The 115,343-nt window shown below is 65.3% G+C and carries 100 protein-coding genes and 7 pseudogenes (2 of these 107 cut by a window edge); 54 read left to right on the forward strand and 53 right to left on the reverse strand.

The genetic code is table 11. From position 1 onward, the window contains the following. A protein-coding gene (locus tag ACQP1O_RS17515) for a hypothetical protein (RefSeq protein ID WP_433566822.1) crosses the window boundary here: on the reverse strand, window positions 1–603 show its 5' portion. Its footprint begins 30 nt before the window's first position; 603 of the gene's 633 nt are visible here — the first part of the coding sequence; its start codon is at window positions 601–603; its stop codon lies off the left edge, out of view. 388 nt (window positions 604–991) lie between these two features. Here ACQP1O_RS17515 and ACQP1O_RS17520 point away from each other — a divergent pair, with 388 nt between their 5' ends. Beyond that, window positions 992–1,780: a DUF6881 domain-containing protein gene (locus tag ACQP1O_RS17520; RefSeq protein WP_433566823.1), complete on the forward strand. Its 789-nt coding sequence runs from the start codon at window positions 992–994 to the stop codon at window positions 1,778–1,780. A gap of 68 nt (window positions 1,781–1,848) precedes the next feature. Here the strand turns inward: ACQP1O_RS17520 and proC (ACQP1O_RS17525) are convergent, their stop codons facing one another. Beyond that, a complete protein-coding gene (gene proC, locus ACQP1O_RS17525; RefSeq protein WP_433566824.1) occupies window positions 1,849–2,667 on the reverse strand; it encodes a pyrroline-5-carboxylate reductase in 819 nt (272 codons plus the stop codon). Between the two features lie 148 nt (window positions 2,668–2,815). Beyond that, window positions 2,816–2,914 (reverse strand): annotated as a pseudogene (locus ACQP1O_RS17530) (NAD-dependent epimerase/dehydratase family protein); the annotation flags it as partial. A gap of 299 nt (window positions 2,915–3,213) precedes the next feature. Here ACQP1O_RS17530 and ACQP1O_RS17535 point away from each other — a divergent pair. From ACQP1O_RS17535 to ACQP1O_RS17545, 3 genes are all read left to right on the forward strand, one after another. Further along, window positions 3,214–3,525, forward strand: a complete 312-nt coding sequence (locus tag ACQP1O_RS17535; protein WP_433566825.1) for a hypothetical protein — start codon at window positions 3,214–3,216, stop codon at window positions 3,523–3,525. A 139-nt stretch (window positions 3,526–3,664) separates the two neighbouring features. Continuing rightward, window positions 3,665–4,135, forward strand: coding sequence for a hypothetical protein (locus ACQP1O_RS17540; protein ID WP_433566826.1), 471 nt, complete (start codon window positions 3,665–3,667; stop codon window positions 4,133–4,135). A 993-nt stretch (window positions 4,136–5,128) separates the two neighbouring features. Next, complete coding sequence (locus ACQP1O_RS17545; RefSeq protein WP_433566827.1) at window positions 5,129–6,253, forward strand: hypothetical protein; 1,125 nt, start codon at window positions 5,129–5,131, stop codon at window positions 6,251–6,253. A gap of 180 nt (window positions 6,254–6,433) precedes the next feature. Here ACQP1O_RS17545 and ACQP1O_RS17550 read toward each other — a convergent pair whose 3' ends face one another. Beyond that, window positions 6,434–7,441: an alpha/beta hydrolase gene (locus ACQP1O_RS17550; protein WP_433566828.1), complete on the reverse strand. Its 1,008-nt coding sequence runs from the start codon at window positions 7,439–7,441 to the stop codon at window positions 6,434–6,436. On the opposite strand from ACQP1O_RS17550, the gene ACQP1O_RS17555 reads away from it, so the two are divergent. Then, window positions 7,395–8,009, forward strand: a complete 615-nt coding sequence (locus ACQP1O_RS17555) for a TetR/AcrR family transcriptional regulator (RefSeq protein WP_433566829.1) — start codon at window positions 7,395–7,397, stop codon at window positions 8,007–8,009. The two genes, ACQP1O_RS17550 and ACQP1O_RS17555, sit on opposite strands and share 47 nt — an antisense overlap. A 154-nt stretch (window positions 8,010–8,163) precedes the next feature. Beyond that, window positions 8,164–8,259: pseudogene (locus ACQP1O_RS17560) on the forward strand (IS21-like element helper ATPase IstB); the annotation flags it as partial. 431 nt (window positions 8,260–8,690) lie between these two features. Here the strand turns inward: ACQP1O_RS17560 and ACQP1O_RS17565 are convergent. After that, window positions 8,691–11,033 carry a TOTE conflict system archaeo-eukaryotic primase domain-containing protein gene (locus ACQP1O_RS17565; protein ID WP_433566830.1) on the reverse strand — a complete coding sequence of 781 codons (2,343 nt, stop codon included), beginning with the start codon at window positions 11,031–11,033 and terminating at the stop codon, window positions 8,691–8,693. A 298-nt stretch (window positions 11,034–11,331) separates the two neighbouring features. On the opposite strand from ACQP1O_RS17565, the gene ACQP1O_RS17570 reads away from it, so the two are divergent. The 4 genes from ACQP1O_RS17570 to ACQP1O_RS17585 are packed head-to-tail and all read left to right on the forward strand — an operon-like array spanning window position 11,332 to window position 13,605. Beyond that, a complete protein-coding gene (locus tag ACQP1O_RS17570) occupies window positions 11,332–12,522 on the forward strand; it encodes a hypothetical protein (RefSeq protein WP_433566831.1) in 1,191 nt (396 codons plus the stop codon). A 9-nt stretch (window positions 12,523–12,531) separates the two neighbouring features. Continuing rightward, on the forward strand, window positions 12,532–12,843 hold the full coding sequence (locus ACQP1O_RS17575; RefSeq protein ID WP_433566832.1) for a calcium-binding protein: 312 nt from the start codon (window positions 12,532–12,534) through the stop codon (window positions 12,841–12,843). A 40-nt stretch (window positions 12,844–12,883) separates the two neighbouring features. Continuing rightward, window positions 12,884–13,177: a hypothetical protein gene (locus ACQP1O_RS17580; RefSeq protein WP_433566833.1), complete on the forward strand. Its 294-nt coding sequence runs from the start codon at window positions 12,884–12,886 to the stop codon at window positions 13,175–13,177. Then, the gene (locus ACQP1O_RS17585; RefSeq protein WP_433566834.1) at window positions 13,174–13,605 is read left to right on the forward strand and encodes a type II toxin-antitoxin system VapC family toxin; all 432 of its coding nucleotides are present in this window, start codon (window positions 13,174–13,176) and stop codon (window positions 13,603–13,605) included. Before ACQP1O_RS17580 ends, ACQP1O_RS17585 begins: the two co-directional genes overlap by 4 nt. A 576-nt stretch (window positions 13,606–14,181) precedes the next feature. Here ACQP1O_RS17585 and proC (ACQP1O_RS17590) read toward each other — a convergent pair. Beyond that, window positions 14,182–15,000 carry a pyrroline-5-carboxylate reductase gene (gene proC, locus ACQP1O_RS17590; RefSeq protein ID WP_433566824.1) on the reverse strand — a complete coding sequence of 273 codons (819 nt, stop codon included), beginning with the start codon at window positions 14,998–15,000 and terminating at the stop codon, window positions 14,182–14,184. Window positions 15,001–15,349: 349 nt separating this feature from the next. On the opposite strand from proC (ACQP1O_RS17590), the gene ACQP1O_RS17595 reads away from it, so the two are divergent. After that, entirely contained in the window at window positions 15,350–15,763 is a 414-nt protein-coding gene (locus ACQP1O_RS17595) for a hypothetical protein (protein WP_433566835.1), read from the forward strand. Here the strand turns inward: ACQP1O_RS17595 and ACQP1O_RS17600 are convergent. After that, the gene (locus ACQP1O_RS17600; RefSeq protein ID WP_433566836.1) at window positions 15,744–16,310 is read right to left on the reverse strand and encodes a sensor domain-containing protein; all 567 of its coding nucleotides are present in this window, start codon (window positions 16,308–16,310) and stop codon (window positions 15,744–15,746) included. The genes ACQP1O_RS17595 and ACQP1O_RS17600 overlap by 20 nt on opposite strands. Here ACQP1O_RS17600 and ACQP1O_RS17605 point away from each other — a divergent pair. The 3 genes from ACQP1O_RS17605 to ACQP1O_RS17615 all read left to right on the forward strand — a co-directional run bounded on the left by ACQP1O_RS17605 (window position 16,300) and on the right by ACQP1O_RS17615 (window position 19,730). Next, window positions 16,300–17,094 carry a YncE family protein gene (locus ACQP1O_RS17605; RefSeq protein WP_433566837.1) on the forward strand — a complete coding sequence of 265 codons (795 nt, stop codon included), beginning with the start codon at window positions 16,300–16,302 and terminating at the stop codon, window positions 17,092–17,094. The genes ACQP1O_RS17600 and ACQP1O_RS17605 overlap by 11 nt on opposite strands. A 115-nt stretch (window positions 17,095–17,209) precedes the next feature. After that, a complete protein-coding gene (locus ACQP1O_RS17610; protein WP_433566838.1) occupies window positions 17,210–17,704 on the forward strand; it encodes a DUF4232 domain-containing protein in 495 nt (164 codons plus the stop codon). Window positions 17,705–18,926: 1,222 nt separating this feature from the next. After that, on the forward strand, window positions 18,927–19,730 hold the full coding sequence (locus ACQP1O_RS17615; protein WP_433566839.1) for a hypothetical protein: 804 nt from the start codon (window positions 18,927–18,929) through the stop codon (window positions 19,728–19,730). A gap of 136 nt (window positions 19,731–19,866) precedes the next feature. Here ACQP1O_RS17615 and ACQP1O_RS17620 read toward each other — a convergent pair. Further along, window positions 19,867–20,355 (reverse strand): annotated as a pseudogene (locus ACQP1O_RS17620) (DUF6985 domain-containing protein); the annotation flags it as partial. A 292-nt stretch (window positions 20,356–20,647) separates the two neighbouring features. Between ACQP1O_RS17620 and ACQP1O_RS17625 the strand changes: the two are divergent. Further along, a complete protein-coding gene (locus ACQP1O_RS17625) occupies window positions 20,648–21,181 on the forward strand; it encodes an Imm21 family immunity protein (RefSeq protein ID WP_433566840.1) in 534 nt (177 codons plus the stop codon). A 559-nt stretch (window positions 21,182–21,740) separates the two neighbouring features. On the opposite strand, the gene ACQP1O_RS17630 is transcribed toward ACQP1O_RS17625, so the two are convergent. After that, window positions 21,741–22,754 (reverse strand): M48 family metalloprotease, encoded by a 1,014-nt coding sequence (locus ACQP1O_RS17630; protein ID WP_433566841.1) that lies wholly within the window; start codon window positions 22,752–22,754, stop codon window positions 21,741–21,743. Window positions 22,755–23,339: 585 nt separating this feature from the next. Continuing rightward, complete coding sequence (locus ACQP1O_RS17635; protein WP_433566842.1) at window positions 23,340–23,696, reverse strand: hypothetical protein; 357 nt, start codon at window positions 23,694–23,696, stop codon at window positions 23,340–23,342. Between ACQP1O_RS17635 and ACQP1O_RS17640 the strand changes: the two genes are divergently transcribed. Then, on the forward strand, window positions 23,689–24,027 hold the full coding sequence (locus ACQP1O_RS17640) for a hypothetical protein (protein ID WP_433566843.1): 339 nt from the start codon (window positions 23,689–23,691) through the stop codon (window positions 24,025–24,027). The two genes, ACQP1O_RS17635 and ACQP1O_RS17640, sit on opposite strands and share 8 nt — an antisense overlap. Before the next feature lie 207 nt (window positions 24,028–24,234). Further along, window positions 24,235–24,777 carry a DUF7691 family protein gene (locus ACQP1O_RS17645; protein ID WP_433566844.1) on the forward strand — a complete coding sequence of 181 codons (543 nt, stop codon included), beginning with the start codon at window positions 24,235–24,237 and terminating at the stop codon, window positions 24,775–24,777. Window positions 24,778–25,370: 593 nt separating this feature from the next. Here the strand turns inward: ACQP1O_RS17645 and ACQP1O_RS17650 are convergent. Continuing rightward, window positions 25,371–25,862, reverse strand: coding sequence for a hypothetical protein (locus tag ACQP1O_RS17650; RefSeq protein ID WP_433566845.1), 492 nt, complete (start codon window positions 25,860–25,862; stop codon window positions 25,371–25,373). Between the two features lie 479 nt (window positions 25,863–26,341). Between ACQP1O_RS17650 and ACQP1O_RS17655 the strand changes: the two genes are divergently transcribed. Beyond that, window positions 26,342–26,875, forward strand: coding sequence for a DUF4279 domain-containing protein (locus ACQP1O_RS17655; protein WP_433566846.1), 534 nt, complete (start codon window positions 26,342–26,344; stop codon window positions 26,873–26,875). Window positions 26,876–27,068: 193 nt separating this feature from the next. After that, window positions 27,069–27,464, forward strand: a complete 396-nt coding sequence (locus tag ACQP1O_RS17660; RefSeq protein ID WP_433566847.1) for a hypothetical protein — start codon at window positions 27,069–27,071, stop codon at window positions 27,462–27,464. 250 nt (window positions 27,465–27,714) lie between these two features. Here the strand turns inward: ACQP1O_RS17660 and ACQP1O_RS17665 are convergent, their stop codons facing one another. Together ACQP1O_RS17665 and ACQP1O_RS17670 are read right to left on the reverse strand one after the other, a co-directional pair. Next, the gene (locus tag ACQP1O_RS17665) at window positions 27,715–28,698 is read right to left on the reverse strand and encodes a sterol desaturase family protein (RefSeq protein ID WP_433566848.1); all 984 of its coding nucleotides are present in this window, start codon (window positions 28,696–28,698) and stop codon (window positions 27,715–27,717) included. 823 nt (window positions 28,699–29,521) lie between these two features. Beyond that, window positions 29,522–29,680, reverse strand: a complete 159-nt coding sequence (locus tag ACQP1O_RS17670) for a hypothetical protein (RefSeq protein WP_433566849.1) — start codon at window positions 29,678–29,680, stop codon at window positions 29,522–29,524. A gap of 851 nt (window positions 29,681–30,531) precedes the next feature. Here ACQP1O_RS17670 and ACQP1O_RS17675 point away from each other — a divergent pair. From ACQP1O_RS17675 to ACQP1O_RS17685, 3 genes are all read left to right on the forward strand, one after another. Next, window positions 30,532–30,846: a hypothetical protein gene (locus ACQP1O_RS17675; protein WP_433566850.1), complete on the forward strand. Its 315-nt coding sequence runs from the start codon at window positions 30,532–30,534 to the stop codon at window positions 30,844–30,846. Window positions 30,847–31,237: 391 nt separating this feature from the next. Then, window positions 31,238–31,492, forward strand: a complete 255-nt coding sequence (locus ACQP1O_RS17680) for a FitA-like ribbon-helix-helix domain-containing protein (protein WP_433566851.1) — start codon at window positions 31,238–31,240, stop codon at window positions 31,490–31,492. Further along, window positions 31,489–31,905 carry a type II toxin-antitoxin system VapC family toxin gene (locus ACQP1O_RS17685; protein WP_433566852.1) on the forward strand — a complete coding sequence of 139 codons (417 nt, stop codon included), beginning with the start codon at window positions 31,489–31,491 and terminating at the stop codon, window positions 31,903–31,905. The genes ACQP1O_RS17680 and ACQP1O_RS17685 overlap by 4 nt, the downstream gene beginning before the upstream one ends. An 80-nt stretch (window positions 31,906–31,985) precedes the next feature. On the opposite strand, the gene ACQP1O_RS17690 is transcribed toward ACQP1O_RS17685, so the two are convergent. Next, a complete protein-coding gene (locus tag ACQP1O_RS17690) occupies window positions 31,986–32,135 on the reverse strand; it encodes a hypothetical protein (RefSeq protein ID WP_433566853.1) in 150 nt (49 codons plus the stop codon). A gap of 314 nt (window positions 32,136–32,449) precedes the next feature. On the opposite strand from ACQP1O_RS17690, the gene ACQP1O_RS17695 reads away from it, so the two are divergent. Together ACQP1O_RS17695 and ACQP1O_RS17700 are read left to right on the forward strand one after the other, a co-directional pair. Beyond that, window positions 32,450–32,767, forward strand: a complete 318-nt coding sequence (locus ACQP1O_RS17695) for a hypothetical protein (protein ID WP_433566854.1) — start codon at window positions 32,450–32,452, stop codon at window positions 32,765–32,767. Then, window positions 32,764–33,546: a tyrosine-type recombinase/integrase gene (locus ACQP1O_RS17700; protein WP_433566855.1), complete on the forward strand. Its 783-nt coding sequence runs from the start codon at window positions 32,764–32,766 to the stop codon at window positions 33,544–33,546. The genes ACQP1O_RS17695 and ACQP1O_RS17700 overlap by 4 nt, the downstream gene beginning before the upstream one ends. Before the next feature lie 181 nt (window positions 33,547–33,727). Here ACQP1O_RS17700 and ACQP1O_RS17705 read toward each other — a convergent pair whose 3' ends face one another. After that, complete coding sequence (locus ACQP1O_RS17705) at window positions 33,728–34,669, reverse strand: IS110 family transposase (RefSeq protein WP_433566856.1); 942 nt, start codon at window positions 34,667–34,669, stop codon at window positions 33,728–33,730. A gap of 90 nt (window positions 34,670–34,759) precedes the next feature. On the opposite strand from ACQP1O_RS17705, the gene ACQP1O_RS17710 reads away from it, so the two are divergent. The 5 genes from ACQP1O_RS17710 (at window position 34,760) to ACQP1O_RS17730 (ending at window position 42,160) form a co-directional block, all read left to right on the forward strand. After that, window positions 34,760–36,646: a prolyl oligopeptidase family serine peptidase gene (locus ACQP1O_RS17710; protein WP_433566857.1), complete on the forward strand. Its 1,887-nt coding sequence runs from the start codon at window positions 34,760–34,762 to the stop codon at window positions 36,644–36,646. Window positions 36,647–37,399: 753 nt separating this feature from the next. Next, complete coding sequence (gene ald / locus ACQP1O_RS17715) at window positions 37,400–38,506, forward strand: alanine dehydrogenase (RefSeq protein WP_433566858.1); 1,107 nt, start codon at window positions 37,400–37,402, stop codon at window positions 38,504–38,506. Between the two features lie 32 nt (window positions 38,507–38,538). Continuing rightward, complete coding sequence (locus ACQP1O_RS17720) at window positions 38,539–39,987, forward strand: amino acid permease (RefSeq protein ID WP_433566859.1); 1,449 nt, start codon at window positions 38,539–38,541, stop codon at window positions 39,985–39,987. Continuing rightward, the gene (alr, locus tag ACQP1O_RS17725; RefSeq protein ID WP_433566860.1) at window positions 39,984–41,120 is read left to right on the forward strand and encodes an alanine racemase; all 1,137 of its coding nucleotides are present in this window, start codon (window positions 39,984–39,986) and stop codon (window positions 41,118–41,120) included. The genes ACQP1O_RS17720 and alr overlap by 4 nt, the downstream gene beginning before the upstream one ends. A gap of 569 nt (window positions 41,121–41,689) precedes the next feature. Then, the gene (locus tag ACQP1O_RS17730) at window positions 41,690–42,160 is read left to right on the forward strand and encodes an aminoacyl-tRNA deacylase (RefSeq protein WP_433566861.1); all 471 of its coding nucleotides are present in this window, start codon (window positions 41,690–41,692) and stop codon (window positions 42,158–42,160) included. Here the strand turns inward: ACQP1O_RS17730 and ACQP1O_RS17735 are convergent. The 3 genes from ACQP1O_RS17735 to ACQP1O_RS17745 form a co-directional block, all read right to left on the reverse strand. Beyond that, window positions 42,157–42,435: a hypothetical protein gene (locus ACQP1O_RS17735; RefSeq protein ID WP_433566862.1), complete on the reverse strand. Its 279-nt coding sequence runs from the start codon at window positions 42,433–42,435 to the stop codon at window positions 42,157–42,159. The genes ACQP1O_RS17730 and ACQP1O_RS17735 overlap by 4 nt on opposite strands. A gap of 237 nt (window positions 42,436–42,672) precedes the next feature. Beyond that, window positions 42,673–43,254: a GNAT family N-acetyltransferase gene (locus tag ACQP1O_RS17740; RefSeq protein ID WP_433566863.1), complete on the reverse strand. Its 582-nt coding sequence runs from the start codon at window positions 43,252–43,254 to the stop codon at window positions 42,673–42,675. After that, on the reverse strand, window positions 43,251–44,528 hold the full coding sequence (locus ACQP1O_RS17745; protein WP_433566864.1) for a helix-turn-helix domain-containing protein: 1,278 nt from the start codon (window positions 44,526–44,528) through the stop codon (window positions 43,251–43,253). The genes ACQP1O_RS17740 and ACQP1O_RS17745 overlap by 4 nt, the downstream gene beginning before the upstream one ends. A gap of 217 nt (window positions 44,529–44,745) precedes the next feature. Between ACQP1O_RS17745 and ACQP1O_RS17750 the strand changes: the two genes are divergently transcribed. From ACQP1O_RS17750 to ACQP1O_RS17760, 3 genes are all read left to right on the forward strand, one after another. Beyond that, window positions 44,746–45,252, forward strand: a complete 507-nt coding sequence (locus tag ACQP1O_RS17750) for a hypothetical protein (protein ID WP_433566865.1) — start codon at window positions 44,746–44,748, stop codon at window positions 45,250–45,252. 138 nt (window positions 45,253–45,390) lie between these two features. Next, complete coding sequence (locus ACQP1O_RS17755; protein ID WP_433566866.1) at window positions 45,391–45,567, forward strand: hypothetical protein; 177 nt, start codon at window positions 45,391–45,393, stop codon at window positions 45,565–45,567. A gap of 335 nt (window positions 45,568–45,902) precedes the next feature. Continuing rightward, the gene (locus ACQP1O_RS17760; protein ID WP_433566867.1) at window positions 45,903–46,292 is read left to right on the forward strand and encodes a relaxase domain-containing protein; all 390 of its coding nucleotides are present in this window, start codon (window positions 45,903–45,905) and stop codon (window positions 46,290–46,292) included. On the opposite strand, the gene ACQP1O_RS17765 is transcribed toward ACQP1O_RS17760, so the two are convergent. Further along, entirely contained in the window at window positions 46,257–47,381 is a 1,125-nt protein-coding gene (locus ACQP1O_RS17765; RefSeq protein WP_433566868.1) for a DUF4192 domain-containing protein, read from the reverse strand. The two genes, ACQP1O_RS17760 and ACQP1O_RS17765, sit on opposite strands and share 36 nt — an antisense overlap. A 47-nt stretch (window positions 47,382–47,428) precedes the next feature. On the opposite strand from ACQP1O_RS17765, the gene ACQP1O_RS17770 reads away from it, so the two are divergent. Beyond that, window positions 47,429–48,169 carry a hypothetical protein gene (locus ACQP1O_RS17770; protein ID WP_433566869.1) on the forward strand — a complete coding sequence of 247 codons (741 nt, stop codon included), beginning with the start codon at window positions 47,429–47,431 and terminating at the stop codon, window positions 48,167–48,169. Window positions 48,170–48,220: 51 nt separating this feature from the next. On the opposite strand, the gene ACQP1O_RS17775 is transcribed toward ACQP1O_RS17770, so the two are convergent. Beyond that, window positions 48,221–48,406 carry a hypothetical protein gene (locus tag ACQP1O_RS17775; RefSeq protein ID WP_433566870.1) on the reverse strand — a complete coding sequence of 62 codons (186 nt, stop codon included), beginning with the start codon at window positions 48,404–48,406 and terminating at the stop codon, window positions 48,221–48,223. 275 nt (window positions 48,407–48,681) lie between these two features. Between ACQP1O_RS17775 and ACQP1O_RS17780 the strand changes: the two genes are divergently transcribed. The 4 genes from ACQP1O_RS17780 (at window position 48,682) to ACQP1O_RS17795 (ending at window position 51,265) form a co-directional block, all read left to right on the forward strand. Then, window positions 48,682–49,854 (forward strand): hypothetical protein, encoded by a 1,173-nt coding sequence (locus tag ACQP1O_RS17780; RefSeq protein ID WP_433566871.1) that lies wholly within the window; start codon window positions 48,682–48,684, stop codon window positions 49,852–49,854. A gap of 652 nt (window positions 49,855–50,506) precedes the next feature. After that, a complete protein-coding gene (locus ACQP1O_RS17785; protein WP_433566872.1) occupies window positions 50,507–50,737 on the forward strand; it encodes a hypothetical protein in 231 nt (76 codons plus the stop codon). Continuing rightward, window positions 50,734–50,871, forward strand: coding sequence for a hypothetical protein (locus ACQP1O_RS17790; RefSeq protein WP_433566873.1), 138 nt, complete (start codon window positions 50,734–50,736; stop codon window positions 50,869–50,871). The genes ACQP1O_RS17785 and ACQP1O_RS17790 overlap by 4 nt, the downstream gene beginning before the upstream one ends. Window positions 50,872–50,989: 118 nt before the next feature. Beyond that, window positions 50,990–51,265 carry a hypothetical protein gene (locus tag ACQP1O_RS17795; protein WP_433566874.1) on the forward strand — a complete coding sequence of 92 codons (276 nt, stop codon included), beginning with the start codon at window positions 50,990–50,992 and terminating at the stop codon, window positions 51,263–51,265. A 321-nt stretch (window positions 51,266–51,586) separates the two neighbouring features. Here ACQP1O_RS17795 and ACQP1O_RS17800 read toward each other — a convergent pair whose 3' ends face one another. Continuing rightward, window positions 51,587–51,823 (reverse strand): hypothetical protein, encoded by a 237-nt coding sequence (locus ACQP1O_RS17800; RefSeq protein ID WP_433566875.1) that lies wholly within the window; start codon window positions 51,821–51,823, stop codon window positions 51,587–51,589. 482 nt (window positions 51,824–52,305) lie between these two features. Between ACQP1O_RS17800 and ACQP1O_RS17805 the strand changes: the two genes are divergently transcribed. Both ACQP1O_RS17805 and ACQP1O_RS17810 read left to right on the forward strand, forming a co-directional pair. After that, entirely contained in the window at window positions 52,306–53,664 is a 1,359-nt protein-coding gene (locus tag ACQP1O_RS17805) for a WS/DGAT/MGAT family O-acyltransferase (RefSeq protein ID WP_433566876.1), read from the forward strand. 53 nt (window positions 53,665–53,717) lie between these two features. Beyond that, window positions 53,718–54,341 (forward strand): TetR/AcrR family transcriptional regulator, encoded by a 624-nt coding sequence (locus ACQP1O_RS17810; protein ID WP_433567715.1) that lies wholly within the window; start codon window positions 53,718–53,720, stop codon window positions 54,339–54,341. An 80-nt stretch (window positions 54,342–54,421) separates the two neighbouring features. On the opposite strand, the gene ACQP1O_RS17815 is transcribed toward ACQP1O_RS17810, so the two are convergent. From ACQP1O_RS17815 to ACQP1O_RS17870, 12 genes and pseudogenes are all read right to left on the reverse strand, one after another. Beyond that, complete coding sequence (locus tag ACQP1O_RS17815; RefSeq protein WP_433566877.1) at window positions 54,422–54,982, reverse strand: hypothetical protein; 561 nt, start codon at window positions 54,980–54,982, stop codon at window positions 54,422–54,424. A 177-nt stretch (window positions 54,983–55,159) separates the two neighbouring features. Continuing rightward, the gene (locus ACQP1O_RS17820) at window positions 55,160–55,378 is read right to left on the reverse strand and encodes a hypothetical protein (RefSeq protein WP_433566878.1); all 219 of its coding nucleotides are present in this window, start codon (window positions 55,376–55,378) and stop codon (window positions 55,160–55,162) included. Then, on the reverse strand, window positions 55,372–55,869 hold the full coding sequence (locus tag ACQP1O_RS17825; RefSeq protein ID WP_433566879.1) for a hypothetical protein: 498 nt from the start codon (window positions 55,867–55,869) through the stop codon (window positions 55,372–55,374). Before ACQP1O_RS17825 ends, ACQP1O_RS17820 begins: the two co-directional genes overlap by 7 nt. 147 nt (window positions 55,870–56,016) lie before the next feature. After that, a complete protein-coding gene (locus ACQP1O_RS17830; protein ID WP_433566880.1) occupies window positions 56,017–56,787 on the reverse strand; it encodes a class II glutamine amidotransferase in 771 nt (256 codons plus the stop codon). Then, window positions 56,775–57,758, reverse strand: coding sequence for a hypothetical protein (locus tag ACQP1O_RS17835; RefSeq protein ID WP_433566881.1), 984 nt, complete (start codon window positions 57,756–57,758; stop codon window positions 56,775–56,777). Before ACQP1O_RS17835 ends, ACQP1O_RS17830 begins: the two co-directional genes overlap by 13 nt. A 1,773-nt stretch (window positions 57,759–59,531) precedes the next feature. Next, window positions 59,532–59,729: pseudogene (locus tag ACQP1O_RS17840) on the reverse strand (IS30 family transposase); the annotation flags it as partial. 9 nt (window positions 59,730–59,738) lie between these two features. Then, window positions 59,739–60,188 carry a hypothetical protein gene (locus ACQP1O_RS17845; protein WP_433566882.1) on the reverse strand — a complete coding sequence of 150 codons (450 nt, stop codon included), beginning with the start codon at window positions 60,186–60,188 and terminating at the stop codon, window positions 59,739–59,741. A 30-nt stretch (window positions 60,189–60,218) separates the two neighbouring features. Next, a complete protein-coding gene (locus tag ACQP1O_RS17850; RefSeq protein ID WP_433566883.1) occupies window positions 60,219–60,890 on the reverse strand; it encodes a hypothetical protein in 672 nt (223 codons plus the stop codon). A gap of 567 nt (window positions 60,891–61,457) precedes the next feature. Beyond that, a pseudogene (locus tag ACQP1O_RS17855) lies at window positions 61,458–61,604 on the reverse strand (SDR family oxidoreductase); the annotation flags it as partial. Between the two features lie 29 nt (window positions 61,605–61,633). After that, window positions 61,634–63,097 (reverse strand): phytoene desaturase family protein, encoded by a 1,464-nt coding sequence (locus ACQP1O_RS17860; protein WP_433566884.1) that lies wholly within the window; start codon window positions 63,095–63,097, stop codon window positions 61,634–61,636. Continuing rightward, window positions 63,094–64,878, reverse strand: a complete 1,785-nt coding sequence (locus tag ACQP1O_RS17865; protein ID WP_433566885.1) for a DUF3556 domain-containing protein — start codon at window positions 64,876–64,878, stop codon at window positions 63,094–63,096. Before ACQP1O_RS17865 ends, ACQP1O_RS17860 begins: the two co-directional genes overlap by 4 nt. A gap of 89 nt (window positions 64,879–64,967) precedes the next feature. Beyond that, entirely contained in the window at window positions 64,968–66,407 is a 1,440-nt protein-coding gene (locus ACQP1O_RS17870; protein ID WP_433566886.1) for a class I adenylate-forming enzyme family protein, read from the reverse strand. Between the two features lie 160 nt (window positions 66,408–66,567). On the opposite strand from ACQP1O_RS17870, the gene ACQP1O_RS17875 reads away from it, so the two are divergent. After that, window positions 66,568–67,788, forward strand: a complete 1,221-nt coding sequence (locus ACQP1O_RS17875; RefSeq protein WP_433566887.1) for a PucR family transcriptional regulator — start codon at window positions 66,568–66,570, stop codon at window positions 67,786–67,788. A gap of 477 nt (window positions 67,789–68,265) precedes the next feature. Here ACQP1O_RS17875 and ACQP1O_RS17880 read toward each other — a convergent pair whose 3' ends face one another. Genes ACQP1O_RS17880 through ACQP1O_RS17890 form a run of 3 tightly spaced genes read right to left on the reverse strand, consistent with a single transcriptional unit; the run spans window position 68,266 to window position 71,777 of the window. Beyond that, entirely contained in the window at window positions 68,266–69,816 is a 1,551-nt protein-coding gene (locus ACQP1O_RS17880) for an acyl-CoA synthetase (protein ID WP_433566888.1), read from the reverse strand. Then, on the reverse strand, window positions 69,817–70,947 hold the full coding sequence (locus tag ACQP1O_RS17885) for a DUF5938 domain-containing protein (protein ID WP_433566889.1): 1,131 nt from the start codon (window positions 70,945–70,947) through the stop codon (window positions 69,817–69,819). 35 nt (window positions 70,948–70,982) lie between these two features. After that, window positions 70,983–71,777 (reverse strand): SDR family NAD(P)-dependent oxidoreductase, encoded by a 795-nt coding sequence (locus ACQP1O_RS17890; protein ID WP_433566890.1) that lies wholly within the window; start codon window positions 71,775–71,777, stop codon window positions 70,983–70,985. Window positions 71,778–71,933: 156 nt separating this feature from the next. On the opposite strand from ACQP1O_RS17890, the gene ACQP1O_RS17895 reads away from it, so the two are divergent. Continuing rightward, the gene (locus ACQP1O_RS17895) at window positions 71,934–72,563 is read left to right on the forward strand and encodes a TetR/AcrR family transcriptional regulator (protein WP_433566891.1); all 630 of its coding nucleotides are present in this window, start codon (window positions 71,934–71,936) and stop codon (window positions 72,561–72,563) included. A 453-nt stretch (window positions 72,564–73,016) separates the two neighbouring features. On the opposite strand, the gene ACQP1O_RS17900 is transcribed toward ACQP1O_RS17895, so the two are convergent. Beyond that, window positions 73,017–73,304, reverse strand: a complete 288-nt coding sequence (locus ACQP1O_RS17900; protein ID WP_433566892.1) for a hypothetical protein — start codon at window positions 73,302–73,304, stop codon at window positions 73,017–73,019. A 97-nt stretch (window positions 73,305–73,401) separates the two neighbouring features. Further along, window positions 73,402–74,199, reverse strand: a complete 798-nt coding sequence (locus ACQP1O_RS17905; protein ID WP_433566893.1) for a ribosome hibernation promotion factor — start codon at window positions 74,197–74,199, stop codon at window positions 73,402–73,404. A 150-nt stretch (window positions 74,200–74,349) separates the two neighbouring features. Here ACQP1O_RS17905 and ACQP1O_RS17910 point away from each other — a divergent pair, with 150 nt between their 5' ends. After that, window positions 74,350–75,159: a slipin family protein gene (locus ACQP1O_RS17910; RefSeq protein ID WP_433566894.1), complete on the forward strand. Its 810-nt coding sequence runs from the start codon at window positions 74,350–74,352 to the stop codon at window positions 75,157–75,159. Window positions 75,160–76,081: 922 nt separating this feature from the next. Here the strand turns inward: ACQP1O_RS17910 and ACQP1O_RS17915 are convergent. From ACQP1O_RS17915 to ACQP1O_RS17930, 4 genes are all read right to left on the reverse strand, one after another. Beyond that, entirely contained in the window at window positions 76,082–76,351 is a 270-nt protein-coding gene (locus ACQP1O_RS17915; RefSeq protein ID WP_433567716.1) for a protein kinase domain-containing protein, read from the reverse strand. A 420-nt stretch (window positions 76,352–76,771) separates the two neighbouring features. Then, window positions 76,772–77,917: a site-2 protease family protein gene (locus tag ACQP1O_RS17920; RefSeq protein WP_433566895.1), complete on the reverse strand. Its 1,146-nt coding sequence runs from the start codon at window positions 77,915–77,917 to the stop codon at window positions 76,772–76,774. Between the two features lie 255 nt (window positions 77,918–78,172). Next, a complete protein-coding gene (locus ACQP1O_RS17925) occupies window positions 78,173–78,370 on the reverse strand; it encodes a three-helix bundle dimerization domain-containing protein (protein WP_433566896.1) in 198 nt (65 codons plus the stop codon). 56 nt (window positions 78,371–78,426) lie between these two features. Beyond that, a complete protein-coding gene (locus ACQP1O_RS17930) occupies window positions 78,427–78,942 on the reverse strand; it encodes a flavodoxin domain-containing protein (RefSeq protein WP_433566897.1) in 516 nt (171 codons plus the stop codon). A gap of 248 nt (window positions 78,943–79,190) precedes the next feature. On the opposite strand from ACQP1O_RS17930, the gene ACQP1O_RS17935 reads away from it, so the two are divergent. The 4 genes from ACQP1O_RS17935 to ACQP1O_RS17950 all read left to right on the forward strand — a co-directional run bounded on the left by ACQP1O_RS17935 (window position 79,191) and on the right by ACQP1O_RS17950 (window position 81,226). After that, a complete protein-coding gene (locus ACQP1O_RS17935; RefSeq protein ID WP_433566898.1) occupies window positions 79,191–79,367 on the forward strand; it encodes a hypothetical protein in 177 nt (58 codons plus the stop codon). A 163-nt stretch (window positions 79,368–79,530) separates the two neighbouring features. After that, entirely contained in the window at window positions 79,531–79,842 is a 312-nt protein-coding gene (locus ACQP1O_RS17940) for a hypothetical protein (RefSeq protein ID WP_433566899.1), read from the forward strand. A 211-nt stretch (window positions 79,843–80,053) separates the two neighbouring features. Continuing rightward, the gene (locus ACQP1O_RS17945) at window positions 80,054–80,602 is read left to right on the forward strand and encodes an Rv1733c family protein (protein WP_433567717.1); all 549 of its coding nucleotides are present in this window, start codon (window positions 80,054–80,056) and stop codon (window positions 80,600–80,602) included. A gap of 168 nt (window positions 80,603–80,770) precedes the next feature. After that, window positions 80,771–81,226 (forward strand): pyridoxamine 5'-phosphate oxidase family protein, encoded by a 456-nt coding sequence (locus ACQP1O_RS17950; RefSeq protein ID WP_433566900.1) that lies wholly within the window; start codon window positions 80,771–80,773, stop codon window positions 81,224–81,226. A gap of 1,642 nt (window positions 81,227–82,868) precedes the next feature. Here the strand turns inward: ACQP1O_RS17950 and ACQP1O_RS17955 are convergent. Further along, complete coding sequence (locus tag ACQP1O_RS17955) at window positions 82,869–83,900, reverse strand: ABC transporter substrate-binding protein (protein ID WP_433566901.1); 1,032 nt, start codon at window positions 83,898–83,900, stop codon at window positions 82,869–82,871. 185 nt (window positions 83,901–84,085) lie between these two features. On the opposite strand from ACQP1O_RS17955, the gene ACQP1O_RS17960 reads away from it, so the two are divergent. Continuing rightward, a complete protein-coding gene (locus ACQP1O_RS17960; protein ID WP_433566902.1) occupies window positions 84,086–84,883 on the forward strand; it encodes an SDR family NAD(P)-dependent oxidoreductase in 798 nt (265 codons plus the stop codon). Window positions 84,884–85,214: 331 nt separating this feature from the next. After that, entirely contained in the window at window positions 85,215–85,616 is a 402-nt protein-coding gene (locus tag ACQP1O_RS17965; protein WP_433566903.1) for a hypothetical protein, read from the forward strand. On the opposite strand, the gene ACQP1O_RS17970 is transcribed toward ACQP1O_RS17965, so the two are convergent. Further along, a complete protein-coding gene (locus ACQP1O_RS17970) occupies window positions 85,574–86,347 on the reverse strand; it encodes a transposase family protein (protein WP_433566709.1) in 774 nt (257 codons plus the stop codon). The genes ACQP1O_RS17965 and ACQP1O_RS17970 overlap by 43 nt on opposite strands. A 132-nt stretch (window positions 86,348–86,479) precedes the next feature. Here ACQP1O_RS17970 and ACQP1O_RS17975 point away from each other — a divergent pair, with 132 nt between their 5' ends. The 3 genes from ACQP1O_RS17975 to ACQP1O_RS17985 all read left to right on the forward strand — a co-directional run bounded on the left by ACQP1O_RS17975 (window position 86,480) and on the right by ACQP1O_RS17985 (window position 88,792). Further along, entirely contained in the window at window positions 86,480–87,148 is a 669-nt protein-coding gene (locus tag ACQP1O_RS17975; protein WP_433566904.1) for an MFS transporter, read from the forward strand. 55 nt (window positions 87,149–87,203) lie between these two features. Then, on the forward strand, window positions 87,204–87,815 hold the full coding sequence (locus ACQP1O_RS17980) for a hypothetical protein (protein WP_433566905.1): 612 nt from the start codon (window positions 87,204–87,206) through the stop codon (window positions 87,813–87,815). A gap of 704 nt (window positions 87,816–88,519) precedes the next feature. After that, a complete protein-coding gene (locus ACQP1O_RS17985) occupies window positions 88,520–88,792 on the forward strand; it encodes a hypothetical protein (protein WP_433566906.1) in 273 nt (90 codons plus the stop codon). A gap of 165 nt (window positions 88,793–88,957) precedes the next feature. On the opposite strand, the gene ACQP1O_RS17990 is transcribed toward ACQP1O_RS17985, so the two are convergent. From ACQP1O_RS17990 to ACQP1O_RS18000, 3 genes and pseudogenes are all read right to left on the reverse strand, one after another. Further along, window positions 88,958–89,848 carry an alpha/beta fold hydrolase gene (locus tag ACQP1O_RS17990; RefSeq protein ID WP_433566907.1) on the reverse strand — a complete coding sequence of 297 codons (891 nt, stop codon included), beginning with the start codon at window positions 89,846–89,848 and terminating at the stop codon, window positions 88,958–88,960. 789 nt (window positions 89,849–90,637) lie between these two features. After that, window positions 90,638–90,913 carry a DUF4190 domain-containing protein gene (locus ACQP1O_RS17995; protein WP_433567718.1) on the reverse strand — a complete coding sequence of 92 codons (276 nt, stop codon included), beginning with the start codon at window positions 90,911–90,913 and terminating at the stop codon, window positions 90,638–90,640. 6 nt (window positions 90,914–90,919) lie between these two features. After that, a pseudogene (locus ACQP1O_RS18000) lies at window positions 90,920–91,105 on the reverse strand (DUF1707 SHOCT-like domain-containing protein); the annotation flags it as partial. Between the two features lie 427 nt (window positions 91,106–91,532). Here ACQP1O_RS18000 and ACQP1O_RS18005 point away from each other — a divergent pair. Beyond that, a complete protein-coding gene (locus ACQP1O_RS18005) occupies window positions 91,533–107,879 on the forward strand; it encodes an amino acid adenylation domain-containing protein (protein ID WP_433566908.1) in 16,347 nt (5,448 codons plus the stop codon). A 176-nt stretch (window positions 107,880–108,055) separates the two neighbouring features. Here the strand turns inward: ACQP1O_RS18005 and ACQP1O_RS18010 are convergent. The 3 genes and pseudogenes from ACQP1O_RS18010 to ACQP1O_RS18020 all read right to left on the reverse strand — a co-directional run. Beyond that, window positions 108,056–108,226 (reverse strand): annotated as a pseudogene (locus ACQP1O_RS18010) (DUF5713 family protein); the annotation flags it as partial. Further along, the gene (locus ACQP1O_RS18015) at window positions 108,150–108,890 is read right to left on the reverse strand and encodes a transposase (RefSeq protein ID WP_433566909.1); all 741 of its coding nucleotides are present in this window, start codon (window positions 108,888–108,890) and stop codon (window positions 108,150–108,152) included. The gene ACQP1O_RS18015 and the pseudogene ACQP1O_RS18010, both read right to left, overlap by 77 nt. Window positions 108,891–109,209: 319 nt before the next feature. After that, on the reverse strand, window positions 109,210–110,346 hold the full coding sequence (locus tag ACQP1O_RS18020; RefSeq protein WP_433566910.1) for a Fic family protein: 1,137 nt from the start codon (window positions 110,344–110,346) through the stop codon (window positions 109,210–109,212). Window positions 110,347–110,631: 285 nt separating this feature from the next. Between ACQP1O_RS18020 and ACQP1O_RS18025 the strand changes: the two genes are divergently transcribed. Together ACQP1O_RS18025 and ACQP1O_RS18030 are read left to right on the forward strand one after the other, a co-directional pair. Beyond that, complete coding sequence (locus ACQP1O_RS18025; RefSeq protein ID WP_433566911.1) at window positions 110,632–111,792, forward strand: hypothetical protein; 1,161 nt, start codon at window positions 110,632–110,634, stop codon at window positions 111,790–111,792. 7 nt (window positions 111,793–111,799) lie between these two features. Next, window positions 111,800–112,660, forward strand: a complete 861-nt coding sequence (locus ACQP1O_RS18030; RefSeq protein WP_433566912.1) for an immunity 49 family protein — start codon at window positions 111,800–111,802, stop codon at window positions 112,658–112,660. Between the two features lie 110 nt (window positions 112,661–112,770). Here the strand turns inward: ACQP1O_RS18030 and ACQP1O_RS18035 are convergent, their stop codons facing one another. The 3 genes from ACQP1O_RS18035 to ACQP1O_RS18045 form a co-directional block, all read right to left on the reverse strand. After that, window positions 112,771–113,211, reverse strand: a complete 441-nt coding sequence (locus tag ACQP1O_RS18035; RefSeq protein ID WP_433566913.1) for a helix-turn-helix domain-containing protein — start codon at window positions 113,209–113,211, stop codon at window positions 112,771–112,773. Next, entirely contained in the window at window positions 113,208–113,441 is a 234-nt protein-coding gene (locus ACQP1O_RS18040) for a helix-turn-helix domain-containing protein (RefSeq protein ID WP_433567719.1), read from the reverse strand. The genes ACQP1O_RS18035 and ACQP1O_RS18040 overlap by 4 nt, the downstream gene beginning before the upstream one ends. A 132-nt stretch (window positions 113,442–113,573) precedes the next feature. Then, window positions 113,574–115,343: the 3' portion of a TOTE conflict system archaeo-eukaryotic primase domain-containing protein gene (locus ACQP1O_RS18045; protein ID WP_433566914.1), read on the reverse strand. Its footprint extends 885 nt past the window's final position; 1,770 of the gene's 2,655 nt are visible here — the last part of the coding sequence; the start codon falls outside the window, past its right edge; the stop codon is at window positions 113,574–113,576.

Genomic DNA, 115,343 nt, shown 5'->3' on the forward strand with positions numbered 1-115,343 from the left:
ACCGTCCAGGGCGTCCGTTGCGGCTTCGGCAATGATCTTGCGGCTGTCTTGCGAACATCGGGTCAGAAACGCCCGCACGCGAGGCCCGGACCAACCGGCTGCTGCGACCGCTGGCCAGTACGCCAGGAACTTGTGGTTGAGATCGTGGAAATTGGCCTCAGCGTAGTCGAGAACGGCGTCGACCGCGGTGCCGGGGAATTTCAGTCGCAGCATCGCGACCGCGCGCAGCGCGCCGTCGGCGAGAAGTTCGACGTCTTGTTGCAGGCACCACAGGGCGGGAGCCGGGTCGTCGTCGGCGTCGCGGCCCAGGCGGACGATGGCGTCGCCAAGTGCAGCGTTGACCACCGTTGCCGAGCGAGGTTGCAGCGCCAGTCTTTTCAGTAGTTCGACATCCCCGCGGGCGCCAGTCATTCCCAGTGCCATGATCAATTGGTACTGCGTCTCCCAGGTGCGTTTGTCCAACACTTCGTGTTCGAGCGCGGTGCGGACCTGGGCCGCTGTTGTCGGGTCTGCGAGCGCCCGCAGCCGTTTTGCGCCGCGTCGCCGCCGCGTCGAGAGCGAGTCTGTCAGCAGCGCCAATGCCTCATTGCGTGTCAGCGTCATCGAGTTCGGCCTATCCGTGTTTCATAGATTGACGATCCATCGCGGATAGTTCCATACCCCGGCGACAGGGACAGACTCCTCTTCCTCCGCGTCTTTCTATGCCGCTGACCGCGCTGACCGAACCGGCCAGCGCGGGGCGCCGTCGGCCGGAACCTGGTGCGGCGCAGAACGTCCGCTATTGCCGTTTACAGTTCGATTGGCGCTGCCCATCGGTGTATCGGTCCATTACGGTGATGAAGATTGTTGCGGGTCGGTGGCTGGAGGTCGGTTCGATGGGTCATGTGGACTGGGTGCTTCGGTGGGGTGCGCGGTATCGGTGATCGGGCGTTGGAAGCGTCGACCGAAAGCGGCGAGTTGGTGGAATATCCGGGGTCCGATCTCTCCATCGATGATCGCGGAGCGGCAGTTGCTTACCGATATCGTGGCCAAGATCGCTGCCGATGTGCGGCCGGGATGGACTGAGATCAAGGTCAGGTTCGACATCGCGGGGACGGCGGTGAGTGTATTCGTCTCCGCGGAGCAGGAATCGAGAACCTCGGTGGTCATCGGCTTCCCGCGCGAGGTGATGGATTTGCGGCGGGCGATGTATGTCCCGGGCCGGGGCACGTGGTTCACGATGTGGTTGAGCATCACCGCCGATGGCAAGATCGGTGTGCGTTTCAGTCGCGAACGCCCCCACCTGGGTCGACAACTCGCTGACCCATTGCTCGACGAGTTGCGTTTGTATCCAAGAGATTCGGTTCCAGAGTGGATGCGCGCAGAGCTCGGCGAGTGCCTGCCGACCGATGGGATCAGCGATGAGCCGACGTCGTCGAAGTGCTGCGATAGCGACGAAGACTGCGACTGTATCGATCGGGCCCGGGCGGTCGAACGTGCGGCCGGGTTTGTCCCGGCGAATGAAGGGACGCGCTATCTGAAGGTCGTGCACTACTCCGAGTTCGACCATATCGCTGTGTCGTTCAGCGAGATCCTGAGCACCGGCGACGAGTGGCGTCGGGTCGAGCGGTTCCGCGACGGCGGTTCGGGTCTGGCTGCGGTCTCGGGTCGGACCGAGTTCACTCGGCTGTCGGGCCGTTTGCCTTCGGCAACAGAGATCTCCGATCTACCACACCTATCGGCGGAGGAGATCACATCTGTCGAGTTCCAAACGGAGTGGCTGGCTGTCGGAGGCTGGTAGTCAGCCGAGTATCCGCTTCTGCCGCGAGGCGCGCGGTTCGAGCCATCGCGGTTATCCGGTGCCCGGCGCTAGGCCGTGTTCGTGCCGTATTCCATCGCGCGTCGTTGGGCCGCGGCGAGTGCCTCATGGAATACCGAGCGAAGACCTTTCCGCTCGAGTTCCCGCAGTGCCGCCGCGGTCGTGCCGGCTGGTGAGGTGACAGCTGCACGCAATTCCGACGCGGGCTGGCCTGAGCTCTGGAGCAGTACAGCCGAACCGAGCATGGTCTGGGTGACCGACTCAACGGCGACCGGTTGCGGGAGCCCTAGCTGCACCGCGGCCTCGACCATGGCTTCGGCGATCGCGAAGAAGTAGGCCGGTCCGGAGCCAGACACCGCGGTCACCGCGTCCATCTGTGTTTCGTCGACGATCACTACTTCCCCAACGGTGCTCAGCATGCGGCATACGAGCCCGAGTTGCTCGCTGCTGACGTGCCGGCCGGCTGCGATCGCGGTAATGCTTTGCCTGACCAGCATGGGAGTGTTGGGCATGGCCCGCACTACCGGCGCGGCAGCTGGCAGCTGTCGCTCCAGCTGGGCGGTGGACACACCCGCGGCCAGTGATATGAGAACCCGATCGTGTTGAGCACCCAGTTCCGCTGTGCCCAAGCCGCATAGCGCGCCGTCAATGTCGTTGGGCTTCACCGCGATCACGATCAGATCCGAGGTCCGGACAGCCTCGGCGGTGTCGGTCGTGGCGCGAACTCCCAGGCGCTGCCCGAGGACCGTTACCCGGTCCGGTGCTCGGCCGACGACGATCACATCACCACGGGGCCAGCCCGATTCGAGAAGCCCCACGATCAGCGCCTGCCCGATCTGTCCACCGCCGATCACCGCAACCCTCGTCATGGGCTTCAGGGTAGTTGGTACGCAGCCGAGCAACGGAACTGAGAACAGATGGCCAGGGTCATGCATGACCATCCTCAATTGCCGCATACCGCGCTGACCGAACCGGCCAGCGCGGGGGAACTTGACCGGATTTCACGCGCGGGCTGCGGACACGGTCGATGGCGACCACGTCGTGCCCTTCGGCGACCAACGCGTCGATCAGGTTCGTGCCAACGAAGCCGGCAGCTCCAGTAACACCTATCTTCATGTCTTCTTCCTCCCCGGTCGCTTCGATGCGCTCGCTGACGGTGTCGGCGTCCATGCGTTTCCTGCCCGCATGGACTCTCTGCCTGATCAACGGCCCCTATTTCTGACACGATATGCCATCAATGGCACATCATGCCAATAAATGTTGCAGGTCCAGCACGGCGCGCTAGTGGCGCCGTTCTGGAAGGGAGCCAAAGGAGTTCGTCGGGCCGATCGATTCGGCAGGCGAGTGGCATCCGCACCTGCCGCGTCCCGCGTGTTGTGCTCTGGCGGTTCGCTGGGACCGCGGCATCGTGAAGGATGGCTACCTCTCTCGATCTCGATGTCACCTTCGCCGGGGACGACCTCGTGCTCCGGCTGGCCGCCCTCGCCTACCTCGCCCGCTTCTCCGCCGTCTCACGCATCCACACCAAATCCGATCTGCGCCTGTACTTCTACTGGTGCACCTACCACCAGCTCACCCCACTAGCGGCCGCTCGTACCGGGGTCGAACGGTACATGCGGTGGATGCAGGAGACCCGCCACTTCAAACCCGCCACCATCGCCCGCCGACTCTGTGGAAGCCGCTCCCGGCGTCCAGTCGCTCGCCGGCGCATGAAGAAGCCGCCATGACGCGCATGCGAAGCGCAGGGACATATTGAAGTATCAGCTTTTCAATTTGTAGGCGCGGGGCCTCGCTACGCGGTTACCGTCGGAGCGGCACTCAGGTGCCGGCAACGACTACTCCAACGGGAAAGTACAGATGAGGCAAATGAGTTGGGCCGCCGTCACGGTGGCCATGCTGGCGATACCGGTCGTCGCGGCGGCATCGGCGTCGGCCACGGTCGACAATGTGAATCTGACACAGGTCGACACCGGCATCGGCGGATGTGAAGGGGCAGGCAATACCTGCACGATCCTGGTGACCACCAGCGGCGCGGACGCCCTGGCACCGGTCACGGTCACCTTGGACGGGCAGAACGTCGGCACCTTCACCCCGCAAGCCGGATCCACGGCCAGCACCGGGATCATCCAGTACGTCTATCGCTCGAAGCTTCCCGAAGGCGTCTACAGCCTCACCGCCACGCAGGGCTCGTCGACCAAGTCCATGACGGTGCAGAACTGCGGCAGCCAGCCGACCGGCAGCTCCAGCGCCTCGGCCCAGTGCACCGGAAACGATATTCTCGGCGCTCTGATGATGCCGCTGATCATCCTCACCGGCTCCGGGCACACGCAACTCTGACCGACCCGTTGGGGGCAGTGGGTCGGTGGACGGTACGGAGTGCAGTGGTCGACGCCCCCTCCGGGCACACCAAGTGAATCGAACGCCGTTACGCAGCAATGGTTTTGGCCTATCGGCGAGGTCGATCTTCTTCATCGACTCCAGTGCGCACGCATTTGGCACGAAAACGGCCGGTCATCACAATACCTGCGACGACCAGCCGCTTCCTGTGGTTCTAGCTGGATCGAACCAGCGACCATGTGACGGAGGTCGGATCTGGCCTTTTGCTCCCACTTTCGGTGCCTCCGAGTCAGGAAACTGCTTGAAACCACCCGAGAATGCAGCAGCAGCCCAGTCTGCCGCCATAGGCCGGCCGCCAGGCGGCTCCGCGAGCGCGCCGTCATGCCGCATAGCGCACTGACCGAACCGGCCAGCGCGTCCGGTCGGCGCCGAGACCGACCGCGGCTCAAGAACGTCCGCTATTGGCACCCTCTATGTCAAGACGTCGGTGTGGGTGTGGGGTTAGCCTGAACCTCGGGTCCGGGATGTGGCTTGTCCGAAGGGCCGGTGTGCGGGTTGGAGCCGGTCGCGCTGGAGTCAGTAGTCGTTCCCGATTGCCCTCCCGGGCCTGCCCATTCACGCCGTCGCTGATCAGCGAGCATCCGGGCGTAGACGACGTTCGACAGCCGTCGTTTGAGGGCGCGTAGCGCTTCCATCGAGGTTTTCCCGCCCGCTTTGCGGCCGTCGTAATAGTGCCGGCCGGCTGGAACTTGAAGCCCTGCGTGGGACGGGTCCTCGTTGGCTCATAACCCAGAGGTCGCAGGTTCAAATCCCGTCCCGCTACCAGGGAATCGGCCGCTGAGCAGGTGGGGACCCTATCCGGTTTGACAGGCTTCCGACCTCCGGACACACTCGAACATCTTGTCGCACAGGGGCGGCTCAGTCGGGGGAGGGCCTTCAGTCATGCGGATACGTGGCGGTCGCGTAGTGCCAGCATTGCTTGCACTACTTCTGATGGTCGGGGTGGCCGGATGTTCGTGGGGCGCCGGGCAACAGTACAAAGCAGGATTCTCAGAGCTGCCCGCTCGCTGCTCCGAGGCGTTGAAACCTGCCGAACAGGAAGTGAAGGCGTTCGCGGGCGAGGCCTACGGTTCCGTCGCCGAATCGGCGGACGCCGATCGTGAAGTCACCGACACCAGTCAGGGTCTGACCTGTGTGTTGAAGTTCGGTAGCTCGGTTCAGCGTGAACCCATCAAGGCGTACCGGACGCCGATGTGGCGGAACGTTTCGATCTCGTACTTCCTGTCCTTGTATCCCATCAGCGCGAACGCGACCCCTCGAAACCTCGAGGACTACGTGCCCGGATCGACTCGCCCGGACGGTCCGCGACCCACACCCATCGCCGGTGTCGGAGAGGCCGCGCTCACCTGGGTCAAGGAGAGCAAGGGGGATCCACCCCGGGTCAGCGTGAAATTCAGCATCAACAACCTGATCGTCACCGTCGAGACGTGGGGCAAGGACTGGTCCGGAGTCCCCGAGACGTTCCCGATAATCGACTCACCGGAGTTGCGTTCGGACCTGCGCACCGGCACCGACGCGATCGCGAAATCCATTGCCCGGCAAGCTCCGTCGGCTCTGCCGACAGCGATGCTGACCAGACCCTCGTTGACCGGTCACACCAGTAGGCCCACGACGACCAAGGTTGCCGCGCCAGCGTGGGATCCCTGCCAGATCTCCGAGGGCAGCCTCACCGGAGCCGGACTCGACGTGGGTTCAGAAGTTCGCAGCGACAACTCCGCTGACAGAGCAGCGTGCATGTGGAGTGGCGGCTGGTACCGCCTGCAGATCTCCTCCAGCGTCGCTCCCTTCGAATGGTCGGTCTACGAGGACTCCACCTACGTAGGGCCGAAGCCTGTGACCATCGGCGACCACCACGGAGTCCAAGTGCGTTGGCGCGATAGCAACCTCTGGTGCGTCCTCGTGTTCGAACTACCGGTCGAGGCCAATCTGCCTGACAAGGGAGGACGAACACTCACATTCGAGGCCTCCTTGAAGGAAGATCGAACACAGACCGCACTGTGTGACGAACTGACGCGGGTTGTGCACGCCATTTCAGGGTCGCTACCGGCGACCACGTGACCGCAGAATCCGCTGGATCACCCCACGGCCACCAGCCCTGAAATCGGGCGCGAGGCAAGCCCGGGTCCAGCCGGCCCCACATATCAGCCGATTACATGACGCCGAAGCAGTGCCGTTTGCGTTCATGTCGGGTGTCGGCAGCACGTGGCGTGCCGTTGACATCGGGCCGTGAGTTTTGGGTCAGATGGTGACGGCAACCTGGCGATGTATGTCCGCCAATGCTGTTGTCAGTTGGCGAATTCCAGAGGCTTCCAACGGGTAGTGGCCTGCCTGGTCAAGGACGAGAAGATGTTTCGGGGCGGCGATTCGATCGAAGAACGTCCGGCTGACCGCCAGTGGTGTCCAGCGGTCGGCACCAGGGTGGAGCAACCACACCGGGCAGGCGGTGAAGTTCTCGGGCTCGACCGCGGGCGCCGATCGCAGGTAGGTGCGCAGGAACCCGAGAGGTATCCAGGCACCCCCACCCCGCGGATCAGCGGTGACGGCGGCGGTGAGGTCGGGAAGGTTGGACATCGCAGTCATGTTGGCCACCAATCGCATCGGCACACGAATGCCGTCGACTGGAGGGACGAGTAGCCGTGCCCCTTGGGCGGCGAGCCAGGGGTATCTGCCGATGCAGCGACGGGCTTGTGGCGATCGAGGGTCGAGCAGACAGGTGACTGCGATCGCATCGATCACGCCGGTACGGGCCGCGGCCTCGTAGGCGAGCATTCCGCCCATGCTGGCCCCGAACACCACCAGTGGACGCGGATCGGCAGCCTTCTCGACCTTGACCAGGTCTGCGACGCAGTCGACCCAGTCCGAATAACGCAGTGCCCGAGCCGATCCCGTCTCGGTGCGCCCGTAGCCCGGCAGGTCGGGTACCAGTACCTCGTAGCCGAGCTGCACTGCCAGGGCCGCAAATGGCCACATCACCGCCGCATGTCCGCCTCCACCGTGTACCAGCAGCATTCGAACCGGGGCGTCCGGTCGGAGTACGCGTTCGATATGGACACGCGCGCCACGCCACCGCCACCACGTCGACTCGGGTCGAAGGCTTGGGTCGGGACGGAGATCATCGGGGAGAAAGGCCAGGTAGGAGTCGTGCATGCCATAATGATTCGAGCAATCCTCGGTTTTGACAACTCGGTTTCGGGAGACCATGTCGACCCCACGCAAAACCCCGCGCCAGCAGCGATCGGAGTTCACCTTCGACGCGATCCTCGACGCGGCTGCTCGACTTTTCCAACAACACGGCTACGCCGCGACCACCACCAACAAGGTCGCCGAACTGGCCGGAGTGTCCATCGGGACGCTCTACCACTACATACCGAACAAAGACGCGCTGCTCTACGCACTCGCCGAACGCCACCTCCGCGACGGCGCAGCCGAGCTGTTGTCCGAGGCGGCCCAACTACGCAGTGAACAGCCATCTTTGGCTGAGACGGTGCGGCGGCTGATCACTGCGGTCACCCGCCTGCATACCACGGCACCGCACATGCATCGTCTGCTCTACGAACAGGCACCCCGCACTCCCGCGAGCACTGAAAAGTTGAAGCAGTTCGAACAACTGCTCGCCGGCGAAGTCACCTTCCACCTGAGCCGCCTCGGCGTCGGCGGAACCGATCCAGCACTGACCGCGGTGCTGCTCGTTCAAGCCGTCGAAGCCCAAATCCACGGCGTCGTTCTCGACCCGCTCGACGGCCGCGCGATCGACGATTGCGTCGAGATCGTGATCGAGTTCTGGACACGAGCCCTCACCGCACAGACAACCTGATCGCGCCGCAGAGGTCTCAGCCGAATATCCGGTCATACCGCATACCGCGCGGACCGAACCGGCCGGCGCGGGGCGCCGGCGGCCGAAACCTGGTGCGGTGCGGAACGTCCGCTACTGCCGTCCGCTACTAGCCGAATGCCGTGCGTTTGGAGGCAACGAGATCGTCGAGGCTGCCGATGATGAACAGCTCACCAAGGCCATCGCCCGTTACGGGCGTGTCGACCTGGCTCTGTATCGACGACTGAGCTGGCAAGTCACCAACCAAGTGGCCCACATCTGACTGCGGATCAGAAGGTTGGGAGTTCGAGTCTCTCCGGGCGCGCAAGAAGAACCCCCTGACCAGGCAGTTTCGGTCAGGGGGTTTGTGTTTCACCCAGGCGAATCGGACGTTTTCCAAAAATATCCCAAGAATTCGCGACCGAACGTTCCGTCCGTTGCCTGTCTCGAAACCAGCTCCGCAAGAACAGGTTCGGTTCGCGCGGACAGGTAGCACGAGTAGGCGTACCGCAGGGTCGTGATACTGATCGAGTGCAATGGGTTCGCGACTACTACGCGGACGAGGACGTCTGGTTGTTTCATCAGCTCGATGACGAAGGCTGGCCGCATCGGCAGGTTGGTCTCCGCAGAGCCGATGGTGTTGCGGTCACGGCCGCGGCACTGGGCGAGGTGGTGAACGCGCGCTCAGTGTCCGGGTTTCCGTGGGTCTGGGAATCCGAGTTCGGCGTACCCGGGTGCGCGTTTGCGTAGTGAGGAGGCGATCACCGGGGTCAGGACATCGTGGTAGTCGTGGACGGTTGCGGTGGATTTTCCGGGGTGGGCGCGGGTGATGCGTCCGGCGTATTGGATGAGGCGGCCTTTGAACGAGACGGGTGCGGCGAGGAACAGGGTGTCGAGGGCGGGGCAGTCGAAGCCTTCGCCGATGTAGGAGCCGGTCCCGACGAGTAGTAGTGGGGAACCGTTGGCTGTGCGCGTTGCGATCGATTCGATGACTGCTTGGCGTTCACGGGCTTTCATTCCGCCGCGGAGGGTGATGATGTCGTCGCAGCCGACGGCGGTGAGGTGTTCGGTGAGTGCGTCGACGTGGTCGACCCAGGTGGTGAGGACCAGAATGTTGGCGCCCGCTCGATGGGCGTCGAGGACATCGTTGATGATCTGTTTCAGGCGGTTTTCGTCGGCGATGAGGGCGCGGTAGATCTCGGCGATTCCACCGGGCTGGCTGGGATCGGCGGTCCCGTCGTAGGCGAATTGGGTTGGGTGTACGTGGAGAACGCGGTGTGGTGCGGGCGTGTCGCCGTTGGTCGGCAGGTGGCCCGCCGCGGGTGCGTCGATGGTGTGGGTGTGTGAGCCGAGTTGGTGGTAGATGAGGTCGTCGAGCTGGTCGCGCCGGTAGGGGGTGGCGGTGAGGCCGAGCCAGTATCGGGCGGGGATCTGGTTGAGGACGTCGGTGAAGGCGGAGGCGGCGATGTGGTGGCATTCGTCGACCACGACGAAGCCGTATCCGCGGGTGAGTTCGTCGACATTGGCGCGGCGGGCGAGGGTAGGGAGCAGTGCTACGTCGATCACTCCGGTGGTCTTGGATCGGCCGCCGCCGATCTGTCCGCATTTGATGCCGAGGTGCTCGAGGATGCGGGTTCGCCATTGGTCGGCGAGGGCTTTACGGTCGACGAGGATCAATGTCGATCTGGCCCGGGAGGCGATTGCCGCGCAGGCGATCACGGTCTTGCCGGTGCCGGGTGGCGCGACCAGCACGCAGGTGTCTTGGGCTTCGATGGCGCGCAACGCACTTTGCTGTTCGGCCCGCAGTTCGCTCGCGCAGGTGAAGGTCTGCTCGCTGCCGTCGGTGCGGTTGTCCTCGATATTCAGTGTGCTGTCGGCGGATTCGACGAGGGTGGTGAGCAGGGGGAGTAGTCCGCGGGGCAGGATCAGGTCGCCGTCGAGGGTTTCGTCGTAGCTGCGCAGGAATCGTGGTGTGTCCCATGTGCTTCGGCGTGCACGCTGGCGGGTGTAGAACTCCGGGTTCGGTATGGAGGCGGCGTGCTTGACCGCCGAGATCATGGCCGGACCAAGATCGGCGGTGCTCAGCTGGAGCCGCGCCTCGAGCGTTGCACGGATAATCGGTGCCGGGCGGGGCACGATTTTCGACGAGGTCGGCAGCTGTAGCCGCCGGACATTGTGGCCGACTTTCGGTTCGCCGAGCGCGGCGGCTAGTGAGTCGACTTGTTTCAGGGAGAGCCGGGGGATGCTGGACAAGTACGCCCACTGGTCGTCGAACGGTTCGAGGGTGGCCGGATCGAGGAACAGCGTGGTGCCGTGTCGGCGTCGGGCACCGTTGAGTGGCGCGGCGATCAGATTGCCCATGCCACGGCCGGTATGGGTGTCCTGCGACGGAAACAGCCGGTCGTAACTGGACAGGCTCATGCTGCCGCGCAACTGGATTGCCTCGGCGAGCAGGCCGGTGGCGATCCGCCGCGCCGTGGCGGCCGGGGTGGCCGTGGCGAAGAAGATCCACACATGCGCGCCGCGCCCGGACTGGGATGCTTCGAGGGCGGCTGGAATGTCTTTGGCGCGCGCGGCTTTCAGGAATGCCAGTGCGTCGAGCATGGCCGCGCTCTTGTCGAAGTCCGCCGCCACCCACCAGCAGGAGTCGTTATCGGTCAGCGGATATAGGCCGATGTGGTGCTCGCCGCGCAAGTGACCGGCGACGACGTCGTCGGTGAGCGGCAGGTACGGCGCCTCCGCGCGCGACATGCCCTTGCTCCATCGGCCTCGGATGGCAGGCATCCAGCCGGACCGGCCGTCACGGCGATTTTCCCAACGAACGGCGTAGACGTCGTCGCGGCCACGGAAGAGATCGAGATAGAACCGCACCTTCGCTGCCGGGGCGGAGCCCATGTCGACCGGCGTCTGCGCAGCAGTCTGATCCGGATCAGCGGCCCGAGACTGGTGCTCGGTCAGATCGAGCAGACGGCGCAGACGAGCTGTCTCCGCCCGCAGTGCTTCGAGCTCGCCGGGATAGCGTTCCACGAGCAACCAGTGTGCCGTCTCCGTGGGTCGCACGTCGACGGCGCAAGCACGATGGCCGATCGCGTACTGATCGTCGAGGTCGCAGGTGACAACGCCATGGTGACAACTCGTCCGCCCCCAATGCAGAACCGCGCCTGCCGCGCCGACGCGTGCTCTCATAGGTCCACCACCACTTGCTGAGGGTGCTTACCGGCAGGATCGGTTGCCACTGTGAGGTTTCCAGGCGATTGATCGCCGGTCGCCGGTAGGGTGTGCGGCGTCGGTACCGTTACGTGAGGGGCAGGAGTCCGAGGGGATCATGAATTTCGAGCGAGCGACAGCTGGATCGCTCGAGGATCTGATTGTCCGCGCTGCGGACCTCAAGTCAGAACTCGTGGCGTTCGCGCAGAGTTCGCGTTTCGAGAGGCGGCTGACCGCCAGGCTGATGGACGCCGCCGACGACCGCGGCTATCTCGACGAAGGCCTGGCAATTGCGACCATCGATCATTTCGCGTTGCAGTATCGGCTGTCCGACGGTCGCACCGTTGTCGAACGATTTGTCACACAGCATCGGCCGCCGTTGCCCGACGGTGAGCGGGACATGGTGTTGGGTTGGCGCGATGTGGTACAGGGGTGCTTCGAGGCTCGGAGCATCGAGGGCGACGCGGTCGTGCTGCACAATCTCATCGACGATGTCGTCTATCGGGTCTACTCGAACATGGGGGTCGCACCATTCGCGCGCCTGCGGAAGGGCATGTTCGTCATCGGCAGGATTGTGCCGCTGCGTCCGGACGCGTGGCTGGTCAGCGGACACCTCGTGTTCTTCCCCAAAACCGCAGCGCGCCAGGCAGCGCAGAGTGCGCTCACCACACTGACCGCGAATCCAGAACTGCTGCACCGCAACCAGGATCTGACTCGCCGCGCTTGGGAGATGCAGGCCGAGGATCGCGCCGACTTCATCGAACTGTTCGGTGCTGACCTGATGGTACTACCCGTGGACGAGGTCCACGACAAGCTCCGTGAGCACTACCGACGTCGTCGAGACAAAGCACTCGCGCGTCTGGACAAGAAGTCCGCCGAACGTGCCATCGCCAGCGGACCGGATCCCGACGTGCTCGCTGGGCTGCCCGCGGGTCTGCAGGACGCCGAAACGGTCGGCGTGATCTACGACGAAGTCGAAGGACTCAACTTCTATCGCGACTTCGGCCGAGCGGATGCCCTGTTCGCCGACCCGGTCCGCGTCGGCGATCGAACCTCCGTCGCGGTGTTGCGTGGTTATCTGCGAGACGATTCCGTTTCCACGCTTCCGATCCGCCGTTTGGTTGAGCGTCACCGTGAAAAGGCCGATCAAGTGTTCCGGAAAGTGCTGGGCAAGCCCGGGTTCTGTTGGGAGACAGACGGAGAGGATCTGTTGCGCCGTCGCAAGAAGGAGTTCTTCGACCGCACACCAACCCCCAGCATCTCGGTGGTTGGTGCACGTCTGGCCGAACTTCTCCGCGGCGGCCGATAGAACCACGCTATGGACAAGCTCACAAAGGCGCAGCTCGAGGCAATGGTCGAAGAAGCCACAGTGGACGCCTACGGCGACGAGGAACAGCTGGTCGGCTTCTACACCATGATCGCCGATAATCTGGAGATCCCTTTCGAGACAGAGGTTTTCGGGCTGACGGTCACCGTCGACTCGATCGACTTGCTACCTGGCAGCGGGGTTGTCGCAATATGCACCTTCGGCCGGTATTCTCGATCTTCCCCTGCTCTCACCGACTCCGAGAGGGGCCGAATGGATCGAGGCGTACCGGCACTGGGCACCCTGAACTGTGTACCTGGCTGATCGCCGCCTATGTCGTGCCACGGCGTGGTACGGTGTATCTATGCCTGTCCCGGAGATGTCTCCGCCGACCGAGGTCAGCGTGCGCCAGTTCGTCAACGACTCCGGCGCCGTGACGCGCGGGCTGCGGGAGGGGCGGAAATACCTGCTCACCATCAACGGTGAGCCGTTGGCCGAGGTGACGCCGATCAGGCGACACCGTTTCGTCCGCACCAGCCAGGCCCAGGCGATGTTCGCCACCGCTCCCACGCTCGACTACGACGAGTTGATGCGTGACCTGGATACGGCTGTCACCGACGAGCTGTCCGAGGACCCCTTCGGGGAGACCGGCCTGTGAACGACTCCCAGTCCAGGGGCGTGCTCGACACGAGCATCGTCGCCGCGCTGTCGGTGTTCGATCCCGCTGAGTTGCCCGTCGAATCCGCCATCAGCGCAGTCACATTGGGTGAGCTGTCCAGGGGGCCGTATGCCACCGATGATCCGATCAAGCGGGCACGGCGGATCGCGGTGTTGCAGCACACGGAGGCGACGTTCGGGGAGGCGCTTCCATATGACAGTGAAGCCGCGCGGGTCTTCGGGCTGATCTGTGCGTCGGTGTATGCGATCGGTCGGCAGCCGCGCCGCCGGACGGCTGATCTCATGATCGCGGCCACAGCGGCCCGCAACGGGTTGCCGCTGTACACCACCAATCCGAAGGACTTCGAGGGCCTCGACGGTCTCGTTACGATCGTTCCGGTCAGCCGCCCCGACGGGGCCACCGGCTGACCGGGAGGAGGTCGGTGGCGAACCCTGCCGGGGATGCAATCCGCACCCTCGATGCGGGGATTCGGCTACGCGAAACCGTCGGCCGCCCGGGCGGTTACCGGGCGTACAGACTCGACCTGTCACCAAAAATATCCCAAGAATTCGCGGGCCGCCTTGCGCGATTTCCGCGCAGGAATCCTGAAGCTGTGCAGGTAGGCCGTATGTACCAACTCGAACTGAGAAATGCGCGATCACACCGAATCAGGGCACGACCAGCACGTTGATCGGAACTCTCGATCAGAAGGTTGGAAGTTCGAGTCTCTCCGGGCGCGCAAAGTAGAAGGCCCCTCCACTCGGTGGAGGGGCCTTCTGCGTTGTGGCCGTTGGGGTCTCGGGTCGGACCGAGTTCACTCGGCTGTCGGGCCGTTTGCCTTCGGCAACAGAGATCTCCGATCTACCACACCTATCGGCGGAGGAGATCACATCTGTCGAGTTCCAAACGGAGTGGCTGGCTGTCGGAGGCTGGTAGTCAGCCGAGTATCCGCTTCTGCCGCGAGGCGCGCGGTTCGAGCCATCGCGGTTATCCGGTGCCCGGCGCTAGGCCGTGTTCGTGCCGTATTCCATCGCGCGTCGTTGGGCCGCGGCGAGTGCCTCATGGAATACCGAGCGAAGACCTTTCCGCTCGAGTTCCCGCAGTGCCGCCGCGGTCGTGCCGGCTGGTGAGGTGACAGCTGCACGCAATTCCGACGCGGGCTGGCCTGAGCTCTGGAGCAGTACAGCCGAACCGAGCATGGTCTGGGTGACCGACTCAACGGCGACCGGTTGCGGGAGCCCTAGCTGCACCGCGGCCTCGACCATGGCTTCGGCGATCGCGAAGAAGTAGGCCGGTCCGGAGCCAGACACCGCGGTCACCGCGTCCATCTGTGTTTCGTCGACGATCACTACTTCCCCAACGGTGCTCAGCATGCGGCATACGAGCCCGAGTTGCTCGCTGCTGACGTGCCGGCCGGCTGCGATCGCGGTAATGCTTTGCCTGACCAGCATGGGAGTGTTGGGCATGGCCCGCACTACCGGCGCGGCAGCTGGCAGCTGTCGCTCCAGCTGGGCGGTGGACACACCCGCGGCCAGTGATATGAGAACCCGATCGTGTTGAGCACCCAGTTCCGCTGTGCCCAAGCCGCATAGCGCGCCGTCAATGTCGTTGGGCTTCACCGCGATCACGATCAGATCCGAGGTCCGGACAGCCTCGGCGGTGTCGGTCGTGGCGCGAACTCCCAGGCGCTGCCCGAGGACCGTTACCCGGTCCGGTGCTCGGCCGACGACGATCACATCACCACGGGGCCAGCCCGATTCGAGAAGCCCCACGATCAGCGCCTGCCCGATCTGTCCACCGCCGATCACCGCAACCCTCGTCATGGGCTTCAGGGTAGTTGGTACGCAGCCGAGCAACGGAACTGAGAACAGATGGCCAGGGTCATGCATGACCATCCTCAATTGCCGCATACCGCGCTGACCGAACCGGCCAGCGCGGGGCGCCCGGGTTTCGGCTCCCCTTCTACGCGGCAATCCACTTTTACGCACCACACCGGATTCCAGGGCCTCGGTGACGGCTTCGGCGGTGGCGGGGAAGGCGTCGGGGGTGGGTGCGGGTCGAGGATGAGGGTGCTGGGCCAGGCGGCCCTGCCCGCGGTGGACCGCTCGTGCCGCGGGTGTGGAGTCCGTGATCCGATACGTACTATCGGGCGTGGTTAAAAGTGGTGCAGCCGTGGTCAGTTTGGCTTTTCTGGGTGGGTTGGCGGCCACAGTGGGGGCCCTCAGTGCAGTTCATGCCCTGCGTGACGGTTACAGCGCAGGCTTCGCCGACCTGTACACCGTGATGCCACGGGGATGGTTGCGCGGCTACTACTGGCTGGCAGCCGTTTTCGATCCGAGCGCAGCGCTCCTACTGATCGTCGGTGCGATCCTGCTGATCGTGCGCCGAGGACCAGGACAGATCCTGGTGATTGCAGGTTGTGCCCTGGTGATCGTGCTGGGCGTCTTCGGAGCAGTCGTCAAACCGGACCTCCTCGGTACCGGCCCGGCAGGATTCATGGACCACGTGATCCGCCTTGCCCTGCTCGGCTTTCCGATCGTCACGATCGCCTTGGCGAAACCCCGCCTTACCCGCCGACCCGTTTGACGACCGCGTCCGCGACGGCACCCGCATCGCCGTCCGCCAACTCGATCTCGATCACGGCGGTGGGCGTGACCCGTACGGCGCAGTTCCATTGCCGGTCCACCGCCTGCGGATTCAGCGAATGATATGTCCACTCCGCAGCATTCGGCCGGGTACGAACACTGTCGATAAGGACAGTCGCGCCCGCAGCGCCGATCGGGATCTTCGTTCCCGCGCACGCCTGGAGCGCCGTCGTGATCGCGGCGACGGCGCTCGAACCGGTCGCACGATAGAGCGCGACAGCTTCGTAACTCGAGGTGCTCTGGCCGGTCCCCTTGTCGATCTGCCGTTTTCGGAATGCGGTGAAGTCCGATCCATACAGCTGCCGGAACCCGATCCCAGCCAACACCGCGCAGGTTTCCGGGCGGATGCCGACGAGGTGCTCCATCGCATCGGCCGGAACGGTCTCCTGATCCTTGGTGTAGTCGGCGGCCATCGCGGCGTAGGTGGCCGAGTCGGTGGTCTTCGCCTTGACAGGATTGATGATCTGGTCAACATCCTTGGGCGCCAACAGCAGTGCCTCGATATCGGTCCCCGAACCTGTCGATCCTGCCGGTCCACACCCGGTCAGCGCGAACACTGCCGCAACGACCGCCACCTTCGCAGTGATCGATGATCCTCCCACGACCACAGTCGCCCCCCGTTTCGATCTCGATTGCAAACTACGTCAGCCGAACTCGAAACCGCAAGAAGACAAGCAGGTCCGATCGGCTTATCCGGCCTCCGTCTCCGTCCTGGACACCCACACTCGAGCAGTCACCGCCACGATCGCCGTGGATCAGCTGTTCGTGGGTGAGCCCCAGCCGATCGTGATAGACCCCGCGACGCAGCTCGTTTATATCCTCGGCATCGGGACGCGCGGCGCACTGGTGGTCATAGACCCCGCCACCGATTCGGTGACTGCCCGACCACTGGTCGAGGATGTTGTCGACCCTGTAGCTGTCGCAATCGATTCCGACTGGGAGACACGACACAGAATCCGAAACCCGTTGGCTCGCACACACAGTTCTCGGATGCGCCTATTCGGTCTGAACCGGTGGTTCGGTACTGCAATCCTCCTCTTGCCTTTTGTCTACATCGGTTTTACCGCCTTCAGGATGCGAAGCAGATGGGGAGCCGATCAATGGGGCGACTTCGCTACGTGGATCGCTGGGATAGCCACCAGCGCTGCAGTGCTTGTCGCGCTCTGGCAGACACACCTCGCACGACGAGATGCAGCCCAGGCACGGACGGAGGCCGCGGCGGGGTTGCTCAGGCACGGATTGAGCGGCGGCACCATCCGGTCGGTGATCTGAGCGGAGTCGGGCGCCGCCTCCACCGAGGATGGCAGTGTTCAGCGGATCATTAGTCGTCCATAAGGTTCCTTCCGCAAGATCACTGTCGATCACGATGACGCGGAGGGATCGGCAAATGCGTTTCAGGGCAGTGGTTTCGGCAGTGCTGGTGGCGGCCGGGGCGGTAGTCCCCTGCATGGCGGCGGGGCAGGCGCAGGCGGAAGAGCCGTGGTGCGGGGCCTCACGGCTGGGCCTCACCGTGCAGCCCGAGCTCGGACAGCCCACCGGCAGTCAGCGCACCGCAAGTATCGTGCTGACGAACCTGTCCCAGGAATCCTGTGTTCTGCAAGGCTTCCCGGGAGTCGACCTGGCTGCGGTGGGCGACAATGGCCGCGCCTCGCTGCCCCGAACCACCGAACAGGGCCAACCGGTCCACCTGCCCCCGGGCGGTCAGGCCAAGAGCACCCTGACCTACGTAACCGGCACCGATACCCCCACCGAAATCATCGTCACCCCGCCCGATTCCACCACCCAACTGCATGCCGCCTGGCCCACCGCCCTGGGCTCGATCACGGTATGGCCCCAAGGCGCGACCCACCCGGGCACCTACATCGGTCCCCTGCACGGCTGAGCGCTTGCCGGATTTGTGCGCGTTCTGCCGCAACCGACGTGCGCGTTCTGCCGCTCCAATCGTGCGCTTCTCGCCGACACCTACACAGGGCGTCAACCTGCGCGCTGTTGATGAGTCGGCCGATTGATCCGCAGTTGATTCGTTGCAGCCGGGCGGGTGGCGCGGTTGCGATCACCGGACACCTCCAGCCTCGCCCGGCCGGGTGCCGACCGCCCGGATCATGATGTCCGGCACGTCGACCAGGACCGCGCGGTTCGCATGCTGGTCCGTCAGGTCCACTCAGCGAAAACCGCCCGTGACCTCAGACCCGGCCCTACCCACTCTTTTCTGGAAGCCGCATACCGCGCTGATCGAACCGGCCAGCGCGGAGCGGCTGGTGGTAGGAACCAGGTGCGGTGCAGGACGTCCGCTATTGCCGAATTGAGGGCCTCCCGACACGGCCGGTGGCGGGCTGAGTGTCGGTGGGGCTGGTTAGGATCCGTGTCGTATCACAGACTTTGAGCGGCGGCTGTCTCTGCGGCAATATTCGGTTCTCCGCGACCGGTGAACCGGACTTCCCACATCTGTGCTCGTGCGAGCACTGCCAGCGGCTTTCGGGCGCGCCGGTGATGTCTTGGGTGTCCCCTTCCTAGTAGAAGGATTCGAGTGGACCGGTCCAGGCGGGGAACCGACCTGGTTCGAGACCTTCCCGCAGATCTGCCGTGGGTTCTGCCCCGTCTGCGGATCGACCCTGGCGTCCAAGGGTGATGAGGATGGTCTTGTCGGGATCACGATCATGGCGTTGGACCGACACGTGGACCTTGTGCCGGTCAAGCAGAGCTTTGCTCACAACGCAGTCCCGTGGTTGCCCCCGCTGGAGTGACTCGGGGCCTCGGCAGAACGTCCGCAACCGCCGCTGATCGCGCTGACCGGACCGGCCAGCGCGGACCGCCCCCCGACGAGATCGTCTGCGGCCCACGGCATCCGCACATGCCGCATCCCGCGCTGACCGAACCGGCCAGCGCGGGGCATCGGAAGATCAATTGGCCGTTCCGATCCGAGGCCGGCGGAACGTCCGCAACTGCCGAGGAGCGGGAGCTGGCTCGCCTATGCGGTGATGATGCCGAGTGAGTATCCCGCCGTCGGCGCTGCTCCGGTCTGATGACCGCGTGACGCACTGTAATCAGCGTAAGGCGTTTTTTTGTGATGCTCCTACAGGTTGCACCCTGCTATGAAGTGGCTCATGAGTAATCGTGTTGAGGAGGTTGCCGTCAGCGACGGCAGCGGAGTAATCGACGTTCGAGGAGTTGGCCACCGTCTGGACCTGCCCGGCGGCTGGAGTAGCCACTGCCTGCTGCGTATTGGCGGCGATGTCACCGATCTCGACACCTCCGCGTACGAGGGCAGCATCGGTAGGCTCATCGCCCGCGTTCCTTCGCGACCACCACGACCGGAGGCACTGGCTGCTCTGCAACAGTTGACCATTGGTGCCATGACGAGTCTTCCGCTGCACGTGTCGCTGTGGCCGTTGCTGCAACTGCTGACCCCGGGGCGCTACGAACTCCGCGGACCGGAGCCGCTGTGGCCGGATTATCCGAACGCGGTGAACAAGCACCGGACCACGGTCTTGCGAGAGGCCGTCATACACGCAGAACCCGATGAGCCCGTCTGGATCTATCCAGACCCAGACCACTCGACCTATCTGGTTCCGACCGAGGGCTGGCCGCCGTCCGATGATCGAGCCGTCGCGCGCTACCGGCAGCTGATCAACGCTGGCCGGCGGCCAGCGGTCATTGCGCTACGAACCATCAGCAGATTTCCCATGAGCGGTTTCGTCATCGACGGTCACCACAAACTTCGCGCGTACCTCGACAACGAAACCATCCCGGCCGTCGTGTGGATAACCCGCCTCGATGCACCCGAAATGACTGCTGCAGAGGTCCGCGAGAGCTTCCCTGAGCTGGCCAAGAGCAATCAGTACTTCCGCCACCTCCTACGGGTCCTCGATGAGAACGAGAGCACAACAACTGACTACAGTCAGCAGTAGTGAGCTCTCATGCCGCATACCGCGCTGACCGAAACGGCCAGCGCGAGGCGCCGGCGGCCGGAACCTGGTGCGATGCGGAACGTCCGCTTCTGCCGAGTTGAGGATGGCAGCTGGTTCGTCTACGAACGCGAACCACTCATGGCTGGTACCTGTGGACGTACACAACCTCGGTGAGGCGGTCATCATCGAATGCCGCGGCGTTGGTGAGGTGCCCGTCGTACGGTCCAACCTTGGTGACGGTCAGGCCGTCGCGGAAGACGATCTGCAGGCCGTGCTCCGGCTCCCAGTCGCACTCGTATTCCAGCGACACGTACACGTGCCCGCGAGCGGCCTCCCTTTCCACCGAGATGGCAGGTTCGTCTCCCAGACGGACATGGTCGAGAATCTCAGCCTCGGTGGAGATCTCGACGTACCAATCGTCTCCCGCAGCCAGAACGTCAGCGGTGACGTCGCGATAATACGAGAAGACAGCCGACGTGGCATCCAGCAACGCAGTCGGCTCCAACAGCAAGAATTGACGGATTGCCGCCTCGAAATCCTCCGGAGCCTGATCATCACCGTCGAGCTTGATCAGCAAGCAACGCTGTTCTCCGACAAGCGGCACCGGCACAGAACCGCTTCGGTAGCAATCGAACTCGCTGTCGTAGAACTACGCACCGACGCCAGGGATATCCACGCGATCGGACATTAGCAGGCGGTCCCGACCGACAACCGAAACGTCCGCACATGCCGCATACCGCGCTGACCGGACCGGCCAGCGCGGGGCTGCCGGCGACCGGAACCTGGGGTGGTGCAATACGTCCGCCATTGCCGACGAGCGTGCGCTGATGCAGCAGCAGCCGCCTGGGAAGCAGGCGAACCAGACGGTCCACAATGTTGGAAGCCATAACTGAGCGAACGACTGACGAGCGAGCCTGATGCCTTTTACATGGGTCGAATCCGCTGGAGGACCCTTTCTGATTGCGCCTGAATCCGAACTCGGCCAATGGAAAGGAGTCGAACACACCGACGGGGCGGTGGAAACATGGGGCGACTACGGCCGCGCCTGCGCGGTCGAAGGGTACATCGGTGTGATAGAGGTCGGCGCCCAGCACGCCCTGGTTCTCGGCGACCAACCTGCCCGCACGACATACCTCCCCACGGAACGGTTGTTCCTGCGCGGGGCACAGTCCGGCTCCGACGACGAATTTGTCAGTCTGGCGCGGCGTGTACTGCATGACATCACTTGGGACCGAGACGAAGACCTGGTCTGGGAGGTGCGAGGACCTGTCATCTTGTTCGACTCAGCATGGTCGGGAGCGGAGATCGAGCCCGACAATCAATTGCGTATCGACCTCGAGCCAGGTAGTTACCGAGTCCGGGCAACCTCGCTGCGGGAGCCGGGCGACTGGTTGATCCTGATCCAACTGCAGGCGGTGGTCGAGCAGTCCAGCACCGCAGGGTTGGCGTAGCCCGTACGAGTCCGCGTCGACCGGCGAGGCCTCCGCGACATCACCGCCACCTATCCCGACGTGGCGGCCGCACTCGCCGACGCCGCCGGCGGACATGACGGGTTGATGCTCGACGGGGAGATCGTGGTGCTCGGCCCCGGGCAGGTGCCAGGTGTCGTGCTGATCATCGGGGATTCTCGCCCGAGCGTTGAGCTGAGCCTGCCAGCAACTCTCGCAAATGTGGCCCCGCCCGGTCTGCGGGATGGGAGGCAGGACCGGCCGGGTGTGTACATTTCAACCAGATCTCAACCAGCAGACACCCGGCCATGACTGTGCCCTGCCCATTGCCGGATGACCGCTGATCATGGTAGGTGCGCGGGTTCCCCGCCACGCCGCGACACGAGCCTCCCGCCGCTATAGCCACAGCTCGGTATCAGGAGGACGCCGGTCCCCTCGAGACGACAGGCGCTGGGCGAAGGATTGCGTCCGGTCGGCGAGGTATTTTCCCGGCCCGGGACGGCAGTGGATGACGAACAGCGGTCCGGCGCTGCGGTCGTTGATCCCACCTCGCGCGGATCCGTCAGCTGGGGTCGACGGGCGCTTCGAGTGGGGCGGCGACGGCTTCGCCACGCAAGTTCCCGCGTCCTATGCGCAGGTTGATCCTGGCGATGCGGGCTGCGACGGAAGGGTGGGTCAGCGTGAAGTGCGGATCGTGTCTTCGGGCAAGCGACAACAGGGTGTCGCGGAGCGCGGGGCCGTAACCCAGGTCGACGGCCACCCGGTCGCACAGGTATTCCTGACGCCAGCTGAGCCACATCATCGGAAACAGTTGCAGGACGCAGAGTACGGCCAGGGCGACGGCGACGCGGACATCGACGGCCGGGAGCATCAGCGCTACCAGGGTGGCGAAGACGATCGGATAGGCGATCAACAGGACGAGGGCGTGGTACACGGTCCATCGATCCCGCCGGGGCAACGTTTCGATCAGCAGTTTCGTCGGGCCGCCGAAGAGTTTGAGGGCCGGTGTCGCGCACAATATTTCGATTGTGCGCAGAAGCCAGCCGCCGATCACATGATGCCCGAGCTCATGCGCGACCACAGCCCGCAACTCGACCGGGGGCAGCTCACGGACCGCGGATATCGATACCACGACCAGGCGATGGGGTTGTGCGTGGGCAGACATCCCGCGTGTTTGGGATTGATCCCGCACCATCAGTCGCAGACGGGATTCGGGCATGCCCGCCGCGCGCAGCACATCGTGCCGAGCCGCGATCACCGCCGCGAGGGGCTCCTCGTACTCCCGCGGATACACCGCCTCGTCGGGGTGTCGTGCAGTCGAGCGGCGACGACTTTCGTCATCCGGCAGTACCCAGCTGAGCAGGCGCATGAACAACCAGGCCGCGCAGCGTATGACACCGACGGCGATGGCCGCCCACAGGCCGACCCACACCGCGAGACTCCGGAGAATGACCAAGGTCGCCGCGGCCCAGGGCAGCGCTACCAGTAGGCGGGTGAGTGGCAGCAGTCTCGCCTCGAGAAGCGAGAGGCCGCCGAGCCGGTATTCGGGTGTGGCCGAGGGGGATTCGACAGACATAGCGGATCAGCCCTCCGTGTGGGTGAGGCGCTGTGTTCCTAGCGCTCGCGATCACTTCACGATACGAACCGGCCGAGCGACCGCGTAGCCCCCAGTCCGAATGGGATCTGCTGGGACAGCGGAGGCAACTGATTCTGGCTAACGTCGGTCGGCAACCAGATTCGAAGGTGTGGAGGGGGTTCGACTGTGATCGCGAGCGTCACGATCCGCACAATAGTCTGCCAGGACGACAACGCCGCGTCGGGCTCTGGGGTTCCGGACTCCAGCGCGCGTGATCGCTCCTTCCGATTCAGCACCTCGGGGTCCGGGCGGTCCTCGCCCACCGGCCCCACCTCCGGTGACCCCAACCCGCACGCGCGGTAATAGGCGCGCACCGCGCGCAGCGCAGTGTTGATACTTGCCGTCGGCCGCCGCCGCGCCACCAACGCATTCTGGGCACACAGCACGTGTAGGCCTGCGAGGCGGCACATGCCTTCACCTTCCGGCCTCCGGCCTCGGTCGACCCCGCTCAGCCGAGGAATCTGGGCGGGTTGGTGCTGAGGTCGGTGTCAGGTTCGGTGAGCCAGAGAAGCAGCCAGTTGTAGGTCAGCAGAAGGCTTTCGAAGAGGCTGCAGGCGCCGGCCGCGCTTCCAAGCTGGAGGTCAACTCCGCCGCACGGGAGTCACGGCGGTTGAATTCGTCGTCGAGCAACTGCTTGGCGGTGGGCAGCTCGCTGAAGTCGTGATTCGGGTGCGGTGGGATGGCCGCGAGCGGGTCAGCGCCATCGAGACTGATCTCCCGGTCGAAGAACCGCGGCCAGTCCCGCGCGATGATCTCGCGGGCGCTGGTGGCCATGTGCGCTGCGATGGGAGAGGTGAACCCTGCCAGGATCAGCTGCCCCCACGCCGGTAGTTCGGCGATGTCGTCGAGGCCGAGGGGCTCTTCAGGCGAGACGGTGATCATGATCGGTGACCTCGTGGAGCCGACACCGACGATCGATGCCCGGATGTTCGACCTGACGGTCGAGCGATTGTGTCTCGAGTTCGGCCCTCGCACCTCGCGGGCGCGAGTGGAATCGGTGCTGCGGGAGTGTCTGACCGATCTGGCCGGCAGTCCGGTGGGCGCGATGCCCGAACTCAGCGAACGCCTTGCCAGGCAACGGCTTTACCAGGACAGCAACAGCATCGGTGTACCACTGCCCTCGGACGAGATTGCCCCTGTTGAGGTTCGCGTAGAACTCCCCGAACTTTGGGCGGATGTGAGGTTCCGCCACGAACGACGGGCAGCAGCCTGAGTGCTCGTGTCGATGTTCGAAGTCGCGTTCAGCGATTTCCGAAGTGCTGTTCAGCAAGTCGGAGGCACCGCTTCTGGCCGTCACGTGCCACTCGGTGACAGGTAGGCAAACGCACTGAAATGCCGAATGCCGCGCATCGATCGCCAATGCTGCACAGCCCATTCGGCGTTGCGCCCCGCCTCGGTCAGGCGGGCTACGATCGCGATCGTGTCACGCGCCTTGACTGTGTATGCCGTCGATCTCGACGACCTCGTTGCCGTCATCGGGTCAAACGACGAGGAGACGCTGAACCAATATCTCGCTCACCTGCCCGAAACCCACGACCCGAGATGCTGCGTCAAAGGCATAACCAGCTGTGAGTGGGTGGATCCGAACGTGTTCCGCGCCATCTTCGCCGGTGGCCCGTTCCAGGTGGAGTACGCGGAGGACTACGTCAAGGCACTGGAAGTCATCTGCCGATCGCTGGGTCCATCCGTCTATGACATGGAGTTTCACTTCCGCAGTGCACCAGACGACATCGTCGAGCTGGCCACCGAGATGAACCTCGATGGCCCCTTCCCCCAAGCTGAATGGCGTGGCTGGGGCAGTTGGGCCAAGGAAGGCTGCGCCGAGGAGTTAGCTGAATTAGAGGCAGACGGTGACGATGAACCCACCGACTACGACGACTCGGACTATGCCTTCCACAGGCTGAACCTGCTGTACGCCTCCAAGAGAACAGACAAGGATCTCATCGGCTTCTTCTCTGGATAGAGTCGTCCGCACACTCCGTGACCGGTGATCGGACCGGTAAGCACGGGCGGCGGCAGCCGGAAACCGGTCCGATGCAGAACGTCCTGTATTGGCCGCATACCGCGCTGACCGAACCGGCCAGCGCGGCGCGCCGGCGGCCGGAACCTGGTGCGATGCAGAACGTCCGCTCATGCCGAATGCCGTGCGATGGGCCTAACCCTGCAGTCGACGCGTCCGACCGCCAGTTTCCTGACGGAACACAGGTCAGGTTGCAGGTTCAGGCCCACTGACGCGCAGTGCTGACCTCGCCACTCCGCCGCATCCTGCGCTGACCGAACCAGCCAGCGTGTCCCGATCAGCGACGCAACCGACTGTGGCACAGCGATATCCGCTCATATCGATTGCAGAGCTCGTTCCCGTCGCCCACCGTGTAGATCTACTCGGACCGCAACCGATCGGCCGACCTGCTCAGTACCGTTCGGGTTCTCACCGACAGCGTGTCGCTCTCGGCCAGCCGGTCTATGGTGCAACCCCTGGGCGCGATTCGTGGTAGACCGGGCATCGCCTGCCCCACCTGCGATTCGAGCGCGGAGGCGCCTACTTGTGCGGGTTCCTCACCAGGACGAGGCAACGTGACAGGTGGCGGCGGCGGAGCCGCTGGTGCTTCCTGTCCGGAAGGCTTGCACAGCCGCGCTCCCCGTCAGGCCGGGCACCGGGGCTCCCCCCGAGGCGGGAGGAGTGTAATCGGTCGACATCTGGCTGGTGATCACGCCGTTCGCACTCTTTTGCATGGCGACGACATGCAACGGTATGTCGTAGCAATCGAGGTCTATCTGGGCCCCATAGCCGGAGGCGCCGTAAAATCTCGTCGGGAAGGGGCTTCCCCCGAGGACGATGCCGTCGAGGGTGACCCACACCGGAGTCGAGTCCGTAGCATAAACAGCGATGTACGCGCTGCAACCCGGGCCGTCGATCCCGCCTTTGGCGCAGTCCGCCGCGACTTTGGTGATGTCGGCAGAGGCCGGTGCCGCCCCCAGTGCGAGACTGGCTGCCGCGGCGGCAGTCAGGATACCGAACCCGTTGCGGGCCAGTGGTTTCAGCTTCATGGTTGGTAGGTCTCCTTGCTTCCCCCCGGAGAAGGGACACCGGGTGTCAGAGAGCTTAACGACCGGGCCAACATTCAGAACCGAATTCGTTTCACAAATTGGGGCGTTGACACCACGAACATCCCAGGGCTGCCGCCTCCGTCCTCGAGCCGAAGACCGGCCGCCGCACGGCATCACCGCAGCAGAACCCGGCGCAGTCGCAGCATTCGGACATGAAACCCATGCTCCACCAGCGCATTACGCCATATCCGCCCGCTTTCGGCGCCTGTCGGTCGGGGACCCTCGCGATCGGGCTCCGTCGTCGGCAGTGTTGTCGCACCCTCGGGTGGGCGCCGACGGCCCGAACCTGCTGCGGTGCAAAACGTCCGCTATTGCCGCATACCGCGCTGACCGAAGCGGCCAGCGCGGGTGCGTGGAAGATCAACGGGCAGGAAGCATCTGAGCCACGACCGGATGTCGCCAGATGCACAGTAATGCCGATGACCGGTCGAATTCGTTGGGCCGAAAACGTCCAGCTGTGGTCGAATCTCCCGGTGATGAAGGTTCGCCAGTACTGCTACTTCGCCGTGGACAGCGCCATGACGCCAACGTCCACGATGACCGCACTTCTGGGGATCGAGCCAGATGTAGCACACACCAAAGGCGATCTCACGGCGAGCGGCCGAGTCCGCGGATTGAACGAGTGGAGGATCGTCGAGGAGACGAACGACGCGATCGATGACCAGATACAGCGGTTGATCGACAGGTTGGCACCGTGCCGCCCTCAGCTCGTCAAATGGGCTGAGGACCAAGACATCTCGTCGAGACTACAGATCGTGCGCTACTACCACGATCCCGACGGCAGCCACGGCGCGCCGGGCGGAACGCAGATCGGGGAGGCTCGGAAGTGGCCCCGCCCCCTCGGCTGGCATCTCTCCGTCGAGGTCTTGCAGTTCTTGTCCTCCACCTCAACGGACCTTGATGTCGACGAATACGACTTCAGTCCTGATGAAGTCGATACGAACGAGGTCTAGCGAGTCGCTTGGGTTCGGCCGCCCCCGCTTGGCCGAACGCACTGAACTGCCGCATACCGCGCTGACCGAACCGGCCAGCGCGGGGCGTCGGCGGCTGGAACCTGTTGCGGTGCGGAACGTCCGCTATTGCCGATTCCAGGATGTCGTGGCGGGCTCGTAGGGTTGGCTGGCGAGTTCGAGGGATGGGGTGATCATGGCCGAAACTGTTACCGGGCTGACGCAGGAAGACAGCGGAACCATCGGGTTTGTCCTGAGCTGCCTGTTCAATGAAGCTATCGAGATGCCCGAGCTTCGCAGGTGGTGCGAACACGTCATCATCACCAACGAGATTCAGGACATCCCTCAGTGCATGTTCGATCTGGTGAGTGTCGATGATGACCCCGGCCGGGTATCAGAGATCATCGAGTTCGCTCCCGACGAGATCACGAAGCAGGAAGATGATGCCCTGTATGGCATCGCCTTCCAACGAGGCAGGGATGTGTTCGACCCACCCCTGAGCCCGGCCGAGGCGCAGCGGACACTGCTGACCAGACCTGACGTACTCCAGCGCTTCCGGGCTGTCTTCCCGTTCATCGAGCTGAGCACGTAACCATCTGCAACGCACTACATTGCCGCACACCCCGCTGACCGAACCGGCCAGCGCCGGGCATCGGAAGATCAACTGGCCGCGGGCATCTCGGGTGGCTGACCAATCGCTGGCAGTGCATGGTGATGGCACCCCTACGTATCTCGTTCGGGTTCGGCACGGTTGACCCTTATGCCTTCCCAGGACGGTGCGGATTCGTGATGGCGGAACGTCCATTGGAGTTCGGGGGCGGAAACTTCCGGAGCCCCGAGCATCATCTGTACTCGAGGTGATGGGCCAGTAGTCCGGTCAGGGCTTCGTCGACGGTGTTGCTGGGTCGGTCGCGCTGGACCGTGTTGTGGGCGCTGGTCGAACTGTGTTCGTCACTGCGTGTGTGTGGGGTGATTGCGGATCTGATCGGCGCGGTGGGCGGGGCGAAGACCGTGCGCAACACCGTGCGCATGTTGTGTGCTCGGCCGATGTCGGTGAGCATGGCGAGGAATTCGTGGAAGTTGGTGGTGATCGGGTTGAACGTTCCGATGTTCCTGGTCAATCCGTAGGTGACGGGGTCCGATTCGTGTGCGTAGCTGCCGAACACGCGGTCCCAGACGATCAGGACGCCACCGTAGTTCTTGTCCAGGTACGGGTTGTTCGAGCCGTGGTGCACGCGGTGATGTGACGGGGTGTTGAACAGGTATTCGATCGGTGCCGGGAGCATGCCGATGCGTCGGGTGTGCAGCGGCCACTGGAAGAACAGGGTCACGGTCTGCCAGAACAGGATGACCGACGGCGGGATCCCCGCTACCGTGGCGGGCGCCAAGGTGGCGTTGTCCAGGAAGACCGCGAACGGCATCAGCGCCGGCATCCGCAGCGCGGTGGACAGGTTGAACTGCTCGCTGGAGTGGTGCACGCTGTGCGCGGTCCATAACAGGCGCATCCGGTGATCGGCGCGGTGTCCCCAGTAGTAGCAGAAATCGGTGGCCGCGAATCCGATGGCCCAGGTCCACCACCGGTCGGCGGGCAGGTGGATCGGTGTCCAGGCCGCCGCGACGAGGGTGAACGAGAACGGGACGAACAGGCCTTCCAGTGGTCTGGTCGCCTTGCTCACGATCCCGATCACCAGACTGTTCACGGTGTCGCGACCATGGAATCCGTTGCCCCGATCGGTGTCCGAGACCCGACGCCAGGAGATCCATTCGACGGCCAGAGCGACACAGTATGCCGTGAACGCGAACAGGAAGATGCGCGTGTAATCCACCGTGGGGTCCTCGTCGGGGTGTTCGCGGCGCGGTGCCGGATGCTTGTGTTCCGGAGCGCAACTGCATGCGGTTTCCGGGAATTGATTCTCGGGAATGCGGGCCTCCCGCAGGAGAATTCGCTGCGGGAGGTTGCGGTGACGGAGAAAAGGGATCGGAAGCCGAATTCCAGCGGGAATCTCAACTATCCGTGCGCGACGATGTCGGTGCAGGGGCTCAGCAAGGTGAGATGCCACATCCCTGCGGGGCACGGGTCGAGAAGATCAGGGATGATCGCGGCCGACCCGGTAGACGACCCGGTTCCCGCCACGGGTTGGGTGGGCACTGGCGCGGCAGGCTGAAGGACAATCGGTGCCGCGACGGCTGCACCCTTGGCGACGGCCAGTCCGGCGAAAAGTACGGTAGCGGCGAGGGTGCCTCGAAGCTTGGTTCGAGTACTGGATTTAGACACTGTGAGTCCCCCAACTAGGTAGATGCAGAGGTCCCCGAGGCTATCGACTGTGAAGCATCCGCATTTCAAATCATGTGCCCCCATTTTTCGGGGCACTGTTCCGGCTGAAGGTCCCCCGAAACCTGAACGACCAGCGCACGGACTTGCGCACCGCATCCGCCAGCCAGGTCGCGTCGGGTGAACGCACTCTTCTGCCGCATACCGCGCTGACCGAACCGGCCAACGCGGGGCGCTGGCGCCCGGAACCTGGTGCGGTGCAGAACGTCCGCTATTGCCGAGTTGAGGGCATCGCGGCGTGCTTGCAGTGTTGGCGGGCTTGTGCTGGGTCGTGAACCCGAACTGGCGTTCCAGCCGCATGGTGGAGGCCGTAGTCGTCACGCTTTGGCTTCGAGAGCGGGAGCGAGAGTGTCGATGATCCGGTCTGCGTAGGCGGGGTTGATCGGGTCGCCGCTGATGAGGAGTCGGTAGTACAGGGCGCCGATGCCGTCGCGGGGATTCGCGTCAAACTCGACCATCAGCTCACGCAACTGCACGACCAGGAGGATCGCCGGCCGTGCAACAGCTTGACACCGCGCGCTTGACCAGACTGATCTTCCGTTCGGATCGTCGCGGCGTCGCATAAACGATCTCCGATCGAACCCCACACTCTCCCAATGTGTCTCGCAACAGCGATACTTCCGTGAGGGTTGCGCCGCTGCGCAGCGAGCGGTACGGCCGTCGTGAGCGGCCCACCGAAGTCGGGGCACCACAGCCCCGTACGAGTCGCGCACAATGATATTGGTGGTGGGTGGGGACTCAACGACAGCGGTCCCTGCCGCCACGAGGATTCGTCGCGAAGGAATCACCTATGTTCAGGAAGTCCGGCATCTACGCCGATCCGCCAGTGGAACTGACCACGGGGCAGATGCGGTCTGCGCTCGCAGGTGCCCGGCGGGCCGCTCGCGAATCCCGCCGGTCACTGCGCACAGCCGGCGGCCAGTACCGGCGCTACCGGCGGGGTGCGGGCACGACTTATCTGGATTGGCCACGCTGGCACAGGGAGTACCTGCGCGAATACCGACGGGGATCGGATTGGGTCCGGCCCGACAACCCTGCCGGCGTGACAGGAGCGGCCGGCAGCGGGGCGTTCTTGTAGCCCCTGATGCGGGGAGCGGAGCCGGTGATCCAAGGCTGAGCCAACCACACTGCGCGGCTTCCATCGCCAGCAGGCTGACACGGGCTGACCCCGCGCTGACCGAACCGACCAGCGCTGTCCAGACCGGCTGCAGCCCAGGGCATCCGCTCATGGCCGCATACCGCGCGGTTCGACACGGCTGGTCCGCGGGCCCGCCGAGACCTCGGTCGGTATCGTCGAGGCCACGGATGTAGTGGGGTGGTTATGCCGTTGGTGTGGCTGGTCGTTGGGATCGTCGTGTTCGGCGTCGTGTTGGATCGTCTCGGCGTGTGGGCCGAGGAGCGTGGCTGGATCTACTGGCGACGCAGATCGGGCTCCGCCGCGGCTGCCGGTCTGGTGGGAGACATGCAGGCGCTGGTTTCGCCTTCGAGCCAGCACACGCGGCAGGAGCTTCGCAGCCGCCAACTTCGCGGCGAACAGCTTGGATCCGCGGACCATCCCCTCGGAGTAGACCTTGCACGCGGCATCGCGCACCTCTCGCCGACGAATCATGAGATGGGCCAGCCGAACCCGCCTTCGGCATGATCGAGGCTTGCGCTGCGCGAGGCCCAGTGCTGCGCGCGGCGCGTATCCGCTAGTGCCTCCGCTGACCGAACCGGCCAGTGCGCCCCTCTTGATGCATGTGGGGCTGTCGTTTTGGGGTAGACCTCAGATGCTCACCTGATCCCTGTGCAGGACGCCATCGCTGCTGGGTGCAGCCATTGTCGTTGTTTTCGCGCGATTACTACCGCGACCCCGGAACGACGGCAGCATAGGGCGGGTAGCGCCCCTATTGCCCATATGGCTGACCGCCTGTAAGCGTCCTTGTAGGCGGTCAGCACGAGGGAGTGATATCGGATAGAATGAATTGCCATCAACGATGACTTAGCACTCCGCTGTGACATCATCGATGGCGGATGAGAGGAGATGATACCGGATGAAGAACGTGACGATCCGAAATCTGAGCGACGAAGTACACCGCGCGATCCGCCAGCGCGCGGCCGCGCACGAGCGAAGCATCGAGGCCGAGATGCGCGCCATCCTCACCGACGCCGTGCAACCGCCCGAACGGATCAAGCTCGGCACGCGGCTGGCCGAGATCTGGGCGGCGGACCCGTTGACCGAGGAGGAACACGCCTTGCTCAACAACCGCGACCGCACCCCGCACGAACCCATGGAGTTCCCCGAGTGATCATCCTGGACACCAACGTCATCAGCGAACCCATGGGCAGCGCCCCGAACCCGCAGGTGCTCGCCTGGTTCGACGCCCAGAGCTTCGAAACCCTCTACCTGACCGCCGTCACCGTCGGCGAGCTGCGCTACGGCCTGTCCATCCTGCCCGCCGGCCGCCGCCGCGACCTGCTGACCGCACGACTCGAGAAAGACACACTGCCACTGTTCGACGGGCGCATCCTGCCGTATGACCTCGAGACCACTGCGGAATACGCACGCCTGATGTCCGCCGCCCGCGCCACCGGATCGGCCATCGCCACCGCCGACGGCATGATTGCCGCCACCGCGGCCGCCGCAGGCTTCACCGTCGCCACCCGCGACACCTCACCGTTCGAGGCAGCCGGAGTACCCACTATCGACCCGTGGCAATAGCCCACGGCCGCAAGAGCTTTCATGCGAGATGAACGATGCTAGGGGCGGGCGGCATGCCCTGCCGCCCGCCGGGCATCTGTCTACTCGTCGCCCTCATTTCGTTTGGCGGCTTCCTCCGCCCTATCGGCGAATCCGCTTGTAGCGGTGGGGCTGTCGGGATCACGCTCGGCTCCATCCGTGATCCGTTCGGCCGCCTCGCGATCCATCGGTGTACCGCTTCCCTTGCCCATGGTCGTACCTTCCTGATTGCGGCGGTCGGGCATCAAACCCTGACGGCCGGAACCCCGGCCGCCTGTACGGATGATGGGTTGTGACCGGCCGCCTCACGTTCCGGCTCCCGGCGTCGGCACAGCCTGACGCGAGCCTGAAGCAGTTACGGCGCGTTGTGCCCAGGTCCGCCCACACGGCGGCCATCCCAAAGGGAGGAACTACTTACTGGCGTCCGGCCGTGACCACGCCCTCGCCAGCTCCCGGCATGCGTTGCGCAACATCGCTCATCATCGCACGTGAGGTTCGTGTCGGTGCCGGTCTCTACGATCCGGGCGTGACCGATATCGTTCCGGCCCGGGCGCGCGGGCTGGCGGATCTCGCGCTGGCGGATCGGCTGGCAGCGCTGGACGCGGCGGCCGCCGAGTATGACCGCCCGATCCGGAACACCGAGCAGGCGTACCGCGCCGACTGGCGCGCGTGGCTGCGATTCCTCGAGGATCTGAATTCCACTCTGGCCGAGAAAGATCCGCACGGCTCGCCAGTGCCGCCGACCGTCACGAACATGGGCGTATTCGTTGCGTTCATGGCCTGGCACGAGCGCCGCGAGCTGGCCCGGCCATCGCAGAACGCCGCCTCTACGGCGTCATCATGACCCTGCGCCAGCACTGCGGCATCGAGGTACCCAAGCAGACCATCAGCGCCGCCCGTCAGACGCTCACCAACTACCGCCGCGAGCTGGCCGAGGCCAACACGCCACGCGGCCGAGGGCAGGCCCCGGCGGCAACCGTGGCGGACCTGCGGCGGATCTGCGCGGCACTGCCGCCGAACCTGGCCGGGCACCGAGACCGCGCAATCGTGCTGCTCGGATTTGCCATCGCCGCACGCCGGTCCAATCTCGCCGCCCTGGACGTAACCGATGTAGTCGAGCACGCCGAGGGCCTGGCCGTCACCATCCGCTACGGCAAGACTGGAGCGCGCGAGGCCGCCGTAGACCGAGGAACCAACCCCGGAACCTGCCCGGTTCGTGCAGTGCGGACCTGGATCGAGGCCGCCGGCCTTTCCGACAAATCGCTGTTCCGGCCTATCGACCGACACGGCAACCTCAGCGACGCGCGGATGTCACCGCGGGCATGTGGCGAGGTGGTCACCCGCGCAGCGGAAGCCGCCGGAGTCCCGTACTGCACCGGCCACAGCTTGCGCGCCGGACTGGCAACCGAGGCCCGCAAAAGCAGGCCACGACGTGAAAACCATTGCCGACCAAGGCGGTTGGAACCCGACCAGCGCCGAGCTGTACAAGTACCTGCGCATCGTGGACAGGTGGGCCGACAACGCAACCAAGGGCATCGGGTTGACCCGTCCGCTTGCGCGGGCGGCCGGGGGCGACCTGGGGTCGCCGTAGTATCGGCCGATTTTCGGGCGGATATGGCGTAGTGGGCTGGTAGAGCAGAGGTTCGCGTTCGGGGGTGCGCGGTGGGGTGGTTGGTGCTTGGCTTGGCTGCCGATGAGGGTTGATCGGCGTGCTGGAGGTTGGGGTTCGTGGCGACGCGGGTGTTCGCGGACGAGGAGTTGGCCCGTGAGGGATAGCCGTGCGAGAAGTAGGCTCCCCTTTATGTCAAGAGGCGGTTTGTAGTTGGTTAGGCTGGGTGGTGGTGAGTCCGGGTTGTGGCTTGTCCGAAGGATCGGTGTTCTGAGGTCGGGTTTCGTAGTTGGACCACGGCCATGATGTGCAGGACATGGTTGATTTTCCGGTCGAGGCCTCGAGATCGTCGATCAGCTCTGTCACCAGCCGCAGCCGGACTGTGGCCGCGGCATCGCCGGGTTCGACAGCCTCGGCCAGGGCGCGGGCCTGCATCGCGGAGGGGAACCTCTTGGCGCCACCGGGTATCAACTCCAGCAGCAGCCGGTGGATCCGGTTGAGCAGTTCGGTGCGGGAGCGACCGAGCTCGTCTCGACGATCGACCAGCAGATCCAACGCGACCAGTTCCGGATCGGCTTGTATACGACGCAGATTCGGTGACCGCAATGCTGCCAGCGCGGCAGAATGCGCATCGACCGGGTCGGTTTTGCGGCCGTTGCCGGTGGCGAACACCCGCACCTGCGCTGACAGTTTCGCGGGGACGTCGATGACGGTTTCCCCGTCGGCGACCAGCCGATGCGCCACATGCCGGCCGACACCGTTGCATCCCTCGATCGCCCACACACGCTGCGGGAATCGTTGTGCGGCGGTCAGCATTTCGTCGTATCCGGCGGTATCGGTGCCGTAACGGCCGGTAGCGAGGATCGTCGCGTTCGAGTCGATGATTTCGATGGTGGCCGAGCGTTTGTGCGGGTCCATTCCGATGATGACCGGCATCGGTATCCCTTCCAGATCGACGGACAGGTATCCGTGCGAGAAGGCACCGCTACTTCGAGCCGGAGCAGACCCCTTCCAGCCACACCCGCACGGTAACCCGGTGGGACGCAAGCCATTAGCGAGCCACACCGATACTGCTGGCGGGCAGCCGATTAGAGAGCTCCCCACCGGGTACCTGGGACCGATCCTGGCCGGGATCAAGTCCTACCACCAGTCTTAAGTAGCCGATGAGCGGATGCTGTGCCTCGCGTCGTTCGATCTCGTTTGGCTGACGGTGACTAGCCTGGGCCGGTGACCATTTCAGAGTTTCCCTTCGGATCATGGCCCACTCCCATCACCTCCGAATTCGTCGTCACGGCCGCGGTGCGGCTGGGGGAGGTGCGGGTGGACGGGACCGATATCTACTGGTCGGAGGGACGTCCCACGGAGGGTGGCCGGACTCAGATCGTGCGCCGCAATGCCGACGGGACCGTCACCGATCTGCTGCCGGAGGGTATGGACGCGCGCACAGCGGTGCACGAATACGGCGGCGCGGCGTGGTGGGTTCACGACGGCGTGCTCTGGTTCGCCAACTGGGCCGACCAGCGGCTGTACCGGCTCGCGCCCGGTGGCGGGCCGGTCCCGCTGACCCCGGTCCCCGCCGAGCCCCGCGGCCTCCGTTACGGAGACGGCGAACTCGCCCCCGACGGCACCGCCGTCGTGGCCGTCCGCGAGAGCCATCCGGCAGGTGGGCGCGGCGCGATCGATGTGCGCAACGAGATCGTGCGGCTGTTCGCGGACCGCGCGTCGCTGCCGGAGGTGCTGGTGAGCGGACCCGATTTCGTCGTCGCACCCCGGCTGAGCCCGGACGGGGGCTCACTTGCGCTGGTGTCGTGGGACCACCCGTCCATGCCGTGGGATGACACCGTCCTGCGGGTGCGTGATCTCACGACCGGCGTCGACACCGTTGTCGCCGGCGGGCCGGGAGAATCGGTACTGGAACCGCGCTGGCAGGCCGACGGGTCGTTGCTGTTCCTCTCCGACCGCACCGGGTGGTGGAATCTCTACCGCTGGACACCCGACGGCACGGTCGCACCGATGATCGAGTTGAAGGCCGAGATCGGTATGCCCGCTTGGCAATTGGGATCGGCCCGCTACGCCGTGCTCGACGACGGGAGCATCGTGTTCGCCCGGTGGAGCGACGGCTACGACGGCCTCGGAATACGCCGGCCCGATGGCTCGGTCGCCGACCTGGACCTGCCCTTCTCCGCGATCTCCGCGATCGAGCGTGCTGGTGCGGCCGCCGTCGTCATGGTGGCGGCCACTGCGGCTACCGAACTCGGTGTGTATCGCATCGAATTCGTCGACGGCACTCCACATGTCGAGACCTTGCGCCCACCGCGGGAACTGGGCCTGGACCCCGATTCGGTCTCGGTGCCCGAGCCGATCTCATTTGCCTCGGTGGACGGCACGGGCGCGCCACGGACCGGGCACGCGTTGTTCTACCCACCCGCGAGCAGCCGTTACCGCGGCCCGGCCGGGGAACTGCCGCCGCTGTTGGTCGTGATTCACGGCGGCCCGACCGGTTCCGCGGTGCCCATGCTGTCGCTGCAGGCCCAATACTGGACCAGCCGCGGATTCGCAGTCGTCGATGTCAACTACGGCGGCTCGACCGGATACGGCCGCAACTACCGTGACCTGCTCGAGGGCGCGTGGGGAGTGGTGGATGTGGCCGACTGCATCGCCGCGGCCCGCTGGCTCGGCGAGCACGGCCGGGTCGATTCGCGACGGCTCGCCATTCGCGGCGGCTCGGCAGGCGGTTACACGACGCTCGCAGCGCTGGCCCGCACCGACACCCCGTTCGCCGCCGGTGCCGATCATTTCGGAGTCGCCGACCTCGAGGCGCTCGCTGTCGAAACACACAAGTTCGAAAGTCGATACCTCGACCGGCTGGTCGGGGAATACCCAGCCCGGCGCGACATCTACCGCGAGCGGTCGCCGATCCATCACGTCGACCGGCTCCGCAAGCCCCTGATCGTGCTGCAGGGCAGCGAGGACGAAGTGGTGCCGCCCAATCAATCGGAGATGATCGTCGAGGCGCTGCGGGCGCAGCGGGTCCCGGTGGCCTTCCTGGTCTTCGAAGGCGAGCAGCATGGTTTCCGCCGCGCGGAGAACATCCGCCGCGCCCTCGACGCCTAACTGAGTTTCTACGGCCAGGTGTTCGGGTTCGAACTGCCGCCGGCCGAAGGGGTCGAGCCGGTCACCGTCGAAAACCTCGACCAGTTCCGGGGTCGGTGACCAAGCCTCCGCTTCGCCGGACCAGCCCAGCAGACACCCACACCGACGTCGCCCCCTCCCGACCGCACTGTTGTGCCGCATACCGCGCTGACCGAACCGACCAGCGCGGGGCGCTGACGGCCGGAACCTGTTGCGGTGCAGAATGTCCGCTATCGGCACTCCTCGATGGCACGACTTCGGTGTGGGTGTGCGGTTGACCTGAATCTCGGGTCCGGTCTCGCTACCGCGACCTTTCGCCGGCCTGGACCTCACGTCCGAGGTGGTAGGCGATCTCGTACTCGCCCTTGGGATTCGGAGTCGGCGAACGCCGCGCCGATGGCCTGGTCACGATGGCGACGCCGCCGACAACACCCAGCCCGGCTGTCCCACTACCGACGCCGCGGCCACCCACTCACCTGAATCTCGTTGCAGTACTGCCAATCGTCGCAGGTCACCTCGGTGGACCTCCCGACTGCCGAAGATGCTTCGGAATCGACACAGCTCCAGACCGTGGAGCGAATATTCAACTGACATACTTATCGATTTTGAGAATTATATTCGTAAATATTGCGCATTTTCCTAATCTTCTTCCATACTCGACGCCGTCGGTGGCCCACGTCACAGTGCCCCGGTTCACCCAATCCACAGGTCGAGTGCAGAGGTTCAGGAGCTGTTTTGAGGATCGGAATTCCCCGAGAGATCAAGAATCACGAGTACCGGGTGTCCTGCACGCCCGCGGGGGTACACGAGCTGACTTCGCGAGGACACGAGGTGTTCATCGAGTCGGGGGCAGGTGCCGGCTCGGCGTTCGGTGACTCGGCATATACGTGCGCGGGAGCGCAGGTAGTGGAGTCGGCCGACGAGGTGTGGGCGGCGGCCGATCTGGTGCTGAAGGTGAAAGAGCCTGTAGCGCAGGAGTATTCGCGTATGCGGCAAGGACAGTTGCTGTTCACGTACTTGCATCTGGCCGCGTCGCGGGAATGCACGGACGCGATGCTGGCTTCGGGGATCACCTCGATCGCCTACGAGACGGTTACCGCCCGGGACGGGTCGTTGCCCTTGCTGGCGCCGATGAGCGAGGTGGCGGGACGACTCGCGCCGCAGGCCGGTGCCTATCATCTGATGCGTCAAAGCGGTGGGCGGGGTGTGTTGATGGGTGGTGTGCCGGGCACGCGCCCGGCGAAGGTCGTCGTGATCGGCGCGGGGGTGGCCGGCCGCAATGCCATCGCGGTGGCCGATGGCATGCGCGCGGAGGTCACCGTGTTCGATGTGAATCTCGCTGCGCTGCGGGTGATCGACGACCTGTACCGAGGCCGGGTTCGCACGGTCGTGTCCAACACATTGGAGCTCGAAACCCGCATCCGCGAGGCCGATCTCGTGATCGGCGCGGTGTTGGTGCCGGGTGCGAGAGCGCCACGACTGATATCGAACGACCTTGTGGCACAGATGAAGCCGGGATCGGTCCTGGTCGACATCGCCATCGATCAGGGCGGCTGCTTCGCCGACTCCAACCCGACCACGCACGCCGATCCGACCTATCGGGTGCACGAGTCGGTGTTCTACTGCGTCGCCAACATGCCCGGGGCCGTACCCCACACCGCGACCATTGCGCTCACCAACGCCACGCTCCCGTACGTGGTGTCACTGGCCGAGCAGGGATGGAGCGAGGCAGTCGTCAACGATCCCGGGCTGGCCAACGGTCTGAGCACCCATCGGGGCCTCTTGTTGTCCGAATCCATCGCCGAGGCCCACGGCTACACAGCGAAGAGCCTGGTCGGCTGATCACGGCTGCGGAAAGACGGAAGGAGCTTCCCGTGACTCTCGAGGGACGAGACACCGCAGACCCCAGCGCCGCCACGCAACCGGTCGCACCCGAGGACGCCGAGGGATATTCGCGCGGGCTCAATCCGCGCACCATCCAGATGATCGCGATCGGCGGTGCGATCGGCACGGGCCTGTTCTACGGCTCAGGCGGCGCCATAGAACAGGCCGGCCCGGCGCTCATCCTGTGCTACCTGGCCGCCGGCCTGGCGATATTCGTGATCATGCGGGCGCTGGGCGAGCTGCTGACCTATCGACCGGTCGCGGGCAGCTTCGCCGAGTACGCCAACGAATTCCTCGGCCGCTTCGCAGGTTTCGTGACCGGCTGGACCTACTGGGCGGTGTGGGTGAGCACCTGCATGGCCGAAATCACCGCTGCCGGAAAGTACGTCAAATATTGGTTCGCCGTACCGGAGTGGGTGACCGCGCTGGCGGTGCTCGCCGTGCTGCTCGCGGCGAACCTCATTTCGGTGACGCTCTTCGGCGAAGGAGAGTTCTGGTTCTCGGCGATCAAGGTCACCGCCATCGTGGCCATGATCGTCATCGGCATCGGAGTACTGATCTTCGGTTTCGGTCACACCACGCAGTCGACGGTGACCAACGTGTGGGCCGACGGCGGAGTGTTCCCACACGGCTTCGGCACGTCCTTGCTGGCGCTGCAGATCGTGGTATTCGCTTACGTCGGTGTGGAATTGGTGGGTGTCACCGCCGGTGAGGCACGCGATCCGAAACGCACCCTGCGCAGGGCGATCAACACGCTGCCGCTGCGCATCGCGCTGTTCTATGTCGGCGCGCTGCTGGTGATCCTGTCGGTGGTGAGCTGGAGGCAGTTCCACGCCGGCAAGAGCCCGTTCGTGGAGGTGTTCGAGCAGATCGGCATCCCGGGCGCGGCGGGACTGATCAACTTCGTGCTGCTCACCGCCGCGTTGTCGTCCTGCAACTCGGGCATCTACTCCACCGGGCGCATGCTGCGCAGCCTGTCGCTGCGACAAGACGCCCCGGCTCAGCTTTCCGGCCTGAGTCGACGGCATGTGCCGTACGCGGGTATCGCGGCGTCGGCGGCGATGATGGTGATCGGAGTGGTGGTCAACCTCGTCTCACCGGACAAGGCATTCGGTTACATCACCTCGGTGAGCACCATCGGCATCATCTTCGTGTGGAGCATGATCCTGGTCTGCCACCTGGGATACCGGGCTCGGGTGCGGCGCGGTGAGCTAGCGGCCAGCGACTATCGGCTGCCGGGTGCACCGCTGACCAACGCGGCCGCACTGGCCTTCCTCGGACTCGTTGTCGTGCTGCTGTTCTTCAGCGCCGATGGCCGCACCGCGATCGTGGTCGGGGTGGTGTGGACGCTGCTGGTCTGCGCCGGATACCTGGTCATGGAGGAACTGCGCAAACGCAGCAGCGTCACCGAACCGAATGCGGGAGGTGCCAACCGATGACCAGTCCGCCCTGCACGACTCGCGCTCACATCGAGGCAGTCATCGACCTGGACGCGATCACCCACAACATCGATGTCCTGCGCGACCACGCGGGCGGCGCATCGGTGATGGCCGTGGTCAAAGCCGACGGCTACAACCATGGCGCCGTACCGGTGGCGCGGACCGCGCTGGCGGCGGGAGCGACAGAGCTGGGAGTCACGACAGTGGCCGAAGCACTGCAATTGCGCCACGCCGGGATCGACGCCCCGATCCTGTGCTGGCTGCACACCATCGACGCGGACTTCGATGCCGCCATCGCCGCCGACGTGGAACTGGGGGTCTCATCCCCACGCCACCTGGCGGCGGTCGTTGCCGCGACCCACCGCACCGGCACCACCGCGACCGTGTCGATCAAAGTCGACACCGGACTCAACCGCAACGGCGTCGCACCCAGCGAACTCGATCGAACACTGACCGCCACGGCACGTGCACGCACCGACGGGGCCGTCCGGCTGCGCGGGATCTTCTCCCACCTCGCCCACGCCGACCAACCGCACCACCGGACAATCGATCTGCAACGAGATCGGCTGACCGAAGCTGTCGCACAAGCCAAGCGGCACAAGCTGATTCCGGAAGTGGTGCACCTTTCCAACTCCGCGGCCACCCTCACCCGCCCGGACCTGCGATTCGACATGGTCCGTCCCGGAATCGCCACCTACGGGCTCTCACCGATTCCCCACCACGGAACATTCGGCTTACGGCCGGCAATGACACTGCGCACCCGGGTCGCGTTGGTGAAGAAACTGGCAGCGGGAGAAGGCGTCTCCTACGGGCATCAGTGGATCGCGCCTCGCGACACCACCATCGCCCTGCTCCCCATCGGATACGCCGACGGGCTACCCCGGGCATTGAGCGGACGCTTCGACGTACACCTCGGCCGACAGCGATACCCAGGCGTCGGGCGAGTATGCATGGACCAGGCGATCATCGACCTCGGACCCGACACCCAGATCCGCGAAGGGGACACCGCGATACTGTTCGGCTCACACGTGCGCGGTGAGCCGACCGCCCAGGACTGGGCAGATGCTCTCGACACCATCCACTACGAAATAGTCACCGGCATCGGTGCTCGTACCATCCGCCGATACCGATGATCAGCCGCGAAACCGTCTACAACTCCCTGCGCGCCGACACCGTCACCAACTGACCACGGCACGCCGCTGGTCGTGGCTGCGGCGGCGGTCGCGATCGGCTCCCGGCCGCCTACCTGCGCTACCAGTGCGCCGCGAATCGCTGGGTTCTGCCCGCCGCCGATCAGCACTGACCTGTTTTCAACCTTTGATACAGCACGGCCCGCGACAGGGAACCAGGCACAACGGGCCGAAACTCTCGTTTCGTCAGGGCCCAATACTCCGACATCATCGCTGGTCAAGCCATAGTCGCTGGGTCGCTCGAGGCATCCGGTCCAACAACAGTCCTATCCAGCTGAGAATGTATCCGAGCAGATACGCGCTTATGCTGGTGACGGCCGACTCCGCTTGATCGGCCTGCGCGCGAACAACCACCAACAATGCCGGGTGGACAAACCCGCCGTTGGATTGCGACCCCTCACGCGACTGACGGCGTGTCACCGAGCGAGGCGCCCAACGGGCGAGTCGAAGCCCATCGTTCGGAATGAATGCGATCGATCCTCAATCGATCCTGCGAACTCGTGAGGTGTGCCATGTCGATATCCGCTACTCTGCAGGACTGCCTGCGCCAGAAGTCCTCGCGGTACGAGATCGTTCATCATCCATACAGCCATTCGAGCCTGGAGACGGCCGCGGCCGCGCATATTCCGCGCGATCGCCTCGCGAAGACGGTCCTGCTCGAAGACGACGACGGCTACGTCGCGGCGGTGCTGTCGACGACACACGCCGTGCGGCTGTCCGACCTCTGGGAAAAGACCGGGCGCCATCTCGTGCTCGCGAAGGAAGTCGAGCTGCGCGAGCGGTTCGAAGATTGCGCTGTGGGTGCGTTGCCGCCCGTGTGCATGGCCTATGGGATGCAAACCTTCCTCGACGAGAGCCTTGCACAGCAGCCTGAGGTGTATTTCGAGGCCGGTGATCACGAGTCGCTGATCCATATGAACAGCGATGAATTTCTTGCACTGATGGAAACGGCCGAGCGGGCGAGGTTCTCGTACGAGAGTTAGGGTGTGGTTTCGTGAATGGTCAGTAGCCAACTGATTGCCTGCCGATCCACGATCCGGCCGCCATCTCCGACCGTCGACACGCCGTATACGACGCCCAACGGACGGAGCGGCGGAGGAAGCGGCGAAGCGATCGGGCCGTGAAGCAGTTCCTGCCACGGCGACTGCGGCGACACCAGCGTCGGGATCACGACGGGCTCCCGACGGGCGCCGAGGTCGAGATCGGGCTGGTCGGCACGAAAGTCGTTGGCACGTATGCCAGGCAGCGGCCCCCACACCCTCTCACCTCGACTGAATCAGAGCGGCGTCCACTCCACGAACTGATCGAACGGTTCAGCCAACCGTGTGCCCGGCAACGCTTCCCGATCAGTGATGTGGACTCCTATCGCGTTCCGGCAATCTCGGATTCACCCGGCCGATGACCGCCGAGCGACGTTGGTTGTCGGGATTGCGCCAGCTCGGCAACGCTGCGCGCCAAGCGGATGAGCACGAGCTCGACGACCGGTATCGAGCCACTACCGCGTCGGGAGCTCTCGGATCAGGGCGTCGAAAACCGGTGCGTTCGGCCAGCTGGGTTTGAGGACACCGACCTTCGACCAGCCCCAGTTGATATAGGCCCGGTATGCGCGGGCATTGTCCGGCTCGACGAGCAACGTCGCGCGCTCTTCCGGGCGAGTTCTGAGGATCTCGTCGTGCAGGGCGCGCGCGATGCCGCGGCCCGTGTACGGCTTGGCGACCATGATCTCGGAGAGGGCGAACGTGCGTAGGCCGTTCTCGGCCACGAACGCCGCGCGGTCCCCGGTGTCCAGGTGGAGATTTGTCCACCAGCGACTACTGGCGCCCAGCGGCCATCCCCAACTCTGCCCCACCGGCTCGCCATCGATCCGGCCGATGACAAGCTCGAATCCTCCTGCTTGCGGATCGGAGTAGGCATCGAACCGATCCATGAACGCGTCCGGCGCTTCGAATGGGTCGCCGGCGTCGATCGCGTCGACATAGGCGCCACGGTAGATGGCTTCAACGACATCCCGGATACCACGAGCCCGCGCAGCGGTATACCGGGTGAAGGTAAGACCCTGAATTACGTTGGCGCTCATACACCTACCTTGCTCGATACCGCGTCGAACCGCTGGCAGAACTCTTCATCGGTCGGCAGCTTGTCGGCGGCGGTACGGATCGGCTCGAGCACCGTGATCGTCCTCGGCGAGCTGAGACCCTGCTCAAGCTGGTCGAGCACCTGCACCCCTTCGGCGACCGCGGCGGCGAGATCGCCACCACCTGCCAGGATCGCGGCCTTGCGCGCTCGGTAGAACACGGCGTTCCTGCCCGCACCGCGTTCCATCGCGCTGAAAAGCTCGACGGCGGTGGCGGTGTCACCGAGCCGTTCGTATCCGCGGGCCTCGTGAAATTTGATCTCGCTGCGTGAGACGAATTGAAGCCACACCGGGCACTGCTCGATCGGCTCGTAGTCGGCGGCCTGCTCCATCTCGCGCCACGCAACCGCGATAGCGCGGACGAACCGCTCGCGGTCGCCCAGCTGAGCGTGTGCCTGGGCTTCCCGCGTCGCGACCAGTGCATGAATGCGGGCCGGGGGACGTCCGCGCAACAGGTTTCGCGCGAGGCCAGTCAGGCGCAGCGCGTACTGCGGACTGCCCTCGCCGGTCTTGGCCAGCGCGAGTGTCTCCAACGAGCGAACCATGCACGAATGGACGGTCACGTCGTCGTCTCCCGCCTGGTTGGCGACCGCGAACGCGTCGTTCGCCGATCGTCTGGCCTGAGCGAGCAGGGTCGAGTCGAAAGCCAGCCATGACGCCGCGGCCGCCAAATGGCCGACCGCCGAGAGGTAGATCGTTTCCGCTTCGGAATTGCCGAACGTCACGGTGTCGAGCACGCGCAAGGCTTGCTCGGACTGGGCCACGACGGCCCGAACGAGCGGGGCCCCGCCCACCCTTCGCGCCTCGTCCTCGATGAGATTGACATACACCGCGATACGGCGCGCGTCACCGTGTCCGATGTGCAGGGACTCTGCCATCAAGGCCCCGGCAAGCACCTTTCCAAACTCCCGGCGGTTCACGTCGACCACTTCCTCGCTCTCGAGTTCCGCGGCGCGATCCCTCGTGAGCGGTCCGGAATACAAACGGGCCAAGGCACTTTGGAACCGCTCGTGTTGCACTGGGTCGAGCCGCGCGAGCTGGCCCTCCATGTCCTCGACAGTCTTGAGCCTGGCGAGTTTTCGGCCCGCAGGAAGGTTCTCCCACTTCTGGACCGCATGGATCGTGTAGCCGAGCGTTTCAGCGAACTCCTCCTGAGTCTGCCGCAAGGCCTCGCGTAAAGCCTTGACCTCCGTGCACGTCCAATCGCCAACGATCACCTGGCCCCCTCGGCCGGTCCGCAACGCCCGTCGCCGAAGCGTACGACCGTCGTAGGGATTCCGTACATGGGTTCGCCCCGATCACTCGGCAATGCTGGAAACAGCCCCGGTGCCGGGATGGACGCTACTCCGGGAGCGTCGACCGCGCGCCCCATTCGATCGGCCGGCGGTACCTCGGCACCGGGTGCAACCCACACGACTCACCGAGGGGCCAACCGTGACAGACGCACCAGATCCAAGCCTGGACGACGGCTACCCACAGGGACTATGCGAAGCGCTCGATCGAGCACGGGCCGCCGCCAAACCAGACAAGGCCGTGATCTATATCTTCCGCCCATTGCTGACCACAAAGGCACAGCTGGACTGGGCCGAGTTCCACGCCCGCCAAAGAGCTCACACTCTGGGCCTACGAGTGTCCCATGTCCTCACGGTGGGCAAGGCCGACCAGGATCGGATGAGGACGCTGTGGCGGCTGCTCCGACAGACCGACTGCGCCGTGGTCATCACTCCCAGCCTCGCGCACATGGGCGGAAACCCCCGGCGCGTAACAGCGTTCGCCGAACTCCACACCGTCCATCCGGCCGAGTGCCATCACTGGCGCACCCGAGTCCCTCGATGCGAGTTGGACGAAGCGCTGGCGCTGGAACCACAGAACCACTCCGACGCTCGGGAGCCTGGGGAGGAGGTGATCCAGAACGACGTGACAGCTTCGAAAACTGCGTGACTTCACACAGACTCCCGGATGTCGGTCAGGCGCAGGTGCAACCGCGAGTTCACCCATCATCTGAGCCCGTATGCCCGGGAGTTTTCACGTGTGCATCGAGCATCGCACACCCGATGCGAATCCTCTCGAGGGACAGATATGACCAGCCTGCTGCTGCCGGTGGACATGCAGCGCCCGCAGTACGCGCGTGTTCACGGGAAAGACAACTATGCGCCGGACAGGCAGTTCGCGGATCTACTACTGCTGGACTGGGGGACCGGCGGCCACGTTCGATGCACCGGAATCGCGGCGGTATCTTCTGGCCACTGTCGATGACCTCGGTCCCGTTGACCACCAGGCGTAGCGGCTGACGGCCGTCCACGAGGAATCGACTCGGCAGGTAGGCCAACCTCTTCGCCTGCCCCCTGCCGAACTCCCTACCCCCTCACCGTCCATCACACTCATCCGACAAATACCCAGCACCCCACCCTCGCGAACCCGCTGCACCTCCTGCCTTCTTCTTCCACATCCCCATCCCTCATTTTTCCCTGTACCGCCAATCAGACCTCTTGCATAGAGGACAACGATTCCGCAACAACCACCGGAAATGCGCGAATTGGTAATTCCCTTAACAACTTTGGCTATCGCTTCTTCAGTAGATCGGGATTTTGATGGGATGTGTGACAGCCACGCTGCACAAAGTTCTGGCCGGCAATGGCTACCTGTACTATCTGCGGCACGTGACGGCCCACGATTCGGCCGACCGTGGCCCGGGGACGCTGTCTGACTACTACTCGGCGAGGGGCGAATCACCGCGACGCTGGGATGGCAGCGGCCTGGCCTCGCTGGGCCTGGCTGACGGTTCGGCCATGGCCCGGGTGTGCGGGCCGAAGCGTGAACTCCGTGCGTCCGCGGCGATTCGGGTGGCCGCTTCGAGTGGACCGTGTGCCGCGAGCAAGCCGTGCACGGCCGGCGCGGCGGTCAGTGCCGCCCGTGACAGCAGTGCCCGCGCCACCGAACGCTCGTCAGGATCGGTCATGATCGAAGTCCGCGGTGTGTGAATCAGGTTCTGCGGCACCGATATCGACGCGCAGTTCGGTGGCGGCCCGGATCCCGGCGCGGCAGAGTCGGTGCAGTCGCTGTGGTGGCAGGGCGTTCGACAGTGCGATGCCGAGCAGGTGCGCCATGCGGTGTTCGGGATCGCAGGACAACGCGGTGTCGAGGGCGATTCCCGCGAGTACCCCGTCACCGCGGCGGTAGGCGTGGAACGCGAACAGAGTGGCGGCCTCGGCGCGGTCCGTGTCGGGTAGCGCGCGGGTCAGGATCGACCACAGGTGTTCGGCACGCGCGGCGTACTCGCCGGCGGCGACCCCGAACATGACATCGCGCACCGCGGTGTCACGCAGGGCGACAGCGACGTCCGCCAACGCGCGGGGTGCGGGTGTCTCGAGGATGGAGACGTGTTTGATGACGTGCATCACCTGCCACAACGCTTGCCGGGTGTAGGCGTCCGGATCGCCGATACGCGCGGTTCGGGCCAACCGGCGATGTGCGTCGGCGGCGGCCTCCGGTAGCGCTGCGGTGACGTGATCGCGCAGTGCCACATCGATCTCGACCAGTGCGGTGAGTTCGGTGCGGGTGTGGTGGATCTGCCGACCGGTACCGATGAGTTCGGCGGCGACGAGTGAGGCGGCCGGGTCGGGCAGGTGCCCGTGGTGCTCGGGTGCGAGCTCGTCCCACCATTGCGCGTTCGTGGCAATGGATCCCACACCCCAGGCCCCCGCCAGAGTCAGGCCCTTCGATTCCAAGTTCTGTCGTAACGCATCGAGTGCCGAGCGCCACCGCTCATCGATGGGGGAGGCTTCGGTGGGGCGAGATACCCGGTCGTCGATCAGGATCGCCAGCACGGCGAAGGCTTCCGCGCACAAGCATGCGCGGATCGCGGATTGTCCGATCTGGTTGTCCGAGAGTCGGATCTGCTGCAGCGGTGATTCCGTGCGGATGACGGCGTGCACCGATGCTGCTCCAGCGTCGGGGGTGTCGTGGCTGAGGAAGAGCAGGACCAGTGACCGGGTCGGTGTGAAGCCGAGCAGGGCGGGCACGGCGGCAATGAGGTCCCCGGGGTCGCTGATGGACACAGGCAACGGCATGGCAGGAACTCCTCCAGAGGGGTTGAGAGCGGATCGGGTGGCCGACGATGGGCAAGGCAGCATCCGGTCAGCTGCGAAGCGGGGTGACTGTGAGTGCCGACCGGGAGGGTGATCCAGCGCATCTGTTCGCGAACCCGTGTTACGGATTGACCGCGGTCTCGGAAATCACGACAGCCGATCGGTATCGTGGTGTGCGCGAGGGACTGATCGGGTTGTCGCACGCCTGTCAGGAGTGGTTCGTCATGACCGAAGCCCCCCGCCCGCGCCGCACTCGTTCTGCGGATCGTTCGCCGGAAGTCGTTGCGCGCCTGCAACGCTCACGCCAGCGCAGCTTGCAGCGTCGTACCGACGCGGCTGTACGAGAGAAGGCCATCACCCGCGCAGTAGGTGACTACCTCGCCGCCTGGAGCGCGATCACCTCCGTCGAGCAGCGCCGCGACAGCGACGTGGCCGCGCTACGCGCACAAATCGACAGCGTCATCACCGGCGCGGCAGCCGAGATCACCACCCACGAAGACGCACAGGCAGCAGCCGCGGCGGCGGTGCGTGCACACGTACAGACCGACGAGGAACTCGCCGATCTGCTCGAGATCACTGTCAAACGCGCACGCCAACTCCTGGCCGGATCCCGCGCGACCAACCCGGAACAGTCCAGACGCAAGACATCGTCGAAGAAGCCGGACCCCACGAGCCTGCCGACAAGAATTGACCCCGGATCCCGAAATTTACTCGCAGATAAGGCCTCCACCACGTCCGCCGACGGTATGCCGTCGCACGTGACCGAGTAAGGACGGTTCGAGCCGCTGCCCGGCCTTGATCGTGCGCCACGCCCGCGGCGTCTACTGCGAAGCGCTTACGAACGAGGCGCGTGTGGTCGTCCAGTCGTCGACCAAGCCCGGCACGGCGAGCAACTCGGCGACGAGCTGGTCGGCGCACAGCACGCATGGGACAAGGTAGCGGAGTTCGCGCGGACGATCGACGACACGGCAGATGGCGTCGGCCGCGCCGGTGATCGGTTCTTTCATGCCTGTAGCGCGTCAAACCGGGCAGATCCGGCAAGAAGTCCAACGAACACCCAGCGTCGGCCAATCGCGCCGGCCGCTCCGCAACCCCAGCACGCAATGCACCTGGGGGATGGCCCGCCCTGATGCATTCCAGCGGGCCCGCTGCGCGCTACACCGGCCGCTACAGCACCCGATCGTGGCTGGCGTATGTTCGGCACCGATCGAACGCAGTCGCTCACATAGTCCTCACAATTCGGGGCATGGATCGTGCCGCATCGCCGACGTAGGTTGCTGTTGTGTTCCTCAAAGCTTTTCGACTCCCCGATCCCATAAGTCGTTGGGGGGCGGCGATTTCACCGGCCGACAGTCCCGCATCGGCGCCTTCGCCACGCATCGTCCGCGGAATCGACGCTGTTCGCTCCACCATCCTGACCGTCGTCTTGACGATGACGGCAGTCCTGCTGAGTGGGTGTTACTACCTCGAACGTGGACCCGACCAGGCCGAGCATGACAGATGGTCACGCAAGATCGAGACTGCCATCCGGGCCCTGCCGGGGGTGACCGCCGCATCACACCAGTTCGAGCACTACGAGGGCAAAATCTTCCACTCCTCTCTCGACGTGCGACTCAGGGACGAGGCCACACCGGCAGAGGCCGCGTCCGTGGTGAATACCATGGGCACTCAACCGCTTCCGCGGCGTTTCCACGGCGAACCGATGAACGTCACCATCGGCCGGATGGCGGACTCCTATTCCGCGTACTGGCTTTTCGGCCGTGACGTGAGCCCTGAAGCGACCGCCGCCCACAATTGGGCGCGACTTTGGGCCGCCGGCACCGAAGTGCACTGGTCCTCGAGAGGTGGCGACGCGAGCCGCATAACCAACGCCATCGACGTCCAAGCAGGCTCCGAAAATGAACCCCACCGCGCCACCGCGGCAATGCGCAGTATCATCCGGGACTTCCCCGAACTGGCATCCAACCAGTGGACCGTATCCACCGTTCACAAGCGGGAGGGCTGGTTCACCTCTCAGTGGGCCACTAATCACTCGGAACGGACCCCCGGGTCGTATCCATGGCCCCACGATCGCCTCACCCCCCACCAAGAGCCCACCCCGCGCTTCCCGTCCAACGACGAACTCGACCTGTGGCAGTGGTTCCTGACCGATCAGCCCATCCCGTTCTTCGTTCAGGTGGCGGTCTACGATCCGCCGTTGGAAGGCCGCACACTGGCCGTCACCGTATTCCCTCCCGTGGGTGCGGAATTCACCGCCGCGCAGACCACACAACTCGCCGATCTGCATCTTCCCTACGTGGCTGGCTCCAGCGCTGTGGTCGACTACACGATTTACACACGCAACCGCTACCGCGGGGGCCCTTTCTTTTGGGTCGTGGTCGGCGGCTGCCAGACACCCGGGTCCGACGTCTTACCGGAGTCACAGCCCTACGTGCGTCAGTACGAACGCTGCTGATCCACGCCCAGCAACCGCCGAGTCGAGACAGTGCGTGGCGGCGGCGTGGTGCGCTGCAGGTAGCTCCTGAACCGGCAATCAGCGGGAGATGAGTGTGTTTGCCTGTCGGGCATCAACGACGGCATGAACTGATCCGTTCGTGCTCGAAGTCGATTCTGGTGCCCAACTTGAAGCCGGCGGCGGACGAGGTCCGGCCACGCCGCCCCCCGGAGCATCCGGAGGAGCTCATATGTTGGACCTGAACATCCAGCACGTCCTCAGCGGCGTCGAATACACCCAGGTCGAGATCAAGTTCGACACCGTTCCCCTACTCCTACGCCAGCACCTACGAGGTCAACGGCGTCACCGCTACGGGACAGCGCCGCTTTTTCCGCGGCGTCGGCAGATCGTTGTGGGGCGGTCGCGCCATCAAGGGTCTGCTCGTCTGGGTTCAACCTCAGTTGGGCAAGGGCTACGAAATCGTGGACTGAGGCGGCATCGGCGAACCCGATGACCGGCCCGCCCAACCCAAACGCCCCACACCACAACGAGTTACCCCAATGATGTCTACCCTGTCCGCCGCCGCTCACGAGGTCGACTGGTTGGTCGTCGGCCGCGCCACCATCGACATCGCCGCCCAGGCCCTCGGCGCACTCATCCGCGTGATCTTCTGATGCCCGACGAAACCTGCACCCCCGAACGTCTCCGCGCCTGCGAGATCGAGATCGTCGATCGCGTACTCCCCGGGACCGACCCCGCCAAGGGACCCGGCGTCATCGTGCCAACCGAAGTCCGCATCAACGGCGTGCCCGTCCTCGCCCGCGGCGGTCGGCGCGTTACCGTCCAGGGGATTGCCCTCTACAGCGGCGATTGTGTGTCAGTGACGCTGACGCTGTTCGCGTGACGCGTGTGCATCGGCGAGGAACTCGCCCCGGATCCGATGGAGAAGCGATCATGACCCTGAAGTACCCGATCCTGTATCTGCCGCTGGACTGGTGGGCCTCCGTGCTCGCCCAGCTCATCTACGGCCCGCACTGACCGGCGATGCCATCCTGACCGACGGATCGCGCCAACTGGAAAAGGCTTCCGCAAACTGCCAGATGCCAAGGGAGGCAAGGCCAATCCCGGTTTTGCCCACCCGATGGGAAGGTGGTGAGTGGACTCGCTCCCCGAGACCGAGATCGTGCTCGTCGGATCGGCCCTCATCCTGACCGAGGTCGACGAGGATGACGCGCCTGTACGCAACGCGGAAGGCCAAATCGCACGGCAGTTCCGCTACACGATCGTGCCCGACGATGAGGCAGACCCGGCCGCAGAGCGGTACTCGGAACACCTGCCCGCGAGCCAGGTCCTCTTGGGGCAACTGGTGAACAACATCGTCGAAACCACGAGCCGATCCGCGTGCGAGTGCAGAGCATCGGTTAACGGGTAGTCGGGCGGTGCTGTTGGTCCGCGCACCCATTCGAGGAGGACCGCCCATGGCCACCCGCCGCACCACCACACAGAAGGGCCTCGGCTGGAAGCAGCAGCAACAGCGCGAGGCCCTGCTCGCTCGGCACCGCGACGGCCAACGCTGTTGATGGTGCGACGAGCGGATGTACCGCGACGGCACTCGCAACCAGGATGGCGAGAGCCTCGCGGCCGACCACTCGCACGCTCGGTCCAAAGGGCGCCACCAAGGCCGACCGCCTGCTCCATCGCGTGTGCAACAAGGCCCGCGGCGACGGATCGCGCGACCACTTCCGGGCGGCGCTCAGCCAGGCGCGCGGACGCCGGTCACGTCGCCGCGGTCGCGGACGCCGTTGCGGACGCGCCGCTCGATCCGGTCGTCCTCGAGGGCGACAGCCAGGCCGTGAACGATCAGGGTCTCGAATGCCCCGCCCGCGCTCTTGGCGCTGGCGCGGGTGCGGCGACGCGGCGCGCAGATTCGCGCGCCGAGCGCGTCGATAACCGCATCGGTGTCGTTGTAGTGCCGCGCCTGCGGTGTCACTGTCCCACCATGACCGATCCGCAGGCCACTCGGAGCCATTCGCGTTCGAGTGCCCTCAGGCTGGCCGCAGTGCGTGTCCAGGGTGCCCCTCGTCCCGACTACTCGCCGGTAGCCCAATGATGGCCGCACTCCGTGTATGACCGGGCGGATCAGAGTTCTTGGACGTGCGATCAGTGTTTACTGTTCGCACACAATTAACGAGACGTAACGGTTGATCAAGACCGTGACGTGCCGGCTGACGCTAGACTCGGATTCACCCCTCCAGATCGAGGGCTTCACCGTTGCAGGCTGTCAGCGCCGACACGGTGTCGCGCTCCGTGCCGCGATGCACGGAATCACCAGATGTCCGGGATCGACGCTGTGAGCTGTTGGCATGCCCCTACCTGCCGGCGGCCGCGTCGGGCACCGACACGACTCGGGAGGAATCCGTGGGCCAGCAACACACCCCGACCGCCATCTCGACCGCACGCGCTATTGGCCGTGTGAGGCAGCTTGATTCGCTCGATCTGCACCTGCTCGACACCGAAACGTCCACTACGCCACTGCATATCGGCGCTATTATGCTGCTCGACTCTGCGGCGTCGCCGAACGGGCCGCTCGATGCCGAAGCACTGCGACGGCTTTTCGCAGAGCGGCTGGCCCTCGTCGCGCCGCTGCGCCGCCGGGTGCGCACAGTTCCGTTCGGATTGGACCTGCCCTACTGGGAGGACTGTGCAGAGATCGACCTGAAATACCACGTCCGGGATATCCGGCTGCCGGACGGCGCCGATGATCGAGAACTCGCCGAGTACGTCGCGCGCCGCCATGGTCAGCCGCTCGACAGGTTGCGTCCGCTGTGGGAATGCCACCTCGTGTCCGGACTCTCGGACGGGCGGCAGGCCGTATATATGAAGGTGCACCACGCGGTGATCGACGGTGTATCCGCCGCCGAGATCATGGCCGCAATACTGGATATCTGCGAAACACCCTCCGCCACACTGCCGTCGACTCGGGAGGTAGGTCGCGGCCGGACACCGTCGACCGTCGAGATGCTCGCGCGCAGCCTCCCGAATGCGCTCACTCGACCGGCAACCCGATGTCGCGCCGCCCTGCGCGCCGTGCCGACGCTGCTGCGTTCGGCCGATGACCTACGCACCATGCACCCCGAGGTACCGTTCAACGGTCCTCTCACCAGCGCCCGTAGCGTCGCGTACACATCGCTGCCCCTCGATGCGGTGAAAGCTGTCAAGAACAGCGTGGATGGGACGGTCAACGATGTCGTGATGGCCTTGTGCACCACCGCGTTGCGGAGCTGGATGCGCGACCGGGGCTTGGCCACGGACCGACCGCTGCTGGCCGCCATTCCCGTATCGGTGCGCACGCCCGAGCAGTTCGGCACTGCGGGAAACCAGTTTTCGCTCATGCTCACCACGTTGCCGGTCTCCGAGACCGACCCTCGTCATCGAGTGAAACTCCTGCGGGACAATCTGCTTGTCGCCAAACAGCGATTCCGCACCCAGTCATCGAAGTTGCTGCACGAGGTCACCACACTGGCGACACCACTGCTGCACGGCATGCCCACCCGAGTGGTGATGCGGGCGGCTGCGTCCAGGCTTCCTCTGGTCAACCTGCTCGTCTCGAACGTGCCCGGGCCACAGATGCCGTTGTATCTCGCGGGAATCCGCGTGCTCTCGAGCCACCCTGTCTCGGTGCTCACCGAGCTGTCGGGCTGCCTGAACATCACTGTGATGTCCTACGACGGACACCTCGACTTCGGAATTCTCGCCTGTCCCGACACCGTTCCCGACGTCTGGGACATCGCTCGCAATCTCGAGGACGCACTGGCCGAACTCCAGGCCTGACCGACCACACGGAGCAGGACGTGACCGCCGAACCTATCGATTACGAACCGCCGATACTGCCGCGGCAGTCCGGCACATTCGTCGTGAATGCCAGGCGTGCGCTGCGGCGACAGCGCACCCTGGCAGCAGCGACCGAGGTCTTCGTCGCACGCGGCTTCCACGAGGCCACGATGGAGGAGATCGCGCTTCGTGCGGGCTGGAGCAAACCGATCCTGTACAAGGAATTTTCGGGAAAGCTGGAACTGTATCTGGCGGTGTTGCAGCACCATATCGACGCATTGACCGACGCGGTGCAGCGGGCACTGCGCTCGACCACCGCGAATCGGGACCGGGTCCGCGCCGCGATCCAGGCTTACTTCGACTTCGTCGACCATGAGACGCAAGGGTTTCGGCTGGTCTTCGATTCCAATGTGCCGAGCGAGCCCTCGGTACGGTGGCGAGTCGGACGCGCAACAGACGACTGCGTGACAGCGGTCTCCACTGCCGTCGCGCACGATTGCGGATTGAGCCCGTACCGATCTCGCATGCTCGCCGCCGGGCTGGTCGGCGCCAGCCAAATCGCCGCGCAGTACTGGCTCGACACCGGCCGTGGTGTCCCGAAGGCCGACGCCATTGCGGCGGTGATCACCCTGTGCTGGGGCGGATTGTCGTCCGTACCGCTGCAGTCGACCGAGTGACTGCGCGCCTGTGAAGCGCACCCGCGGCGTCTACCTCGCCGTGGTTGTCTTCAGACCGCGGTCGCCCGATCGCGGTCGGGTCATCGGCGGTGTGTGAGCCGCGTGAGATCCAGGGCGGCTGCCACCAGGTCCAGAACGGTCCGCTCGTGTTCGGCCGTGCCACGTATTTTCCGTAGCCGCAGGACCTGGATCCCGCGCAAGGTGACGCCGTATCCGGAGGGCTCGGATTCGTCGGCGCGGTAGTGCACGATCTGGTAGTCGCGTGCGTCGATCAGCACCGAATACCATTGGTCGGCAGGCTTGCCCGCCCTTGTGGCTTCGTCGGACTCGGGGCCGGGCGCGGTCCATTGCCGGCAGTCGCATTCGGGGTCGTCGCACGGGGTGATGCGTGCGGCGACCGCGTTGGAGCGGTAGGTCGTCATGCGGCCGGCCAGCATCGGGCAGCCGCGGGTGGAGTAGGCGGCGCATTCGGGATGTAGTCCGGGTTCGGGGGCGATTCCCCGGATCCAGTCCTGGGGTCGGAGGAAGACCACGACCCGGTTGCCGGGCCCTTCGCCGTCGCCGAGCTCTTCTCCACACACCTGGCACAGGCGCAGCGCGAGCACCACCGCGTACCGCCCTGGATCGATCGCACCCCACACCGGTGAGACGCGGCCACGGTGACACAGCGTCAGGTACGGGATGTCAGCCCTTGCGCGGTCGGGGCGCTGTGCAGGTGGGCGGGAATGGGCGGTCGGGACGAATTCGACGATGACGCCTCGGAATTCACAGTGATCTCCTCGAAGTGGGTGGATCGATCCGGCAGGACGCGGTGGTGGCTAAGACGCGGTGTCGTGGTGCGTGATCGGGTGTGCCGACAAGGTCACCGCGATCGAGCGTGCCGGTCGGGTCGCGGACTCCACCCGGACATGCACCACCGCGATGACGGCGCCTGGACCCGCAGGCTCGGCGAGCCAGGGACCGAAGGTGGTGGGGTCGAGTTCGGGCAGTGCCGACTCGATCCACGAGATCAGTGCGGCGGCGTGGGAGATCACCATCGCGTGTGGCCGGTGCGCGGGTCGGTGTTGTGCACGGCGACGACGGTCGGGGCGGTGGGGGCGTGCGCGATCGTGGACCGTGTGAGAACGGCCTGATAGCCGCCCGCGGCCCACCCTCCGTCCGCGATGACGAACCGACCCTCCGGGGAGAGGTCGACCGGCAGGAGGCACCATCGGATGCCCGGGTCCCCGACGATCGGGAAGTAGTCGTCTTCCCAACCGATTTCACGGCTTCCGTCGGGTCGGACGCGGACGACCTGGGTGGCGCGCTCGACCGAGATCAGTGCCATGCACGGCGCGGTGACGGTGGTGGCGGCCGGCGGGGTGATCGCCGCGAAGGCCGCTACCGGTGTCGCGGGTTTCGGGTCGGTGGCGAAGCAGGCGCGGTAGCCGACGACCAGCGCCCGCGCTGTCGGTGGCTGCGGGGCGACCTGCTGGTAGCGGGGGTCGATGCGCAGCCTGGCGATGTAGCTGTTGGGGTCGGGGTTCACCGGCATCACCGCCGGGCCGTGCGGTGAGATGAAAGGTGGTGTGTCGGTGCGGGATCGAGGTGTGTGGTGCAATGAATCACCGGGGAATTCCGTTTCTCGGCGTGCTGCCGGAAGTGCCCTGGGTGGGGGAGCGGTGTACGCGGGTGTTCAGGCGGCCCCGGAGAAGGTCAGGTCGGCGTAGCGGTCTGTCCCGGTGAGGAATTCGCATTCGCAGTGCGGGAATTCGTGCCAGCATTGGTCGCAGAATCCGCATGCGGTGCAGTGGGGTCCGGGGCGTGCGATGTCGAATTGGCTGCAGTGGTCGCAGTAGTCGTAGAGGTAGGCGCCGGGTTGGTGGGCGGTGTCGAGGTCGCGCCACTGGTAGGAGTGGTTGGAGTACCAGATGCCGTCGCTGCTCCAGTGCCCGTGGTGTTCGTTGAGCAGATAGGCGGTGTGTTTGTAGCGGGGGTCGACGGTCAACACGATCATCTTGTCTCCGGCCAGCCAGCTCTCGAGCCCGCTGCGCCCCGTCCAGGAGTCCAGTGGCCCGAACGGTTCGAGGGGGAGGAAGTCCTCGGCGGCCACGCGGGTGTCCGACCGCGGATCCCCGGGTCCGGGGTGCACGATGGCGGGCAGCACCCCGTTGTGGGCCATCACCGTGCGTTCGTCACCCCCGATCGCGAAGGGGTGGCAGTTCTGCTCGGTGATGAACCCGTGGGTGGCGAACCGGGAGTGGAACAGCGCCGGGCCGTCGGGGAATTGGGAACGGACGAAGTCGAATTCATCGATCATGAGGGTGGGGTCGAGTCCGCGGCCGATGAGGATCTGGTTGTCGGTGACGATGGCGTAGCCGTGGCCGTGGGGGTTGGCGATGGCGCCGTCGTGCAGGGCGTCGAGGTCGGGGGTGATGGCGGGTTTGTAGAAGGTCAGGATGCACACGAGAGGGCCTCCATTTCCGCGAGCAGGGGCAGATAGATGCGGTGTCGGCGCACCCAGGTGACGAACGCGGTCCATTCCCAGCCGCGCCGGCGGGCGAGGTCGGCGACGGTGAGGTCGCGGGTGTATTCGACCGAGGCGGCCACGAAGGCCAGGGCGGCTTGGACTTGTTGTGGGTGTAGGGAACTGGCGAAGATGCGGACTTCGAAGGTGTCGGCGGGGCAGACGTTGATGGCTTGGTAGCGGCCGTAGCCGAAGCGGTCGCCTTTGGCGAAGTTGACGATCTCGGCGCGTGCGTCGGGGTCGAAGCTGGCCCAATCGTGGCTGCGTCGCCGTGCCAGCCGGGTGGCGAAGGATTCGTTGCGGTAGACGAACTTCATCCACCGGTACACGTGCGCGGGTGAGGAGAACCCGTCCCGCGACACATGGACGTGGATCCCGACCTGGTCGTCGGTGTAGGCGCCTCGAAGACGGAGCTCCCGCAGGACATTCCAGGGAAACCGGTCCAGGGCCCACGTGTAGCTCATCGGGTGGGTGACCAGTTCGAATCCGCCGCCGTAGCCGATGGACCCGTCCTCTTTCAGATAGCCGGCACTGCCGAGCTGGTCGACGGCGAGATCGACGCAGTCCCCGAGCGCGTGGCCCGGCGTCTTGACCTCGAGTTCCAATCCGAGATAGACCGGGCCCTGGCCGTGGAAGACCGGGTCGGGTTTGAAGGAGTAGTCGTGGATGCGGTCCTCGTAGCGTTCGACATCGCACGAGGTGCAGTAGGTGCCCTCGCCGCTGACGAGGCGGTCGCAGTCCGCGCACTCGCGGTAGACGTCGGCGCAGTCTGTGCAGACCTCGTCACCATTGTCGACGGTGCGCAGTGAGCGGGCGAGGCGGCGGCAATCCGAACAGCGCCAATAGTGGTCATCGCTGCACTGCTCGCAGACCACGCCGTTGTCGACGGTGTCCTCGCCAGCCGCGGTCAAGCGTTCGCAGCATTCACACTTCGACCATCGGGCAGCGCACTGCGGGCACAAGGTTGCGTCGTCGACCGTGCGGCGAACCTCGGTGGTTCGCTCACCGCAGTCGTCGCAGAGCGGAAGGACCTCACACACCCGGCAGTGGCGACCGTGAGCGTGCGTAGGTGGATCTTCGGGGAGTTCTGCAGCACACGTCGTGCAGAAGGCAAGTGCCGTAGGCGAATTGGACATGGATATGGGCCTTCCTGAGCGAAGAAGAAGGACGGGCGGGGCGTAGGCAAGCCGGAAGCCGGACTCGTGTGCTCGGGCGCATGGCACCGGAGCCGTGTGGCGTGCGAATGCCGCCGAAGAAGCACGGGGCTCGCGCATCGACGACGGGCGAATCGGCGCCCGACGTGCGTGCGCATGCGACCGGGCGCGGACGCCACCAGGGGATCAGGATTCGGTTCCGCGGGCTCGCGAAGTGCGGTCTAGCGGATGTCGCTGCGGCACAACGCCATAGCAGGCATGCTCACGCGCTGGTCACAGTCGCAGTCTGGAAAGGCGTTGGCGAAGTGACCAAGCCACAACGCCCGCAGTAGCGGCTGCGACGACTGAAATCGACGTGCTCAGCGATCACACTGCCGATGGGCTGGCGACCTGGTTGCGGGCCCATCCTGGTGTCGAGATCATCTGTCGCGACCTGCTGGCGCATACGCTAACGGCGCTGCGAAGGGGGCACCGCAGGCGATCCAGAGCTGCGGCAAGCAATTGGGTGGAACGCACATTTGGCTACGCCGTCGTTCGCACCTACGCCGGCCGCGACGGGAAATCTGCGGCACCAACGGCGGGATGCGTGAAATCCGACCGCCCCGAAGTCGCGGCGGCGCCCTCAGTCCTGACCGAGGAACTACACCCCGCTCATCTCAACAGAGGCAGAGCGGCGAACAGTCCACTCCTTCGGAGAACCGCAGCTCCACCGCCACGCTCATCAGGCCACAACCCGGGTACTCGACGCTGTTCTCCCTCAGGGGGAACGGTGGCACGCAGCTCACGGCGATTACGCACAGTGCCGATTGCTCACAGGCGCCCCCGTGGATGGTGAAATAGCCGAGTACGGGATCACCGCGGCGATCCCCGCCGAGATGCTGGCGGCGGCGCACCGCTGGCGATCGATGCGCCAGAGCCGGGCCCCCACACTTCGAACGCGGCCAACGGCACTGCTGGTGTCGGCGACAGGTTGATCTGCAGGCCGTCGGCGATCCCGGGCAACCCCGGAACCCCACGTAGGTCGGTTATATCGTGCCCAACTCCGCCCAGCTGCTCTACTCGAGACAGAGTTGGCCTGTTCAACCGGCCCTGAAAGGATGTGCCCACCTGGACGCTATCGCCGCAATGGTGGCTGAACCCGGCGGCCCGGACAGGGAAGTAGTAGTGCACACGGCATGGCACCGGGCGGAGGTTCTCGCCGGCCAATGGACCGATCTCGTGGCCGAGGTCGTCGACGGACAGCCCTGCTAGCCAGCAAGCAGGGACATTGAAGATTTCTGAAAACACTGACACTTCAGGTACTTCCGCTGATGGTGCAGACCGTCCCTTTCGCGCGAGTGCGCGACTTCACACGCTCTAGCCCCTCTGGTGTGATTTGCCAGAAGCGGCGATGGTTCACAGTGCCGGGAGCCAAGTCCATCAGCTCGGGCTGCGCGGCCCGATGCTCCAACCGCAGTCAGTTCCGCCGAGCCACTGTTCTTACAACGATGGCAGGCTCAAACGGTCAGTGCGTCACTGCTGTTCAGGTGTTCAGGTGTTCAGGTGTTGAGGTGTTGAGGTGTTCAGGTGTTGAGCGTAGACCTCGGCGGGACTGCGGTAGCCGTGGATCTTGCGGGGGCGGTGGTTGAGTTCGTGGGCGATGGTGTCGAGGTCGCTTTGGCTCCAGCGGCGCAGGTCGGCATTCTTCGGCAGGTATTGGCGCAGTAGGCGATTGGTCCGAGCCGATGTGTTGTGCACTCATGGTGGACCGGCGGTGGTATCCGGCTTCCGCTGTGCGCCGGCAGGATTCACCACACGTTCCAGCGCCTGCAGATCTGCCTCGATCGACCGGAACAGCATGTAGGCGATGATGAACGCGGCGATCGCGCCCACGCACACCACCCGTACCGCGCCGATCATCAGCGGCATATCGTCCGGTGGCAGGACCGTCACCGCCGCCACCGCCAGCAGCGGTACCGACGCCACCAGGGCCAGAAGCAGGGTGCAGTGGCGATCGAGTCGGTGCAGGTGCGCCGCATCGTCCGCGTCGATGTCGCCGTGCCGCAGGAACATCGGGTAGATGCAGCGCACCATGTAGAACGTCACCAGGAAGAACGGATACGCTACCGCCATCGCGCCGAAGACCAGCAGATCCACCAGTAGATGCAGGACTGCCTGTCCGGTGAGCTCACCGGTCGCGAAGTGCATCGCGATCGGAAATACGATCGCCGCGAGGGTCTACAGCGAGATCGTCACCAGCATGGTGCGGTCGCCGAACAGCAGGGCATCCGATCGAACTAGGGCCAGCACCCGCGGGTCGTACCGGCGTCCTCGGCGCAGGCCGGGAGGGACCGTGAGCAGACGCCGCGACAGATAAATCAAGGTCGCCAAGCCCACCGGGAAGCTCACCGCGTTGACCGCGCCGGCGATGATCCAGAACGTGTGCTGCGGCAGGCTCAGGCGGTCGACGATCAGCGACTTGTTGTGATGGATGTTGGCCAACGCTGCGAGCAGGTTCGGTCCGGCCACGGCCAGCGTCACCAGCCACGGCCGCAGCCGCAGTCGCCAGCTGTTCGGCGGCGGGTCGACCAAATCGCGGGCCCGCTCGTCCAGGCATAGCTCCAACTGCTGAGCCAGTGCCGCCCCACCGGCCCAGCGCTGGTCACGCTCGGGGGCCAGACCGGTCAGCAGGACCCGCTGCAAGGCCGTCGGGCAGTCGGGCGGGATGCGCTTCAACGCCGCCGGATCCACCCCGGCGCGGCGGCGCTGCGCCATGGTCGCCAGCGTGGCGGCGTCGCTGCGTTTGCCTGCGGTGGTGTCGTCGAACGGTTTGGCTCCGGTGAGCAGCTCCCACAGCACCACCCCCAGGGAGTAGATGTCGGCGCGGGTGTTCCCATAGATTCCGCACACGGATTGTGTCCCAAATCGGGAGGTCGCCGACCTGGGGATTCCGGCGTGCGGCGACAATAGCCGATTCTGGGGCGAAAACGAACGTTTTCGACCCAACCCGCCGCGCGATCAGCGGTGCGGGCTCAGGACGTTCCGTCAATGCGCGGGCTCAATGCTCAAGGGCGGCACGCAATCGTCCGGCCAACACTCTCGCGGAGTTGGGTTTGTGTGGTGTGCTCGTCGGTGACCCGTTCTGGGACTGGAGGATCGAAATCTGCAATATCCTCTGGGGAGACGGCAGCGAGCCCGGTATTACGAGTTCGTGCCGGTGCCGGCGTTGGACGGGATCCCAAGGTATTGGTGGAACGCGACCGACAGGAACTTCGTCTCGGTGTGATCGGCCGCCGGAGACGCACCGGCCTCTCTTGGAATGGCTTGTCGCGCAGTATTTCAGGTTGACCAGGTTTTCGAGATCGGGATCTGTCAGCAGGGCTATGTCGAGGGTGATCCCGGCGGGATCTTGCTGACAAGGATCATGGCAGCCACGGCGTATCCCGTCATAGTGACGTATCTGGTGACTGTCTCTCAGGCTCGCTCCAACTCCACGGCGGCGGTGTAGATGGTGCCGGGCAGCTTCGGGTGCGGGACAGTGGTTTTGGCGATCAAGGTGATGTTGGCGGCGGCGCGCCGGGCGATGGCCAGTCCGATGCCGCGGCTGCCACCGGACATGATCATGGTTCGGCCGGACAGCGGCTTGGTCTCGGTCACGAGGTACTGCTTGTCGTCGAGGTGGTGGCATCCCGGTGCAAGAGCGGCCCGCGCAGGCGGCGTAGGGCCCGCTCGGCGGCATTGACGCCGCACATGCCGTGTGCGCCGGGGCCGGGCGGGGTGGCCGCCGAGCACAGATAGTGGCCGGGGATGCCGATGTCATAGGGCTGCAGGGTTTTTCGGGGACCCAACAGCAGTTGGGGGATGTCCTTGGCGCCGGTCATGATGTTGCCGCCGACGAAGTTGGGGTTCTCGTCGGCGAATCCGGCGGGGGAGCGGTGAGACAGGCCGAGCACCCGCTCCCGGAAACCCGGGGCGAAGCGTTCGATCTGAGCGATGACTGCCTCGGTGGCGTCGCCGATATAGCCATGTGGCACATGGGCGTAGGTCCACACCGGGTGCACCGATCCCACCGAACGTCCGGGGTCGGCCAGGTATTGCTGTCCAACCAGTACGAACGGGCGCTGCGGCATCCGGCCCGCGTGGATGTCGCGTTCACCGGCGGCGATCTCGGCGAACGAGCCGCCCAGGTGCACGGTGCCCGCACGGCGAGCCGCGGCGGCCGTCCACGGGACGCCGCCCTCCACGGCGAAGTCGACCTTGAACGCACCTGGCCCGTACCGGAATCGCCGGTAGGCGGCGGCGATTCGAGGCGGTAGCCGGTCGCCGAGGATCTCCACGAGCGCGGTCGGCGCCACATCCCAGACGGTGATGTCCGAGGGCGGCAGCTCTACCACGGAGCGCACCCGGATCCCGGTCTCGATCGTGGCACCGTGATCGACCAGGGCCGCGGCCATGGCGTCGGCGATCCGCTGCGAACCGCCGACCGCCACCGCCCAGCCGTACCGGTGTCCGGCGGTCAGAATGCCCAGCCCGATACTCGCGCTCAGCGGCCGGTCCAACCGGTGGAAGGCGTGCGCGGCGACTCCACCGAACAAGGCTCGCCCCTGCTCGGAACGGAAGGCCCGCGCCAGCAGTGTGGCGGGTGCCGCCGCGGGAATCCCGAAGCGCGCCAACCGGAACGGATGACGTGGGATCCGCAGCAGTGGCCGCATGATGTCGGCGCCGAGTTCGTCGTAGCCGGCGACCGGTCGCTCGAACAGCCGCCGCCACAACCGTTCATCGTCGCCGAGACCGACGGCGGTGTCGGCGACCGAACGATGCAGCACACCGGCGCTGCCGTCGTCGAGCGGGTGGACGCAGTCGAGCTCGGGCCGCGCCCACCGCAATCCATACTGTTCCAGCTCGACCCGGCCAAACAGCGGCGACCCCACGGCCATCGGGTGGATGGCCGAGCAGTGGTCGTGCAGCAGTCCCGGCACGATCGCCTCGTGTGAGCGGGTGCCGCCGCCGATCGTGGTGGCGGCCTCGAGCACCGTCACCTCGATCCCCGCGAGCGCCAGGGTGAGGGCCGCGGCCAGTCCGTTGGGTCCGCTGCCGATCACCGTCGCCGTCGTCATCGGCTCGCCTCGACCACGGGTTCGTCGTCGTGCCGCCAGGTCACCGTGTGCGGAATGGGCCCGTCGGGCAGCCAGGGCAGTGCGTCGACCGCGTCGGCGACCTCCCACGTTCCGCGTTCGATCACACCGAGCGCGGCGTCGATGACCACGTAGGCCTGGGTGCGCTTGTGAATCGGCTGGGACTCCACCCACACCACGATCCATTCCCCGGGTGCGAACCCCACCCGGGCCTGGACCGCGTCGATGAGATCGCGATTGTGCAGGTGGCCGTCACCGAAGTTGAAGCCTATCAACGAGTTACAGGCGAACTCGGCTTCCCGCACGGTCCAGCTGTCGAGTTCGGGAATGTGCTTGTACAGCAGGGAGAACAGGCCGCGGCCCTGGCTGTGCATGGAACGCCACGCGATGGTCTGCTGCATCGTGATCTCGGCGACCGTCGGGTCGTAGCCCATGGCCCGCAGCTGATCGATCTGGTTGAGCGAGGGCCGATGCGTGATCGTGTTCAGCTTCGCCTCAGCGCCGGGGGCGAAGGCCCACAGCGCCGAGGCCCAGTTTCCGGCGTACTGGCGCATCGAGGGCAGGAACGAGACCAGATCGGGGCGCAGATTCCCCAGCGTCGGGAAGAAGACCAGTCCGGCCACGATCACCACCGTCAGCCACGGCGAGGACATGTCGAACACCCCGTAGCCGCCGGAGTTGGGGAAGCCGAGGAACAGGAACACCGTCAGGTAGGCGAACAGGATGTTCCATTCCAGCGGCACGGCCAGCGGGAAGGTGGAGGCGATGAACAGGTGGAAGATCACCATGAGGGCCACCGCGGCCAGGGTCAGCCCGCGGTTGGTCGCGAACAGCAGCACGATGGGGGTGATCACCTCTACGGCGGTGCCGCCGACGTGAGCCATGAACGAGGCCAGGCCCGAGGGCCGGATATCACGCGGAAAGTCCCGGTAGTGGGCGCGTTTGATCGACTTGAACGGCATGGCCGGACCGTTGGAGATCATCGGCGGCACCACATTGGTGAAGTGCTTGCCGAACTTGGAGACGCCCGCGCCGATCCACACGATCACGATGAGCAGCTTGGCGGCGACGATCATGTCGGTGAACGGCAGCACCGCGAAGAACACCAGTGCAGGCAGATACTGTTCGCCGCGAGCGGCCAGAAAGATCGTCTTGTCACGCAGGCCGCACAGCACGTACAGCACGATCGGCGCGATCAGCAGGGCGGGCCGTACCAGCCCGGAGGTGTTGTCCGGCAACGCTTCCAGCAGCGACGCCGTGGTGCGCCCGGGCGCCAGCAGGGCAAGGGCCAGCGAGGCCAGGAAGCCGACGTAGAGGATGACGTCGAGCAGGGTGCGGGTATCGCCGTCGGTCATCGGCACCCGGCGCCAGGGCCGTAGCCGGATGGTGCCCGTCTGGGCGAAATACCGTGCGCCGCCGGTCATCGGCTTGAATTTGCCCGCCAGCGGCCCCCACGAGCCGGCCACGCCGATCGCCTCGAGCAGCACGGTCCACAGTACCAGCTTCTGGTAGACGATCGGCTCGTTCCACCACTGCGTCACGTCCCAGAACGGTCCCGCGCCCGAGGTCGCGGTGGCGACCGCCACGCCACCGATCATATAGAGCACCAGCACCTTCACCAGATAGATGGTGTGGATCATCTTCGGCGTGCCGAAACCGTATTCCGCCCAGTGCAGTGCCAGTATCCGAATGCGTTCGCGCAGTGGCAGATCCAGAAATGTCGCGGTGTCCACCGGCGGGAAGTCCCCCGTCTTGAATCCCATGACTCGATCCCTCTCTTCCGTGCTCCGGGCGCGCACGACCGCGACCGAAAGTCTTCCTTCGTTCGAATTGAATTGCGGAGCAGTGCCGTTCAGGCCCGGGAGGCCGACACCCGCAGCTGCTTCTTGTCGATCTTGCCGACCGGATTGCGCGGCAGCTCCGCGGTGATGACGATCGCGGCGGGCACCTTGAACGGTGCGAGCACGTCGCGGCAGTGTTCGGTCAGCTCCTCGGCGCTGACCACGAGCTCCGGCACGGTCACCACGTGGGCGACGGGCACCTCGCCCAGCACCGGGTCGGGCACCCCGACCACTGCGGCCTCGTGGACCGCCGGGTGCCGGTAGAGCGCGTTCTCGATCTCCTTGGGGTAGAGGTTCTCTCCACCGCGGATGATCATGTCCTTGATCCGGTCCACCAGGATCAGATAGCCGTCCTCGTCGAAACGGCCCACATCGCCGGTGTGCAGCCAGCCGTTCACCACCGCCTGCGCCGTCGCCTCGGGGTTTCCGAGGTACCCGCGCATCACGTTCGGGCCGCGGACCACGACTTCACCGGATTCGCCCGCGCCCAGCAAGTTTCCCTCGGGATCCATGATCGCGACCGTCTGGCCGGGCAGCGGCAGGCCGACGGTGCCCGGCTTGCGCGGGCCCGCCACCGGGTTGAGCGTGGAGGCGCAGGTGCCTTCCGAGAGTCCGTACCCCTCCACGATCGGCACTCCGAAACGCTCCTCGAACCGCGCGATGAGCTCGGCGGGCATCGGTGCCGCGCCGCAGATCGCCCGACGCAGCGAGGACAGATCCGGGCGATGCGTCTCGGGTTGCGCCACCAGCATCGCGTAGATGGCGGGCACCGCGGAGAAATAGGTCGGGCGGACCCGTTCGACGGTGCCGAGGAACCTCGTCGCGGAGAACTTCCCCGCAAGAGTGGTGCGCCCGCCCGCCAGCAGCGGCGAAAGCACGCTCACCACGATGCCGTTGACGTGGAACAGCGGCAGCACCAGCAGGCTGTGGTCGGTTTCGTCCAGGCCGAGCGCCTCGATGATCATCGCGCACATGGCAGCGAGGTTGGCGTGGTCGAGCACAACGCCTTTCGGGCGGCCCGTGGTGCCGCTGGTGTAGATGATCAGTGCCGTGCCGTCGCCCGTGGCGGCGGCGACGGGTCCCGCCGGGTGCGCGAGCTGTGCGACGTCGAGTGTCACGCTGACTCTGCCGGGCTCGCCGACCACCACCGTCGCACCCGAATCCTCTATCTGGTACCGGATTTCGTCGTCGGCGAGGCCCGGGTTCACCGGAGTGACGGCCGCGCCGAGCCGCCAGGCGGCGAACAGCGCCACTACGAGCTCCACCCGATTGGGCAGCACGACGGCGACCACATCACCGCCGCGCACACCGGCACGGTGCAGCGCCGAGGCCGCGACCCGCACCCGCGCCCGGAATTCCGTGTTGGACAGCGCGGTGGTGTCGTCGGCCAGACTCGGTGCGGTGGGGGCGGAATCCGCTCTGGCGTCGGGCAATTCGGCGATGTGTCGCATGATTCCTCACCGTGACAGATGTGACATGGGTTACATCACTCAAGGTAGGACGCGTATCCGGCGGGGACCACGGGCCGGCGGCCCAGCGTTGTGTGGCCGTGTTGTGCCACGAGCACAAACCGCGCGGTTCCGGCGCTGCGCGGGAGTACTGTCAGCGGCCATGGCCCTCGACAATGATCCCCTCGTGCGTGAGGTGGCGAGTCGGATCAAGGTCGACCTGAACCGGCTGACACCCACGATGATCTCGATGTTCGTCGAGGTCATCCCCGAGTTCCGGCACGACGACGAGGTACGCAGGCTGATGGTGGCCAGCACCGAGTCCAACCTCGCGGCCATGCTGGACATGCTCACCCTGGCCATCGGTCTCGACGACTTCGCCGTGCCGCCGGCCGCCGCCGAATACGCCCGCCGCTTCGCCCAGCACGATCTGTCGTTGGAGGCGCTGTTGCGTGCTTACCGGCTCGGCGAGCACATGTTCGGGCAGTGGATCCTGACCGTGCTGGCCGAGCTGAGCCCGTCGACCGAGGTCGCCCTGGCCACTGCCGCGCGCATCGCGGCACTGGTCAACGGTTACATCGATCGGGTGATCGAGGGCCTGATCGACATCTACGCCAGCGAACGCCGCCGCTGGGACGCGCGCACCGACGCCGCCCGCGCCGCCCAGGTGCGCGCCGTACTCGACGCCGAGGACCTCGATCTGGCCTCGGCCGAGCAGATGCTGTCGGCCTCACTGCGCGGGTGGCACCAGTTCGTCCTGTTGTGGACTCCGCCGGCGACCCGCGATCCGGCCGCGGTGCTGCGGGCGGGCACCGCGCTGGTGGCCGCCGCCACCGAGAAGACGCCGATGACCATCGAGATCGACGACCACACCCGCTGGATCTGGATCGCCTCGGTGAGCCGACCCGCGCTCGACACCACACGATTGGAGCGCGACCTGAGCGCATACGCGAATCTGTCCATGGCCGTGGGTGATTCGGCCACTGGTCTGGACGGCTTCCGGCAGACCTTCCGGGACGCCCAGGCCGCCCGGGCGGTCGCGCTGGCCACGCGCGGACGCGGGCTGACGGCGTATTCGGACGTGGCACTGGCCGCTCTGTTCGCCGACCACCTGCCCGAGGTGGAGGCGTGGGCCCGTCGAGTACTGGGCGGGCTCATGGGCGGAGACGAGACCGCCGGGCGGCTACGTGAGACGGTCCGCGCCTTTCTCGACGCCCGCGGCAGCTACACCGATGCCGCCGCCCGGCTGCACGTCCACAAGAACACCGTCCACTACCGGGTTCGCAAAGTCGAAGAGCTACTGGGACATCCGCTCACCGAACGCAGGCTCGACATCGAGGTCGCATTGTTGGCCTGCGCGCAGCTGGGTCTGCCGAGGCCCTGACCGGATAAGTCGCAGGGCTCCAAGGCTTCTCGCTAGTTCTTCGCCGAGCGGATAGTGCTGCTGGGTGGGATGAGGCGCTTGGTGCAGTCGGTGGTCAGGGCCTGCATGACGCTGGCGTGGGTATCGTCTCTGGGCCCTCACGGCCGAATCGGGGGCAGCTGTGCGACGTCGTTTCACACGCGGGCTACGAGTAGCTGGTCAGCTCCTTGTAGCGCTGGAACTCCTCGAAGGAGACCTCCCTGTGCCCAGACGCGGTCTTGCTGAAACTGGCGCCCGAGGACCTCCCGCAGCTTCGACAAGGTCGCCACCAGCCGCGCCGGGTGTTGGAGCGACGGACCGCCCCGTCCAGCCGTGGGATCACCGGCATCGACAAGATCGAATGGGTCGGCGGCGAACCGGCATCGGCAGCTGCCACGGAAAGGCCCTTGACCAGCATCGGAGCTGTTCGAGGGCCGCTTCCGCCTCCGGGAAGATCCGCTATCGTGGTGCGTCCGGTTCGAGCAGGTGCTTTTTGATCTCCGTCTTGAGCACCTTGCCGATCTTGGAGCGCGGTAGGTCCTGCCAGATTTCGACCTGCTTGGGTGTTTTGACGCTGCCGATGCGCGCTTTGACGAAGGTCGTCAGTTCCGCCGTATCCACGGAGGTGCCCGGCCGGAGCTCGAGTACGGCGGTCAATCGCTCACCCCACTTTTCATCCGGTAGCCCGATCACCGCGCAGTCGGCCACGGCCGGGTGCGCCATGAGTGCCTGCTCGACTTCGGTCGAATACACATTGAACCCGCCGGTGATCACCATGTCCTTGGCACGATCGACGATGAACAGGTAACCGTCCTCATCGAGATAACCGATATCGCCGGTGTGATGCCAGCCCAGCGCCGAAGCCTCCTGCGTGGCTGCTTCGTTGTTGTAGTAGCCGCGCATGACCAGTGAGCCGCGTACGACGATCTCGCCGCGGTCGCCGCGAGGAAGCAGCCGCCCGTCTTCGGACATGATGGCGACTGTCACCAGCGGTGCAGGCCGTCCTGCCGAAGACAGGCGGTCACGGGCGATCGTTCCGTCGTCGGCGAAGTGGTCCGACGGTGACATCGTGGAGATCATCATCGGCGCTTCGGTCTGTCCGAACAGCTGGGCCATCACCGGCCCGATCCGCGTCAATGCCTCTTCGAGCCGCGACGACGACATCGGCGCTGCCCCATACCAGAAGCATTGCAGCGACGACAGGTCTCGGCCGTCCAGTGACCGATGGTCCAAAACCATGTAGATCAGCGTCGGCGGAAGGAAGGTGTGGGTGATGCGGTGGGTTTCGACATTGTCGAGGAACTCTGCGATGTCAGGCCTGCGCATGATGACGATCGATCCGCCACGACACAGAATCGGGAAGCAGAGCACCCCGGCGGCGTGGGTGAGCGGAGCCAGGGCCAGATAGCTCGGCCGCCCCCCGCCTGGCGGCCAGGGGTAGCTCATCAGGGTGATCGCCGTCATCGTCTCGATATTGGTGCCGGTGAGCATCACTCCCTTGGGGCGTCCGGTCGTTCCGCCGGTGCCGGCGATCATCGCGAGATCGTCGGGTGCGTGGCGGTCGACCGGATCGCCCCCCGCGGCGAGGAACTCCTGCCAGCCGAGAGCCCATTCCACCTCGTCGTCGATGCACACCAGTGTGCGCAGGTGCGGTAGTGCGGCGCGGATCGATTCCACCAGCGGCGCGAACGTCGCCTGGAACAACAGCAGCGAACACTCGAACAGGTCGAGAAGTTCGCTGTTTTCCGCGGCCGCGTTGCGTGGGTTGATGGGGCACCAGACAGCTCCGGCGCGGCTGATTCCGAAGACGCAGGTGAACGCGGTCGGATCGTTGGCCGACAAGATCGCGACCTTGTCGCCCGCTGCGATGCCGTGTGCGGCCAGGGCCGAGGCGATCCGGCCACTGAGCTGCTGAACCTGCGCGTAGGTCCTTACTTCGCCGTCACAGACCAAACAGGGGGCGCCGGGGTCCAGCGACGCCCCCTTGTCCAGGTAGTCGATGAGCCGCATCTAGTTGCCTTGGAAGGTCAGGACCGGCTCGGCCACCAAGCCGAACGCGCGCAGCTGGCCCAGTAGCTGGCGGTGTCCGAACGCCTTGCAGCCGGACGCGAAACCGTATTTGTTCGGTGGCTGCTGCAGCAACCAGGATGCCGCGAAGGCTTGCAGCAGGCCGGTCTGCTTGTAGTTCTGGTTACCGTGGATCACGCAGTGCGCGCGCCCCAGAGGCCCGGAGGCGTGCACCGAGTCCAGTGACTTGTTCAATCGCGGGTTCTCCCGCGGCGGCATCTCGTTCATTATTTGCGCGGCGGTGGCTGTGAGTGCCTCGTTGCGGGCCTCGGGGCCCATGTCCTTGGTCGCTTCGAGCGCTTGCCCCACGATCTGGGGCACGCCGTGCATCAGTGCCGCGTTGAAGACACCGCCCTGGGCCTTGCAGTTCGCGACCCGCGGGTCACGCTTGTACCACACCGGGTGCGAGGTGCCGCCCCACGGCAGTGACATCGCGAGTTCGTGCTGGCCGGGGACGACCAGCGGCACCAAACCCTGCGCCGGGTCGAACTCGACATAGGCGTTCTGCTGCAGGTAGTGCGCCCGGGATGTCGCGGCGTTGACCAGGATGGTGCGGGTCGAGGCGATCGTCGGGGAACCGCCCCAGAACACTGCGATGTCGAGGGTGTCCAGACCCGGCTTTTCCAGGCACAGCTCGGCGGCGATCTCGCCGGTGGTGTACATCTGGGCCAGGCCCGGCGACAGCAGCAGGCCCGCCGCGGCGAACTCGGCGCCATAGGTCTCGTCGCAGGTCATCAGCCAATCCTGCTCGCCAGTGGTGTCGAGGTAGTGCGCCCCGGCCGCGAGGCAGGCTTCCACCACCGCCGGACCGTAGGTGCTGAACGGCCCCACGGTGTTGCACACCACCGACGCGCCGCGGAACAGCTCGGTCAGGGAAGCCACGTCGTGGGAGACCTCGGCGATCTCATAATCGGCGGTTTCGATGCCGGGCACGTTCGATTCCATCGAGGCTTTGATCTTGGCGCTGTTGCGCCCGGCGGCGAGAAACGGGATGCCGAACTCGCGCAGGTACTCACAGACCAGCCGGCCGGTGTAGCCGGAGGCCCCGTAGACGACGACGGGTTTGGTGGTCATGGCTCTCTCTTCCTTCTTCTCTGTTCGGGTCGGCTTCACATACCCATGCCACCGTCGACCGGAAGACCGGCGCCGTTGACGAAGGCAGATTTGTCGGAGGCGAGGAAGACCACCGCGTCCGCGATGTCCTCGGGGGAGGCCAGTCGCCCGGACGGGGTGAGCCCGACCACCGCGTTGACCGCCTCTTCCGTTGAGGGGAACAGCCCGATTCGTGCGACGTCTGCAGCGAGGCCGGCACCCATCCGGTTGGGCACCAGGCCGGGGTAGACACAGTTGACGCGGACGCCGTAACCGAGCTTGCCGCTCTCCATCGACGCGACCCGGGTCAGTCGGTCGATGGCGGACTTGGTGGCCGAGTAGATCGAGATCGCCGGGAACGCGATGGTCGCGGCAACCGAGGCGATATTGATGATGGTTCCGCCGTTGCCGACCGCGCCGCCGGGGCGCATGGTGCGGAAGGCGTGCTTGATACCGAGCGCGGTGCCCAGGACGTTGATGTCGAGCATCGTTCGTGCCTGGTCGGGGTCGAGGTCGACGAGCAGGCTGGTGATCTCCACGCCGGCGTTGTTGACGAGGATGTCCAGGCCGCCGAGCTCTGCGACAGCCGAGGCCATCGCCGCGGACCAGGACACGTCGTCGGTGACATCGAGGTGCACGAAGCCGTGGCCCTCGCCGAGGGTCTCGGCGAGCTTGGCGCCGAGGTCGTCCTGGATGTCGGCGATGACGACTTTCGCTCCGGCGTCGGCCAGCGCCCGGACCATCGCTTCGCCGAGTCCTTGTGCGCCGCCTGTGACAAGGGCGGTGCGTCCGTTCAGGTCCATGGGGGTCATTCGCGCTCCTTTGCTGGGGTGATGCCGCTCACACGATGCTCTTTCCTTTGACACATGTCAAGACTTTCTTTGTCGACTGTCAAGACTCCTTTGTCCGTTCGTCAAGAGTTCCGGGTAGGATCGGTCGGTACCGCTGGACTGAAGAGGACTGTGCGCATGCCGCGAGCCAATCCGATCGACAAGCACGACCTGCGCCGCCGCGCACTGGCGGAGTCGGCGCTTCGCACACTCGGCGAGCTCGGCTACGCCAAGTCCTCGCTGCGCGAAATCGCGAACAACTCCGAGTTCTCCCACGGGGTTGTGCACTACTACTTCAGCGACAAGCTTCAGCTGATCGTCTACTGCGTGAAGTACTACAAGCAGAGGTGTGTGACCCGCTACGACCACGTGGTCGCCGATGCCACGTCCCCGGAGGGCCTGCTGGTCGCCTTCACCGACAAGCTGCGCGAGACCATCGTCGAAGAAGCCCCGATGCACCGGCTCTGGTACGACCTGCGGTCCCAGAGCATGTTCGAGCAGAGCCTGCGCGAGGCAGTCGGCCAGATCGATCGCGCCCTCGAGGAGATGACCTGGCGTGTGGTGAACCGATACGCCCAATTGTGCGGCGTTGAGCCGTCGCTGACCCCGAACACGGCCTACGGCATGCTCGACGGGCTGTTCCAGCAAGCTCTTCTCGGTTATCTGTCAGGAGACGAAGAATCGCTCGACGTGCTCAGCGCACAGGTGCACCAGCTCATGCCGCGCATCCTTCAACCGGTCCCCGCGTCGGTGTCGCACATTCAGTGACCTCGAAAGGCGTGGTGAGCAAGGGGGATTTCTTTCCGGGTGGCAACGCGCGGAGGCGACAGCACGGACAGCGCCCGGCCAGCGTAACCGCGCTGTGCACCTGGTAGGCCGTGTAACGCCAGGGTCGTCGGATGTCGCACTTGCCGAACTCGCCAGCGTCGCTGACGTTCGACGACGACGACGTCGCCGCTGGTCGGTCGATGCCCGGCTGCGGCCGAATGTCAGTCGCGGAGACTGGTGAGATCGCGTATTCGACTGTCTCCGATTGTGGTGCATTGCCAGGGCTTCAGGAGGTCCGGTTGAGGCCAGCGGACCTTTCGCCCGTGATCTCCTGCACCGCTCCCCCTGTCCGGTCCTCGTCTGTCCCTCCCCATCGACCAGCCGATGACGAACCCGGCGGCCCAGGCGACAGACGAGACCGGCAGCAGCGGCGTCCTGGCTGGCCCGGGCTTCTCACACCACCGTGATGTCGCGGCGATCGAATACCGGCAGTGCCGCGGCGACGAACGCGACCGCCACGAGGCCGAGCCATAGATAGCCGCGCCGCAAGCCCGCGCCCATCGAGCCGTCTGCCAGTGCCTGCTGGAACGGCGACCACGTGCCCCAAGGCCGTACGGCATCAACGATTTTCGACGCCGCGTACAGGACGTACCCACCGACGGCGAAGACACTCGAGACCGCGAGGGCGACCGGGCGGTCCGGCGCCAACACAGTGATGCCCCGGGGCGGAGGCCCAGGCATCACGAAGATGCTCGGCGGCGTTCGGCATGCACGTCGGGAAACTGTCCTGCGATCGTGAATCACGCGCACCGCTCCTCGTTCCACACACCGGCGCGGCTCAGGCCGCCGGCGTCAGCAGGCCGTAGTGACCGTCGTAGCGGTGGTAGAGGACGCAGCCGCGGTGGGTGTCGCGATCCTGGAAGAAGACGAACGGCCACCCGGTCAATTCCAGTCGCTCGATCGCGCCCTCGACGTTTGTGGTCGGCGCGGGAAACGCGCTGACCGCTATCGCCGCGGTGCCCCGGATGACGGTGTCCGGGCACGGATCGAGCTGGGCCAGTCGGTAGCTGCCCTCGCGACGGTAGAGCACGCTGTCGACGCCGCTCCCGGATTCGGCGAACAGATGGAAGTCGTAATCCATCATGTCCATATCGAAGGCGGCCTCCTCACAGGTCTCCTCGGACAGCGCGAACGACTTGCGCCGCAGCACTTCACGCTCGTCGAACGCGCGCGGGAAGTAGGGCAGACGGGTGCTCGGCGCGCCACCGTGACGCCACTCGCGGGGTCCCGCTACCGCGTTGCGGCCACGAATCGCTTCCCAATGCCGAGCCAGCCGCTCGAAGCGCTCCTTCAATCGGACCTCGAGCAGATCGACCGCTTCCCGGCCGGTCGTGGCGGCCACCTGGACTCGGACCGCGCGCCCGTCCATATTCACATTCGCCTGGGCGATCACGGGATTCGACGCCGCGTGATCATGGTGTGCGGTGAGACGCACCCGTGCCGACAACACCGGTTCGGGCGCGAAGGCGAGCGCCCGATCGATCTTCTCTCGGGCGTATTCGGCCCCGCCACCGGGGACCTGGTGGCCCACAGAAACTTGCAGTACGGAATCCGCGTAGCGCTGACTTTTCGACATCTCACCAGCAGACCCGGTGGCCCGGCTCCGGACGAGGGTCTTCGGTCGTCTCCAGGGCGGCGATGGTCGGTCCTTTGCGCGACTGGAGACCCTGGTCGGCGGTTGGCGAACGCGGTGGGATCGACGGTGTCTGTAGATCTAGGAGTAGACGTGAATGCGTTTGCCATCGTAGGTGTCGTCGCGGTCCTGGCGCTGATCGGCGTTGCGGCACTGTCGATTCGGGTCATCTTGCAATTTCAGAAGGGCGTACTGTTCCGGCTCGGCCGGGTAGTCGCGGTGCGGGAGCCCGGGCTGAACTTCATCGTTCCGGTCATCGACCGGTTGCGGACGGTGTCGATGCGGATCGTGACCATGCCGATCCAGTCGCAGGGCATCATCACCCGCGACAACGTGAGCGTGGACATCTCCGCGGTCGCCTACTTCCGGATCGTCGACGCCGAGAAGTCGGTGGTGGCGATCGAAAACGTCTACGCGGCAATCGACCAGATCGCACAGACCACCCTGCGCAAGGTCGTCGGCCAGCACACGCTCGACCAGGCGCTGGCCGAAACCGACGCCATCAATGCCGACATCCGCAAGATTCTCGACACCACCACCCTGGAATGGGGCGTCGAAGTCACACTGGTGGAGCTCAAGGACATCCAACTGCCCGACACCATGAAGCGGGCGATGGCCCGGCAGGCCGAAGCCGAACGCGAGAAGCGCGCGAAAATTATTGCCGCCGAGGGGGAGTCGCTGGCCGCTGCGGCTCTCGGCGAGGCTTCCGACACGATGATCGCGCACCCGCTCGCGCTGCAGTTGCGCAATCTTCAGACCCTGGTCGAACTGGGCGTCGACAAGAACACCACCGTGGTGTTCCCGGCGCCGCTGATGAGCACGATCAGCGATATGGGCCGGTTCTTCGCCCGCGAGACGGAGGCCGCGGCGGACTCGGCGGCGCGCGAGAAATCGCTGCCATGATCACGCCGCCCGCCGAGGTGATCGAGACGCTCACCGGGGTGGTTCTGCTGTGCGGGGACAAGGTGTACCAGATGAAGCGACCAACCGTGACCGGTGTTGGCGATCCCGGGACGTCGAAGCCCGCCCACGGACCTGCCTGCGGGAGCTCGAGGTCGATCGCCGACTCTCACCGCAGGTGTACCTCGGTTTGGCCTGGTTGTCGGATCCGGCGGGCGGCCCGGAGGAACCGATCGTCGTGATGCGGCGGCTACCGGATGATCAGCGGCTGCCGACGATGCCGGGGAGGAGGTCGTCGGCGGTGGCGAACTAGCCTCCGTTGCTGTGGTTTCGGCCCAAATTTCACCGCTGGTCCGTGCGTGGTTTCCGATATCGACAGCGCCGGAACCGCATTCGAGATCGGGCAGCGCTGGCGCGCTCTGCTGCGGCGGATCTCGGATCAGCAGCTGCGGATCTGCGACGACGACGTCATTGCCCGGGTCCAACGCTGGTTATGGGCTTCATCGACGGGCGAGGGCCATTGTTCGACGGGTGTGTCGAGTCGGGTCACATTGTCGACAGACACGGAGACCTATTGGCACAGAGGTTTTTTCTGCTACCGCACGGGCCGCGGATGGTGGGTCGCGTCAACTTCGACGACTCGCTGCGGTACACCGACCGCCTCGAAGACGCCGCTGCGGTTGAATCAGCCTGCGCGGGTGTTGATTTGGCGCAGGCTACGTCGTCCATCGCTTGTCGGGCCGCGGTCGCCGGCGCCGCGCAGGTGTCGTAACGGTCAGCCGGGCGTTTGGCCAAAGCGGCGACGATGACAGCGTCCAATCCGGAAGGAAGTCCGGGAACTTTCGCACTCGGGCACGGTGGCTCCTTGCTCAGGTGCGCGGCCATCACCACGTACTTGTTGCCGACGGGAAGGGGGGACTGCCGGTCAACAGTTCGTAGAACGTTGCAGCCCAGGGTCGGTGCGATGGTCGAGCACGGTGTCCACGTCGAATCGTTCCGGCGCGGCGTAGGCGACGGTCAATCCCGCGGGCACCGCGGACAGCGTAGCGTCGACGACGCGCGCGATTCCGACATCGGAGACGACTGCTCTCTCGCCGCCGCCCGCCGTATCGATAAGCAGATTGGCCGGCTTGATGTCGCGATGCAGCACGCCGTCGCGGTGCGCGTGATCGAGTCCGGTCGCGACCTGGGCGATGAGTCGAACAGCGGGCGAGGCGAACGGTGGGGTCTCCGCCCGAGATGTATCGCATTACGATCCAGAGCCGTTCGGTGTCGCCCTGGCTGCAAGCGTAGATCTGCACGATATTGGGCGATATCGGGATGGCCGAGTTCGGCGGCCAGGGTCGCCTCGCGGACGAAACGTCGAGGCGAGTTCGGATCGGCGGTCGCATCCTCTTTCAGGACCTTCAAAGCGTCCCAGCGCGATAGCCGCGGATGCCTGACCATAGGCCATGCCCATGTCATCAGCCCCCAGTCGACGTTAGATCGTGTATCCGGCGAACTGCGTCCCTGACTCGAACACCACCCCCGCGAACACCTTTCCGTGCGTAGCGCTGAGCGAATGATAGCCGTGCCGTTTCGATGTGGTTCGGTCAACGGCACGACGGTCGGAGAATCAGTTCTGGTGGGTGCGGATGGGGAGGCCGAGAGCCGAACGGTTGCAGGCCAGGGTCAGGTCGGTGGCCGTCACGATGCCGGTCAGCCGACCGGCGTCGTCGACTACGGCGATGGCATCCATGTTGGGGCGCAGGACGACTCGGGCGGCGACGTCGCCGAGCAGGTCGCCGGTGTGAGCGATCGCGCCGTTGAGGAAGGGGTGGGAGAGGGCGGTCACCGGGGCGTCGGCTCGTGCGGAGTCACGGGTGCGGAGTAGGTCGGCCCAGGCCAGTACTGCTTGTGGCCGCCCGGCGGTATCGACCACAGGAAAGACTCGATGGTGGGAGTGGGTCACATCCGAGTGCAGTAACTCCGAGACCGACCATTCGGCGGGGACGGTCTGCGGGGCGGGGGTCATGATTTCGCCGATCCTGGTGTCACCCAACTGGTGTCGCAATCCCGCGAGCGTCAGTTCGGAGTTGGCGGCTGTGTAGAGGAACCAGCCCAGCAGCATCAGCCACAGACCACCCACCCCACGGAGCAGGATGATCTCCGCGATGCCGATGATACCCAGTGTCAGACCGACGAACTGCCCGCTGCGTGCGGCACCGGTCTCGGCGCGCAGCCGGTCTCCGCCGCGCTGCCACAGCACCGCGCGCAGCACCCGTCCGCCGTCCAGGGGCGCGCCCGGAATCAAATTGAACACGGCGAGAACGACATTGACGGTGGCGAGCCAGGTCAAAGTCGCCGTCACCGGACCATCGGGGGACAGGATCGAGGAAATGGTGGCCGCGACGAACGCGACGCCACCGATCGCCAGGCTGGTCGTCGGGCCGGCGATCGCGACGCGGAGATCTGTGCGGGCATCACGCGGTTCGCCGGTGAGTTCCGACGCGCCACCGAGCAGCCACAGCTCGATGCGGGCGACCCCGATGTTGTTGCGGCGGGCCACGATCGAGTGTGCCAACTCGTGCGCGAGCAGGCAGCAGATCAGCACGACCGCGCCCACGCTCGCCGCGGCCCAGATGACTGCGGTGCTCGCGGTACCACGCAGATGGGTCGCCAATATCCAGGTGAACAGTCCCACCGTCGCCAGCGCCGACCAGTGCGCCGCGATCGGGACACCGGCGATCCGGCCCAGGGGAATGATTCCTCGCGATGGCATGTCGTCCTCGTTCAGTCACTGCGGGGCCAACCAGGCCCTCGCTGATGGGCGGAAGCAGAAAGAGACGAGCCCTCGTCATCGGAGGTATCTCCTCGTCCTCGCAGTGTGAGGCCTGTGTGGAGGGGCTCGAGGCCGGGCATCGATCTGGTCTCACGGCAGGTCGTGACGCCATGGTCGATAGCGTTGCGGTTCAGGAGGTTTCGGTGGCTGGGCTGCTGAGGCGATGGACGGGACTCGGCGTCGCGAAGCCCTGGCTCAGCTCGCCAGGCTCGCGAGTTCGATCCTCACTCGGCGCTCGACGAGCAACGGCACGAATTTGCGGACCCGGGAATCGGTGAAGTGGGCGTGGGCGCGACCGACGATCGCGGCGACGTCGTCGTGGGCCAGGTCGGGGTGGCGGCGGGTGAGTCTTTCCAGGACGAAACGGATCTGGGTGTCCTCGTCGTCGATCATCTTTCTGCCTTCACGTGATCAGGGGTGGGCTGGAATGTATTGGGGGGAAGGAAGTTTCAGAGCATTGCTATGGACGTGGCCCAGGTGCCGATGGCGGGCCAGTCGCGCAGGTCGCCGTAGCGGGTGCCACCGAGCAGGCGGAACATGGTGCGGGCGCCCAGGGAGACTCCGGCGCGTTCGTAATGGCCTGCGAAGGCTCGATATGCGTGCGCGCCGGCCTGGTCGCGCACCACGCGGATCTGGTTGGGCACCGCTCGCCCGAAGAACGTGCCGATCGGGCCGCGCAGGGCTGGTCCGATGCCGACGCTGAAGAGCCAAACATCACGCGCGAGGAGCTCGTCGCGGTGGGAGTCGACATAGCTGGTCAGCGCCGGGAGCAGTGCCCGGTTGTGGACGGCGCTGCCAAGGATGACGACGTCGAATCGGGAGAGGTCGGGGGCGTGTTCGGCGTCGGCGACCTCAACGGTTGCGCCGCGGGCGGTGAGGCAGTCACCGATGAAGGCGGCGATCTCCCGGGTGGAGCCCTGTGCCGTCGCATAGACGATTGCGATGCGGGATGTGTTGTGCGCCATGTGATCCAGCCTGGTCGGCGCGGCCGAATTCGATGAGAGGACTCGTGCCCGCAGTCGCGGGACCATAGTCATCGGGCGGTCGGAAGTATCGATGGGTAAGTCCATCCGATGTTCGGCATCAGGGGACCTTGGGCCCTGCTACCGGCGAGCGAACAATTCCAGCCCGATCGTCATCGAATCGAATGATGAGGAGCCACCATGGCATACAGCCCGCAAACGGTTCGAGTTGGTGTTCAACGTCTCGTACTTTGGCAATCTTCTGGGGTCTGGTCATCGCGATGCGCCGCAATCGCGAGCGGGTTCCGCACGAGCACCGCGACACGGCCGCGCGGTTCGAAGAGGCCTTCACCTTGCTTGCCGCGGGTGACACCGCACATCTGGCGCTGTGTGCGGTGTCGATGGCTCGCGGCGAGGATCGGGGATAGCTGAGCTGGCGGTGACGGCGGGCGAGCTTGATCGGGCTCGGGGAGATGGCCACCTCGATGGGATGGCTTCACGAAATCGCTGCTGGGGCTTTCGGCGGCGCGTTTGATCCTGCTGGCAAGCCCGTTCAACAGCTGGGACGAGCGAGACCCCGTCGGATATTGAGTGGACCGCAATGTCCCGCTGCTCGCGGTCGGCGCGAGCGAGATCTATTTGATGTGGCGCGAGGCTGGCCGAACCGGCGACCCTGCCTTCCGCTTCCTGTCCGATGCCGTGGCCGCTTCGTTCACCTGCTACCTCCCGGTGATTCTGTTCGCCTGCAAGATCCCGCAGTTCGGTCTGCTCGTGATCCCCGAAACCGTCGCCTCTCTGGCCATGGCAGCCGGCGTCTGCCGCGACTTCTTTCGAGGAACGCCCGATCTGGTCGACTTCGAGCCGGTGTCGGAAGCAGCTGTTTCGCAGGCTGGAGTCGAATGAGATCGCTGGCACTGCGCCGGGCCGGTAATCCCATCTTCTGAGGCCGAGGACCCGAGGTGAACGGGACCTTCGTCTCTGGGGCGCGGCGGCGCGCGGCGGGATGCTCATCTCATCACCGTGGCCAGGAGGAATCATGGTCGACACGGCAGTCCGAGGTCTGAGGAGACTGGCAGTGACGTCGAATGACAGTCTGTCGCTACGTATTTGGCGTATGAGGCCGTGGAGCAGGAATCCGCTGATGCGCGGATCGGATCGCTGTGAATCGGTGCTCCGGGCGGCGCTCGTCGTGCTGGTCGTGCTGATGCTGCCGGTCGCGGGTGCGATCGGCACCGTCACCTACACGCATTCGGCAGCGGTGATCGAAGCCGACAACGCGGCAATGACCCAGGTGCCGGCGACGGTCACGGGTAAGGCGTCGTTGGCGTCGGCGGTAACTCCTTACCGGCAGGACCACTACGAGACTCCGGTGCAGTGGACGCGCGACGATACTGGCGTGACCGGCACCGCGACGCTGGACGCACCGACCCCGGTCGGATCCGTGGTGACGGTTTGGCTGGGGCGCGACGGCAAGCCGGGTGATGGACCGGTGAATCCGGAGTCCGCCGCATTCGAAGGAATCGGGACGGGCCTTACGGTCTGGCTGCTCACGTGCGTGATCGGGATCGGACTGCTGTGTTGCGTGGATCTGGTGCTGACCGTAGTCCGGAATCTGGGCTGGGAAGCCGAATGGCGGCATCTGAGCCCGGCCATCGAAACCTGAATTCGCGGTCGGCGTATGTCGGCGGCCGGGACGAACTGCATTTGGACGAAGGTCGAGTTGTTCGCGCGGCCAAGGACGTTCGGCCCTGGTTGCCGACCCTCGATCGATGGTCACATGGACCCGAGCGACCGAGAATGCGAAGCCGTACGAGAAAGGGGGTGTCGCGTCATGCGTGGGACCATCCGGAGTGTCGTCGATATAGCGCGGCCCGAGGCGCTGCGCCTGCTGGCCGGCGTGCCCTTCGGTCGGGTCGTATTCACCCGCGAGGCCATGCCCGCGATACGCCCGGTGAACCACTTCGTCGAAAACGGTGAAATCATCATCGTGCGAACCACATTGACGTCGCGACTGACTTCCGAGGTCCGGGCCTACACCAACGTGGTCGTCGCCTATGAGGCCGACGACATCGATCCCGTCACCCAACTGGGCTGGTCGGTCGTCGTCACTGGCATCGCCCGCACGGTCGCCGACCCGCGACGTGTCGCGCACTATGAAACGCTCCTACGGCCGTGGGCTGACGGTGTGACGGACACGATTGTGGCCATCGAGCCGACGCTGGTCACTGGAGTGCGGCTGGTCGAGAGGATTGCAGAGCTGCCGGAGGCTCGGCAAGAGGCGTGCTGAGCCGCGCCCAGCATTGATGTGTCCGTTCTGCATTCGAGCTGTCGACCGGAAGATCGACGCACCGGCGGGCCACAGGTTCCCGAACGAACGATCAGTACAAGCGGCTTGCCTCGATGCCGGTGCACAGGCGACGTGCCGATCAAACCTGGGCTGTCCCTCGGCGGGTACGCCACAACCGAGCCGAGCGCGAACCGCCCGGACCTGCAGCCCAACCGTAAAACCCTACCTACCAGCGGATTACGCCATATCCGTCGGTTTTGCGCGGTCCCGGGTTTTTCGCGCGGTTCGGAACCCCTGGTGTACAGAGCAGGTGGTGTGGAGTCTTTCGACTCTGCTGCGGGGGTGGGTGCGCCCAGCAGCCTGGAACCGTGATCATGATCGGTGACCCGGTGGAGCCGACGCGGACGATCGATGCCCCGGTGTTCGACCTGACGGTCGAGCGGTTGTGTATCGAGCTCGGCTCTGGCACTTCGCGGCAGCGGGTGGAATCGGTGCTGCGAGGGTGTCCTGGCCGATCTGGCCGGCAGTCCGGTGGGAGCGATGCCCGAACTGAGCGAACGCCTTGCCAGGCAACGGCTTTCCGGGACAGCAACAGTATCGGTGTGCCGCCTGCTGTCGTTGGCGGGGATGGCCGCACGTCTCGGCGGCGATGCGAGTGTCGGAGCGCGGATCGTAGGGTGTCGGCTGCACGCGAGGGGACAGGATGCGTTGTGTGTCAGTACTGTTCGGCGGTCGCCACCGAGGCGGATCGGATGGCAATTGTCGATGCTGATCGCGCCGTGGGTGGCGTAGCGGCTGTGGAACAACGCCGGTCGGCGTGGATGTCGACTCCGGACGGCGGTGAATTCGTCGATCACCGTGTCGGCGTCCATCCCTCGGCCGGCCAGGATCGCGTTGTCGGTGACCACGGCGAAGCTGTGACCGTCACGGTTGGCGCGAGCGCCTGCTCTCAGTGCGGCGACGTCGGCAGCGGCACCGCCCGGCCCGCTGCTACGACCCTGACCTCGAACAACGCAGCGCCGACGGATTCTTGCGTTGAGTTGCGGCAACTCCCGGGTGGGAGTCGGCGGTAGTACTTGATCGTTGCGCTCGGGACTCCACTTGCCCCAACCCATCCCAGTTCCGGCAGACCAGGCAGCGCACTCGGCCAGCTCCGGGCGTCCGGCGGTGGCACCTTTTTCCCGCGAGGCAACAACGGCTCCAACCGCGCCCACTGGGCATCGGTCAGATCTGTCTCGCCCCGCCACCGCTACTCTGGCCACGAGGTCTCCGGCACTGTTCAGGTTTGCTTGGTCGCTAACCCGAAATACCGCAGACCTCACCCATATGCCAACGCAGGCAACAACTTCCACCAAACATGCAGATGTGGTGGCACCGCACAGCGGTGCCACCCCATCACAGACTTCGATACAGAACCTAGGCGATAGCCCTCAAGATGCTGGCAGTCCCACACGACTACCGATGAGCCAGGGCGGCCGCCGGTGGTGCGGCCGCGGGCGCTTCGAGGCTCTTGACGTACCAGCGGTTGGAAAACGATCGGCGCGGATGTCGGGCCGCGCGGGGTTCTCGCGCGGATTCTTTTGCGAGATCGCCTGTCTAGGGGACGGATCTCTGGTTTCCGTCCCTCGCCCTGACCGTGTGGTCAGCTGCCCTGTGGGGCCAGGGTGTTGAACTTGTTGGTGAAGAACTTGCTCGGATCGAGCTTGTCGTGGATCGCGCCGGTGTCCTGCAGCCAGCTCTCCCAGCGGGTGAAGTCCTGGGCCGAGACCGCGCCGTAGGGGGTGGGAATGCCCACCGAGAGCCAGTACTTCAGCGTGGCGGTGGTTTCACCCGGTCGATGCCGGCCCTCGATGATTTTCGTGAACTCGGCGATCACCTGATCGCGTGGTGTGGTGCGCTCCCATTCGATGGCCTTGGCGATGCCGGTGGTGAAGGCGCGCACAGCATCCGGGCTCTTGTTGATGAAGTCGTTGCGGAAGACGTACGGTCCGCCGTTGAACGGGTCGTACTCGGTGATCTCGGTGAACACCGGGCGCAGGCCGCCGACGGCGAGCGCGCGCTGCTGGAACTGCCCGCCCAGCGCGGCCGCGTCGATCTGGCCCTTCCGCAGCGCGTCCTCGATGTTCGGCGGCGGAAGTGGTACCAGCTGAACGGATTTGATCTGGTCGGGGGTGGCGCCGGCCTTCTTCAGCGCGTCGTGGATGTCGGCCTCGTTCTGACCGCCGAGGGTGTTGACACCGATTTTTTTGCCGATCAGATCGCTGGCCGAGTGGATCGGGCTGTTGTCGGCCACGTAGTACCCGGTGAAGGACTTCTCGTCCGCGCCGTACTCGTTGATCACTGCGGTGACCTGCGCGCCCGCGTTGATCAACTTGGCGACCGCGCCCGCGAACGCCCCGCCGAAATCGACCTGCCCGGTCGCGGCGGACTGGATCTCCTGCGGGCCGCTGATGGTGTTGCCCACCCATTCCAGCTTCACCTTGCCGTCGAAGAAGCCCTCCGCCTCGGCCAATTCCGGCAGGGTCACCTGATCCGACCAGCCCAGATACCGCAGCACCGTCGCACCGTTCTCGGTGCGGGCCGTATCGCTCTTGCCGCAACCGGTCAGCAGCGAGCCTGTCACCGCCGCCAGGGCGGACCAAACCAGCGCGGTACGAAGATGTTTGGGCCTCATGGATTTTCCTCCGATCGAGCGACACACGGTGACCCGCACGGTGTGTGCCGACAGATGGTAGGGCCGTGCCGAAGGGAATTGCCCTGTTCGAACCGCCCTGATTGCAATTGCCGGCGGCGGCGAATTCGGATCAGCCCGAGCGGGATCGGTGCCGATCCGAGGCCCTGCTGATTACCCTCGGCCCGGTGAATCTGGATCTCGAGGGAAAACGCGCGATCGTCACCGGCGGCAGCCGCGGCATCGGATTGGCGGTGGCGCGCGGGCTCGCGGCCGAGGGCGCGGATGTGGTGATCGCCGCCCGGACCGCCGAAACGCTGGAGGCCGCCGCGCGCGCCGTGGCCACGGAATCGGGCCGGCGCGTGATCGCGGTGCCGACCGACACCGGCGACGACGAGCAGGTGCGGGAACTGGTGCGGCGCACCGTGTCCGAGCTCGGCGGCGTCGATATTCTCGTGAACGCGGCCGCGACGCCGTGGAGCGCGGGCGCGCCCGCCGACCTGGCGGCGACCGGTGACGACATCGTCCGGCGCGAGGTGGAGATCAAGGTGCTCGGGTATCTGCGCACCGCCCGCGCCGTCGCGCCGCACCTGGTGGAGCAGGGCTGGGGCCGGATCATCAATATCAGCGGACTCGGTGCCCGCCAGGCCAATTCGATAGCCCAGACCATCCGCAACGTCGGAGTCTCGGCATTGACCAAGAACCTGGCCGACGAACTGGGGCCGCACGGCGTCAATGTCACCGTGGTGCATCCCGGACTCACCCGGACCGAGCGGCTCACCGAGCGCTTGGCGGTGGACTCCGCGCGCACCGGCCGGCCGGTGGCCGAGCTGGAGCAGGAGGCGGCGCGAAACTCGCTGCGGCGCATCATCGACGCCGAGGAGCTGGCGCACGTGGTGACGTTCCTGGCGTCACCGCGCGCGGTCGCCATCACCGGGGACGCCATCGCCGCGGGCGGCGGGGTGCCGGGCCCGGTCTACTACTGACCACGGGGCCGGGTGCTGCCCGGCCACCGTGGCGGTCTCGCGTGCGCGGGTTCACCCGCGCGTGCGGGAGTTCACCGAACGTCCTGCTTTGCGGCATACCGCGCTGATCGAAGCTGCCAATCTGGATACCGCTGGTGATCGATCGCCTACGGATTGATCCGGGACCTGTTGCCCTGGAAGTACATTCCGCTGGGGCTGGGGGTCACGGCGACCGGTATCGGTTTCGCGGCGGTGGGCGGTCCACTCGTCGGCGGATTTCTCGTCGACAGTTTTCAGCTGGCGTGCGGTGTTCTGGTGCTTGGGCGGTTTCAGTCTGCTGATGATGCCCCTGGTGGTGACCGTCGTTCCCGAATCGAAGCTCCGGGTCCGTGATCACATCGACATGGTCGGTGCCGCACTGCTTTCCAGTGGCTCGTGTCTAGTGCTCGTCTATCTCAACAAGGGACAGGACTGGGGCTGGGGTAGAGCGACGACCCTGGCCTGGCTGGTTGGCGGAATCGCGTTGTTGGCACTGTTCTTCCTGGTCGAGATGCGATCGGCTCGGCCCATCATGGATATGGCATTGCTGTTCCAGCCACGGGTGAGTCTGGTGCTGCTGGCCGGTTTGCTCGCATCGTTCTACAACGGCGTGCATTCATTCGCCGTCGACTATATGGCGCAGTCACCAAGCGCGGCAACAGTGAGCCTTTTTCATCCTTGGTTGGCTTCGAGTTCGCGGTTCTGGAGTGCGTGAATCGCTTTGGCGAGCTGTCCGGCCCTGTGCGGGCAGCTGCGTAGCTTCCGCAGCACCTTCCAGCTCTTGAGCTGGGCGTTGGCGCGTTCACCGGGGGCACGCAGTTTCGCATGGGCTCGGTTGGCCTGCTTCTGGGATTCGGGCTTGTCGCGTCCCTTGTAGGGAGTGAGCAGGCCACCGACACCGTGATATCCCTTATCCGCCAGCACGATCCATCCGCTGCGCTCGAGTTCGGCCACGATCTGCCAGATCCAGGCGGCTTTCGTATCGTGCACGCTGCCGGGCAACGCACCCGACACCCACACGATGTCCCCGCTGGGTGTGGCGAGGACCTGCACATTCATGCCGTGGTGGCGGTGTTTTCCCGAATAGTAGGGCCGGTCAGCGGCCACCCGGTCGATCGGGATCAGCGTGCCGTCCAGAATCAGATAGGCGTGCCCGTCGGCTTTCGCCTTCTTCAGCGCCGAGCGCAGCTTCGGGGCTCGCTCTGCCAGCAGTTCCACGGTCTCGCCGACGTATCGCCATGCGGTGGTCGTCGAGATGTCGAACCCGGCACCGAGATCGGCGTAGGTTTCGGCTTTGCGCAGGTGGGCCAGCACGAGCAGGGCTTGGCGGGCCGGGTCGAGCTTGCGCCAGGCCGAGCCGATCGTGCGGCGGTGCCGGCGGATCAGCCCGGCGACGAAGTGGAGGGTCCGACGTGACAACGCCAGCGCGGAACGGTAGAACAGCAACGGAAGCCCTTGGGGTACAGCGAGTCTTGGTCGACAGCCGTCCTACCAAGGGCTTCCCCATATCCGGCACAGGCGCGCCGTCACCAGTTCCGTTGCCTACCAACAACATCCAGTCAGGATGAAAAAGGCTCAGTGTCCGCGGGTATCCAGCATGCAACGATTGCGCGAATTCAGCAATCCGGCGGACCGGCTCCCTCACCCGGGGAAGTCGGAGTATCTCTGAACCCGACCTATACCTATGGCGACGGGTTCACGCTGCTGCAGTTCGCGACGCACGTTCAATTGATCCAGGCGGTGCTGTCAATGATCTTCGGGGCAGCAGCCGGTGGCGTGGCTCGTAAGCTCGGGGCCCGGCTGCCACTTGTCTACGCCCTGGCGCTCTTTGCTGCCTCCGCTGCGTGTTTCGCGCTCTTCGCCCACTCATGGGTGACGTTTTTCTGGCTGAATATTGCCTTCGGCATCGGTTTTGGTCTCTATCACGCGTCCATGCCTATCCTGATGGTCGAGGGCGTTCCCCCAGAACAGCAGGGCATCAGCCTGGGCATGCTCGGCATCATGCAGAGCATGGGCATGGCCGTCGGAGTCGCGGTTGTCACGGTCTTTCTCCGAGCCCACCCCGTCACCGCCGACGTCGTCGTCAACGGACACTCGCCCACCACAAAGGTTTTGGCGGGCGTATTCAGCGATTCCGGTTACGAGCTGGGCTTCTGGTTCTCCGCGGCAACCGCGGCGATCGCGTTGGTGATCGCCCTGATCATGCGGCACGGCCGCAATCCCGCCACCGGCGGCGCGGCGCATTGAGCCGCTCCCGCTGACCGATCTGTCCCCCTCCCGGAAGAAGATGAGGAATATCCAAATGAAGTTCAAGATGGTTGCCGTCGCCGCCCTGGCCATTGGCGCTCTGACCGTATCCGCGGGCGTCGGTACCGCCGAGCCCGTGGATCCAGCTACCGCCACGGCGGCGACCGGGGTGAATTACCACGCCACGAATACCGGTGCAGCGGCGGTCATTACGATTGATGCGGGAACCATGGTGGTCGAGGACAACACGTTCAAGATCAAGGCCGATGACGGCACCGTTCTAGCGGGAGTCCCACTGTCGGTCCGCATCGACGATATCGATTACCCCGTCGCAGCAGACATTGTCGGCGGCACCGCGACCCTGACACCGGTGGCTCTGCCGTACCAGGACGAGGCACCCTGGCGTACTCGCTACGAACGTGAACAAGCAGCGTTCTCCCGTGCCTCACTTCAAATCACGAGCGCCACAGCGGCCGGAGCCGCCCTCGGCACCGCGATTGGTGGGGCTGTTGGTTGCATAGCCGGCGCGTTCGCCGGAGCGGTCGTCACCGGAATCCTGGCGACTCTCTTCGGCGCGGGCCCGCTCGCGGGTTGTCTTGCGGGCATCCCCATCGGTGTCGGGCTCGGTGCCTTCGGTGGCGCGCCCCGGTCGCCATCGCCTCGGTAATCCAGTACTTCACAACGATGAACGAGCCGTTCACCCCGAACGTCTCTGGCAAATAACGGAACCGACGGGACTCGGTTGCGGCGCATCCGAGTCCCGTCGGCGTTGCCGCGGCCGAGACTCGAAGGAACTTGGTCGACAGCCTCCGCGCCAAGGCGCGAGCCGCCGAATGGATGACTGAGCTCGTCTGGCGTGGACGAAGGTCCTGTACCGAGCTGGCCACCTAACCTGACGACGAAGACCCCGTCCGGATCGCTGATCTAGACGGGGTCGGTGTCCCCCAGGGCGAACTCGCCGGTTCTTCATCCGACCGCATCTCGGCGACGGCGTCGACGGGAGCCAGCGCGAGCAGGACCTCGGTGGTGAACCGGCCACTGCGAATCGGTTCGGCCAGCGGGGAATTGAGGAAGACGAACGGGTTGCGGTACAGCTCCGTGCACAGCGCCAACGCCAGCACGCCCGCGCGACGACCTCCACGGTGTCCTCAGGCAACGGCGGCACACACGCGCGGCCCGCCAGTTTGGACAGCTCCCCGACGACCGCGACGGCGTCGGCCCTGCTGTGGTGGCGCAGACCCCTCGGCATTGTCTATGGGCCTTCGTGGCATTCCTCGCGCGCGGTCGACCTCTGCGTACACCGCCGCCGCGAGTTGAGAATCCAGCCCGCCCGGTGAGACCGGGCACCGGGCAGGGATTCGGAGGTGCGCCATGACAGCAACCCCACGCGAACCGCATGTCGGCTGGGTGAAATCGGCAACGGCGTTGGGCTGCTGCTGGTTTCTGTCGAGCAGGGTTAGCGCAGCTGGCGGCACCTGGGACCGTGCGGCAGAGATTGAAGCCACGCTCGGCGAACTCATCAGCTCGGGACAGTTGGTGGCCGGGCAATCCCTACTGCCCGGCTTCGAACAGCTCCCGGCCGCGTTCGTGGACTCATTCTCCAACGGCCGCCCAGGCAAGGTCATTATCGACCTCACGGCGTAGCGTCGCCATCAGGTTCCCGAGTCTGGCAGATAGGGCATCGCAACACCACCCGGTGCGAGCGACGCTCGTATGCGAGCGTCGTGTCAGGGGTTGCTGGCGGGCGTCAGCCGGATTGGTTGACGGCACCACCCGCAACGACGTCAACCACCCGGTTCTGTCGCTAGTTCAACCTTCGCCGTCGCGTTGCGGCGCCCATTCCCGGATCGCGGCGATGATCTGCTCGGGCGCGTCTTCCTGGATGTAGTGGCCCGCGCCCTCCAGGATTACGGTGCGATGCTGGGGAAAGACCCGCTCCCAGCGGCGACGCTCCGGTTCGCGGAACGCCACATCTTTCGTCGGCCACACCAGCAACGCGGGCTTGTTCCCCAGGGCGGGCAGCCCTCGTTCGATCTCGGCGAGAAACGGTCGGCTGCCGAGGATTTCGCGAGGGAACACGTGCATCGGACGCCTCGACTCGGACGTCGGGAACGGCCCACGGTAGGCGTCCATCACCGACTCCGATAGCTTCCGGCGCCGGACACCGAGCGGTATGAGCCTCTCGACGAAGAAGTTTCGACGCAGAATCAGGTAGCCGCCGATCGGACCGCCCAGCGTCCGAGAGAACACCTGCGTTCCCAGATCCGATTTCGGCCAGGCCCACGTATTGCCGATCACGAACGCGGCGAACCGATCCGGATGCCGGGTCGCGACCGCGAACCCGATCGGTCCGCCCCAATCCTGCACCATGAGCGTCACGCCCGACAGGTCGAGCTCGGTGACGAATCGCTCGACGACTGTCGCGTGCTCGGCGGGCGTGAAACCGTATTCAGGGCCCGGGCGTGAGAGGCCGAACCCGGGGTAATCCAAAGCGATGCAGCGAAATTGGGCGCTGAGATTGGTGATCAACTCACGGTAGAGAAACGACCAGGTGGGGTTACCGTGCAGAAGTAGCAGGGGTGGACCGTTGCCTTCGTCCACGTAATGGACGCGAGCGCCGGCCAGGTCGAGATAGCGGTGCCCGAAGGGGTATGAGTCTCGGGGCACCCAGGACGGAATTGCCGGTGTGTCTTCGGACATGTCGACCTCCTCGGGCGAAGCATACGGAGTAGCTGCTGCGGATCGCATTCGCGAAACACCTACCCGACCGGATTGACCACCATTGAACGGACTGCAAGCTAAAAACCAGCCGCCGCAAACAACGCAGGATGTGTTCGGAAACTTCGAACATGTCTTTACAGCGCCGCCTCCTCCGAGGCCGATCCCGCCGGCCCAACCTGGCTGGCGCTACTGACGGCTCCAGACTCTGGGGCAAACCCGATGTCGACTCGATGCCCGAGCCGCGACAAAAATCCGGCATTGCCGCATGCCGCGCTGTTCGGAACGGCCAGGCCGCGGTCAGTCGAACGCACCCTCACACCGATTTTCGTGCGATTTTCGGCCGATCACCCAGCAGCACTCCAGATCTACGACGAACTGCTTGCCGATCTGAGATAGAAGCCGGTTCTGCGGGTCACCGACCGAACAGCCGGTCCAGCTGAGGAGCCGGGGTGTCTTGACGGAGCTGGTGGTCAGCCTCGGCAGCGCGGGCTCGCTGGCCACGTTCGTTCAGATCGTTCAGCTCTGGCTCGGGCGCGATCGCCAGCGGTCGCTGACGGTCACCATTCTCGATGGTGAACCACGCAAAGTGATCACGATTTCGGGTGGGAATATCTCCATCGACACGGTCAACAGGGCGCTGGGCCGGCGGACGACACGGTCGGCGCAAACGGTGGCGAGCTCGCGACGAACAACGAGCCCGAGGGGGAACAAGACTCTGCCGCATCCACATCCGACGATGCCGCGGCCATTGACGACTAGGTTGTGTCTTCAGCGAAAGAACACCCAGGCGAAGATCGTCATCCACATCACGCCTACGGCCAGCCCAGCGATGGCGAAGCCCTTGTCCTCGCGCCGTTCCCCGTCGGTCAGGGCGACCAGTCCGAGAATCACGGCCGGGACCGCGGTCAGCCCGCAGACGAATCCGAGCACCCCCAGGACGAACGAGGTGATCCCCATGCCCTTGGAGCGAGGCACGGACGGGGTGTACGGCGAATACTGCGGCACGGTCGGATACAACGGGAAACCGGCACGTTGCCAAGGCAAACCAGTCATGATCCGATCGAGTTCGGAGCAAGTCCGCGCGTTGAGCGCTCGGCCTATTCGCTCCGACAACTCCTCGACGGTGAGCCGCCCGGCCTGAAAATTCTGTTTCAGCGCCGCGATCGCCTGCTCTCGATCGGCGTCACTTGCGAGGTAATACGCTGCCGTCCAGTGAGGTTCCATCTGGTTCTCCATCGAACCCGAAGCCGAATAACTCTGTCTTCGAGCGTATTCCTCCGACGCGGCGCAGAGTCCGAATGGAGATGGGCGACACAGAAGTCGGGGCCGGACCTCGCCGCAGCACTGATCTGCTGGCAACGACTCAGCAACCGAACCCGATGGGAGCTCCTCTGTCGCGTGTCACAGTCGGATGCTGTTCAATAACCGATACATGAACGTATCGACGCAATGAGGTATTGTTCCTCGCGCTGTGACGATGCTGCGTGAGGTCAAGGAGCATCCAACCCCGAACCGGCCACTCCTTCTGGGGAACTCGGCAGCCGGTCCAGCCCGCTTGCGTGCTTGGCGGGCGTAGCCGGGTCCAAGGCATGTGGTCGGAAATATGCTCCGCCGGTGTCGGCGTACCCGCGGGTTCGAATGTGAGAGGAAATGCGTTACTCGGATGGATAAGGTTCGTCGTACCATTCGGGGTCGTGTTCGTCGTCGGTCGGGTAGCCCGCTGTTCGTACAGTTGCTCACCGGGGCGGTCGAACGCGCGGCCGAATCGATTGCCATCAGCTATAACTTGACCGGAGAACCTGGCGATCAGCGCGAACTCACCTATCGGGAGTTGGACGAATCCTCGTCGCGTCTGGCACGCGAATTGATTCATCGGGGAGTCGGGTCCGGCGATGTTGTCGCTGTCGGGTTCACTCGATCGGTCGAGTCGCTCATGGTTGTATGGGCCATTGCCAAGACCGGCGCAGCCTATGTTCCGGTCGATCCCACCCTTCCACCGGAGCGCAGTGCATACATCGTCACCGACTCGCGGGCGGTGTTGGGACTTACCGATTCGACGCATCGGGAGCGGCTCGACACGGGGATCGAATGGCTCGAACTCGATGATCCGGTCGTCGCGTCGCGGGTCGCGGCGTGGCCGGCGCATCCGGTCTCCTATATCGACCGACTGCGTGCGCTGACCGATGAGCATCCGGCGTACGTCATCTATACCTCGGGGTCGACCGGTCGGCCGAAGGGCGTTGTGGTGACCCACGCGGGTCTGGCGTCGCTGGTTGCCACCATGCGGGAGCGCTATGCCGTGGATGGCGGCTCGCGTGTGCTGCATGTCTGTTCACCGAACTTCGACGTGTCGGTGCTGGAATTGCTGCTGGCGTTCAGCTGTGGAGCGACGCTGGTGGTATCGCCGGCATCGGTGTTCGGTGGCGCGGAACTGGCAGAGCTGGTGCGGCGAGAGCGCGTGACACACATGCTCATTACGCCGGCGGCATTGGAGACCGTGGATCCGGACGGGCTCGAGTCGCTGCGGGTCGTGGTTGTCGCGGGTGATTCGTTCGGGCCCGGGCTGGTCGAGCGGTGGGCCGTCGGGCGTTCGTTCTTCAATGGTTATGGGCCTACCGAGGCGACTATTCTTGCAACGAGTAGTGCGGAAATGACGCCCGGTGAGCCGATCACCATCGGCACGGCGGTTCCGGGTATCGGTGCGGTTGTACTGGATTCGCGACTGCGACCGGTGCCCGCCGATGTGGTTGGTGAGCTCTATCTGTCCGGGCCCGCGTTGGCGCAGGGCTACCTGGGGCGGCCGGGGCTCACCGCGGAACGGTTCGTGGCCAATCCCTTTGGCGGGACAGCGCGGATGTATCGGACCGGCGATCTGGTGCGCTGTCGGCCGGACTCTGCTCTCGAGTATGTGGGCCGCTCGGATTTTCAGGTGAAGATTCGTGGCTTCCGGATCGAGCTCGGAGAAATCGATGCCGCGCTGACTCGTCATTCCGATATCGAGTATGCGGCGACGATCGGCGCGATCGCCCCGTCCGGAGCGACTGTATTGGTCTCGTATGTTCTGCCGCGCACCGGGCTAGCTGTTGATACGGGAAGACTTGCGCGGTTTGTGGGCGACTTGTTGCCGGTCCACATGGTACCGGCCGTGATTGTCACGCTCGACTCGATTCCCTTGACCCCCAACGGAAAATTGGATCGGCTGTCCTTGCCCGATCCGGTTTTCGAGGCTGCGGCAACGCGGGATCCGATGGGCCCCGTGGAAACCCAGATCGCCGAGATCTTCACTCAGATTCTCGGAGTGCGAGTCGGCGCGGAGGACTCGTTCTTCGCCGCAGGTGGGGACAGTATTCTATCGATTCAGCTGGTGTCGCGGGCCAGAGCCGTCGGAATCGTGTTCACCCCGAAGGATGTGTTCGAGCACCGCACGGTGGCCGGGTTGGCGCGGGTCGCGGTGGTCGGTGCTGAGCCGGTGACGAGGCTCGCGGAGTTGCCGGGTGGCGGTGTCGGGGAGATTCCGCTGACGCCGGTGCTTGCGGCGCATCTGGCGGAAGGGACGTCTTTCAGCCGGTTCACCCAGCAAATGGTGCTCGCGCTGCCCGAACATATCGACCGGGCGAGTCTGGTGTCAACGCTCGGCGCAGTGCTGGACCACCATGACATGCTGCGTGCACAGCTGCGGTTCATCGACGGGCAATGGCAGCTCCAAGTGTTGCCGCCGGCGGCCGTGGATGTAGAGCTGCTGCTCACCCGGGTCGAGTTGCCAGCTGGTGTCGAGATCGACATCCTGCATGACAGCGCCAGTGCGGCACTGGATGCCGCCCTCGACTCCCTGAAACCGGCCGAGGCGCGAATGGTCGCCTTCGCCTGGCTGTCTCGCCCAGATGGTCGGGATGCGCTGATCGTTGCCGCGAATCACTATGTAATCGACGGTGTTTCGTGGCGCATTCTGATCTCGGATCTTGTGGCCACCTGGGCGCACCACGAAAGCGGGCAACGGATCGCTCTGCCCAGCGTCGGCACATCGTTCCGGCGCTGGGCACACGGTCTGGTCGGGGCTGCGCAGGGCCGAGTCGACGAGCTGCCGTACTGGCGGCAGGTGTTGGCGGTTGCCGATCCTCCCTTGGGTGTGAGGGCTTTCGACCCGGCCGTCGACACTGTGGAAACGGTGAGGCATTTCAATATCAAGGTACCGGCCGATGTCACCAATGCGGTGCTCGGCGAGTTGCAGGCGCTGTACCGAGGAGGAGTCAACGACGGCATGCTCGCCGCACTGGCACTAGCGGTGCGGTCGTGGCGCGCGAACCGAGGCATCGATGTCAAGGCAACGCGGATACGACTCGAGGGGCACGGTCGCGAGGAATCCGTCGTCCCCGATGCCGATCTGAACCGCACCGTCGGCTGGTTCACCAGCATGTATCCGGTCGCGCTCGATTTGTCCAGTATCGATGTCGCCGCCGCATGGCAAGGTGGCGAGGCGACTGCGGCAATGCTCAAAGCGGTGAAGGAGCAGCTGATCGCGGTGCCGGACAACGGCATTGGGTTCGGTATGCTGCGGTATCTCAACGCGAACACAGCGGGCGAGCTCGATGGTGCGCTCGGTCAGATCGGATTCAACTACCTTGGCCGGATTTCCGCGGGCGATGTGCCCGAGGCGCTGACCGATGGGAGTTGGCTGCCAACCTCCGCGTGGGGTGAGCCGAGGGCCGTCCAGAATCCGACGATGCCCGCGCCCGCTGTGGTGGACATCAACGCGATTGTTACCGATACCGACTGCGGTGCACAGCTTTCCGCGTCCTTCGCCTACGCTTCCGAGATTCTCGATGATGCCGCTGTCCGCGAACTCGCCGAGTACTGGGTGGCCGCACTGACCATGCTCGCCGAGCATGTGCGCTTTCCGGCGGCAGGCGGCCTGACTCCGGCGGATGTTCCGCTCGTGCGAGTCACGCAGGGGGAACTCGATTTCTGGCACCGCGAGCACCCCGGTCTCGTCGATGTTCTGCCGCTCTCGCCCTTGCAGCTCGGACTGCTGTTCTTGACGCAGGTTTCGGAACAGTCCGACCCTTACCTATTGCAGTGGGCAATGGAATTGTCCGGCGCGATCGATCTCGATCGTCTGCGGCGAGCGGCTCAGGTGATGCTGAACCGCCACGCCATCTTGCGAACCGCATTCAGATCCGCGGCCGATGGCACTCCGATCCAGATCGTGATCGAGCAGGTGGACGTACCGTGGCGGGTCATCGATACGGCGGATGCTGATCCGTCCGCACTGCTGGCCGTCGAACAACGTCTCGGATTCGATCTCGCATTCGCGCCCCTGCTTCGATTCGCGGTGTACCGCACCGAATCCGGCCGCGTCCATCTGTTGTTGACTGCGCATCACCTGCTGCTGGACGGCTGGTCGATGCCTTTGCTGATGAAGGAACTCCTGGTTTCCTACGCCGCAGATGGCGATTCGGCGATCCTGCCCAGTGTCCGGCCATATCGGGACTACATCGCTTGGTTGGCCCGGCGCGATCGGGGCGCCGCGCTGAACACGTGGCGCGAGGCACTGGCGCGGGTCACGCCGACCTGTCTGGCGGCCAGTGTGGCGTCGCCCACCCAATCGGGCTCCGGTCACGGGATCTACGTGGCCGATCTGTCGACCAACGAGACAGCACAGCTGCTGGCATTCGCCGCGTCGAACGAGGTCACAGTCAATACAGTCGTCCAGGCCGCCTGGGGCCTGGTGCTCGCGGCCTGCCTCGAGCGCGCGGATATCGTCTTCGGCACGGTGGTTTCCGGGCGTCCGCCCCAACTCGAGGGTGTCGACGGTATGGTCGGCCTGTTCGCGAACACTGTTCCGGTCCGAGTTCGGTTCGATGTCGATGAGCCGGTGTGGAAATTGCTGAGTCGGCTCCAGTCCGAGCAGGTTTCCCTGCTCGACTGCCATCATGTCGGACTCACCGAGATCCAGCGCACGGCTGGTGCCGGTGAATTGTTCGACTCCCTGCTGGCTTTCGAGTCGTATCCCGTCGACGTCGACGGGCTGCGGCATGCCTACGGCACGATCGACGGCTTGGAGATCACCGATCTGCGAGCGGTCAACTTCACCCATTATCCGGTGGCTGTCGAGGTCCAGCTGGGCTCGCAACTGCGGATCGCGGTGCAGCACAGGCGCGATCTGGTGACCACCGCCATGGCGCGGGCGCTGGGGGACCGGCTACGCCTACTGATCGGCGAATTCATCGCGGGCCCGGAGCGTACGCCAGCGGAATTGGACACTCTGTTCGTCGCGCGTAACGACTTGATCGCGCAGGCACGGTACTGGCGGACTGCGCTTGCGGGGCTGCCGGACGAAATAAACCTGCCCGCGGATCACCCGAGGCATAGGGAAGCCTCAACCGTGCCGATCGGTCGCGTCTCATTCGAGATCGGCGCAGCACTGAACCGGCATGTGCGGGAACTCGTGCAGGATTGGGACACAACCGTTTTCGCCGTTGCGCATTCGGCCTTCGCGCTGTTCCTCGCACGGCTGTCCGGTACGGACGATATCGCGATAGGCACCCCGGTCGCCGCCGATGGATCCGCGAATACGCTGGTATTGCGCACGAAGGTGCAGTGCGGCGCCTCCTTCGAGGACTTGCACGCGAACGCGAAAGACATCGCCCTGCAGGCATTCGCGCGAGCAGACGTGCCTTTCGACGGACCGGCCCAGTCGATGCTTTCGGTCGGAAACCGGTTCCCCGTCGAGGTCCAGCGCTCCGACCTGCACCTCCATATCCAGGAGGACCTCGGTACAGCGGAATTCGCCTTCGCTACCGATCTCTTCGATCTGCGCAGCATCGAGGTCTTCGCCGACCGACTCCGCCGACTACTGGCGGCCGCCGTCCAGCGACCTGAGCAGCCCATCGGGGATCTGCCACTGCTCGCCGACGATGAGCTGGCATTGCTGACCCGCGTGCACGGCGACGACGTAATGGCCACGGGGCTGCTCCCCGACCTTCTGACCCGAGGCGTCGATCTGGGCCGCGATCGCGTCGCCGTCCGATACCGCGGCCGCTCGATCAGCTACGGTGAACTCGATACGCGCAGTTCGCAATTGGCCCGTGCGCTGATCGAACGGGGCATCGGCCCGGAGGACCTGGTGGCCGTCGCACTGCCGCGCTCCTACGAGATGGTGCTGGCAGTGCTGGCCATCGCGAAAGCCGGTGGCGCTCATGTTCCGATCGATCCCGGATACCCCGCCGAACGAATCCGGCACATGGTGGCCGACTCGGGCGCCATGCTGGGTATCACCAACTCGGCATACACCGACCAAGTGCCGGACGGGCCCCACTGGCTGCTGCTCGACGATTCCACGACCGAGAAGTGCTGCGATACGCAACTCACCACACCGATTACCGATGCGGATCGCCGTGCGCCGCTGCGGTTCCAGCACCCTGCGTACGTCATCTACACATCCGGTTCGACAGGTGTCCCGAAGGGCGTCACCGTCACCCACAGCGGCCTGGGCGGCCTCCTGAACGAAGCTGTCCGCCACTACCGACTCGAACCGCACCACCGCTTGCTGCACATCTGTTCTCCCAGCTTCGATCCCTCGGTACTGGAATGGCTGTGCGCGTTCTCCGTCGGAGCGACGCTGGTGATCACGCCGCCGTCGACCGTGGGCGGCGCGGAACTCGCCGACCTGCTGCGCACCGAAGCCGTCACGCACGCCATCATCACCCCCGCGGTGCTCGGCACCGTCGACCCGGCCGGCCTCGATGCGATCGAGGTCGTCTCCGTCGGCGGCGATGTGACGACCCCGGAACTGCTGGCCCGCTGGCAGCCGGGGCGCAGCTACTTCAATGCCTACGGGCCAACCGAGACGACCATCATCTCGTCATACGCGGAATTGACTGCCGGGCAGCGGATTACGGTCGGGACGCCCGTGCATGGCATGTCCGCGCTCGTCTTGGACGCACGACTGAACCCGGTGCCACCCGGTGTCGCGGGGGAACTGTATCTGGCCGGCGGCGGGTTGGCCCGCGGCTACTGGAACCGGTCCGGATTGACCGCGGAACGTTTCGTCGCCGATCCGTGGGGCCCACCGGGTTCGCGTATGTACCGCACCGGCGACGTCATGCGCTGGTATGCCGCACCCGGTGAGCGGGCCGGGAATGTCGCTGTGCCGTCGGCACATTGGCAACTCGACTATGTGGGGCGCACCGACGCGCAGGTGAAGGTGCGCGGCTTCCGTGTCGAACTCGGCGAAATCGATGCGGTCCTGAGCGGACATGACGATGTCGACTTCACGGTCACGCTCGGGCGCACGCTGCCATCCGGATCGACGGCACTTGTTTCCTATGTACGTGCGACACCCGGCAGTACCGTTGACACGGGCCGGCTCGCCGAGTACGCAACCGACATCCTGCCTGCGCATATGATGCCGTCGGCGATAGTCGTAGTCGATGAGCTGCCGCTCACCCCCAATGGCAAACTCGATCGAAAAGCCTTGCCGGAGCCGACTTTCGCGACCACGGTGGCACGTGCCCCGCAGGGACCGGTCGAAGCGCGACTGGCCGAGTTGTTCGCCGAGGTACTCGGGGTGGCAGCGGTAGGGGTCAGCGATTCGTTCTTCGCTATCGGCGGCGACAGCATCATGTCGATCCAGCTGGTGTCGCGAGCCAAGGCGGACGGGATTGTCTTCACCGCGCGCGATGTATTCGAGCAGCGGACGGTGGCCGCGCTGGCACGGGTAGCCGTCGTGGGCGGCGATGTGACGCCAATGATGCTGGCGGAGTTGCCTGGAGGCAGTGTCGGTGAGATTCCGCTGACGCCGGTGCTTGCCGAATTCCTCGCCGAGGGTTCCTCGGACAGGTTCGCCCAGGCGATGGTGTTGGCGTTGCCCGAGCGTCTCGATCGTCCGGGGTTGGTCGCGACGATCGCGGCTGTACTCGATCGGCACGAGGTGCTGCATTCCCGAGTGCGGCAGGACGCGGGTCGGTGGCGGTTCGAGGGGTTGTCGCGCGCTGCGGTCGATGCCGGGGCGCTGGTGGCCGAGGTCGAGGTCCCTGCCGGAACAGGCGGCCCTGAGCTCGCTCTGATCGGTAGTGCCGCAGTCGATTCCACACTGGGTATGTTGGATCCTGCGGGTGGCAGGATGATCGCCTTCACCTGGTTGCGTCGGCCCGACGCGCGCGATGTGCTCGTTGCGACCGCACATCACTATGTGATCGACGGTGTGTCGTGGCGGATCCTGATTTCTGATCTGGCCGTGGCGTGGGCGCAACACTCTGCCGGGCAGCAGATCGTGCTGCCACCGGGCGGTACTTCCTTCCGGCGCTGGGCACACGGCCTCGCAGAAGCGGCCGCTGAGCGTTCCGATGAGGTCGGCTACTGGAAGCGCGTGCTGGCCACGCCTGATCCGCTGCTGGGCACGCGTGCCCTGGACCGCGCCGTCGACACCCATTCGTCCATGCGGTCGATCGCGGTTACGGTGCCCGTCGAGGTCACCGAGGCAATGCTCACGACGGTGCCCGCGCTGTATCGCGGTGGCGTCAATGACGGACTGCTCGCGGCCCTCGCGCTGGCGGTGCGTGGCTGGCGGGCACGGCGTGGTATCGATGCGGCGGTCACCCGGATACGACTGGAGAGCCACGGACGCGAGGAAACCGTTGTGCCAGGGGCGGATCTGACGCGCACCCTGGGCTGGTTCACCAGCGTCCATCCTGTCGCGATCGATCTGTCCGGGACCTCGGCCGACCTCTCCGATTGCGAAGCCTTGGCGAACGTGCTGAAGTCGGTCAAGGAGCAGCTACTCGCGGTGCCGGACAAGGGCATGGGGTTCGGCATGCTGCGCCACCACCCGGGAACCGCTGACCTGCTCACGGGCGATATCGGGCAGATCGGCTTCAACTATCTCGGTCGCGCGTCCGCGGGTGTGCCCGCCGACCTCGCCGACGAGAGCTGGTTGCCGACCGCTGATCTGGGCGAACTCGATTTCGAATACGACCCGACCATGCCCGTCGGCACGGTCATCGACATCAACGCGATCGCCGCCGACACCGCTGACGGTCCCCGGTTGGAACTGAGCCTCGGCTACGCGAGCGAGATCCTCGACGAGGCGGCCGTCCAGGAACTGGCCGCCGACTTCTCGGCCGCGCTCACCGCGCTCGCCGATCACACGGGCCATCCCGCGGCAGGCGGGTTGACCCCGTCGGATGTGCCGTTGGTCCGGGTCACCCAGACCGAGTTGGATCGCTGGCGGCGAGGCTATCCCGCGCTGTCTGATGTGCTGCCCCTCTCGCCGCTACAGGACTCGCTGCGCGTGCTGATGGAGCTGCTGGACCAGTCCGTTGACGCGTACATCATCCAGTTGGCCGCGCAACTGACGGGCGATCTGGACACCGAACGACTGCGCCGGGCCGCGCGGGGCATGCTGGACCGGCACGCGAATCTGCGCTCCGCCTTCGTCCCTGCGGACGACGGAACCCCGGTGCAACTGGTGATCGACGACGCCGAGATGCCGGTGCGAATCGTCGAGGGCGTATCCGAAGCGGAGCTGCCGCGACTGCTGACCGCCGAGCAACACCTCCGATTCGATCCCACGGTGGTGCCGCTGCTGCGACTTACGGTGTACCACACCGATTCCGGACGTATCCATCTCGTTCTGACCGGCCACCACATTCTGCTCGATGGCTGGTCGATGCCGTTGCTGCTGAAGGAGCTGCTGGTTCTGTACGCGACCGGTGGCGATGCTTCGGTACTGCCTCCCGTCCGACCGTATCGCGACTACCTGCGGTGGCTTTCGCGTCAGGACGAGGACGCCGCGACCCGGGCGTGGTCGACTGTCTTGGCGGACGCCGCACCGACCATGCTCGCGCCCGAACTCACCTGGCCCGCCGCATCCGGTCATGGATTCGGCCGCTGCGAGTTCGAGTTGTCCACGGCCGAGACCACGGCACTCACGGAGTACGCGGCCGCGGTCGAGGTGACCGCCAATACGGTGATCCAGGCGGCGTGGGGTCTGGCCATCGCGGGGAGTACCGTACGAGACGATGTCGTCTTCGGTGCGACGATTTCCGGCAGGCCCGCGCAACTCGACGGAATCGGCGAGATGATCGGCCTTTTCGTGGATGCCATCCCTGTGCGGATCCGATTCGGCCGAGATACGACGGTGCGAACACTCGTGGACCGACTGCAAGCCGAGCAGGCGTCACTGCTGGATCATCACCACCTCGGACTCGGTGCCATCCAGCGCGTCGTGGGCCAGGGTGAGCTGTTCGACACCATGCTGGTGTTCGAGTCGTACCCGGTTGATGCCGAGGGGCTACAGCGGGCCAGCGGTGCGCTCGACGGATTGCGGATCGACGGGGCGCGCGCCGACGACTTCACGCACTATCCGATCACCGTCATGGTTTTCCCGAACCCTCGCATGCTGGTGCAGGTGAAGTTTCGGCGGGACATGGTCGCCGAGGAGACCGCGCAGGCGGTCACCGATCGGCTACGTCGGGTGCTCGGCGAAATTGTCACGGCACCGGACCATCCCGCGGCCGCGCTCGCGGTGCGGCTCGACGCAGAGTCCGATGACTCGATCACCCGGTCCCGGTACTGGCGCACCGCATTGGCGGGACTGCCCGACAGGCTGGAACTGCCGATAGATCGGACACGTCCCGGACTTCGGCCGGATTCGCGTGGGCTAGTGGCGTTCTCGGTGTCCGACGATGTGCATCGGGGTCTGCGCGGCGTAGCGGACACAGCGGGCGTGACCTGGACCGCATTGGTACGTACGGCATTGGCGGTGCTGCTCGCTCGCCTGTCCGGCACCGGCGACATCGCGATCGGCACACCGGTGCCGGGTCGCGATCGGGCCGAGCTTGTGCTGCGGACCCCTACGGACCTCCGCGCACGGTTCATCTCCCTTCTGCCCGAAGCGCATCAGATCGAACTGCGGGGATTCGCGCACGCGGGGATTCCGTTCGAGGAACTGGTCGAGCTATCGGGAGCGCGGCGGTCGCCGGATCGGCACCCGCTGTTCCAAGTGGCGCTCTCGTTCGACAGCCCAGCGGATGTCGTCGGAGATGTGGCACTGGCCCTGCGGGCCACCGGTGGTGACTCCGCCGAACTACATGGCGAGATGTCCTTCTCGAGTCGCCTTTTCGACGAGCGCGGCGCGACTGTCTTCGTCCAGCGGTTCCTTCGGATACTGGCGGCGGTGGCGGACCGTCCCGAAACGCGGGTCGGCGAGCTCCCGCTGCTGGCCGACGGCGAATACCAGCGCCTGACTCGAATGGGCGGCGGTGTCCCGGCTATCGTCGGTATCCTGCCCGATCTGCTCACCCGAGGAGTCGCCTTCGGACGGGACCGCGTTGCCGTACGTGACGCCGGGCGGAGTTACACCTACGGCGAGCTCGACGAGCACTCCTCCAGACTGGCGCGGGTACTGATCGACCGCGGCGTCGCGCCCGAAACCGTGGTGGCGCTCGCGATGCGACGTTCCTACTCGATGGTGGCGGCGATATGGGCGGTCGCCAAGGCCGGCGGCGCGTATCTGCCGGTCGATCCGACCTATCCGCTGGATCGGGTGCGGTACATGCTCGACGATTCGGCTGCGGCGATTGGTATCACGGTAACCGAGCAGATGGGTGGCCTGCCCGACACGGTCGATTGGCTGGCATTGGACGATCCTGCGGTGTCGGCGCGCTGCGCCGCTCAGTCGGCGGACCCCGTGACGGACCGGGATCGTCGTGGGCCACTGCATTTCTCGCATCAGGCTTATGTCATCTACACGTCCGGGTCGACAGGAATGCCCAAGGGCGTCACACTCACCCACGCCGGGCTCGGGGGGCTCGTGGGCCACTCGGTCGACATCCTGCGGCTGGAACCAGAATCGCGCATGCTGCATGTGTGCTCGCCGAGTTTCGACCAATCGGTCGAGGAAATCGCCACCGCTTGCTACAGCGGCGCCACCCTGGTCATCGTGAACCCGGAGATCGTCGGCGGCGACGAACTGCATGAACTGCTGCGGACCGAACAGGTCACACACACGATCATCACTCCCGCGCTGCTCGGTACCGTAGATCCGTCCGGCCTGGACGACCTCGAGGTGGTCTCCGCGGGCGGCGAAGCCACAACGCCCGAACTCCTGGCCAGATGGCAGCCGGGGCGTCGGTTCATCAACGGCTATGGCCCGACCGAGGCGACTGTCGGCGCCACCTATACGACTCTGCTCGCGGGACAACGGGTATCGATCGGTGCCCCGGTACCGGGCACGTGGGCGGTGGTGCTCGACAGCAGGCTGAATCCGGTTCCCTCGGGCGTCGTGGGTGAGCTGTATCTGTCGGGGCCGGCACTCGCGCGCGGCTATCACCGGCGTGTCGGGGCGACAGCGGAACGGTTCGTCGCGAATCCCTGGGGGCCGCCCGGGGATCGCATGTACCGCACCGGCGATCTGGTTCGGTGGGTCGGCGTGCCGACCTCCGGGCCGCTCGGCGGCGAACTGGAGTATGTGGGCCGCATGGACTTCCAGGTGAAGATCCGCGGGTTCCGCATCGAACTCGGTGAGATCGACGCTGTGCTCTCCGCGTATCCCGGGGTCGACCACGCAGTCACAATCGGCCGCGAAAACCACAGCGGGGCAGCCATATTGGTGTCGTATGTGGTGGGTCGCGCGCTCGATTCCAATGAGTTGATCCAGTGGGCCGAACGGTCTCTGCCGTCGCATATGGTGCCCGTGTCGGTCGTGGTGCTCGACGAGGTTCCGCTGACTGCCGTCGGCAAGCTCGACCGGAACGCGCTCCCCGCACCCGAACTCGTGGCTCGCCCGCATCGGGAGCCGTCGACACCGGCTGAACGTATCGTGGCAGCCGTCTATGCTGAGGTGCTGGGTCTGGAACGAGTCGGGGCGGACGACAACTTCTTCGAGCTCGGCGGCAATTCTCTGCTCGCCACGCGGGTGACCGCTCGCCTCGGGATGGCACTGGATACCCAGGTGCCGGTGCGTGCGTTGTTCACCGCCCCCGCCGTTGCGGGATTGGCCACGGCGCTAGCGAAACTCACGGGTGTCCCGACCCGTCCGGCTCTGATGGCGGGCGAACGACCTGCACAGGTTCCGCTGTCGCCCGCCCAACAGCGGATGTGGTTCCTCAACCGGTTCGACACCGAGTCGGCCGCCTACAACATTCCCATCGCAATACGACTGACCGGTGCGCTGGATGCCGAGGCGATGCGGCAGGCTTTCACCGATCTCGTTGTGCGACACGAGATCCTGCGTACGATCTACCCGCAGCACGAAGCAGGTCCGGTGCAAGTCATCCTGTCGCCCACGGACCCCGAAGTACCACGACTCCAGCTGATAGTCGCCCACGCGGACGAGGTGGAATCGGCCGTAGCGGCACTGGCATCGACCAGGTTCGACGTCACCGCCGAGGTTCCACTGCGGGCAGCGCTGTGGCAGGTCGCCGACGGCGAATTCGTCCTGGCCATGGTCGTCCATCACATCTGCGGTGACGGTTTCTCGGGTGGTCCGCTCACCCGAGATCTGGTGTCGGCATACGTCGCTCGCGTCGAGGGACTGGCTCCCGCCTGGTCGCCACTGCCCGTGCAATACGCGGACTACGCGCTGTGGCAGCGCGCCATGCTCGGCAGTGCGGATCAGTCGGGGTCACTGGCCGCCGAGCAGATCGCCTACTGGCGTCATGCGCTCGCCGACCTGCCAGATCAGCTGGAACTGCCGCGCGACCGGCCGCGTCCGCCGGTCCAGTCGTTCACCGGCGGCCAAGTCGACCTGCACATCGATGCGCGCACCCATGCGGCGTTGGTGGAGTTGGCTCGGGCGCAGGGCGCGACCCTGTTCATGGTGGTGCACACCGCATACGCGATCCTGTTGGCACGGTTGTCGGGAACCGCTGATATCGCCGTCGGCACGCCGATAGCTGGTCGCGGTGCAGCCGAGCTGGACGATCTCATCGGCATGTTCGTCAATACGCTGGTGTTCCGCACCCGGGTCGATGCGGGTGCGGATTTCACCGATTTGCTCGCGCGGCAGCGTGATGCCGATATCCAAGCCTTCGCTCACGCCGACGTACCGTTCGAGCAGTTGGTCGAAGCGCTGAATCCGGTGCGTTCGACGGCGTGGCATCCGCTGTTCCAGGTGGGTCTGTCGTTCCAGAATCTGGCTCCGGTGAGCATGGAATTGCCTGGCCTCACCATGAAGGGATTGTCGACGGATCGGCAGTTGTCGCAGTTTGATCTACATCTGATCGTGGCAGACGGCTATGACAGAAAGGGAACACCGACGGGTATCGGCGGTGTCCTCACCTACGCCACAGATCTCTTCGACGAGTCGACGGTGTGGGGATTCGCGGACCGGTTCGTGCGCGTGCTGAATGCCGTGATCGCCGATCCCGAGGTACCAGTTGGAGCGATCGACCTGCTCGCGCCGGAGGAGAGTGCGCGAATTCTCCTGGAGTGGAACGACACCGCGCACCCGCTCGCTGCTGCCACATTGGTGTCGTTGCTCGACACGACGGTCGCCGCGACGCCCAACGCCGTCGCCCTCGTCGCGGCCGATGGCACCCGCTTCACGTACGCGGATGTGGACGCACAGGTGAATCGCCTCGCGCGACAGCTCATCGCCCTCGGTGTGGGTCCCGAATCCCGCGTGGCGGTTGCCCTTCGGCGTTCGGTGGACCTGGTTGTCGCCATGTACGCGGTGAGCAAGGCCGGTGGCGCGTACGTGCCGGTGGAGCCCGATCAGCCCGCGTGGCGATCCGACCACATTCTGGAAACAGCGGCACCGATCTGTGTACTGACCGATACCGCGACGGATTTCGTCACCTCCGCCGCGCCGATCGTGCATGTGGACCGGCTGCATCTGTCGGGTCTGAGCTCCGCCCCGATCACCGACGACGACCGCATCGTGCCATTGCGTGCGGAGCATGCGGCGTACGTGGTCTTCACGTCGGGGTCCACCGGCCGCCCGAAGGGTGTCACAGTCTCGCATGGCGCGATCGTGAATCAGTTGCTTTGGAAGACAGCGGAATTCGGACTGTCCAGCGACGACTCGGTATTGCTCAAGACAGCGGCGACCTTCGACCTGTCGGTGTGGGAATTCTGGTCCGCGGTGGCTTGCGGCGGCCGCCTGGTGATCGCCGCGTCGGACGGGCACCGCGACCCCGCGTATTTGAACGCCCTGATGTCCCGTGAGGGTGTGACCACCCTGCACGCGGTGCCGTCGATGCTCGACGCATTGCTGACCGACCAGCTACCGGACTCGTTACGCCGCATCCTCGCCATCGGTGAAACACTGCCCGCCGCGATGGCGCGCCGACTTGCCGAGGCGGCGCCGCAGACAGCGCTGTTCAACCTGTACGGCCCGACCGAGGCCGCGGTATCGATTACCAGCCACCGGGTGGCCGACATCGATGCGACGTCCGTGCCGATCGGCGAACCGGTCTGGAACAGTCAGGTATTCGTCCTGGATTCGCGCCTGATGCCGGTGCCGCTCGGCGTCCCGGGTGAGCTATACCTGGCCGGTGCCCAATTGGCACGCGGCTACTTCGGCCGTGCCGGCCTGACAGCCGAGCGTTTCGTCGCCAACCCGTTCCAGCCCGGCACCCGCATGTACCGCACCGGTGACGTCGTCGCATGGAATGCCAATGGCGAGCTCGACTATCGCGGCCGCACCGATTTCCAGGTGAAGATCCGCGGCTTCCGCATCGAACCCGGCGAGATCGACGCGGTCCTGGCCACCCACGCCGACGTGGAATTCGCTGTTACGGTCGGCAGGACAAATCACACCGGTGCAACGGTTCTCGTGTCATATGTCGTGGCTGTCCACAACAGCGGGGTCGAACCGGACCGCCTGATCAAATGGGCCGCACGAGCTTTGCCCTCACACATGGTGCCCACCGACATCGTCGTCCTCGACAGCGTCCCCCTGAACTCGGTCGGCAAAGTGGACCGCGCAGCTCTCCCCGCACCAGAACTCGCACCCCGCACCTACCGCGCCCCCACCACTGCTCTCGAAACCGCAATCTGCGAGATCTTCGCCGCAGTCCTCGGCCTGGACCGAATCGGTCTGGACGACAACTTCTTTGAACTAGGCGGGAACTCCCTTCTCGCGACCAAACTGGTCGCCCAACTGACCGAAGCAGTAGCCGAACAAGTCCCCGTTATGTGGGCCTTCACCGCGCCCACCCCGGCAGCCATCCTGGCCGAGCTACGCACCCGCGGCTCCGAAACCGAAGGTCCCGACGCGGCGTTCGACATCCTCCTACCCCTGCGTCCCCGCCACCCCGATATCCCCGCCAACCCGCTCTTCTGCATCCACCCCATCGGCGGAATAGCCTGGTCCTTCGCTGGTCTGGCCGCTCACCTGCCCCCCAACCGCCCGATCTACGGTCTCCAATCCCCGGTTCTGAGTTCTTGTGCCCCACTGCCGGATTCGATCGAGGACTGGGCCTACTTCTACATCGAACAGATCCGCACGGTCCAACCTGAAGGCCCCTACCATCTGCTCGGTTGGTCCCTGGGCGGCGTGCTAGCCCACGCCATGGCCGTACAACTCCAAGACACAGGCGAAGAGGTTGCACTACTTGCGATGCTCGACAGCCGCCTACACGACTCCGCTGCCGAGCCCGCCGCCATCCCGGAGGTGACAGTGATAGACCTCATCGGCGGACTGCTGGGCGACCAGTCCGTCGAACTCGGCCTCGAAATATCCATCGACCTCGCACAGCTCCCGCGGCAACTAGCCGCTCTTCCCGAACCGTTCGCCTCCATCGGAACGGCTCGCATCGAACGAGTCGTGAACGCCGCCGCCACCTCGGCATCCCTCGATGCGGTGTACCGCCCACGTTCGTTCGACGGCGACATCGTCTACTTCACTGCGGCCCAGGACGACCCGACGGGAAGCGCGAATGCAGACACCTGGCTACCCGCAGTGACAGGTTCCGTTCTCAACCACCCGGTGCCCGTCACGCACTGGCAGATGACCTCGGACATTGCCCTCGGATACATCGCGGAGGTGGTCGGCGAGTGGCTGTGACGGACGATCACCTCCATGTACAGATGTCGTGTCAGCCGGCTGAATCGTCGAGAAAGCCGCCGATCAGGTCGGTAGGCTCGGTCTACCACTCGCGGGTAGCGATGAGCATCTCCACGGAAGCCGCAGGCTTGCGTGATGAAGTAGAAGTCCTCGGCGATGAACTCGCGCGCGGTTGTCTCGATCGCGCTGCCCGCCTCGTCGAACTCGGCTTCGAGGGCATTGAAGTCTTCAGCGGCCGCGTGTGTGAGCACATACAGTGCATCCAGGCTCTCAGGCTGCTCGGCCTGGATGCGCGCGTGCAATGCGGGCAGGATCGCCATAGGGGTCAACCGTGAGTGGTGGGGCATTCCTATCGCGGCGTTGCACGCCGGGGCCCAGCACGTCGTGGTGACTAGGTATCCGATCGAGGATCGGTATGCGCGAGTTGTCGATCGTGATCTGCTGCGACTTCTTTCCGACCCCACCATCGACCCCTGGGTCGCGGTAGGGAACGTCCAGCGAGAACTGCTGGATGGCTGGCGCTCGGGAAGAGATGTCCAGCCGCTCACATGGCAGGCATATAGCTATGTTGGCCTCGGCAATGCAGGAGGCATCGACCTGCGGTGAGGCACTGCAGATTCCGTTGACCCTGGCCACGGTCGCAGGGCGATGGAGGGACCACTCGCCACACGATCTCGGCGGGCTCGTAACAACGCCGTAGGTCTCGATTCCGGCCGGGCCGCTGCAATCGTCCGTCCAATCCCTGACCGATTTTCCCAGGAAGCGGTTCTCTTCCTCCAGCTCCCGGACCCGGCGCTCCAATTCCTTCAACCGGGCACGTTCCGGCAACGACAACCCGGTATCCGCTGCGGAGTGAGTGCGCTGGAACTGTTTCACCCAGTTCCGGATCGTCTGATCGGTTACCCCGCAATCGCGCGCGACATCGGCGACCGGCCGAGACTTCTCGACCACCTCGCGTGCCGCTGTTTCCCGGAACTCCGGGCTGAACTGACGCGACTTCTTCTGTGCCACAAACAACTCTGTTCAGTTACCCAAATCCTACTTTGGATCGCTGTCCGAAGAAGTTCCGGCACCTCAAGGATCGAGTTCGGTGTCGGACCGTGAGCGTGAATGGCTCCGGCCGCAGCGTGCCACTCTCGTACATTCGCAGCACACCGGCGCCGTCCACCGTGTAGCCCGCTTTGGTCACGAGGCGTGTTGTGATTCTGGTTGAATGACCCTGCTCGCGGTGGTCGGAAACCTGCCGTGGAGAAGCGATGAGAACCTGTTGAATGCACCTGTGCCCGACAGACAGAGAGGTCGTAGCTGCGAACGGTACAGCCCCGGCGCGCTATTGCGCGTAGGGATCTTCGAGTGTCGTTGGAGTACTTGCGATATCCAATGCGGCCTCTGGGTAGGCAGCACCGGCGGTATAGAAGCGGGCACGGGTCTTGCCGACCGGTTCGAGTACCTGAAGCGCGACGAGGTCGCGTAGATCGCGTTGCGCTTGTTGGACACTCAGTCCCTCCGATTGTTCGTAGCGGGTCCGGCGAACCCTGCCGGACATCGCGACGTCATGTAGCGCGCTGATGACGCGTTCGTCCATACGGATGCCCTCGACGTATTCTTCGAGCTTCGCCCACACCGTCCCCGACCGAACCCAACGGGCGTGCACGGTTTGCGCTTGCTGGTGGTAGGCGGTCAGATTGAACCGAATCCATTCGGACACATCCTGGTCCGGCCGAAAGGTGCTGCCGTGGCGGCCGAGGACCTGGTAGTACTCCCAGGTGTTTCCGGGCCTGCCGAGCCAGGATTCGATCGATGAAAACTCCGGGGCGAGGACGCCTTCGCGGGCGATCATCAGTGTTTGTAGCGACCGGGACATGCGTCCATTGCCGTCGGCCCAGGGGTGGACCGAGACAAGGTGCAGGTGCGCCATCGCGGCGCGCACGAGCGGGTGCGTCTCATCACCGGCATTGAGCCAGTCGACGAGTTCTCCAATCAAAGTCGGCACTTGATCGGCGTCAGGGGCGGTGTAGGCGGCGATGCTCGGATCGCGGGCGTCGGTGACGTACACAGGTCCAGTTCGCCACTGCCCCGCGGGACGGCGTTCCGTGTGCCGATGCCCTTGCAGCATCCAGTGCAGCGCGTTGAGAAAGCCCTTGCTGTAGGCGAAGTCGTCAACGTTGTGCAGCGTTTGCAGGTAGGTCATCATCCGCTCGTAGGCGAGGGTCTCGGCCTTGTTCTCCTCGGAGACCTCGACGTCGCGTTCTCCTGCGATCAGGTCTTCTACGTCGACAGTGGAGACCTTGAAGCCCTCGATGGAGTTCGATGCGGCTACCGCATCTGCGGTCAGGAACTTCCGGAAACCGCCTGCCCACTTTCCAGGTTTGGCCTGCAGTTCGTGACGTAGTTCGCCGCGCATACGGTCGACGTCGGCGAGGACGCGATCGTCTGCGGCGGTCAGCGCGGGCGTGGGGAACAGCATGACGCGACAATATAATGACGTAATTATTGCGTCAAGTGGATCGCGGAGATGATCGCAGGTCGGAGCTGGTCCATGCGACGGTGCGCTTTCCGGATCTTGCCGAGGAAACCACTACGTTCTACCTGGTCAAAGAGGGTGGCAAGTGGCGCTATACCCGATAACCGGAATGTCCCTTCGGCGGTCGACCCTGCCGCGAGTGCTGGCGATGGTGCTCGCGGCCATCGTCGCCCTTGTTCTGGGCCCCTCCCACGTCGCCTCCGCCCAGCCCGGCGGGCCCGCGGACTGTTGCAGCTCCTCGCCGAAGAGCAGGCGTGGGAACAGCAAGCCGACACGCACAACAACGCGGCACCGACCATCGACAACACCAATGTCGCCGCGGTCGACACCTACAACACCGAAGCCGACCAGCTCGAATCGGAAGGTGCCGCGATCCAGGCGAAGGCGCAGTCGTGCTTCCTTTCTGGCGCCAACGCGGCACCGGCGCCCTCGCAGTCCGCCAAGCCCAGCGGCGACAAGCAGACGCCCTCGACGTCCGCGGTGGCCGCCCCCTCCGCACCGCGCGCACCGCCGGGACCGACCGAGGTCGAACTCCGCAACCTACCGCTGACGGACGAGATCAAAGATCCGCTCTGCCAAGCCGCCTACTACAACCTCTACCCTTCGCTGGGTGAGTTCCGGCGCAAGGGCGCCCACGCCGTCGACTTCAACGGTCTCTCGGTTCCGCAGATCCAGTTGAACTCTGCGACAAACCAATACGAGATCGTCGATGAGAACCTCGTCGGTGCCACCTTCAAACCCGGCACCGAGAAGAAACAACCTGCCGGCATCCAACTCCGCGTGGACGCCATGCGCGACGTGGTCAAACGGTACATGTCCGTCCAACTCGTGCAGGCGCTGTCCGCGAAGGCCGATAGCGAGAAAGCCGCCACGGGCAAGGTCAGTGATCAAACCGCCTCCGATCTGACCAATGCGTATGTCGCGCAACGGGATGCGGGAGAAGGGCTGGGCCACATCGCTGGCAAGCAGTACCTGGACGACAGGTATCCGTCCAGCGACTACAACGTCAACTTGATCAGCGATCCGGCACGCGCCGGCCCCGGCAGCTTCGACAAGGTTTACGAAGTCATCGACAGGGCCACCGGCAAAACCAAGATCGTGATCGTGGAGGAGAAGGGCCCCCAGGCACGGCTCGGCTCGCGTATCGGCGACGACGCGAAGCGGTACGAGCAGGGCTCCGGCGGCTACTACCGCGCCATCATCACGGAAATGGCCAACAACGGAACCCCGATCGAGCGCAGCCTGGCCAATAGGCTGCTCACGACGAACCCCGCTGACCTCGAGTACGTTCTGGTCCGCGCCCGTGTCCAGGACCTGAAGAAGAACGGACAAGTCGTCGGCGAACAGTACGGTGGATACGCCTGCAAGACCTTCGACCTAGGGATGTGAGCCAGCTGTGACCGAGGTTGTGCCACGGCACGCAATCGACGCCGAGACCTTCGAAGGCCGCGCGGACGAATACCGGGGATACCTCGGCGACCACATCCCACGCCTCCCGGAACGACCCGACAACCTGTTCTTCGTCAAGACACTCGCACGGGCACTACTCGGTGCTCTGCTCATCGATGACCCGACCGCCGACTCAGCCGCGACCGTGAAGGCTGCACAGCTCGCTGAGCAGGCCGCGACGGGATTGTTCTGGGTAACCGATGGTTTCGTCACCGGCGAGCGCGATACGGTCGGTCTGCGGTTCGGCGACGAGGTCTACCAGGTACCGACCGGACCCAACCAGGCCGCGGACACCGGGCGCTGGCTCACCGCCTTCTGGTGGGCGACCATCGCCCGCGACACCGAAGCCGGCGACATGCTCGCTGGATACCCCGTCGAGCGTTTACGCGACACCGGCGACGGGGGAGTCGCCGACGAATTCCAGTACGAGTGGGTCGATCTCCTCCAAGCAGCCTGGCGCGAGGACCCGAGCCGCCTGGCAGACCGCGCACGGGGACTCGATACCACCAGCAAGATCGGTGCCCAGACGGTCATCGACCATCTGATCAGGCCCACGATCGACGTCTTCGCCGCGATAGCCGCCAGCGACGAGAAGGCTTTCACCAAAGAGCTGGTGAAAGCCTTGAAACGGCATCGGAAGTACTTCGACACCGCCAAACGACGCGGCGGCCCAGACGGATTCTTCTCGGTCCCGCTACTCGCCCTCACCTGCTGGGCACACGACCGCGGCATGAGCATCGACGTCGAATCCGAGTACATCCCACGGCGATTCGTCGAGCTCCCGAACTGGCTGCAATCCTTGGAATGACCCAAATGATGTGTATGGGATCCGAGCTGCCCTCCGGCACACGTTCGATGGCGGGGCAGGCCATCGCGTTGGAACGAAAGGGCGCCGAGGGCGCACACTGGGCATTGGGGCTATTCGTAGGTATCGCGGAACGCGACCGCGCCCTCGTGCGCGAGGGTGACCACGGCCGGGTCGAGGGCGGTGACGATCGAGCGAACGGTGTTGTAGGACACCGGAACCCACCCCTGGGCGGTGGCGATCTGGGCGGCTCGGCGGGTGATCGCCGCCAGCGACGAGCGCGGACGGCGCAGCGCCATCCCTTCGATCAGGCGAATCAGGTCCGGATGAGCGCGCCGCTCACCCGGGCGGCGCCGGTCCGGGGCGAGCCCGGCCAGGCCGCCGGTGCGGTAGCGGTGCAGCCATCGTTGCGCGGTGCGCAGCGGCACACCGGCGTCGGCCGCAGCGCGGGTGAGGGGCACCCCGTCCTCGAGATGGGGCCGCAGCACCCGCCCGCGGTGCATCGCTCGTGCGCGGTCCGCGTCGGTCAATCCGGTCAATGCGACCGTGCTCACGCCTCCATTCTCGCTGTGGCAGCGGTGAGATGCCGGTAAATGGGGGGGCGGGTGACGCCGAACTCGGCTGCGATCTGCTCGACGGTGTAGCGGCGCTTGCCGCGCTCGTCGTACATCTGCCGCGCCAGATCCACCTGGCGGGGTCCGAGTTTGGGTTTCTGCCCGCCGGTGCGCCCGCGGGGCCGGAGGTAGGGCAGGCCGGTCGTTGGCTCGCCAGTGAGCGCCAGCAGATCGAAAAGAAGTTGCGGGGCCCTCGATCAACCCGTTCTTGACTGGGCGCTCAGGCGGTAATCGCAACACGTCTATCAAGGGGGATTCAGCCGGCAGCTGTCGGCGTCTGTGTGCGAAGCACCAGGGTTTGGCTACCGGTTACGCCATGCCTCCCAGATTCGTTCGGGCACTCGACCTTTCGGGGAAACTGACAGGCCGTTCGCGATGGCCCAAGCGCGGACTTCGGACGACGTAGACACCGCGGATTCGCTGCTCTGCGGTGTGGTCGGCAGTGGGGGTGCGGGGTCGACAGTCGAACTATCGGGGGCGGTGGCCGACGGTGCCTTGTGAGCTGCAGTCGATGTAGTGGCGGGCAGTTCGGTGGGGGTGATCGTGGTGAAGCCGCGTGAGTGCAGTGTTGCGCGGCGTTTGCGGTACATGCGTTGCAGGACCGGGACGCCATCGTCGCGGTAGTCGTGGGCTTCGACGTGCTCTTTGCGGGCTTCGGTGTGGCGCATGATCCGCCCGACCTGCTGGATGACTGGGGTTTTGAACGCGATCGGCGTGGCCAGGAACACCGTGTCGAGCCGGGGAGCGTCGAAGCCTTGGCCGATGAGTTTGTCGATGGCCAGTAGCACGATCGGTTGTCCATCGTTACCATCGGCCACCGCGCGCAGCACACGGCTGCGTTCGGCGCGAGGCATGCGGCCGTAGAGTTGCAGCGCGGTGATGCCGTGAGAGTCGAGTGTTCGGCCGAGGTCGGTGAGGTGCTCGATGCGGTTGGTGAGCGCCAGGACACAGCGACCGCGCGCGACGGCGTCGGCGATGTCGGCGGCGATTTGCTTGGTACGGACTGTGTCTCGGGCGAGCTGGTTGTAGATTTCGGCGATCGTCGCGGTGTCGGTGCCGGATTCGTTGGTGGTGAATGTCGTGGTGTGCACGATGTGGTATTTGGCGAAGGTGGTGGTGTCGATGATCTCATGGCGAATCGGCCCGCACTGCATGGTGATGATTGGATCCATCTGATCGGCCCGATACGGCGTAGCCGACAATCCAATCCACCGAGGGATCCTCGCTCGCCCCATCGCGGCGGCGGCTGCGGGGGCTCCCACCGAATGACATTCGTCGAAGACAGCCAGTCCATACCCATCGAGCAGATCCGGTGATGCGTCGCGGTGCGACAGCGTCTGCAGCATGACGACGTCGACGACATGATGGCGACGGTCTCTCCCGGCCCCGGCCGAACCAACGCGGCCCTCGCCAAGATCGAGGAACTCCTCAAGGCGTTCGCCCCATTGGTTCGCCAGCTCGGTCCGGTTGACGATCACCACTGTCGGGGTGCGGTAGTTGGCGATCAGCGCGCACGCCATTACCGTCTTGCCGGATCCGGGTGGGGCGACGAGGACACCGCAGTCATGGCCGATCATGGCTTGCACTGCGCTGGTTTGAGTTTCGGTGAGAATCCCGGTGAAGGTGGCGGTGATCGTGGCCGGCTCGCGCAGCCGGCTCTCGATCTCGAGGACACCACCGGCTTGCGCGATGAGTGAAGCTGCTTCCTCGGCGACACCCCGCGGCAACCGCAACCAGCCCGGATCGGACGCGTCGAAGCAGCATACGAGCCGCGGTGTATTCCACGTGCTGAATCGTTGGGCTTGCCTCCGATAGAACTCTGGGTTATGAAACGCGGCAAGATGTTTCAGCGCAGCCAACAGCTTCGCCGACAGACCCTCGGTTGCGATCGATAGCATCGCATCCATCTGCGCCCGCACTTGTGCTGGTGCAGGGCCGAGTTGGGTGCGTCGAGGTTTGGGACCCAGTTCGGAGGCCAAGGCCACCGGTCCGGCCGTCACCGCACCGTTCGCAGTGACCAGATCGTCGAGCGCTGAGGGCGTGAGCCGCCGCACGGCGGACAATAGTGCGAA

It is taken from the genome of Nocardia sp. CA-151230 (genome assembly GCF_050942175.1).
GTDB lineage: Bacteria > Actinomycetota > Actinomycetes > Mycobacteriales > Mycobacteriaceae > Nocardia.

Bases quoted from the DNA above. Each gene is read 5' to 3' on its own strand.
- alr (WP_433566860.1), top strand. From the start codon at position 39,984: ATGACCAGTCCGCCCTGCACGACTCGCGCTCACATCGAGGCAGTCATC.
- ACQP1O_RS17615 (WP_433566839.1), top strand. From the start codon at position 18,927: ATGAGTAATCGTGTTGAGGAGGTTGCCGTCAGCGACGGCAGCGGAGTA.
- ACQP1O_RS17980 (WP_433566905.1), top strand. From the start codon at position 87,204: ATGAAGTTCAAGATGGTTGCCGTCGCCGCCCTGGCCATTGGCGCTCTG.
- ACQP1O_RS18020 (WP_433566910.1), bottom strand. From the start codon at position 110,346: ATGCTGTTCCCCACGCCCGCGCTGACCGCCGCAGACGATCGCGTCCTC.
- ACQP1O_RS17845 (WP_433566882.1), bottom strand. From the start codon at position 60,188: ATGCACTTCGCGACCGGTGAGCTCACCGGACAGGCAGTCCTGCATCTA.
- ACQP1O_RS17545 (WP_433566827.1), top strand. From the start codon at position 5,129: ATGGTCGGGGTGGCCGGATGTTCGTGGGGCGCCGGGCAACAGTACAAA.
- ACQP1O_RS17700 (WP_433566855.1), top strand. From the start codon at position 32,764: ATGACCCTGCGCCAGCACTGCGGCATCGAGGTACCCAAGCAGACCATC.
- ACQP1O_RS17775 (WP_433566870.1), bottom strand. From the start codon at position 48,406: ATGAAAGAACCGATCACCGGCGCGGCCGACGCCATCTGCCGTGTCGTC.
- ACQP1O_RS17900 (WP_433566892.1), bottom strand. From the start codon at position 73,304: ATGCCTGGGCCTCCGCCCCGGGGCATCACTGTGTTGGCGCCGGACCGC.
- ACQP1O_RS17985 (WP_433566906.1), top strand. From the start codon at position 88,520: ATGACAGCAACCCCACGCGAACCGCATGTCGGCTGGGTGAAATCGGCA.
- ACQP1O_RS18005 (WP_433566908.1), top strand. From the start codon at position 91,533: ATGGATAAGGTTCGTCGTACCATTCGGGGTCGTGTTCGTCGTCGGTCG.
- ACQP1O_RS17555 (WP_433566829.1), top strand. From the start codon at position 7,395: ATGTCGACCCCACGCAAAACCCCGCGCCAGCAGCGATCGGAGTTCACC.
- ACQP1O_RS17570 (WP_433566831.1), top strand. From the start codon at position 11,332: ATGAATTTCGAGCGAGCGACAGCTGGATCGCTCGAGGATCTGATTGTC.
- ACQP1O_RS17920 (WP_433566895.1), bottom strand. From the start codon at position 77,917: ATGCCATCGCGAGGAATCATTCCCCTGGGCCGGATCGCCGGTGTCCCG.
- ACQP1O_RS17690 (WP_433566853.1), bottom strand. From the start codon at position 32,135: ATGGGCAAGGGAAGCGGTACACCGATGGATCGCGAGGCGGCCGAACGG.
- ACQP1O_RS17925 (WP_433566896.1), bottom strand. From the start codon at position 78,370: ATGATCGACGACGAGGACACCCAGATCCGTTTCGTCCTGGAAAGACTC.
- ACQP1O_RS17950 (WP_433566900.1), top strand. From the start codon at position 80,771: ATGCGTGGGACCATCCGGAGTGTCGTCGATATAGCGCGGCCCGAGGCG.
- ACQP1O_RS17885 (WP_433566889.1), bottom strand. From the start codon at position 70,947: ATGACCACCAAACCCGTCGTCGTCTACGGGGCCTCCGGCTACACCGGC.
- ACQP1O_RS17520 (WP_433566823.1), top strand. From the start codon at position 992: ATGATCGCGGAGCGGCAGTTGCTTACCGATATCGTGGCCAAGATCGCT.
- ACQP1O_RS17535 (WP_433566825.1), top strand. From the start codon at position 3,214: ATGGCTACCTCTCTCGATCTCGATGTCACCTTCGCCGGGGACGACCTC.
- ACQP1O_RS17880 (WP_433566888.1), bottom strand. From the start codon at position 69,816: ATGCGGCTCATCGACTACCTGGACAAGGGGGCGTCGCTGGACCCCGGC.
- ACQP1O_RS17755 (WP_433566866.1), top strand. From the start codon at position 45,391: ATGACCAGCCTGCTGCTGCCGGTGGACATGCAGCGCCCGCAGTACGCG.
- ACQP1O_RS17765 (WP_433566868.1), bottom strand. From the start codon at position 47,381: ATGCCGTTGCCTGTGTCCATCAGCGACCCCGGGGACCTCATTGCCGCC.
- ACQP1O_RS17655 (WP_433566846.1), top strand. From the start codon at position 26,342: ATGACCGGTCGAATTCGTTGGGCCGAAAACGTCCAGCTGTGGTCGAAT.
- ACQP1O_RS17865 (WP_433566885.1), bottom strand. From the start codon at position 64,878: ATGGGATTCAAGACGGGGGACTTCCCGCCGGTGGACACCGCGACATTT.
- ACQP1O_RS17955 (WP_433566901.1), bottom strand. From the start codon at position 83,900: ATGAGGCCCAAACATCTTCGTACCGCGCTGGTTTGGTCCGCCCTGGCG.
- ACQP1O_RS17730 (WP_433566861.1), top strand. From the start codon at position 41,690: ATGTCGATATCCGCTACTCTGCAGGACTGCCTGCGCCAGAAGTCCTCG.
- ACQP1O_RS17875 (WP_433566887.1), top strand. From the start codon at position 66,568: ATGGCCCTCGACAATGATCCCCTCGTGCGTGAGGTGGCGAGTCGGATC.
- ACQP1O_RS17770 (WP_433566869.1), top strand. From the start codon at position 47,429: ATGGGCAAGGCAGCATCCGGTCAGCTGCGAAGCGGGGTGACTGTGAGT.
- ACQP1O_RS17990 (WP_433566907.1), bottom strand. From the start codon at position 89,848: ATGTCCGAAGACACACCGGCAATTCCGTCCTGGGTGCCCCGAGACTCA.
- ACQP1O_RS17945 (WP_433567717.1), top strand. From the start codon at position 80,054: ATGAGGCCGTGGAGCAGGAATCCGCTGATGCGCGGATCGGATCGCTGT.
- ACQP1O_RS17870 (WP_433566886.1), bottom strand. From the start codon at position 66,407: ATGCGACACATCGCCGAATTGCCCGACGCCAGAGCGGATTCCGCCCCC.
- ACQP1O_RS17635 (WP_433566842.1), bottom strand. From the start codon at position 23,696: ATGATCACCGTCTCGCCTGAAGAGCCCCTCGGCCTCGACGACATCGCC.
- ACQP1O_RS17625 (WP_433566840.1), top strand. From the start codon at position 20,648: ATGCCTTTTACATGGGTCGAATCCGCTGGAGGACCCTTTCTGATTGCG.
- ACQP1O_RS17630 (WP_433566841.1), bottom strand. From the start codon at position 22,754: ATGTCTGTCGAATCCCCCTCGGCCACACCCGAATACCGGCTCGGCGGC.
- ACQP1O_RS17580 (WP_433566833.1), top strand. From the start codon at position 12,884: ATGCCTGTCCCGGAGATGTCTCCGCCGACCGAGGTCAGCGTGCGCCAG.
- ACQP1O_RS17660 (WP_433566847.1), top strand. From the start codon at position 27,069: ATGGCCGAAACTGTTACCGGGCTGACGCAGGAAGACAGCGGAACCATC.
- ACQP1O_RS17540 (WP_433566826.1), top strand. From the start codon at position 3,665: ATGAGTTGGGCCGCCGTCACGGTGGCCATGCTGGCGATACCGGTCGTC.
- ACQP1O_RS17820 (WP_433566878.1), bottom strand. From the start codon at position 55,378: ATGGTGATCTCCCACGCCGCCGCACTGATCTCGTGGATCGAGTCGGCA.
- ACQP1O_RS17905 (WP_433566893.1), bottom strand. From the start codon at position 74,199: ATGTCGAAAAGTCAGCGCTACGCGGATTCCGTACTGCAAGTTTCTGTG.
- ACQP1O_RS17895 (WP_433566891.1), top strand. From the start codon at position 71,934: ATGCCGCGAGCCAATCCGATCGACAAGCACGACCTGCGCCGCCGCGCA.
- ACQP1O_RS17680 (WP_433566851.1), top strand. From the start codon at position 31,238: ATGAAGAACGTGACGATCCGAAATCTGAGCGACGAAGTACACCGCGCG.
- ACQP1O_RS17610 (WP_433566838.1), top strand. From the start codon at position 17,210: ATGCGTTTCAGGGCAGTGGTTTCGGCAGTGCTGGTGGCGGCCGGGGCG.
- ACQP1O_RS17650 (WP_433566845.1), bottom strand. From the start codon at position 25,862: ATGAAGCTGAAACCACTGGCCCGCAACGGGTTCGGTATCCTGACTGCC.
- ACQP1O_RS17785 (WP_433566872.1), top strand. From the start codon at position 50,507: ATGCCCGACGAAACCTGCACCCCCGAACGTCTCCGCGCCTGCGAGATC.
- ACQP1O_RS17740 (WP_433566863.1), bottom strand. From the start codon at position 43,254: ATGAGCGCCAACGTAATTCAGGGTCTTACCTTCACCCGGTATACCGCT.
- proC (WP_433566824.1), bottom strand. From the start codon at position 2,667: ATGACGAGGGTTGCGGTGATCGGCGGTGGACAGATCGGGCAGGCGCTG.
- ACQP1O_RS17930 (WP_433566897.1), bottom strand. From the start codon at position 78,942: ATGGCGCACAACACATCCCGCATCGCAATCGTCTATGCGACGGCACAG.
- ACQP1O_RS17575 (WP_433566832.1), top strand. From the start codon at position 12,532: ATGGACAAGCTCACAAAGGCGCAGCTCGAGGCAATGGTCGAAGAAGCC.
- ACQP1O_RS17890 (WP_433566890.1), bottom strand. From the start codon at position 71,777: ATGACCCCCATGGACCTGAACGGACGCACCGCCCTTGTCACAGGCGGC.
- ACQP1O_RS17860 (WP_433566884.1), bottom strand. From the start codon at position 63,097: ATGACGACGGCGACGGTGATCGGCAGCGGACCCAACGGACTGGCCGCG.
- ACQP1O_RS17760 (WP_433566867.1), top strand. From the start codon at position 45,903: ATGGGATGTGTGACAGCCACGCTGCACAAAGTTCTGGCCGGCAATGGC.
- proC (WP_433566824.1), bottom strand. From the start codon at position 15,000: ATGACGAGGGTTGCGGTGATCGGCGGTGGACAGATCGGGCAGGCGCTG.